Genomic DNA, 115,343 nt, shown 5'->3' on the forward strand with positions numbered 1-115,343 from the left:
ACTCCTATTAAAGAAACCCGCAGCTTACGCTGCGGGTTTTTTGCTTTATACATTTTAAAGTGAAATGCAGTAGCACCAATGGTAATAGCGTGTGGGTGTTTATCTCGTTATGTGAGACCGCTCTTGAGCATCCATGTACGTCATTGCCAGACTCCTATTAAAGAAGCCCGATTCGAAAGAGTCGGATTTTTGCTTTCTAGCGTTTAAAGCCTTCAACTTTATATTTCATAATGTCTTAATTTCTGTTTATTTTCATTTTTCAACAAACTATAAATAGTGAAAACCTGTTTAAGTATCACCAGCAGTTTCGGTCATTACTTATTTTATTGTTAAAACTATTTACCTATAGATACAGTGAGCTGTTCAAAGGGCTTAATTCTATCTATTACGTTAACCACCATTTCGTGTGTTGCGTCGTAATGTGGAATAACAACGGCACTGTTAGTTTGATTTTCTGACAAGAAGCTTTCAATACGTGCCGAGAGTCTTTCAATATCCACTAACTTGCCATTAAACTTTAGTTGACCGGTTTCTGCAATCTGCACAACTACCGTTGGCGTATTAACTTGTGAGGGATTGTTCTTCGCTTTTGGTCGATTCACTAATAAGCCTTCTTCTTTGATAAACGATGTTGTGACAATAAAGAATATTAGTAAGATAAAAACAATATCCAGCATTGGCGTCATATCCACATCGGCTTCGCGCTCTTGATGCATGTCTTTTTTACGGGCCATGTAATTTCCTTTTTATTATTTTGTTTAGCAAATGTGCATATTTACTATGTGCGAAGTTTTACGTAGTTGCAAATTTAATTTACGACACGCTTCGTATTAAGTGCTTTGCTTGAAGAGAAATATCACGATTTTAATAGTGAGGGGAGCTGTACTGAGTAGAAACGCTGACAAAAAATCCAGCCGAAGCTGGATTTTTATTTAGTGGAATTGTTTACTATTCAACAATATCCATCTCTTCAATAAGGTTGGTAGCTCCATCAACATGCTCCATTACCCAAAGCATATATTTAATATCAACATGAATAGAACGATTGAGCTTTTTGTCGTAGTCCCAGTCGCCAATAATACTTTCATATACTCCGTCGAAAACTAAGCCAACAAATTCTGCTTTATCGTTTAATGTTGGTGAGCCAGAGTTACCGCCAGTTATATCTAATGTGCCTAAAAAGTTAACAGGCACGCTGCTTAATTCTTTTTTAGCGTATTCGCCATATTGTTTATTCTTAATTAACTTTAATTGCTTTTTGGGGGCATCAAACGGTGTAACGCCGGTATCTTTTCTTACTATTCCTTCAAGGGTTGTATACGGTGTCGCCACTAAGCCATCTTGTGGCGAGTATCCCTTAACATTGCCGTATGTTACGCGTAAGGTGCTATTTGCATCTGCATACACAGGTAAGTCTTTAGAATTAAAGTAGGCAATTAATGCTTCCATGTATTTAGGACGGTATGATTGAATATTACCTGACAGCTCTTCACTAGATTCTTCAAGCTGCTTGCGCTCTGCTGATGTTGCGACAGCTAGTTGAATGAACGGATCGTTGCTGTTTTCAAAATCTTTAGTTGATTTCTTCATCCATGCAAGGCGTGTTGATTCTTCATTTAGCTTAGTCTCAGCGTACATCTTATTAAGCTTGCTTTTGAATTGTTGTTCATTAAAGCTCTTATCTAAGCCAAAAAACTTATCTAATGACTTAAGTCGTTGAGCTTGTGGTAATTTTGCATAATGCTGGAACATAGCTAGAACGATTTTTTGATCTATTTCAGCATCATAACGACGGTTAACTGCTTTCATTCCTTGCTCGAAACGCGCAAGATCACGCTCTTGATAACCACGCTTTCGCTCAATATTTGGTTTAGTATTTTCTTGTGATAAACGATATAAACGATTAGCGGTACTCAACATTTTACCGTAGTTTAAATAACCTAGAATTAAATCCCTAGCTTGTGTTTGCTGATCTTTTTTAATTAAATCGTTTAAACCTTTTAGTGCTGTGCCATATTCGTTTTTGCGTGCGCTGGTTGCGTTGATCCATGCGTCAAGCTCAGTTTCTAAAGATTTCTTACGCGCAAGTGTTGTACCTTTATTATAGCTTTCTATCATGCTGCCATAATTTTTTGCATAGTTGGCAAGGCTTGCGAGCGTACTTTCATACTTAATACGTGCATCGCTTTCTGGTGTTGAGTTTTCATGAATTAAATTAATAATTTCTTCACGATAAGCTTTTGCTTGCGGGTAGACCCAAGTAAATTGGTTTTCTACTTCTAATGCTGTGCGGTAACGATTAGTGCGGCCAGGGTAGCCTAAAACCATAATGTAATCGTTTTCGTCGACACTACTTTTGTTGACTTTTAGGTGATGCTTTGGCTCGTATGGAACATTATCTTCACTGTAATCCGCTGGTTGGCCATCTTTACCAACATACGCTCTGTAAAAGCCATAATCTCCGGTATGACGTGGCCACATCCAGTTATCAATATCGCCACCGTATTTTCCAACACTGCTTGCTGGAGCATGAACTAAACGGACATCGCGAATTGTCAGCTGTTTGAATAAATAATACTCTAGTCCACCATGGAAATTAACTACACTACAGCGGTATTTGCTGTCGTTTTCACATTCCGCAACCAATGACTTTGAGCTTTTATCGATGCTTTTAAAGCGATCAGCGCCAGACATGCTTTCATTTAAGCCAGCGTTGATAACATCAGTTACTGGGGTTATTTCTTCTGTTACATAAATACGGCTGCCTGGTGTTGCAGGTAATTCTTCTTTGAAAGATTTTGCTAAAAAGCCATTTTTAAGTAAGTTGTTTTCTTCTGTTGAGTTGTATTGAATCGAACCATATACACAGTGGTGGTTTGTTGCTACTAGGCCCTTGTCTGAGACAAATGAGGCCGTACAGCCACCTAAACTCACAATTGCTCCCATAGGGAAGCTTGTTAAATTTGTTAGGCTATTTGGGTCAAGTTTCAAGCCAGCATCGACTAGTTGGTTAGCAATGCTTGGCAATTGATGTGGTTGCCACATGCCCTCATCAGCAAGTGTGGCCGTTGAGGCCAACGCAAAGCATAGCGAAGCGAATTTTTTCATTTTTTATTCTCAAAGGGTAAAGTTTAAATCATTTGGAATTTTGCTTTATCACTTGAGCTTAGTCAAAAAATCTCCCAATTTATTTGTTCTATAACAAAGCGCTATTGTAGACTGTGCGAAAATCTTCGTAGTAGCTTAATATGCGGTCGAAGGGGGTGATATTTCGAACATTATTGAACTAAAGCCTAATTTTAATTGAAAAATTAATCCATAATACTTGTTGAATAGCTGTAGTTTAGATATTCTAAATTGATTAGGTAACAAAATGTTTACATTTCCTTTTGTTATTATCTAAATATTTGTGGCCAATAATAAAAATAAAGCGATTCTTGAGGAGGTTATGTGCTTATTAAAGATAATTTTGATGAGGCATTAAAGATCAGTGAATCAACCAATGAATTTTTAACTCATTATCAAATACCACCTAGCCCAGTAAATTATTCGGTTGTCTACTTACACGTTAGTAAGCGTAATGAAAAGTTAAGCGCCGAATTAGATCGGCATGTGCAAACATATCAAGAAGTCGATCTAACTTTTATGGAAGGTTTATTCGAAAAGTATATTTCAAATTCTCATGCTATAGATAAACAAATACTGGACCCGATAGAAAAATCGTTAACATCAACATTAGCGAAAATTAATTCTCAAGTCGATAGTGATAAAGTTGTTGCATCAAACCTTAAAAAGGCTGAAAGAGCACTTTCCAAGCACGAATATCATAAATCGATGCAAAATATTGTTACCTTTTTAATGAGTAGCATTACCGCGTCTCAGCAACAGCATAGTGACTTATCATTAGAGTTAACGCATGCTTGCGGTGAAGTGAGCTTTTTAAAAGCTAAGTTGGAAGCCGCAAGGCATGAGGCCATTGTGGATTCTTTAACAGGGTTGTTTAATCGCCGTGGTTGCGATGTTAAATTACAAGAATTAGATATTGAACAGGTGCATTCATCTTTAGCGATAGATATTGATCACTTCAAAAATATTAATGATCAATTTGGCCATTTCATTGGTGATAAAGTTATTCAGCGAATTGCAAAAGTAATAAAAACAAGTATTTCTGATCAAGATATTGCGGTTAGATTTGGTGGCGAGGAGTTTGTGGTGGTTATGGTGAATAAAACTATGACGCAAGCTCATGAAATTGCCGAAAAAATACGTTTAGCCATAGCTGAATTGAAATTAATGCAACGAGACTCTAAAGCGTATTTACCAAAAATATCGGTTTCAATTGGTGTTGCTCAACGACAAGATGAACTTAATTGGATGGCATTATTTGAACAAGCCGATACTGCACTGTATCAGGCAAAAAACAGTGGTAGAAATAAAAGCGTTTGTCTATAAAACGCTTTTAGTTGATGCTATAGCTAAGCAGAAGTAGGCTTTAATTCTTATTAATAAAGGATTGTGGAAATGATTGATCTGCCTGTAATTGGTTAATCAGCTCGTTTTCTTCACTGTTACTAGCCTCTTGTCCCCATGAATTAAAACTGACGAGTTCGTCGATAGCTCTACGTGGTAACCAATTTGCCGTTTCAAGCTCCGGCCTTTCGTGAAAATGACTAACATACCCTAAGCACAAATAAGCAATAGGAACGACGTGCTCAGGTAATGAAAGGATGTTCTTTAACGCATCATGATGCAAAATTGACACCCAACCAACACCGATACCTTCTGTGCGTGCAGCCAACCAAAAATTTTGTACCGCACATACTGAGCTATATAGGTCCATTTCTTTCATATGTGTTCGGCCAATAACGGCTTTACCTGTGCGTTTACGATCGCAAGTTATACAAATGTTTATTGGAGATTCAATAATTCCTTCAAGCTTTAAGTTTTTGTATTTATCTTGCTTGTCAGCGGCAAACATTGTTTGTGCCTCTTGATGGGCAAGGGTGAAGTCTTGATGGATTTTCTTTTTAACGTCCGGTGATTGAATAACGATAAAATTCCAAGGTTGCATAAATCCTACTGATGGTGCGTGATGTGCAGCATAAAGTAGACGGCTTAACACTTGCTTAGGGATCGCTTTAGGTAGAAATTGTCCGCGAACATCACGGCGATTGAAAATGGCTTTATATAAACCGTGCTGTTCTTGTTCACTTAAACCGTGCTGATGTTGAGACTGAAATGGTTGCTCTTGAGCTGTACTCGTGTTTTTGAAATCCAAAGTATTCCCCTTAATGGATTTAGAAGCGATCGGCCTTTCGCTTTATTTGTATTTCTAGGCAGGTCTTCTGACTAAGACAAGGTTTATATTCAGCTATTGTGATATAAACAATATTCGAAACCTTCCCAGCAAGACTACCAGTGGTTATATTCGAACTCATATGTCATTACAGCGTTGGGCACGTATTGGAGTTACACCAATTTCCCTATTCTCTTGGTCTCTACAAAATAAAAAGTAAAGCGGCAAGCACCTAAAAATAATTTCGTCGGCACTATAGCATTGAGTATTGAAATTGAAAAACGCTATATTAAATCAACTTAATTAAAATCAATTATTGTCTCTGGAAGATGTGAAAAGGGGGGAAGGGGTTATAAATAAAAAAAGGGAAAGCACAATGAAGTACCTTCCCTAAATAAACACTAGTTGGGTTTTAGTTTAACCTACGGGTTATATGTTACGTCTAAACTAACACCGCTTGCTGCTGAGTATCCATAGATACCTATGTGCCATGTATCAGCTGTTGGGTTAGTGAATGAACATGATTCGGTATTACCACTTTCATATGGACGACAGTCATAAGTAGATGATGTTGGTTGTGCACCACGACGAATGTACATGTCTGCATCACCTGTACCACCACTCATATTGAAATCAAGAGTCGCCATGCCTGCTGGTACATCAATGGTGTAGTATGTCCAAGCACGACGTGCAACACTGATATCAGTTACTGAAGCACTGCCACCTGTAGCACCGCCACCGCCAGTAGAACCTTCAGTGAAACTACCTGTTAGGCTAACACCCGTAAAGGCAGAGTAACCAATAACTTTCACATGGTAAGTGCCAGCTTGTGCCGTTGCAATTGGACATGACTCTGAGTTACCACCAGCATATGGACGACAGTCATAACTAGACGTTGTTGGTGCTGAACCAAATTTCACGTAAAGATCTGCATCACCTGTGCCGCCAGACATATCAAAACTTAAGCCAGTAGCACCTGCAGGTACTTCCATAGTAAAGCTTAATTCTTCTGATTTAGCGCCGGCTAAATTTGTTTTAGCTACGCCATTTTCTAGTACGTCGCCACCAGTAGGAGGTGTTGTTGTCGTACAACTTGCTGCTAACGCGTCTGACGCTGCTTTTGCTTGTACTAAACCGTAACCTGTTTTGTCATCACGACCCGCAACATCTAAATCAATCGCTGTTGCTTTTAATGCATCACGTACTTGTGTTGCTGTACAGTCAGGGTTGTTGCTCCAAACTAACGCCGCAACGCCAGTAACGTGAGGAGTCGCCATCGAAGTACCATTGTAATAAGCGTAATCTTGGTCGCCGACAACATTTAAGTTAGCATTCGTACCTAGTTGTCCCATCAATTGCAAACCTAACTCACGGTTTACAGAAACTGTTGGCACTGTTACGTCAGAGTTAGCATCAACTAGAAATGGATTTTGTAGGCCTGGACGAGCGCTATTACTATAAACGATAACACCCGAAGCTCCTGCGTCAGCACAAGCTTTCGCTGGGTTTATTTCAGGATAATTACTACCTATTTGGTTATCGTTACGTTCAGCTAAACAAATGTTACCTGATACGTTTGAACAGCTGTAGCTGCTACCTGAAAGAGTACAAGCGGCTAATACGCCATTTGCTGAACTATTTACGTTACTTACGGTAAAGCTGCCACCACTTTGAATGTAATGAGTTTGTGGTACAACTTCATCATTACCATAAGTTGTTGAACCTAAAGTGATGTAACCTAAACGACCATCGCCAGCAACAGTCGATAGAATTGCTTCGCCTGGTGCTGATATTTCAACTTGAGATGTGTATTGAGAGAATTCTGCATGTTGACGACCTTGATCAAGTGCGCCTACTGCCATTACTGAATCGTAAGATGCTGGGTAAGATAATGATGAATCACCATCGTTACCTGATGCAGCAATAAGTAAAACACCTGCATCAGCGGCAGCTTGTAAAGAGTTACGTTCGGCGTTACTTGAACCTGAACCGCCTAGGCTCATATTAATCACTTTAGCACCGTTATTGACACAAGTGTCTACCGCATCAACTAATTCACCCGTGTAACCCCAACCTGCTTCGTTAAATACTTTAACAATGTGCAAGTTAACGTTGGTATTTGGCATAATACCGACAACACCTTCCGAGTTATTTACCGCCGCGATAGTACCTGCAACATGAGTTCCATGTGAACCACCGTTTTGGTACCAGTTACCCGTACCTGAGTTGTTAGTACCTGTAGCGTTGTTAGCATTTAAATCTGGATTGGCACGCTCATAACCTGAATCAATAATACAAACCGTCATGTTGGCAGCATCATTATCTGAAACTAAATCAGATTGAGTATCTGAGATACCCCAAGGTTGATTTTGCGCCATTAAGTAACGCTTATAATCAGGTTCTGCAAATTCAACATCAGCATGACTGTTCAATTCGTTTACCATAGCTTGAACGTCATTAACGTGTTTTTGCTTTCCTAAAGAAATAACATGACGGCCATTCTTAAGTTTCTTCAAGTGTTTTAAGCTATGACCCGCTTTTTTCGCTAAACCGGCTGGCATCGCTTTTTCTGAAGAAAAATTGCTTAAGGTTTGTGCTTCAAAGCCATTTTTGTATTTAACAATAATACGATCGGTAAAGTCATGACTCTGAAATTTTTGACTTTCTCGCCATTGACTAAAATCAGAGTTAACGGCGGTCATAGTGTTGTTTGCATTTACTGGCACAGCTTGTAACTCAGCTGCTTCAAATGTTTGAGCGTTACTGGTAGCTGCCATAATAGACAGCGCAAGTACGCTTAAACCTAATTTCTGATTGTTTCTCATTTGAATTCCTCTGCATTTGCATTTGTTGCGCTGAATGAATCGATAGCGGAGACATCGGACGCATTTTTGTTATTAGTTGATGAATTATTCATCGGCAACCATCATGGCTTCATTTTTAAATTGGTAATAGCAAATCCAAGACTAATAATCATAAAAAAACGACAGAGGTAAAAATATCGAATTCGCTTAAGTGTTTGATATTGAGGTGTTTTTATTGTTATGGTCGTAAAATTACGAAAAGTTGTCGCATTTGTACTAGGGAGGATTTTCAGTGCTGCTAGTATCGAAGGTCAAACAAGCCATTCAGGCTTGAAGTTAGCAAAATGATTAAATAATTATAATAAAACTTAATTTAATGTAGAGACACCTGGAGCATCTATGAAAATTTCTAAATTTACAAGTTCTATAATTGCAATTGCAATTACATCGGCATTTACTGCTAATGCGAGTGATGAGCGCTACATAATAAAGGTTGACGAAAGTAAAAAAGGAATTGTTAAAGCGTTAGCCAAAAAGTTAAACGCTGAAATGAAAATAGATGGTAATGGCTATTTTGCCGCTTCCTTTAAAGGTAAGAGCTTGGAAGATGTTAAAGGTTTAATGAATAACCCACATGTTCAACTTATTGAAGTGGATCAAAAGCGTGAACTCATGTCAGCATTTAGTGATGATTCAGGCAACCCTATGTTAGAGCAATTAACACCTTATTCTGTCTATCAATCTCAAGCTGATCAAGTTTCATTTAATGCCAATGCCGGTATGAAAGTTTGTGTGATTGACTCTGGTTTAGATCGTTCAAACCCAGATTTTATCTGGAATAATATTACCGGTGATAACGACTCTGGAACTGGAAATTGGGATGAGCATGGTGGACCGCATGGGACACATGTTGCCGGTACTATCGGTGCTGCAGATAACAATATAGGTGTTGTAGGCATGGCACCTGGTGTTGATATGCATATTGTGAAAGTTTTCAATGCTGATGGTTGGGGCTATTCTTCTGACTTAGCATATGCGGCAGATAAGTGTGCTGATGCGGGCGCAAATATTATTAGCATGAGTTTAGGTGGTGGTGGTGCTAACAGCACAGAAGAGAACGCTTTTAAAGCATTTACTGAAGCAGGTGGTTTAGTTGTAGCGGCAGCTGGTAACGATGGTAACGATGTACGCTCATACCCAGCAGGTTACTCATCAGTAATGATGGTTGGTGGTAATGACAACAATAATGATCGTTATACTGAATCTCAATATCCAAGCTGTACAGTAACTACAGGCAGAGGTAAGAAGCAAACGACAACCACTGATGAAACTGTCTGTGTAGAAATTACTGCCGGTGGTGTCGATGTTTTATCAACGTATCCCGCGGATATGGCAACAAACTCTACAGTGAGTGCTGACGGCCAAGCTTTTGCTTCTTCTGCAATGGAAAATGCCGGTAATGCTAGCGGTAATACATATTACATGGGAACTGCTGAAGCCACAGATTCTGGCGCTAATGGCAATGTTTGTGTCATTGACCGTGGTAATATTTCATTCCACGACAAAGTACAAAACTGTGAAAACTCAGGCGGTATTGGCGCAATTATCATTAACAATGAAGCGGGCATGTTATACGCAACTTTGGGTGACACTAACGCAACTTCTATCCCAGCTGCAGGTGCAGCATTTGAAGATCGCTCTGCGTTACTAGCAGCAACTACCGCTAATGTATTTATTGGCACGAGTGATTATGGTCTTATGACTGGTACTTCAATGGCAACTCCTGCAGTTTCAGGTATTGCGGCTTTAGTTTGGTCAAATCATAACAACTGTACCGGCACTGAAATTCGTGATGCACTAAAAGCTACCGCATTAGATAGCGGAGCTGTCGGCCATGATGTTCATTTTGGTCACGGTATTGCACAAGCAAAAGCTGCTAACGATTACTTAACTGCTAATGGTTGTGGCGGCGGAGTTACTCCTCCAAGTGGAGATATTAGTCTAGCAACTAACGGTTATCGTGCTAAAGGTAAAAATAAGGTAGACCTTAGTTGGTCAGGCGCTTCAACATCATCAGTAGATATTTTCCGTAATGGTGCATTACGTACAACAACATCCAACGACGGTGCATATACTGATAGTTTCAGAACATCTGGTACCTTTACTTACAAGGTATGCGACCAAGGTACGGATAACTGCTCTACTGAGTCAAGTGTTTCATTTTAGTAAAACTTAGCTAAGTAATTAAAATATCCAGCTTTTATTTAGCTGGATATTTTTGTTTTCTCTTGTATGTAATATAAATGTAAATAGATAGTTAAAAGTCATTGTGTGGTGTGATAGTGTTTGCCTGTAGTTTTAAAAGTCTTGAGCTTTTAAAAAGTGATATTGACATGACTTCGGTTATTGTTGGTAGTTGTAAAACATATGAAGTTACTCACCCTAATGTTTTTAAAAAAATTAGAAAGTGTAATGAACAAAAGGGGATAAAAAATGTTGTTCACTTCGAATAAAAACAAGACCAAGTTTGTATCAGTGGTTGGCGGATTGATTGCCGTCGCATTATTAATGGGCTTTAACTCAGCCACAGCTAATGATGAACAGGCTCAGTCATATATCATTAGTGCAAAAAATTTCACATTATTGAAAAATAACTTGAAAGAGCTGGGGGCAACTCCTACTCATGAATTAAAAATCATAGATTCTTTTGCTGTTGAATTAACTGCTGAACAATTAAAGTCGCTTCAAAATAAACAAGAAATTAAAGTATCCACTAACCATAAAGTTGAATTAAGCGGTTTAGGGATTGGACAGCGCCGTTGGCAACCTAAATCTGTTGTTACTGAACAAGTAGATGCAACCTATGTACATAAAACCGGTAATTATGGTGCAGGGGTAACTATTGGCTTTTTGGATACCGGACTAGATCAATTACCCGGTTTATCTACAGACTTAAATGGTCGAGATAAAGCTTGGGGTACATATGATGCTATTAATAATACCGTCAGTAATTATGGTGATGAAGAGAACGGGCATGGTACCCATGTTGCGAGTATAGCAACAAATAGTGATTTTGATCGTTTCGGACAAATATACGGTGTAGCGCCTAATGCGTCTCATGTCGGTATTAAAGCGTTTGACTCAGAAGGTAAGGCAACTTACGCCGATGTAATTCGCGGTATTGATTGGGCACTGCAAGTTAAAGATCAAATTAATTTACGTGTATTGAATATGTCGTTTGGCGGTCCTGTTCGTTCAAATTATTGGGATGATCCACTAAATAGAGCTGTTATGAAGTTATGGCAGGCGGGAATTGTTGTTGTGGCATCAGCAGGGAATAGTGGCCCAGCCCCTATGACTATTGGCGTGCCAGGTAATGTTCCTTACATTATTACTGTTGGTGCGATGACGGACGATTATACGGCATTTAGTTACAATGATGACAAAGTGGCAAGTTTTAGTGCTGCAGGACCAACACCTGAAGGTTTTGTTAAGCCTGATGTTATTGCCCCAGGTGGTCATATATCGGGCTTAATGTCTTTTGACTCTCAAATTGTTATGGAACATCCTGAATATCATGATGGTGGTCGATATTTTGAAATGTCTGGTACATCTCAGTCGGCAGCCGTGGTTTCTGGCGTTGTCGCGCTGTTATTAACCGAAGAGCCATCATTAACGCCAGATCAAGTTAAGTGTCGAATCATCGATGGGGCGTATCAAGCGCGTAATGACGATGGTAGCTTACGTTATAGTGTTTTTCAGCAGGGGGCTGGCTTAGTGAGTGCGTATTATGCGCTGGCAAGTGAGAAAAACAATTGTGCTAACACGAATTTAGATATTGAAAAAGATCTTAGTGGTGAAGAGCACTACTCAGGACCGGCAAATATTAATGATGATGGGAATTTTTATGTCGAAGGCTTAGGTGATGAATATGTGTGGCAGTTAGATGATCCTCAGCTTGATGGTTCTGCATTGATATGGCGAATGAGTGCTACTGAAAGTGGTTCTGATTGGAATAATAGCGCTTCAACAGATGCGTTAATTTGGCGTTTTAATTTTGAAACAGATGCGTTAATTTGGCGTTTTAATTTTGAAACAGATGCATTAATCTGGCGCTTTAGTCTGTCAGATAACGAGATAGCAACCATTAACATTAATAATTGGGTTGCTCCAGAATAACAAATCTTGATTAAGCCACTGGTTAATAGTGGCTTTTTTCACTACTTAACCTGAACTCGGGATAATGAGAATGAAAAACATAACTATTTTAAAGTCTTACCAACAGTCAATCGACAGTCGTGGTATTTATGTTTAGTTCAAGGCGTTTAAGTGTGCCCAATAATGAGTTATTGGCAACTTGAATAACGCAGAAATAGGCTTTAATAGTGCTGCTGTAGCATTTTGCTTATCCCGAGTTTAGATTACTTACTACCGTCCTATCCATTTCTTATTCTGAGTTAACCACGTGAATTGTCGATTTATCTATTTATTAAGCTTTTTACTTTCTATTAATTGCATTGCGCGAGACGTTAAGCTATTTAAAAATTTTGGTATTGATAATCCCATGTCATACAACTTTGTTCGCACGATTGTAGAAGACAAGCATGGTTTTATGTGGTTTGGCTCTTCAGAAGGGCTTGATAGGTTTGATGGTCATCAATCGTTAAGTTTTCATCATGATGTTACTTTACCTAATTCATTAAGTTCTGATGTAATAAGCCGTATCATTATTGATCATAATAATAGAATGTGGGTTGGCACCTTTGGAGGTGGGGTTAACTTATACAGAGAAAAAAGCCAAGATTTTGTCCGCTTTACGACAAAAACGATAGGCACAGAGCTTAGCAATGATACAGTAAATACGATATTTGAAGATAGCCAAGGGCAAATTTGGATAGGTACTGAAAATGGTTTAAATATTCTATCAAATGAAAATGGAACGTGGGTAGTAAAAAAGCTATACCAAGAGTTAGGTAATCCAAAAAGTTTAACCCACAACACTATACATTCAGTTATTGAAGTCGATAATGGTGATATATGGGTTGGTACAAATGGTGGTGGTATTTCTGTATTTTCTCAAAACGGACAGTTTCTAAAAACTATTCAATTTAACAACAATGGTAGTTCAATCTATGTAAATAAATTCATTAATGACTTATACCTTGATGTCAATAGTAATGTTTGGATTGCCACAAGTGATAGTGGTCTTTTAAAGTATAATTTAACTACTGAAGCATTTTCTCATTATCAATTTAGTGCCAAGAATACCGCATCCCTTACCAGTAACTCAATAATAAAAATTTACCAAGATTCCGAAGAAAGTATCTGGATTGCGACAGATAATGGTTTGTCAATTTATGATAAATCAACGGATGACTTTGATCGCTATACTCATTCCGTAAACAATCCATATAGTTTAAATAGTGATTATATTATTACTTTTTTTGAAGACAGTAATAATATCATGTGGATTGGGACTTTTAGTGGCGTTAATCGTTGGGATCCTAATATGGCAACGTTCAGTCAATATAGTTTGCAAACTAATCCGGAAGTTCAAAATTTTAATATAACTAGCTTCGCACAGTTTGACGATAAATATTTGATTTTTAGTGCATATAGTGGGGGGATTTATCAATTGTCTTTAATTGATAATAGTATTTCTTCCGCTTCTTTTAGTGCTTTTTTTGCTGATTTTCGTGTTATGAACTTACTTGCTGATGGCAATACATTGTGGGTTGGCACAAGGGCGTCAGGGTTATTTCAGGTTGATTTGGCTACAAATGAAATTACTAAATTTCAAAACAACGCAGATGATGAAAAATCCATTTCAGCAAATAGTATCACTGATATTATTAAAGATAGGTCTGGGAATATTTGGGTCTCTACCTTTCATCAAGGAATTAACAAGTTAAATAAAGACGGAAGCTTCTCGCGCTTTTTTAATAATGAGATAACGTCTAATCTCGGGCCAAGCAGTAATCATGTTTTGCAACTTTTAGAAGATGATGAAGGCTTTATTTGGCTAGCAACATTCGGCGGCGGGCTTAATCGTTTTAACCCCAAGACAAATACTTTTCTCCATTTGAAGCATGATGAGAAAGATCCTAATAGTTTATCTACCGATCTCACCTGGATAATGGCATTTGATAAAAATAAAAACTTATGGGTCGGAACGCAAGCGGCTGGTTTAAACGTACTTAGCTTTGAAGACCGAGAAAAAGGGCTGTTTTCCTTCAAACATCTAGATACTAAAGATGGCATGAAAAGCATGACTGTTTACGGCATTACAGAAGATGTCTATGGCGATATCTGGTTAAGCACAAGCAAAGGGATTTCTCGCTTTTCAACCGCAAAAAGCACCTTCAAGCATTTTGATCTTACCCATGGCTTGGTTGATTTAGAATTTACTCATTCTGCCATTTATGCCGGAAATGACAACACTATTTTCTTTGGCTCAGGTAAGGGCTTTAACAGTATCAACCCCGAAAAAATAAATAGAAAATTAACCGCGCCGAAAGTGCGTTTGACAAATATACTCAAATTGAATGAGCCGATGCCATTAGATACCTCGTTAGCTAATTTGAAATCTTTACAGCTAGATTATAATGACCAGTTGATCTCATTCGAGTATGTTGGCTTAAACTACGCGAGCCCTGAGTCAACAAGATATAAATACCGTTTGTTAGGCTTTGATCATGAATGGCTTGATGCCGGTAAGTCTCGCCGTGCGACTTATACGAATCTGCCTTCGGGTAATTATCAATTACAAATTATTGCCGGCAATAGTGATGATGTTTGGAGTGAGCCCGGACTTTCATTAGATATTACGGTTAAACCTGCGCCTTGGAATACATGGTGGGCATATATTTTATATACATTGGCAATAGCGTTGATATTGCTCATATATTCACGGTTTTTAAATAGAAAACTTGCCATAGAACAACAACAAAAACTCTATTTAGAGCAGCAAGTACAAGAAAAAACTGAAAAGTTTAAGCTGAAAAATTTGGAATTAGCGCAAGCTAACAAACAGTTAGAAAAAGCGGCAATAGTCGACAAGGTAACAGGGGTGAAAAGTCGGAGATACTTAGATATTTATATTGAACAAACAAGTCAATTAATGAATCAGATGTATCAAAATTTACTTCCGGTGCAAAGAGAGATGTTACCTCGGCTGTATATTTTAATGTTGAAGATAAATAGTTACTCAGATGTTAGCAATAGCCAACTAGTAAATTTGACGGATCTGCTGCATTACACCAGAAACAATGACGATCTCGTTATTCGTTGGTCAGATGATACCTTTGCAGTAATTGGCTATGAAAAAGATAATAATGCTAGCGAGCTTGCTTCACGACTATCTGGCCGTTTTTCTAGTGTTGTTAGTGACGCATCGTCAATAGATATGGCTTATGCCTACTACCCATTTAGTCGGGAAAACCCATTAAATCTAACCTGGGATAAAATTAGCGTGCTTATTGAACAGGCATTGAAATTTACCAAGGAAGATAAGCAATGTTCGTGGTTAGGATTATGTGGGCCGAAATCTAATAATTTTGATTATATGCATCTTATTCAACAGCAAAGTTTAGCTAGCCTTAAAGAGCAAGTTGTTATTAAAACAGGACTAGTTTGATGGCCGCTGCAGGTTTAAATGCTGTTGTTGGTATTGCTTAGGTGTACAGTCAAAGGCTTCTTTAAAACATCGGCCAAAATATGTTTGTGATGAAAAACCAACATCTAAAGCTATTCTGCCAATTTGCGAGCCTTTTTGTAGTAAGCTTTGTGCCTTTTTAAGTCTGAATTCTTTAATAAAATTATTCGGGGTAGTACCGAGTAAAACCTTTATCTTTCTTTGGAGCTGACGCTCGCTCATTGCCATTTGCGCGGCAAGTTGTATGATATCTAAATCAGTATTCATATAGATTTTCGCGGTAATACTTTCCAGCTTTTCTAAGAATTTGTTATCGAGTGAGGTTTCATCTGTATCGTCTTGGGTAAGCTCTTCAACATTTTGATAACTATTGTTTTTTCTGTTTTGTTGCTGATCTTTATTGAAGCGCTCCAAATAGCCTTTTTGCAATGCCTCTCGCACCGAAATTAAGTTTGTGATCCGAGTTAACAGTTCTTGTTGGTTAAAAGGTTTACTCAAATATTCATCCGCTTGAAGATTTAAGCCATAGAGTCGACTATCTAAATCTGAGCGTGCAGTGAGCAGAATAACCGGAATATGCGAAGTTAATTCATGGCTTTTCAATTGCTTTAAAACCGCAAAACCGTCAATACCAGTCAACATAATGTCACATACAATTAAATCTGGAATATATTCTTGTGCTAATGTTAATCCTTGCTCTCCGCTGCCAGCGAGTAAACACTGATGGTTGTGCTCAATAACTTGCTTGATATGCGACTGCATATCTACATTGTCTTCTATCACCAAAATAACTTTTTGATTTTGAGTGCGAATAACTTCACCTGACTTTTGTTGTTCGACTAATAATGAAGAAACTTCTGTTTGTGAAATACTGGTAGGTGTCGATTGTTCTTCGATAGCCGCAGGTGCGCAAGGTATGGTTAAAGAGAATTTACTTCCTTGATTATATTCACTCACTAGGCTTATTTGCCACTGATGAGCTTTTACCAGTTCGTTAACGAGTGATAAGCCAATACCAACACCAAAAACACCTTGATTTTTTTTATCGTCAGCTCTTTGGAAACGTTCGAAAATTTTTGTTTGCGAAGCTGGATCTATACCGATACCGGTATCAATAATATCAAGGATAAAATTATCATTGTTAACTTGTGCTGTAACCTGAATACTGCCTCCTGCTGGCGTGTACTTAATGGCATTGGCAATTAAATTAAAAATGATTTTTTCGAACGCCTGAGCATCACAATCTAACCAAATACTGTCGGGTATATCACAAGTTAACGATAAGTTGTTTTGCTTGGCTAAACGGGTAAACGAATCGGCGGGCATTGCCATTAGCGTTTTTAGCCGAAATGTCGATATGTTTAACTGAGGATTGTCGGCGAGTCGAGAAAGTTCTAATAGTTGTTCCACCATACGAACAAGTCGCAAGCCATTGCGCTTTGCGGTCTGTAATTCTTTCCCTTCGTCTTTAGTATGCTCTTTCAGTAAATAACGATCTAAAATGCCATTAATTATTGTTAACGGTGTTCTAAATTCGTGTGAAATATTAGCAATAAACTTGTCTTTCAAGTCTAACGCTTGTTGCTCTGCAAGCTTGCGCGCGGTTAGGTTGATAAAGGTAATAACAACTAAGGGTTGGTTGTCACGATCAGCCCATTGTAGCTCCGCCTGAACGGGAAAATTAGTCCGATCTTTTCTCGCTGCCGAACATTCTATCGAAATTCCCGCCTCTTTGCGTTGTAGGGTATAAACATTACTTTTAAAGTCAAAAAAGTAGTGCATTTGATCATCATCAGCGAAGAAACTATTGACATTAGCACCAACTATTTCTTGTTCCAAACATTGAAACATTTGTACCGCAGCAGGGTTAGCAGAAAGAACCTTGCCGTCAATGGCTGTGGTTAAAATTGCATTGCTAGAGACATTAACGATTGCCTTATCTTCACTATTGATTAATGAACTGGTTAATCGTTGATTTAACTTGAGCAGTTCTTTTTGCGCTGACCGTTGAAGGTTAAAGTCTTTTTGACGTTTTTGGCTGACGCCGTTTTTGCGATAAATAATGATGATCAGTAACGAGAAGGCGATAGCCAGCCAAATAACCATGAGCACTGACTGCAAATAAGAATCAATTTTATAATGTAAATTAAATTCTACGCCTGCTAAATGGATTAAAAGCAAACATGAAACTAACAGGATAAGGTAAAGCTCCGGCATAGAGGCAGGTTTAGTCTCAGATGCTAGCTCGGTGTTATCAGAGGAGTTATAGGCCGCGAAAATGAGTGCGCTATAGGGAAGTAAAGTGAGTACTCCATTGAGGTAGATAGGAGTATAAACTAAGGTCCAATTTCCTAGGTAATCGACAAGGTTATTAGTGAGAATAGCGGCTGCAGCAATTGTTAGCACGCTATAAACACGACACCAAAACTTACCGTGGCACTGGTAACTTGTTATCAGTAAACGAATGAATATTAAGGCGGTGATCAATAAATGAAACAATTCAGAAGAAGCAAGCTTTGCCTTTTCAAACTGAGAAAACTCAAAAGGTAATAATACCAAGTAACTGAAACAGATTAAGGTGAAAAATATTGCTGGCACACGGCTACTTATATTTCTGCTTATTCTCGAGTCAGTAATATGAGGATTTGTTTCTATTGCCAGAAGAATAAAGAAGTAACTAAATAAGGTAAAAAATTCTTTTAATAGACCGCTATTGGTAATTAAATTTGCCCCTAAGAGTAAATTTGCTGTTAAGGCCGACAATAATGCTAAACACATAAATTGCCAGAATAGTTTTAGCGACTTAGATTTTATTTGTAGGTAGCTGAATACCACAATGCCAACACTAAATATTTGCAGTATTAGCAAAGGGCCTGATATTAAATTTATAGTACCGATTGAAAAAATTTCATTCATCAAAAAATATGGAAATAAAGTCAAAACAGCACAGAGAGGCAGTAATATATTTCTAATTGTTATTTGCAAAAATACGACCTAAGAATTAATGGCAACACTTTATGTTATTTTGGCGTGATTGGCATTTATTTAGTTGTTAGCAGTATACATCATGTTAATAATTTGTGAATAATTGCCACTCATATAATATCAAGTGATTTTGATCGTGGCGAGAAGGTTGCAGTAGAATTAGATGAAAAAAAAGCCAGCTGCAACTTTTTCAACTGACTTATATTTTGAGTTAACTATATATTATTTTAATAGATGACTAGAAAGTGTAGTTTGCCCCTAACATAAAGGTTCTACCATATTCTTGGTAGTCCATAATGCGTGCCTGATCGCCATTTTCTAATACTTTAAAGGCTTCATTGGTCAAGTTATTAGCTTGAAGCAATAATGTTAAACCGTCAAATTGTGAACCTTCAGCAAATGAATAGCTGACTTGTGCGTCAACAATAGTTTCCGCTTGAATCATTTTTAAATCACGACTACCGCCAAAGCCAGATACTTCACCTAAGAACTCACTGCGGTAACGACCACTGACACGGGCTTCAAAACCTGCTTGAGAGTAATATGCGGTGATATTAACGACATTCTCTGAAAGCCCTGGTAACGGTGTTGAACTATTATTAGGATCAGGCTTTACACTACTTGTGGTGTGCGAAGCGTTAACTAATAAGCCGTAGCCTTCTAATACTGGTGTAAACATTTCACCGGTAAGTGACATACTAAATTCAATACCGCTGATATCACCACCTTCGCCATTTTGAGGAGTAGAGCTGTAGCCTAAGAAGTATTCTGGAGAACAGGTTACTTCATCGCCGGCATCATTTATACAATCATCAGGAGTAGGGTAGCCGGTAAAGTCTTCTACCACTTGTTCATTGTAAATATAGTTTTCTAAGTCTTTATAGAATAGCGCTATTGCCGTGTAGCCTTTGTTGTCAGTAAAGTAGTGCTCGTAAGATAAATCGATAGAGTTTGCGATCCAAGGTTTAAGTTCAGGGTTACCACCGGAAGCACTCCATGGAGAGTTGTCTAATTCAGTGCTGTCCTCATACTTGTTATCAAAACTGTATTGGCCACTGGCACGTAAATCATCCATACGAGCACGTGATAAGGTTCTGGCAATACCTAAACGAAGTATGTCTTCATCGGTTATGTTTAAGCTTAGGTTAAGGCTAGGTAAAAATTCCCAGTATTTATCACCGCCTGTTTTACTAACATCATTATTCTTTTGGTCTGAGCTGATCGCCTCAGAGAATTGATCAGTATAAACCGCTTGCAGGCCAAAATTACCTTTTAGAACGTAGTCACCCACTTCGGTATCAATATCTAGCTTGCTGTAAATAGTGGTGACTTTTTCTTTAACTAACCAAGCTTTCTCTGTAACATCTGGGTGAACAAAATCTTCTATTTGATATAAGCCACTATTCCATAAGTTCCATGCGTCATAGGTAATAACATCACCTAAACCGAATTTGCTATAATCAACTAAGCCAGCATTAGCTGCGCCGTAATAAATACTGTCGCCACTTGCTAAACCTTTAATAACAAATTCATCAGCTGACTTTTCTTTCGTGCGCTCGATGTAATGGACGCCGAAAGATAAATTATTGTATACGTCGCTATCAATGTAACGAGAAAATGCTAAGCGAACTTGGTTAATTTCATCGTCAATATAGCTAAACTTATTAAAGCCAACTTGACCCCAACCAGCAGAATCCGTTATACCAACTTTTGTTGGGTCACTGTAATCAATGTCATGGGTAAACTTTGGACCTTCACTGGTCATTTCATACGACATGGTATCAAATTCGTCATTTGTGCCAGCATAAGTTTCTAAGTTCATGTCAGTGCGGTCAACATTAGAATGGGCAAGATCAAGTTCCATAGTCCAGTCGTCGTTAATGTTGTACTCGGTATTCCAACCAACAGCAAAAAGCTTACTATCACGGCTATTTAAATCACTGCGAATAATGGGTTTAATATTGTCATACGTACCTGCGATAATATTGCCATTTTCATCTGTGGTATAGTCTGGGTGTAAGTTAGCACCGCCCCATGCTAGGCCCATTTCAACCATAGAAATGTTTTGCTTTTCTTCAAATTCTGAATAGAAAATGTCAAGTGTTGAGTGCAGTTTGTCATTTGGCGCATACTCAATAATTGCCATGACTGAATCACGTTCGAGTAAGTTTGAGTTATTGGAAAGTTTAGCGCCACCAAACTCTTTTTCATCTTCTCCGCGATCCGCATAACCCCATGACTCAAAACGTTCTATCTGGTTAGGGGTTGAAGCGTGAGAAAAACCAAGCGCAACGCCAATAGTGTCATCAGCAAACTGGTCGATATAGGTAGCATTTAAACGCTCACCTTTATCATCACCTAAAGGATGAACAGCATCGTCTTGGCTCATTTCATAACGGCCACCAACAGAAAAGGTTTGCTCGCCGTGAGCTAGAGGCTTGATAGTTTGCATATCAACCGTACCAGCAAGGCCTTGGCCGATTAATGTTGCGTCAGGTGTTTTATACACTAGTACGCCATTGAGTAATTCTGATGGAAATTGATCAAATTCAACGCCGCGGTTATCACCGGTTGAAACCACTTCACGACCATTAAATAGTGCGGTCGAAAAATCTGCCGACATACCACGAATACTGATGTTTTGGGCACGACCATTTAAACGTTGTGCGGTTACACCGGGCAGGCGCGCTAGCGATTCAGCAATACTAACATCAGGTAATTTACCAATGTCTTCCGCAGATATGGCTTCAACAATGGAGCTTGAGTCCATTTTAATTGATTGTGACGCTTCTAAGCTGCGGCGAATGCCACGAACTTCAATAATTTCTATTTTAGATTCATCTATTTCAGGCGATCCTTGCACAGCGTTGTCTTGTGCAAAAAGTGAAAATGAACAAAGACCAGTTCCAAGTAACGCAATTGATATCGCACTAGGTTTAAACGAAAGCATAATGATTCCTCGATTATAAAGTGATTAGGTGTCTTTATAATTTTTTGAAAGTTGCGCTGTAATTCAACAGCAGTGTTTCAGCGCGGGCATGTTAGCTTTTCTAAAAGTTCAAAAATATCTCGTGCATACGTATGCATTTGGTGTGATATCAAAGAATTACTTTTTAGTTACTTGCTTTTCGATTTTTATTTATTGTTTGGTGAATTTTTGCTCTACTTGTAATGCCTGATGTTACATTTTTTGGGCGAAAGGGAAGGGAGGTCACAACAATTAGTTACTGAAGCTATGTTCATTCAAGATTATTCTTTACGACAAATACCAGCGAGGATTAGCTTATAGGTATATATTGCCGTTATTTTCAATTTCAGTAAGGTAAATACGGGTCATTAGCTCTAGCTGGTGATAATTTGGTAGCATATGCTGACAAAGTTGATAAAAGGCTTTGTTGTGGTCTTTTTCTTTTAAGTGCGCGAGTTCGTGTACCACAATCATATTTAATAGCGCTTCTGGCGCTTTCTTAAAAACGCTGCCGATGCGTAGCTCATTTTTACTTTTTAATTTATTACCTTGTACGCGAGCAACATAAGTGTGCAAACCGAGCGCGTTATTAACAGTATGAATTTTATCATCGTATTTCACTTGGCTTAGTGGCGCTGACTTTTTTAAAAATTGTTGTTTTAATTCTAAGGTATATTGGCGTAATGCTTTATCCGACGTGATGTTATGGGGGCTGGGAAATTGTGCTAATAAATAGGGCTTTAACTTATCTTCAGATATCAGCTTTAACACTTGTTGTTGTATATCTATAGCGTAATGAGATAAGTACTTTAACGGAGTGGTCATTTGAATTAATTAGCTTTTGTGTTTCTAATGATTGTGAACAAGCGCATAGTTTACGCTAATTTTTTATCAATATTCATTATATTGTATTTCTCTTCTCGCTAATAATAAAAACTTTAATTGTTCATTAATTGCTCTATACTGTCTTTTTAGATTGAGAAGTACTTGATTACTAAAATAAAAATAATAAGAAGGGAATTAATAATGCGAATTTTACCGAAACTAGCTAAATTATTAGTGACAATAGCGGGCATATCATTACTGCTTGCTTGTTCAAAGCAGGAGCCTGTTGCCGAAGTCGCAGCGCCACAAGAGCAAACTTCAACGTTTAAAACCTATAGTGCAGAAGAGTTCTTTAAAACCCGTTCGGTATTTGGTTCTTCGATAAACGCTGATGCCACAGCCGTATTGGTAAGTGACGATGAAAGTGGTATTTATAATGCCTATAAAGTGCCATTAGATGGCTCAAAACCAACACAACTAACCCGTTCAAGTAAAGAGTCAATTTATGTTGTTGGCTGGTTTCCAGAGGATGACAGGTTTTTATTTAGTGCCGATAAAGGTGGTGACGAGCTTGATCACCTTTTTGTGCAAGAGCTAAATGGTGAAGAAAAAGACTTAACACCAGGTGAAGGGTTAAAGGCTTTTTTTGTTAGTTGGCATCAAGACAATAAGCAGTTTTTTGTCGCAACCAATGAGCGAGATCCAAAGTACTTTGATGTATATCTATATCAAGTATCAGACTATTCGCGCACTATGATTTTTCAAAATGACTCGGGTTATTCACCGGAAGCTATTAGCCCTAATGGCCAATATATAGCGCTAAGTAAAAGCAATTCTAACGCGGACTCCAATTTATATATCGTTGATTTAGCCATAGCAGAGCCGTTAGCTGAATTGATAACCGCACATGAAGGTGATGTTGAACATAGTGCGTATACCTTTACCCGTGATAATAGTGCACTTATATATTCTACTAATGAGTTTGGTGAATTTAATCAAGCTTGGTCTTATAATTTAGCTAGTAAAGAAAAGTCAGAAAATTTTGCGGTAAATTGGGATGTAAGCTTTACCTACTTCTCGAAAGATGGTCGCTACCAAGTGCATGGCGTTAATGCTGATGCGCAAACTAAAATAGAAATACAAGACTTAGTGACTAATAAAAAATTAACACTACCTGAAATGCCAAGTGGTGATTTACGCGGAGTGAATTTTTCTGCTGATGGCAAGCAAATGGTGTTTTATATTAATTCTGATACCTCGCCGTCAAATTTATATGTTCACCAATTGGGTAGTGACAGCATTAAACGTTTAACCGATACCGGTAATCCCAACATTTTAGAAGACAACTTAGTGGTTGGTGAAGTCGTACGCTTTAAAAGTTTTGATGGTTTAGAAATTCCGGGCATTTTATATAAACCTAAACAAGCTGCAACGAAGAAAGTTCCTGCCTTAGTATGGATTCATGGTGGTCCAGGTGGACAAAGTCGCAAAGGTTATTCGGCGTTAATTCAACACTTAGTCAATAATGGCTATGCTATTTTTAGAATTAATAATCGAGGTTCTAATGGTTACGGAAAAACCTTTTATCACTTAGATGATAAAAAGCATGGCGATCATGATTTAAAAGACGTTATTTATAATAAGTACTATTTACAATCCTTAGATTGGGTTGATGCAGATAGAATTGGTGTTATAGGCGGTAGCTATGGTGGCTACTTAACCATGGCAGCAATGACATTTACTGAAGAGTTTGAGGTCGGTATCAATATTTTTGGTGTTACCAATTGGGTAAGAACCTTAGAAAGCATTCCGCCATATTGGGAAGCATTTCGTCAGTCATTATATGACGAGTTAGGTGACCCAAGTACTGATAAAGAGCGTTTACATAATATTTCGCCAGTGTTCTTTGGCCAAAATGTTAAAAAGCCAGTGTTAGTGGTGCAAGGTAAAAATGATCCCCGAGTACTGAAAATTGAAAGTGATGAAATGGTTGAGTCTATCCGCTCAGGCGGTACTTATGTTGATTACTTAGTGTTTGATGATGAAGGCCATGGCTTTAGTAAAAAGGTAAATCGCATTAGTGCTTCGAACAAATACTTAAGCTTTTTGCAGGCGCATTTATAAATTGATACTGTAATCATAGTTGAAAGGAAATAAGTAAAAATAGCGAACTAAGTGTTCGCTATTTTTATGTACAGGCCTCTCTCGGACTTCCTGTCTTTTGAGGCATTAGTGCATCCTTGCACGTCGATGTACGGTCAGTTTTTATTTAGTATAGCTTTGATAAAAGTTAATTAAGCCGGTGGTTGAGCTATCATGCTGATCGCTTATTTGCCCAGAAGATAATTCTTCTTGAATATTATTGGCTAAGCCTTTACCGAGCTCTACACCCCATTGGTCGAAAGAACAAATTTGTAAAATAATGCCTTGAACAAATATTTTATGTTCGTATAAAGCGATCAAGCTACCTAATGAACGTGGTGAAATACGTTTCATCAAAATAGTATTGGTTGGGCGATTGCCTTTGTGAACTTTATGTGGTGCTACTTTGTTGATGTAGTCTTGTGTGCGGCCTTTGGCTTTTAAATCAGCTCGTACTTGAGTTTCATCGACGCCTTGCATAAGTGCCTGTGTTTGGGCGAAAAAATTAGCCATTAAGGTTTCATGATGCCCTTGTACTGGCGTTACGCTTTCTACTGAGCCAATAAAATCGGCAGGAACAACGTTATTGCTTTGGTGCAAGTATTGATAAAACGCATGCTGGCCATTAATCCCTAACTCGCCCCAAATTGAAGGAACCGTAGGATAAGGAATAGAGTCGCCATCCCAAGTGACAGATTTACCATTACTTTCCATTTCCGCCTGCTGTAAATAGGCTGACAGCATGTGTAGTGACTGATCATATGGTAAAATTGCCTGAGATTGCGCCCCTAAGAATGTACAATTCCAAACACTTAATAATGCTAAAATAACCGGAGCATTTTCTTCTAATGGCGTATTACAAAAGTGTTGGTCAAGCTCATGGGCACCTTCAAGTAATTCGATAAAACGCTCGAAGCCTAAATCAATAGCAATCGGTAAACCAATGGCAGACCAAAGTGAAAAGCGGCCGCCAACCCAGTCCCACATATCAAAAATATTTTCTTCGGCGATACCAAACTCTGTGGCATTTTTTTTGTTAGATGATACCGCGACAAAATGCTTAGCAATGGCTGATTGATCAAAAGAAGAAGACACTAGCCACTTCATCGCCGTTTTCGCGTTAGTCATGGTTTCGGTAGTGGTAAAGGTTTTACTTGAAACGATAAATAGCACTTTTTCGGGATTTAGTGGCCGAAGTACATTCGCTATTTGTGTGCCATCAACGTTAGAAACATAATGAACATTAACGCTGTTATCACTGTATTGCTTTAGAGCTTCAGTCACCATTTGTGGGCCTAAATTAGAGCCACCAACACCTATGTTTACTACATCAGTAATACGCTTTCCTGAGTAGCCTTTCCATAACCCTTGGCGAACTTTCTCGCTAAAAGCTTTCATCTTGTTCAGCGCTAATTGCACATCAATATTGATATCTTTGCCATCAAGTAATATTGGTTTACCCGAACGGTTTCTTAAGGCGGTATGCAAAACGGCACGTTCTTCGGTGCGGTTAATTTGTTCACCACTAAACATTTTTTCGCGCCAAGCTTCGACATCACACTCTTTTGCTAAATTGATTAGCAAATTCATTGTTGAGCCAGATATTAGGTTTTTTGAATAATCGACGAGAAAGGGCGCAAGCTGAATGGAGAACTGTTCAAAACGTTTAGGGTTTTGCTTAAATAGTTCACTCATATGTTGCTGTTTAATTTCATCAGCATGGCTTGTTAATTTTTTCCAGCTAGGTAATGAGGTTCTATCTTGCATTTTTTCTCCATTCAGGTAGTTGAGCGCTAATAAAGTAGCTGTTACGTATAAACGGCTTGAACGCTATCAGCATACTATTACTATACTCGCTTTAGTTACCAATAATTAATTGATCTATTAAGCTGTTAAATAGTTATTTGGTTGACCATTTGGTCAGGTATTATCTTGAATGAAAAAATATGTATTTGCAAAAATAAAAAAGAGAGCATCATGCTCTCTTTTTATTTTTAGTTCACTAATAAAATAATTACGTTAGCAATACTCTTTATAAATGGTAAATATTATTACTGGCTAAAAGTAACATTATCCAACCATACGGTGTCTTCACCATAGGACACGGAGCCATCCTTTTCGTAACGGAATTTAATTGTGTGTAAGTTTGCGTCTAGTGGTATTTGATATGTTGCCCAAGTGTTGTTTGTAATTGCATGTTGTAATTGTTCATCAACGTATACTTCTAAACTGTCACAACAGCTTTCAGATTCAACTTTAGCATCAAACGAAAATGTTCCGGATGCGAACAAGCCTTGATACTCTATTACACTCTCTTGGTTATCATCGATATCACCTGCTCTTATACTTTGACTCCCGTCGCTTGCAGTATCAGATGTGATATACCAATCTGCTTGGGAAGATTCTGGCATTGTCCAACCTAAAGGCAAAGTACTTGACTCGAACGATTCGGTTAGCGCCGAAATTGCATCAGGAACTGAATTTTCGTCGGCAGGATCTGTGCCAAAAATCAATACTTCATCGCCATCACTAAAGCCGTCTTCATCACTGTCCGTTAATATGGGGCTCGTATTATAAGTATTAATTTCTTCGCCGTCGGATAAACCGTCTTGGTCAGTATCAGTAAGTATTGGGTTCGATAAATGCGTGTTTACTTCGTTGCCATCTGTCAAGCCGTCACTATCACTATCCATTACTGTTGGATTGGAACCATGAGTGAATTCAAGTAAGTTAGAAAGTCCATCATTGTCTTTATCGAGTGATGCATCGTCAGGATCTGCCTTATCCAAACCATGGTTTAGTTCCCACCAATTAGGCATGCCATCATCATCATCATCACCGTCTATATTAAAGGCGGTAAGCTTTTGTTCGCCTGCGATATAGAGAATACCTTCACTGATACTTAATTGACCAAATTCTTCAACACTCCATACGGAATCATGGCTATTAATATCGATAGCGTAAGTATTGGAACTACTACCAATAAAGATTAAATTACGAGTAATAACAATGTTTTGTGTTATATTCTCTGTTGCCTCAAAGCTCCACAACAGTTCGCCAGTATTTTCGTCAAGTACCTCTAACACACCGTTGTTAATGACATATATTCGATTATAGGCTATGGCCGCTTCTTGAATATAATTAGACGATCTTTCCCATGTAATCGTTTGCTCTGTAAGATTAAAACTTCGAAGTTTTCTATTATCCACAACGACAAAGTTATTATTATGTCCTAGTACACCTGCTCTTGGTGTTGAGCCGTAGTTATTACTCTCATCAGTGATGCTAAATTCTTGTTCTCCAGTTTGTCGATTAAATGCTCTTAATGTTGATGCAGTATAACTATAAACAGTATCTGTAGTTACGCTTGGTGTCCAACCGGCAACTTGTTCTAAACTAATAAAGAATTTTTCTTCACCCGTTTGCGTAAATCCATACATACCACCATATGTACCACCACTGATATAGATGTCATCCTCAAATGGTGTCGGAGCCATATAACTACTCCATTGATTACCATAACTTGATTCAAACTCTACTGTGCCAGTGGTTGCGTTTACACCTCGTAAGTATGAGTCTCCATGCCCACCGGTTTGAAAAAATACTTTGCCGTTGGCATAGGCTGGCGCATCGATGCTGTTGATACTGCCATAATCAATACTCCATTGCTCTGTGCCGTTGGCGCTGTTATATGCCTGTAAAACTTTAGCGCCGCTCCGTCCTGATACGAAAACCTTGTTATTAGCTGCACTGACTTGATGTGGTACGTAATCTAAATCTATTTGCCATAACTGGGCAATGTCATTGTGATTAATATTGTAAAGGCTAAAACCATCATGCTTGGCATTGCCTTGGTAGGTAACCCAAGGTGTAGATATTGCAAAATCCTCGGCATCATTAGGGTTTGTTGCCAGAAAAAATTCTTCCATGTTGGTAAAACCGTCATTATCCGTATCTGCTAATGCATCACTGCCATCTAACGGATCGAAGCTATAGTCAATTTCCCAACCGTCACTCATACGGTCACTATCACTATCAAAAGTCAGTGGGTCGGTTAAATGTGTATGTACTTCGTCACCATCAGAAAGTCCATCGGCATCTGTATCTGAATTTGTTGGATCCGTACCAGCTGTTTGTTCATCTATGTTAACTAAATTATCGTTATCGATATCGGTTTGAGCATCATCAATATTGATATCTAAACCGTATTGCACTTCCCAGCCGTCGAGAATACCATCAGCATCAGTATCTTCAGCAAGCGGGTTGCTGCTATATACATTGATTTCGTCATAATCATTAACACCATCACTATCGGAGTCTGCTGTTAGTGGATTAGTGCCATGAGTATCAACTTCATCGCCATCACTTATGCCATCGTTGTCACTATCATTATTTAGTGGATCTGTACCATAAGTATTAACTTCATCGCCATCTTCTATACCATCAGCGTCAGAGTCTGAAACTAGCGGATCTGTCGCTGCTTGAAACTCTTCTAGATTAGAGAGCCCATCGATATCAGCATCTAAGCTCGCGTCATCAGCATTGTTTTTATCAAAACCGTAAAAGTCTTCCCACCAATCAGCCATGCCGTCGGCATCAATATCTCCGGCAATGTTGAAAGCAACAACTTTTTCATTAGCTGCAATGTATAGTGCTCCTTGATTACTAATAGACATTGGTCCTGCAATATCAGTTTGCCACACTGTTTCATGGGTAGCTAAATCAATTGCATAGGTAGTGTTTGCCGTTCCAACAAAGGCTAAATTACGAGTTAGTAAGATATCATGGTAAATAGATTCGTTAGAATCGCTCTCCCAGCTCCAAATGAGCTCGCCAGTAATTTCATCATAAACTTTTAATAAATCATTCTGGGCGGTATATACACGGCCATAAGCAATCGATACTTGTCGATTATTACTACTGTTTAACTCTGTTTGCCAAGAAATAACACCATTTTCAGTGTCAAAACTGAACAACGTATTATTGCTAAAAAACACGACTTGGCCGCTATGACCGATAACCGGCGTATTGTATAAAAAACTTGAAGAATTAAAATCTTCGGGGTAGGCAATATTAGATTGCAGCTCTCCTGAAGCTCGATCAATAATATCTAAGCCGTTATTGGGGGCGTAAATTGAGTCGGTATCAAGTGCTAATGCCCAGTAATAAACGTTGGAATAATAGCTGGCATCCCATTTATCTATGCCATTGTCATCAATCGCTTTAATTTCTCGATCGTATTTTACATAAAGATCATTTTGCCAAGGTGTCGCAGAATATTTGGTACTTCTTAAATAGTTGCTGTCGACACGATAAAATAATGAGCCAGTTTCAGCGTTAAGCGCCCTTAAGTAGTATGAGTTACCGCGAGTCTGCATAAACACTTTGTTATTTGCAAAGGCTAATGTTGAAATTTGGTAAGTGTCGTCAAAGTCACTTTGCCACTGTTGCTGCGCATTTGCGGCATTAATGGCATGCACTGAAACTGTTGCGTCATCATTATATGAGGCAATGTATGCAGTCCCCTCACTAGCTATAACCTGTCTGTTTTGTGAAACGGCGTCAATCTCCCAACGTTGGGTGATATTTTCGCTGTTAACAAGCACTGGGGTAAATCCTGTGTTGCCAGCATTACCTTGATACATTGTCCAGTTTGGAACAGAAGCAAAAGATGAACTATCAGTCGGATCTGTTTTAAGGAAAAACTCTTCCATATTGGAAAAATCATCATTATCACCATCAAGTTCGGCGTCAGTATTACTTAACGGGTTTAAATTATATGTAACTTCAAAGCCGTCATACATTCTATCGTCATCAGAATCTTTATCTAGTGGGTCCGTTAGGTGGCTATGTACTTCTGCACCATCGAATACGCCGTCAAAGTCTGTATCGGCAACCCTAGGGTCTGTATTTTGATTAAATTCGTCCTCGTTAACCAAACCATCTTCATCTAAGTCTGATTGACTATCATTTAAATTTGGGTTGAGACCATTTTCAACTTCATATAAATCGAGTAATCCATCTGCATCAGAGTCGGAAAGGAGCGGGTTACTTTGATAAGTGATAATTTCATCATAATCGGTTAAGCCATCTTCATCTGAATCAGCGACTAAAGGATTTGTATTGTGTTCATTAACTTCGGCACCATCACTTAAACCATCGCCATCTGAATCGTTATTTAATGGATCAGTAAGATGAGTATTTATTTCTGCACCATCAAGTAAACCGTCGTTATCCGAGTCATTATTATTCGGAATAGTAGCATTTTGGTATTCTTCTAGATTTGATAAGCCGTCATCATCTGAGTCAATAGCCGCATCACTAGCGTTATTGTCATCAAGATTATTCAATACTTCCCACCAGCCGGGTATACCATCTTCATCATGATCTGAAATGATGACTTTGGTAAATACTAGTTCAGTATCGATTTGACTTACGATGATAATATCTTCGTCATTCGGTACTAACGCTAGTGCTGAGCTTTGCAGTGTTTGTGAACCCCTAGCTCGGTAACTTTGATCCCAAAATCTAAGATTTTGATGATATAAACCTTCGTTATAGTCATATTCTTGGGTCACAGAAATTAGCGCATCACTGTGCCAATACTGGTCAATGGTTTGAATGTTGTCACTAATAGTTTCAAACTTGGCAATATTGGTCAGCGTCAGGTCATAAACAATGCCATTGCCGGTGACAATACTGTTCATATCGGTTGAGAGCCTAATAGGATTTTGAGCTCTACTAGAACTATCATATTCAGAATAATTTTTATCAATCATTAAACCTGTTACTTGGTTTATTTGATATGAATATACTCGATTGTTATTGCTTAAATAGCTAGTGTTGTTGGTGTCATTCCACTGCATTGAAACATTGCTATATTCATTAAATGAATCGGTTTGAACTCCATCGATATCAAATATGTATTTGTTGTTTTGTGACGAATCACTTGCTAATAAGTAATTTCCAGCACTGCTTAAATAGGTTACTTGTCCTGGAAGTGATGTAAATTGATGTTCTTGTGTTGGGGTTGATATATCGACATAAGTAATATGACCATTGTTGTAACCAATATAAATCCTATTTTGCGTAGATAAATAAGTGATTATCAAAGGTATTGCATCAACATCTTGACTCAATGTTGCTAAATGAATCGGGTTTGTATAATGATTGGTTGCCGCACTCCAACGATATATCGCGCTGTTTTCACTACTTAAAAGATAAATATCTTCTTGTTGATCATAAATAATTTTTGTTGGAGTAAAGCTAGGTAGTGTAGCGGTAAAATCGCAGCTGCCATCAGTGCCATGTTCGGCTAGCCAGCAAGCGGAATCTAATGGAAATTCATCAAGAGTTAGCCCTGTTGTTGAATCAAATTCAGTGTAGCCCGTATTCCATTCATCAGGCGAGCCATCGTTATCAGTGTCAATTGAAGCGGCAACATCCAGTGGAAATTTATCGTCATTATTGTTAACTCCATCACCGTCACTATCTTCACTGGCAATGTATTGCATTACTGAAAGCTGTTGGCCATTATTGAGAATCAAGTAACTGTTATTAAGTTCAGAAAATGTTGCTAGTACATCATTTTCAATTGTAATTTGTTCTATTACTTGCGATTCGGCGTTAAAACGCTGTAAGAAATAAGAATTGTCTTCTTGAGTTAAGATTGCATATTCATCATTATTAACCCAAAAACCAAATTTTTGTGCAGGATTATATGCTGTCCCATTATTTAATGGTAAAAACTCTTCTAAGTCATAAACTTGACCATTACCGAGAAGTAGCTTTTCATCGTTTTCTGATAACGCAATAAAATTCTCAAGGTTATTAAAATACCCTAAATTGTGATTACTCGTAACTGTGCCATCACTTTCATTAATGGCTAAATAGTGTAGGCTATTATATGAGGTGTAGTAAAGCCTTGATAAGGTTGTGTTCCACGTAAATTGATATCGATTACGACCTATATAATCAGTCTCGGTTGGTTCGCCAAGTAAGTTATAAATATATAATTGACCGTTATTGGAAGAGTGCACACCAATATGTTGGCCCATTGAGGTTATTGATGTTATTTGAACATTCGAGTCATTTGTTGTTACGGATATAAAGTCTTCTAGTTGGTTTGCTTCATTGACAAAACGTACTTTTCCATCATTAAAGCCAATATATAGTTTTTGTGCACTCACCGAATATTCAATAGTTGTTGCATTTTCCACATCAATTGGCGTTGCGAAATGGCCAGTGGTGTTATTGTACTCAAGAATTGTCGGCCATTCAGGGTTAAAAAAATAAAAACTAGCGACACCATTTGCTTTAATTAATTGTGGACTGTTTGACGCAATCCAGGTCATATAACAATGTGTTCCGTCACCGTCAGTATCAATATAACAGGCTGCATCGTGAGCATAGGCGTCAGAGTTATCGCCGATACCATCGCCATCACTATCGGCACTTTCAGCGGAATCTAGTGGATATAAATCATCTTCGTCATTGATTCCGTCACCATCGTCATCGTTGTCTTCATTGTTAGGAATACCATCGTTATCGGTATCTCTTATATCTTGTTCAACAATAATTGCATCTAATTGCTCCGCAGCAATAACCGCTAATCGATTTCGAAAAGTAACGGGGATTGCATTGTTTGGCGCGATAAAATCGTGAAAGAGATCTATCAACATTTGCTCAGTATCAAGTTCTGACTCGTTTAAATCCGTAGGTACAAATGAAAACGTAGCGTCAAACATTGTTTGCTTATGTTCGGCAATTAAAGTGTTTAATTCTTCTTTACTCAGTTGTTCATCTGCAAACTGACTAAGCTCAACATCAAGTAATTTGACCAAATTGCTGGTGAATGGTGAAATTGAAGCATACTCATAGCTTTCTGTATCAGCATTAATTGAGGTTAAAGGTAATGCTGATAAAATAATAGGAGTTTGCGTAAAGTTTAATTCGGGGCGCGATACGTCGCTAGCCCCTTCACCAATATAAGCTCTAATAGTTGAAGATGTATAGCTATTATAATGGTCTGGTAATATAACAAAAGAGAAGTGACCCGTTTCATTAGTTATTGTGCTTAGTTCATCTTCGTCGTGTAATAAATTTGCATTTTCATCAATGAAAACAATAGCGCCTTGAATATAACCATCAATAACTTTGCCGCTTACTTGCACTGAATTTTCAACCGTAATTGTAAAAGTGCTTAACGTAACGGCACCATTGCCATCATCGCCAGTAATTTTTATATCAGTGTAATTACCTGCATCATTTAATGATGGGGTACCCGAGATGGTCATAGAAGCGGTGTCAAAAGTTGCCCATGCAGGCAAGTTTTCAACACTGATAGTGACGTTATCACCGTCAGCATCTGAAACCGCTAATACTGATTCGTATAGTTGTGTTTCTGCAATGGAGGCTAATGGTGTCGATGTTAGGACCGGTGGCCTGTTTTCTTGGGGCAGTGGGTTAGTTGGACTACTGCTTTCGCCCCCGCCACCACCACAGGCATATAGCGTTAAACTCAGCGCTGTTGTAATTATTGTTTTTCTTATGTTAACTGAACTGATTTTCATAACCATTTCTCATTGAGTAAATTAACGATGAATAAATGGTTATTTAAGATGGTTAAACTCCCTTTTATTCTCTTAAAGTTTGTGTTCTATACAAACTTTAGCACTTTCCTTAAATGCCGTTACTGCTTGTTTTATGATGTTTTTATTAGCAGTAAATTACATGTTAACAATTTGTTACTTATTGCACAATTGTTTTAAAGACAAAATTTTTACTATTTTGTAAGGCAGATATGCCACATCATGTACCTTCTATTTAGCACGACACTAGGAGCTTGGATTATCAATCAAAGTTAAATTGTGCAATTACCAAGCAACACTTTATAATGGCGTAACAAAGAATCATAAAAATCAATATAATCTCTGAATATGCAACAATATGACTTAGTCGCTTTACGCAGTTTTATTTCAGTAGTCGATACTGGCAGCTTTAATCAGGCTGCTGAATTACTTAATGCCAGTACCGCTGCGGTAAGCCGGCGGGTATCTGGTTTAGAAGCGGCGCTAGATGTCAGGCTGTTAAATCGAACAACTAGGCGGGTTGAATTAACTGAAGCAGGGCAGCAATTTTATCAAGACGTGGTAAATATTTTCCAGTCGTTAGATGAGGCGCAAGAGCGTATTCAATCTCGTAGTCAGAATTTAAAAGGTAATTTACGTATTTCAGCACCACTGAGTTTTGGTATAACGTCATTAACGCCTATTTTAACCGGCTTTATGAAGTTGCACCCAGAGTTGAAAATTCACTTACAGCTTGAGGACCATCGTACTGACTTTGTTGCCGAAGGTATTGATGTTGGTATTCGTGTTGGGCGTTTAGAAGACTCATCATTAGTTGCCCTGCCAATTACCACTATTTCTGCAGTGTTTTGTGCCGCGCCAAGCTATTTGAATCAGTATGGTGAGCCGAACGTGCCTGAAGATTTACTTAACCATAATTGTTTACGATACAGTTTAATTAACCCTAAATTAGGCTGGATAGGGCAAGAAAATGGTGTTGAGCGCAGTGTTGATGTCAGTGGTACCTTAACGTCAAATAATGGTAATGCCTTAAAAGAAGCAGCAATAGAGGGCATTGGTATTTTGCAGTCACCTATGTTCATTATTGGTGACGCAATTGAAAAAGGTCAACTTGTTGAGGTTTTGTCCGCATACAAACCGGCACCGCTCGGGCTTTACGCGATAAAGTTATCACGTAAATTTACCTCAGCGAAAGTAAATGCTTTTATTGATTACCTTAAAGCGTATTATGCGAAGCAAGGTTAGGGGCTATTGAACTTTCGCGGTTAAGTTTTGTTCGAGATAAAAGCGTTTTAATCGCGGCGAGTTGTGTGTGGCCTAGTCATTCTATGCAAATACGACTCAACAAAGAGTAAAGCGCTTTTGGCCGAATCCTTCGGACAACATTTGTTGGCCATTTTTACAGCGTTATCACCTTTTTATGTGGAATAACCACATGACAAAGCCTCTGCCTTGTATAAATAGCCAACAAAATGTTGTAAAAGTAATCTCGAAAAATCAACAGCCCCTAGTACAAAAGCCGTTTTGATACCGTTTTAACTAGGGGATGTTGCCGCTTTAAAAACTGCCATTAAGTTTTCGACAAAGGCAATGTTGTTTTGATCAGACACTGATACTGTAATGCCAAAAGGGGCAAAATGTAGTGTTTCGGCTAGTTGCCCAGTTGATAACTTGATTTTTGCTAAAGTGAATCTTTTCTTGGCAATTTCTTTTTCTATTCTTATTTGAATGCTTTCTTTTACTAAATTTTCTTCATTTTGAATCAGGTCTTTGCAGTACGCTTGTCCGGCGTGTAACAAATCAGCCCTTACTAAGGCACTGGAAATATCATTAAAAAAACCTTCACATCGCTGAATAATCAGCTCTTGCGTGTCTGTCCAAAAATCATTCTCTGAAATACGGTAGTTGTCAATTAAGGTGTTGTATTGCTGAAAGTGTTTCTCTACGACGGCTCTAAAAAGTATTTCTTTAGATTTAAATTGCTTATGAATGGTGACACGAGAAATCCCAGCGTGTCGACTAACCATTGAAATATTGGCTGTACAGTAGCCGTGTTGAAAAAAGCAATCCATGGCGGTATCGAGTATTTTTTCAGTTGTACTTGGCAAAACAGTTTCTCTTAAGAGTATAAACATTTTGATCATAACGTGAATGAAAACAATAAACAACAGGTTTACAGTAGTTGTTAATGTGTAAACCTGTGCTATAATTGCACAACTTATATCTGTTGGTTAGCTAGTGTTATTTGGCTTGTAGCAATTATTCAACTTGGTATTTTTATTAATTAAGGTATTTATTGGGGTTAATGTGAAGAAAGTTTTTATCGTGATTATGGCTGCTTTTATCTTGCAAGCATGCTCTGAGCCTACAGAGGCTGTAAAAGAACGCGAGCCAGTTGTTGTGCAGTTATCGGCGGCGAGCATAACAAACTTAGCCAATGATTATGAATTTCCGGCGACAGTGTCTGCGGTTAAAAGTGTTGATTTAAAGTTTGAAGTGTCAGGACGTTTAATTTTTGAAAGTCTAATCGAAGGTAGCGAAGTTAAAAAAGGGCAGGTTTTAGCGAGAATAGATCCTGCACCATTTCAACGTAAAGTTGAGGAAAGCCGTATTCGTCATGAAGATGCACAACGTGACTTAAAGCGCATTAAAGATATTTTTGAGAAAAATGTTGCATCACAACGTGACTATGATGAAGCGAAATCACAATTTTCTATCACTAAAATAGCGTTAGAAAATGCTGAGCAAGATTTGAGCTACTCAACAATTCGGGCTCCATTTGATGCGGTAATTGGCGCTAGGTATATCGAAAACAATAGCTATATTCGCACCGGCGATACTTTGGCTAATTTGCAGGATAGATCAGAATTATATTTTACCTTTGAAGTACCTGAAAGAATTATGACCGCCAATGCTGGTAACCGTGACGTTAAAGCTACGGCACATATTATTGGCCAGGAAAGTAAAGTGTTCGACATACATTATGTGGAACATAAAACCACGCCAGATCCTATTACCCAAACCTATGGCGTAACATTTGCTCTTGACGGGGAAGTGACGAAATTGTTTTATCCAGGCTCTCGCGCGATTGTTAATATCAAAGATAATAATAGTTACGCGCAAGCGCTTGTTATTCCGTTAAATGCCTTAATGGGCAACAATGATGCTGGCTTTAGTGTTTGGCGTTTTAATCAAGCCGACAGCACACTAACCAAGGTAAAGGTTGAAATTTCTCAGCTACAAGGAGAGTTTGCCTTGGTTTCTGCTGGGCTCAATGCTGGTGATAAAGTTGTCTCAGCGGCAGTAAGTCAAATGCGTGAAGGACTAAAAGTTAGAGAATATAAGGCGGCATTCTAAGATGGATATAGCACGCTATTCATTGACAAAACCCATTAATATTTGGCTGATGTCTATTTGTTTTATCATTGGCGGCATTGTTGCCATGGGCAAAATAGGCCGTTTAGAAGATCCGGCATTTACGATTAAGCAAGCGGTTATTTTTACCTACTATCCAGGCGCTAGTGCAGAGAAAGTTGAAAAGGAAGTCACTGAGCAGGTTGAAATTGCACTGCAACAAATGTGGCAATTAGATATTTTAGAATCTGTGAGTAAGCCTGGATTTTCGCGTGTCACTATGGAAATACAGCCGCACATTGATGGCCCACTATTACCACAAATTTGGGATGAGTTACGTAAACGTTTACGCGATATTCATAACGACTTGCCATTAGGGGCAAGTGCGCCTGTGGTGATTGATGATTTTGGTGATGTTTACGGTGTCTATTATGCGCTGTCTGCACCAGATTTTAGTGCTTATCAGATGCGTGAATTTTCTCGTATTATTCGCCGCGAGATCCTCACCGTTGATGGTGTTGCTAAGGTACAAGTGGGCGGAATACTTGAAGAAGAGATTGTCGCTAGCATTGATAGTTATCAAATTGCTGGCTTGGGCTTGTCTTTTCCTGATATTCAACAAGTTTTAGCCAGTAATTTAAAACCGTTTAGCGGCGGGCGATTATTTGTTGGTGATAAGCAAATACGCATACCTGTTGAAAGCTCAACCAATAAAATTGAGGAAATTGAAAACCTTTCTATTGTTATTCCTGGGAAAAATGCCTCAATAAAAATTAAAGATATTGCTGAATTAAGTATTCAGCCGGTGGAGATTCCCAGCGGTTTAAAACGTTTTAATGGCGAAAGCGCGATTACACTAGCGGTATCGGCACAAAATGATATTAACATTGTCGAAGTCGGCGAGAAAATCGAAGCTAAATTGGCTGAAGTGTTAGCTAAATTACCTGCCGGTATTAACGTAACCTCTATTTATAACCAAGCAAAAATAGTCGACAAATCGGTTGATGGTTTTATTTTAAACCTAGAAATATCAGTGGCCGTGGTAACGCTTGCCTTGTGTTTATTTATGGGCTGGCGCTCAGGTGTGGTTGTTGGTGGTACCTTATTGATCACAGTTTTAGGCACAGTGCTTATTATGTGGCTTTATGATTTGCAGTTACAGCGAATTTCTCTTGGTGCTATGGTTATTGCCATGGGGATGCTGGTGGACAATGCGATTGTTGTCGCCGAAGGTATGATGCTACGGATGGAAAAAGGTAAGTCGGCGATGGAGTCGGCGAGCTTTATTGTTAAACGTACCCAGTGGCCATTACTTGGTGCTACCGTTATTGGTATTGCTGCCTTTTCAGGCATTGGTTTGTCTGATGATGCCACGGGTGAATTCTTATTTTCATTGTTTGCCGTGGTGTTGATTTCATTAATGCTGAGTTGGATTTTGGCCGTTACGCTTACACCACTACTTGGTAAATATTTTTATCAAGTGGGCAATAAATCCAGTGAAAATGACAGTCAGTCATTATTCCATAAAGCCTACTTAGTGGTGTTACGTAGTGCTTTGCATTGGCGAGGTTTAACTTTAGGTATTTTGATTGCAATAACTATTGGTGCCTATGCTAGCTTTGGTTTAATAAAGCAAGGCTTTTTCCCGCCGTCGAATACACCGGTATTTTTTGTTCATTATTGGGGGCCGCAAGATTCTGACATTCGAGCCACCGAAAAATATATGAAACAAGGTGAAAAGTTAATTCTTGAAACTGAAGGTATAGAGTCACTGGCAACATTTATTGGTGAAAGCTCTGAGCGCTTTACTTTAGTATTCGCGCCTGAACTACCGAATGAAAGTTATGGGTTATTTTTAGTGCGAGCGAAAGATGCCGCTGAGATTCCTCGCCTAGCGCAGCAAATATCTAGCAAGTTACGAGCAGCAAACCCGAAAGTTAATTTCTATGCTGAGATCATGCAATTTGGTCCGGGAGCTGGGGCAAAAATTCAAGCACGTTTCTCAGGTGAAGACCCTGCAATATTGCGAAACTTAGCCGAACAAGCTAAAGCGATTTATTTTGAAGATGGAAAAATTCGTGATATTCGTGACGATTGGCGCGACAAAGGTATTGTTTTATCACCTGAATATGATGACATTGCTGCAGGTATTGCCGGTGTTTCACGCTCTGATTTCAGCCAAGCGATAGCGTTTTACACTGATGGCCTGCAAATAGGCCAGCTGCAAGATGGTGATTATCTTTACCCTATTATTGCGCGAAATAGCAACAATAACCCTGAACAACTGGTTGGTTTAGAGAATAGTTTGGTATGGAGTAGCAGCCAACGTACTTATATTCCGTTTAAGCAAGTTAGCGGTAAAATGAGCTACACCAGTGAAGAGTTGTTAATTAACCGCCGTGATCGCGTTCGAACAATTACAGTGAAAGCCGAGGCTGGCTACGATGAAACGACAGGTGAAGCGTTTGGTCGTACTCAAGCTAAAATCGAAGCAATTAATTTACCCGATGGCTATACGTTAGCGTGGGGCGGAGAATATGAGTCATCACGTGATGCACAAGCGGCGTTAGGGCAGGGCTTACCATTAGGCTTTTTAATTATGTTTATTATTAGCGTGCTGTTATTTGGTCGGGCTCGTCAACCGATTATTATTTGGTTAATTGTGCCTATGGCCGTGGTTGGTGTTGTCGCGGGGTTATTACTAGCAGATTTACCGTTTGGCTTTATGTCGTTACTCGGCTTTTTAAGCTTGTTTGGTATGTTGATTAAGAATGCCATTGTTTTGTTAGAAGAAATTGATTTACAAATTTTGGAAGGCAAAGAAAAAGCACTAGCGATAGTTGAGGCAAGTTTAAGCCGTTTACGGCCAGTATCATTGGCGGCAATCACGACTATTTTAGGTGTGATGCCGTTGATCCTAGATCCGTTTTTTGCTGATATGTCGGTGACCATTATGGGTGGTTTAGCATTTGCAACCATCCTAACTATGATTGCAGTACCCGTTCTTTACAGTGTCTTTTACAAGATTAAAGTCGAAAGAGTATAGGCGTCATTAACGTGTAAACCATCACTTCTTTTTGAATACCTTTTTAAAGCGAACAGTTAACTGTTCGCTTTTTTTATGTGCAGGATAAATGGGCTATCACGGACGCATGAAAGCGCAAGACCGCGTATGTTTGCTAGTTTTTTCTTATTGTTACGTTTGGTGCAATTATCATTTGTTTAAATCCATATTTATTACGCTGACTGCTGTGGCTAGAATAGCACTATCGATTTAGAGCTAGTTTCTATGCCAAATAGATTCGCTTAAAAGTAAGGCATTAATTATGTGGAAAAATACAAATGAAAACTATGGCTTAGTCAGTAAGTTACTGCATTGGCTCAGCGCTATCAGTGTTTTTGCTATGTTTGGCGTCGGTTTTTGGATGGTCGATTTAACGTACTACAGCCAGTGGTATCAAAAAGCGCCTCATTGGCATGAAAGTGTCGGTATTTTATTGTTAAGCGCTACACTCATTCGTCTGCTTTGGCGTCGATTCAGCGTTAAACCAAAAGCAATACTTAGTCACTCAAAAATTGAAAAACAGGCATCTAGCCTAGTTCATATCTTTATATACATCCTCCTTTTCTCACTTTTCATTAGTGGTTACTTAATTTCAACGGCAGACGGCAGAGCAATAGATGTTTTTAATTGGTTTAGTGTTGCTGGGCTAGGGGAGTTAATTGAAAACCAAGAAGACTTAGCGGGCTTAGTTCATGAATATATTGCCTATGTCTTAATTGCTTTATCGTTAGTTCATGGTGCTGGCGCAGTTAAACACCATGTTATTGATAAAGACCGAACATTAATGCGAATGATTAAATCTGATAAATAGTTAAGTAAACAAGCAAGTATACAACTTAAATTTAAACTAGCCGTTAAGGCAAGAGGAAGAACAATGAAAAAATATCTATTAACATCATCACTATTAGCAACATCATTATTAGCTGCAAGCGCATTGGTTCCAGCGCAGGCAGCGGATTATATTATTGACCATGAAGGTGCACATGCGTCAATTAATATTAGTGCCAGCCATTTAGGTTTTAGTGTTTTAACTGGACGGTTCAATACGTTTAGTGGCACGTTTAGCTATGATGAGAAAGACATATCTAACGCTAAAGTGTCCGTTACGATAGATACCAGAAGTTTTGATTCAAACCATGCAATGCGTGATAAGCATGTGCGCTCTGATGACTTTCTTGATGTGGCTAAGTTTTCACAAGCAACATTTGTTAGCACTAAAGTAACCGATAAAGGCGATGGCAAGTTAGCTATTGATGGTGATTTTACCCTGCACGGGGTAACAAAACCTATGACGATAGATGCGATAAAAGTTGGAGAAGGGAAAGATCCTTGGGGCGGTTATCGTTTAGGCTTTAATGGTAAAAGCTCGATTAGTATGGGAGATTTTGGTTTTAAGCAAGACTATGGTCAGGTTGACTTGACGTTACATGTTGAAGGGATTCGCCAGTAAGCGCTGATTAAAATGGTTTAAGTGACTTCATATAAATAACAGTGAGAAAAATTATGACTAAGGTTAGCTCTAATTGGAAATCTAGTATCAAAGCGGATGGTAATTATCGCCGAAAAGCGTCTCAATTTCGTCAGTGGCTAACTGCTGATGGCAGTACGGGCTTTAAGGCTGAGTCTGGTCGTTATCATTTATATGTTTCACTTGCCTGCCCTTGGGCGCATCGTACGCTAGTGTTTAGGACGTTGAAAGGGCTGACAGAGCATATTTCTGTCAGTGTTGTGCATCCTGATATGCATGATAAAGGCTGGAGTTTTCAAAATGATGAAAGCTCTGCTGCTGAGTATCAAACAACGGGAGATTCTTTATACGGTAATGAATACATGTTGGCAATTTATTTAAAAAGTGCTTCAAGTTATCAAGGCAATGTTACGGTTCCAGTACTTTGGGATAAGAAAAACCAGCGTATCGTCAGCAATGAATCTGCAGATATTATTCGAATGTTTAATAGTGAGTTTAACCACTTAACGGGCAACACAGTTGACTTTTATCCTGAGCATTTACAACACAGTATTGATGAAGTGAATGAGTGGGTTTACCACGATATTAATAACGGTGTTTATAAAACAGGTTTTGCCACAAGCCAAAGTGCTTATGAGGAAAATGCTGAAAAGCTATTTAAGGCCTTAGAAAAAGCAGATGACATCCTTAGTGAGAAACGCTATCTAACCGGTCACGAAATAACGGAAGCTGACTGGCGTTTGTGGACAACATTGGTACGTTTTGATTCGGTTTATCATACTCACTTCAAATGTAACTTACGTTTGTTGGCAGAGTTTAAGCATCTTTATCACTTCATGCTTGAGCTATACCAAATGCCAGAAATTGCTAGCACGGTGAATCATGCCCATATTAAACGCCATTATTACGCCAGCCATTTAGCCATTAACCCTTATGGTATTGTGCCATTAGGTCATCAGCAAGATTGGGCAGTTCCACATAAGCGCGATAGCTTATAAATAATTGCGTACTAAAATTGAAACAATAAAGCCAAAGTAATCAATCGCTTTGGCTTTTTGTTGTGATATGCAATCTTCCATGACTTTCTTTAGGTAAGAAGCATAAATGTTTTAGGCTTATGAAAGTTTTAGTTTGTTATCTGCTGATAATTTTTCACCACCAATTAACATCACAAAGACTAATAAGCTACCCCATAAAATATGCTCATTGAGTGCGGCAGGGCTGATATCAATCAAGCTCAGCACGGCAACATAATTTACCACAAATAGACCAAGAGCAGACAAGCGGCTAAATAAACCTATGGCTAATAGTATCGGCAATACTAATTCGCCAATCGTGCCCGCCCACGCCGCAACCACAGGTGATAATAATGGCACTTCATACTCATACTCAAAGAGCATTAAGGTTGACTCCCAATCACGCAGTTTAGTCAGACCTGATTTGAAGAATATACTGGCGACGTAAAGCCGGACAAATAACATTGCCGGAATACGTAAGTAGTCGCTGTAATCTAAAATTTGGTTGTGTAATGCTCTAACTTTTTGCAAAGCCATCATAAGTATTCCTCTTTTTTAAGCTATTAGGTATTGTTTATAAATTTTGTGGGTTCAAGTTTGCTAATCACATCTCAGTTATGACGTTAACTTGGTGTGATTAACGAAATTGAAGGTATTAATTGCTGCTGAATTGCTTGTGGTAGCCAAGTAATAATTGAAAACTCTTGATGATTTATTTTGTCTAGTGCTCCGCCAATACTGAGCGATCGATTATTCGTTGAGCTTTCAATACTCTCTGCTAAAAGCGCCGATTGCCATAATGCTAACCATTGATATTCTTGCAGGGTAATTTGTTGATACTGCGCTTGAAAGTTTGGTCGCCAAACAAGCAGATAATATTGCCCTTTCTGATAACGACTAAGCTGCTCGGCAATATCACTTAACGCACGGTGATTATTATCTTCATCAACTTTGCTGTTTTTATGACTATTGGCAATGTCAGTGATGATTAAATCAGCAGGGTAGTCGAGTTTTATCACTTTAAAGCCTGCAGCGAAGTTAAGTTTTAGTTGATAGGCGTCAACCTCATTGAGTAATGATAAAGTCGTTAAATCTTTCGCAACATTTTCAGCACGCTCTGTATGATGACAAGCAAAGTCTAATTCCGCTACTGCCGCTAAAACTTCATTATTTGCTATTGGTTGTTGTTGAATAAAGCGTGCAAAGTTATCGCCTAACTCTCCCCAATCAAATTGTGTTTTTAAGTGTTTTTGCAAATATGCTTTTACCAGTTGGGAGAAGCCCGTTTCACCAATAAATGAATGTACCGTGGCAAAGGTAATAGCTAATGCACGACTGGCGTTGGCTAGTAAACTGCGTTGATAAATACTCAGTCCTGCAGCCGAAACTTCGCTTGAGTTGTGTGTGCCATTTTCTTGCAAATATTCTAACGAGAATATCGCCGATAGCATTTGTGATTGTTGCTGCTTAATATTCACGGTTTTCACCTTCTACAAGAACTTTATCGCTGGTACTTTCATCGTCAGTATTTGAACAATTGTTGGTGAAAACATGCTTTGCTATGGCTCTCGCTTTATCGGCTTCGGCTATTAGCCTTTGCCACGAAGGTAAGTCTTCATCCCATTCGATTAATGTCGCCACAGGGCCAAATTTTTCTAGCGCAAAGTGATACAAAGACCAAACATCTTCTGATACTGGCTGGCTATGGTCGTCTATCATTAATTGCTCTGCGCCAACTTGCGTACAACCGGCTAAATGTATTTCACCAACAAGTGATGACGGGATCTGCTCTAGCCATTTTTTTGCCTGTGCTAAAACACTAATATTTGCTCTTGAGTCAAGCTGTTCAGGCACTAAGGTGACTAAAGGTTGGTTGATGGCGTTAACAATCAGGTTATTTAAATCAACTAATAATTTACAACCAGACTGTTGGCAAAGTTTCACTAAAAACTCGGCTTCACTGTACGTTGAACCCGGTAACTCAATATAGGCAGATAAGTTTTCAACCAATATTTGTCGACCTAACTGCGCTTGTGCACGTTTAACATTGCCAACCATAATGTTTAAGCTTTCATCATTGAAAGGAATTGGCAGTAAATCACCTGCGTGGACATCTAGTCCTTGGCTTTCAGCCCAGCTAAAACAGGCGTGATCTGAGACTAATATCGGCTGATAACGTGCAACTAAATTACTAAGCTGCTCAAGCTGCTGTTGTGGTGCTGGTAACGCTGAGCCTAAACCTAATGAAGTGGCATGTAGGCTTATTTTATAATGTTGACTTATATCGGTAAGTACCGCGTGACTTGCGCCGCCTTTCGCGAAAAAGTTTTCTGCATGTACTTCAATGAAGTCGATGTTAGCTGGAGAGCTTATGGCATCGTCAAAATGACTATGCCTTAAACCAACACCAATTAAAGGTAAGTTAATTGCTGTTTTTTTGTTCAAGGAAAACATAGGTTTTTCTCCAGTAACATCGAAAAGGGTAAGCCGTTATAGCGGCTTTAATTGTGTTAAGATTTTTGCTTTAACTTTTCACGTGCTTCTTTGCGGGTTAAACCACCTTGGCTTTTGCAAAGCCCTTTAGTAACCAAACGCCATTCTCCAGGGTCGTTATCGACTTTCGATTGTCCAGCACAAGAATGAGTACCGGCAATGTTACTACAGTCATTTTGTCCAGCTAATGATACGCCATAGCATTTCTCTTTCTTGGCACGTTTTTCAGCTGCTTCAGCATCAGAAATAACACCTAAAGTTAACGCTGCTGCGAAGGCTGTTGATAGGGCAATATTATGATTCATTTTAATTTCCTCTTATTAATGCTCGTTTAACCAGTCTAGTACATCTTTTTTCGGCGCGGCGCCAACATGTTCTGATGCGACTAACTTATCTTTTAAAAGTAATAGCGATGGAATGCTGCGAATACCGTATTTTTGCGCTAAGGCAGGCATATCATCAATATTGATTTTAACGGCTTTCATTTTACTTAGTTGCTCACCCGCAACTTGTTCAAATATTGGCGCCATCGCTTTACAAGGCCCGCACCACGGTGCCCAAAAATCGATTAACACTTCAGAGTTTGACGCTAGAACGTCAGTAAAGTGTTGCTCACTTCTGATTTCTTCTACATTCATCGCTTATTCCTACTTACTTTTAAGGTTTCAATTTTGAAACTTAACTAAATACTTAATTAAAATAGTTAACTGAGTGCTTTCTTAAAGCTCATCGGCAGCAACATTTTTAATATCGCTCCAGTTATCACTAGAAAGGTTTAAGTAACCAGGTACGTCAGTTAACCATTTCTTTTGTACGTCTTTATTCAGGTTCAAATACAATTTGTTGTCGACAATTTTCCAAGCTAATGGATCGGTATCAAACTTTTTCTCCATCGCAACACCAAAGGCACAAAAGCCACCGTATTGAGGCGCATATTTAGCTGGGTTTGCTTTAAACATGTCGCGGTTTTCTTCGTTGCTAAAACGGTAAATACCACCTTTATATGTTGCTGTGTAACTTGCATTACCCATTTTAGGTGTCGACATGGTGAAGTAACTTACTGGGTCATAACCTTTAATTGCTAGGTCATTGGCATCAGCATTCATGTCGATGTCTGCGGCAAATGAAAGACTGCTAGCAACTAAAATAGAACCGGCTAATATTGTTTTTAAGGTTGTTTTAAACATCTTGTTTCCTAATTTGTGTAGTTGTTAATGACGGGAGAAATAATAGTGTTGATTGCTTAGCGAGTGGGATACAATCGTCCGCACTTTGAACCAAATCGTCCAAGTTGCGTATTTATGGACCATCTTTCACAAATAATTGATCGATTTAGCCTACAAGCCGGAGTGTTCTACACCGGGAAACTCTGTGGTTTGTCTCATTTTAACGAAGGAGCCGCAGCAGAAGGCCATATTCATTTATTGCGTAGTGGCACTTTATCTATTCTAGGGCTAGACAAGTCGACTATTGTCTTAGACAAACCTTCGATTATTTTTCTGCCTAGGCCAGTTAAGCATGGCTTACAAGCGCGCGATACTGACAATGCTGAACTTATTTGTGCAACAGTGACTTATGGTAGTAATAGCTCAAATTTATTGGCAGAAGCCTTACCTGACTTACTCATTCTACCTTTAGCAGAGTCACCATTTTTGCAAACCAATATTGATTGGATCATTGCCGAAGCTGGGCAAGAACAGCAGGGGCGTCAAGCGGTGATGAACCGATTAATGGAAATATTCATTATCAATATGATGCGCTCACTTATTACTAAAGGCGATATTGCCCAAGGCATGCTGGCGGGGTTAATGCATCCTCAGCTGAAGAATGTTTTGCAGCAACTACATAATCACCCTGAAGAGCATTGGTCATTGGAAAAAATGGCAGGGCTGGCGTTAATGTCACGGTCAAAGTTTGCCGAAGTTTTTAAAGGCGTTATTGGCCAAACCCCTAACGACTATTTGGTGAGTTGGCGCGTAGGCGTTGCACAGTCGTTATTAAAACAAGGTAAGAACGTTAGTATTGTCGCCAATAGCGTTGGCTATGAAACCGCTTCGGCACTTGCTCGTGTTTTTAGAAAACAGACTAATATGTCGCCAAAAGAGTGGTTAGAGCAACAATAGAAAGTTTCAATTTGCAATTCTTCTATTGCAGCGCCTGTTGTTGGCATAGTACTTAAGAGCAAATGAGTACTTTAATTTGCATCGACTGCTATCATTTTACAAATCTTGACATTTCTTATATTTTCTAAACATAACAGGGGCTATAGCTTGCATGTTACTTGATTGATATTTATTTACTCTACGCTCATTAAGGAAATGAACATGAATACAATCAATAACAATGCACTGCCGACTATTAACCAAATGATGATGGAGCGTAAAGAGCGCTTTTCTGCATCAGATGCTGATGGTAATGGACAAGTTTCAAAAGAAGAGTTTATCAATAATGCACCTGAAAATGTCAGTGCTGAAAAACTTGAAAAGATGTTTGCCCGCATGGATACCGATGGCAATGGTGAAATCAGTGATGAAGAACACCAATTAATGCTTGATCAAATGGTTGAGAGAATGTCGAATGCTAGCCCTGAAACGCAAACTTCATATGGTAACCTTACGACCTTAGAAAGCCTATTTGATGATATGGAAAATAGTGAGCAAGACGCAGAGTTTCCTTCTTTTGTTGAAACCATGAAGCAACAATTACAAGCAATTGATGGTGATGACAGTATTGATAAAGCAGAATTCTCTCAGTCTATGTTGGAGTTTATTCGCAATTATCCGCGCATAGATACCAGCGTATAACGTGCATGATGTCATTGTCACTTACCTTTACTTAAGAATTTATTTTGGCGTGAGTTAGCTGTTCATCTCGACAGTATTTTTTCTCGTTGTTGTATTACTGTCTTTATGTGCTTACTTCAAGATAAATTCTTTCCTTGTTATGTGTTTATCGCGGCCTTTTCACCGCAGGCACTAGCCGAGTTTTATTACTATGCGATACCCCTGCAAAAAATAGCACAGCTAAAAATCTAGCACTTCATTAATTAAACATTAGGCTCTTAGTTCAAGGTTATTGAGAATTTAGCGCTGTAATTTCCTACCAGACTCGCTATGATAAAGTCATCAAAGATTCCTTTATAATAATAAAAACAGGGTATTAAAGATGAAGTTTCCTCAAATAGGGCCGGCATTTCTGGTCACTGCGGCATTTATCGGCCCTGGTACTGTTATAACCGCATCTCTTGCAGGTGCAAACTATGGCTTAACCTTAGTATGGGCACTTTTGTTTGCCATGATAGCGACTATTGTGTTGCAGGAAATGTCAGCACGACTTGGTATTGTAAGTCAGCAGGGCTTAGGCGAAAACATTCGCGCGGCAATAAAACAGCCCTTTCTAAAAGCAAGTGCAATTGTCTTGGTGGTTAGTGCCATTGTGATTGGCAATGGTGCCTACCAAAGTGGCAATATTTCCGGTGCAAGTTTGGGCTTAGTGAGCTTTGCCAAACAGCTAAATGTTGATGTGGCTTATGCAACTATCATTTTTCCTATCATCATTGGAGTCGTCGCTTTTCTTTTGTTGTTAACTGGCAGTTATAAAGTAATTGAGCGCGCGTTAGTGGTTTTAGTTGGCATGATGAGTATTGCATTTATATTAACTTTTTTAATCACTGAGCCTAAGTGGAGCGAGCTATTTAGCAGTTTTGTTGCATTTGAAGTACCAACGGGGGCAACGCTTACGGTAATAGCCTTAATAGGCACCACAGTAGTTCCTTATAATTTATTTTTACATGCCTCGACTGCAAGTGAAAAATGGCGCTCAAGCGACGATATCCCAAAAGCTAGAAAAGACTTATTAATTTCTATTCCTATTGGCGCTTTGATATCTATAGCTATATTGTCTACGGCAGCGTCGGCATTTTTTGGCCAGCAACTTTCTATTCAAAGTGCTGCCGATTTGGCACCTGCGTTACAGCCATTATTCGGTGATTGGGCAAGTATTTTACTTGGCATAGGCTTATTTTGCGCAGGAATTTCTTCTGCCATTACGGCCCCGTTGGCGGCAGCTTATGCCTTAAGTGGTATTTTAAATTTGGATAAAAGCCTGAATGCTTTTGGTTTTAGATTAACCTGGATGGTGATTCTTACCTTAGGCGTAACCATTAGTTGTGTCGGTATTAAACCGGTATCGATTATTTGGTTTGCACAAGTGGCTAATGGTTTGTTGTTACCTATCATTAGTTTGTTCTTACTTTGGATCATGAATACTAAAAAGCTTGGGCAATATCGTAACAATCGCTGGCAAAATATTGCCGCCGTCAGTGTTATATTGATCACGTTAATGTTAAGTGGCCGCAGTTTACTGTCAGCATTTGGTATGTTGTAAATTGGCTGTTTTACAGTAAGTGTTAATTGGTCAATAAAATGGCGTTAGTTTATCGTGCTGATCCACTAACGCCTGATATATTGCTTTATCGGAGCTAGAATAGTTACTTTTTGTCGTCAAACACCGCTTTTAAGTTATTAGCGAAAGTAATAAACTTTTCTTTAATTGTTCTTTTAATAGAGACATTAAGCGAGCCTAATACCACTTTTCCCTCGACTGTTATACTCGGGGCTTGTCGACCCGCTAACGATGGGGCTTTATTTTCAATACTGCTGACAATACCATATGTTTTACACACTACGTTGACGTTTTCAGGTACATAAATAGTAGAGCTACCTAAAAGACAATTGAGCTTAATTATCACATTTTGATGTTGAAATACCGCATCGGTAAAGTCCAACATTGCTTCGCCTAAAATACTATTAACGGTAATTACTTTCGGCACGTACCACTGGCCGCTGCGTTCAACATTTCCTAAAATGCTTTTTAGACTTAGTGCGTCGTCGTTATTTGAGGTTGAATAACTTGGAGTGAATTGATGTTCTTTTCTATCGTTATAGCTGTTATCGGCTTTTAGCGTTAGATCGGCTACTAAATCAACAATTTCCTGATGTGATTCACTATTCATTGCTTGATCTAATCGGCGCTCAAAAGCTGCTGAAGAAATCACACCATGACTATAGTTAAATATTAACTGGTCGATAGTTTCTTCTCGGACTTGTTCAATTGGACGATCTTCAAGAATTACGGTCATTTGTCACTCCATTGCAATTACTATTGATTATTTGGTTAGAATAGCTAATGGCATCAATAGTAGCAAAGTTAACGCCATAAATTAAAATGCTTAAATAACATTTGGTTATGGAGTTTTATGTTTTTTCTTAGTGTAAAATTCACCATCAATTAGTTAAAAGGCACAAATATTAAATATATTTGTGCCTTTTTAATGTCTTTAGCTAATGCTTTAATTCAGTAGCGCTAGCGGCTATTGAAGTAAATGAACTTGTTCGAAACGCTTAGCGGCACCATAAATCGAGATAACAGCCCAAATAATTTCTAGGGTGAAAACCGGCCAATTTTGGTCGAGCCACAATTGTGGTAGCAAAGTTAGGGCGGCGAAAGCATTCCAACATAAATAATATCTTGGCAGCATTTTTTCAGCACTAAAAAGTAAATAACATGCAGAAAATACAAAGGCAGATGTCCAACCCAGTAAGGTTAAGTTTGCCTGATTATAAAATATAAGTTGGGCAATAAAAGCAGCTAGCATAATGATAACGACGAGATTAAACAGTCGCTTGCTGAATTTTATTTTTGCTAAATCAACGTTAAGTAACAATGAAAGACTAATTATTGCCCAAAAGGCATTAATGACCACAGCTTGCCATGAATGATTAACCACAGAAGAAATAATCAAACAAATGGCAGCCGCGGCATTGGCGGTGTAATAAATAACCTTCCGCCAATTTTTATTGAGTGAAATGTATGCGTGATTGAGCAGGTATAAAATGGTTCCACACCAGCCGATAAGTGCTATGGTCATTATTGTAACTCGATATGCATATTGCGAACGTATAGCTCTTTGCCAACATGTGGGCCATTTAATAACACCACTTTACTTAAATCCATCATATTCTTATAAATACGATCGGTTTTTGACGGCGTTAGTATTTTATGGCTCCATTCAACAATCAACACTTTACTTCCTTGCGGCAGGGTATAGTAATCAATATTATTCCCGTCTTTAGACGACTGCCCGGTGATTAAAGGGTAACCTTCCGTCGTGATCAATTTTGCCACATCAATATCGGCCGGCTTATCATTATTGGTACCTTGTAAGTTGCTCATGCCTTGTTCATTCAGTGTTGTTAATGCATGGTCAATTTTTGCAATTATCGCCGCACCTTGGCTATTTTTTGCGGCAATAACATGCAAGCTTGAGGTATCTTGAAAATTGTTTAATGATAAAATGAGCTGTTTTCGTAGTGGAAAATTATGTTGTAAGTGATATTCCATTACGCTTTCTGTCATCGGTAAAATATCAATTTCATGATTAAAAAGTGCGGTTAACGCTTGGACTTCCGTGGTAAATACTTTGGCATTTTTGACGTCTTGGTCAATTGTTTCACCGTAACTATAACCGGCTACTCGTCCTAGTTTACTTTTATTCTCGTATGCCGCATTGGCTGACTCAGTTTGGTTAAATTCTCGATTGTAATAAATCTTAGTCGTTACTGAAAAAACGGCTTTTGAGAACAATACTTCTTTAGCGCGTCGAGCGGTTTTAAAGTAAGGAAAAGACGCTACACGTCGCTGTTGCTTTACTTGATAATAGGAAAGCTGGTAAGGACTGTAATGCCATTGTGTTTCTATATTTTCAAAATCGAATAATATTTCCATAAGTTGGGCTGCTGAACCTTTGCTCTGCCCAGGGGCATTAATATAAGGCGGCCAGGTATCGCTAAGCAAAGTGATTGTTTGTTGCGCTTGTGCTATTGGGGCAATAAGTATTAATGAGAATGCCGCTATAAAACGAGCACTATTTAAACGGTAAATACTGTTCATTTTTGTATATATTTTATCGAAGATTTTTATCAAAATAATTACCTAGATTTAATAAATTTATAAAGAAACACTAATAGTAAGGTTAAAAAGAAACCTGAGCCGAACATGACATCGGCATCTATTTCTGCAATAAACTGCAGCATAAATGAGCGACTGTCATCGTTAAAATCAAGTGTTGGGCGTGACATCATTTCACGGCTTAACTCGGTTAAATAAAGTGATAATTCGAAAACAGTGAAAAAGCTCAATGCCACAAGTAGCAAGTCGGTAAGTAGTGAGCTTCGTTCTCGTTTGGCGTTTTCTGTTTCTTCAATTTTGCTGGTGCATATGTCAATCATACGTTGACCGTTAGTGGCTAATTGCTCGAAATTCCAACAAGATAATATTTGTTCTAATATTTGCCGTTTATTGCGTGTTAAATATTTTAAATGTTCGTGGTAGTCAACCTGATGCATACGCGTATTAACTCGGCTCTTCGCGAGTTTTTGCTGGGCGTTGTCTGTTTTCCTGCCATTGTAAGCACTGTCGATTGCTTGCTTAAGCAATTTATTGCAGTGTTCTTGTGCGGCATAATAGTATTGCGCCAAAATCATACTGTCTAGACGCTCATCATTAAGAGCATTTGCATCGATAAGAACGTAATTTAACCAAGACATTGAATAATTTAATTGGCCGGAAATAATATCCGCAGCATCTTTTGGTCGATAAGTATGCGCTAACCAATGCGTTACCAATGCTTGTGTTTCTATTCGAGCTAAGCTTGATGAATCTAATAACAGCGCACGTGAGATCCAAAACGTTTTTGCTTCGACTGAAAAAGCTTCTGTTAAGGTAAAGTAGGTTTCACTTTTTGTTGTGCACATTGCGGTGATTTTTTCTGCGAAATCTTTATAAACGAGATTAAGCAACTCTTTTGATTTTGATTGCGCGATGGCTTCCAGTGCTTGGCTATCGTTGTTATTGTCAAACTCATGATTAATAACAACAATACCGATATTATTTGGAAATACATGAATAGCTAAATTTTCGACCAGCGCTGTATTTTGCCAAATAAAAAGCCGATGTTCCCAACTGTCTTTATCTATGGCTTCATATTCAAGGTTTGTTGTTGATTGCTGAGATACGTTTTGGCTTGCCAACGCTTTGGTAAATTTTGTTAAGAACTGCTGATAATTATCACTTGAGCGATCTGTTCCCGTTTTCAGTTCTATCGGGATATAAATAGGGGAGATGGTTTGAATTTTGACTTTTTGAGTGTCCATCTAGAATAATCCTTAATTTCTACAGGCGTACAAAATGTAACTGATAATAATGTTAATAGTGTAAAAGGATAATCTCTTTAAAGCCACTGATATTAATGCATTTTAATTGATTTTTAAGACTTTTAAGTGAAATGTGCTAGGTGATTGAATTGCACTTGCTTGTTTGAAAACAAAGAAATGTATTATCAGTTAATTGGTAATTTCTGCCTAACCCTATTAACAAGGCGATGAATTGAAGAAAGCTTTTATAACTCAATTTAACAAATTGACACAGTTCTGATCAGGATAAATAACGTAAAATGGTGATTGTTCAACTGATTTATAAAAATATATTTGCTATGTTTATCAATTCTTTGAAAAATTATGGTCAGTGATAAATGGTTGTGTATATTATTTATGTATTAAGTTGCTCGAATCCATATAAAGTTGATTTTTGTGTCTAAACTTAGACATAGTAAACGGTATCGAAATGAGTAAAGGATATTTGAATTGAAAGGATTTTACTGGCTTAGCTTTGTTTTTTTACTACCATTGTTTGTCAAGGCAAATGAACCTCTTAAAGTTGGTTTAATAGAAGGGGGCAGAGCGCCGTATTTTTTCGCAAAAAATGACACTAATACTGGTTTATACAAAGATATTTTATTGTCGATTTCCGAGTTAACTGACATTGAATTTTCCTTTGTCTATTTCCCTCAGGCACGTTTGCGCCGAATGATGATTTCTGGCCGATTGGATATTGAAATGGGCACTGATCCGCACTGGCGTCAGGAAGCTAATGAGATTGATATTGCAATATACTCGGAGCCGTTTATGGTTTCGCAAGAGTCTTGGGTGGTCTCTGCGCAAAATAAAGAAAGAATTGAAGAGTTTATCTCTAAGCCGGATACCGCGAAACCTTGCATTGTTTTAGGCTTTAATATCGAACGGAATATGAAAAATGCAAATATCGACGTCAAAGGCAATAGTGATCTGCATTTAATTGAAATGCTCACCAAGAAACGTTGCGATATAGCTATTATTCCCAATGCGGTGTTGGACCATTTTGATATTTTTCAAAATGATCTATTTGCGACCTTTGCAGCTCCAGAGCAGCATCAGCTTAGTATTCGTTTAGGGAAGGGACATCAGCATTTAATGCCAAAAATTAATAATGCCTTGAGACAATTAAAGAATAATGGCGAGATAGTACGTTTGATGAAAAAATATGGCATTAAAAACAGCCATTAAGTATTTTCTTTTTTGCAGCAATCTTTACCTGAAAGGGATAACCTGAAATTTATGTTCAAGCTTCGTTTAGTTAAATGGTTTATTACTGCACTGCTTTGTATTTCACCTTTCATTTCAGCGAGTTTCGCCGAGGAAAACCGTTCAATGGCTGAGTTGGCGTCGTTACTCGCTAATGTCAGTAAAGTGCATGTTTATAAACTTGATAATAGAGCATTAAAAGATAGCCTTGAACACCTCATTATCAATGATGAAAGAATTAAAGCTGTTCGCATTAAAGAGCTCGAACTTGGTGAGGTAGTTTTTAGTTATTATATTGATAACGATAAAAAAATCTTTAATCGCAGTATTCCAGAGCCAATATTAAACTATCAAAAATATTCTCAAAGTATCGTTTATGATCAACAAAACATTGCGATTATCGAATTGTATGTCAGCGAAGCACCGATTGCAGCAGGCGGGGTTTATTTTAATAGCGCGGAACGCGAGCTACTCAATAATGGTCAAGTTATTCGTATCGGAGTTGAGAACACTGATCCTCTTTCATTTAAAAGCAATGATACGTTAACGGGAATTAACATTGATTATGTTCAGCAATTAATTGCCGATACGCCGTTACAAGTTGAATTTGTCATGGGAACTTTTGTTGACTTACTTCAACAGCTAGAGCGAGGTGAATTGGATGTTGTTGCCGGCGTCTATTATCACCGTAGCAGAGAAAAACTCGGCTACTTCAGTCAGCCGATAATGAAAATTCGAGACTTTCTTTATGTAAATGACAACAATAAGCAAGTGCGCGGTTTAGAAGATTTACGTGGTAAAAAGGTTGCTATTGTTAATGGTTACTTGTCGATAAGTATTGTCCAAGAACAGTTTCCAGATGTCGAAGTGATAACCACAAATAACTTGATGGAATCAGTTACTTTGTTGATTAATAATGATGTTTCTGCGCTGATTGATGCGCAATTATTTGTTTCTCGTTTACAAGAAAAGAATGGCTTAACCGGCTTAAAAAGTATTCCTGTACATGAAATGCCGGCGAAAAACATTTACTTTTTAACCCATAAAAACTTGCCGCAATTAAGTTCAATTATCACTAAATTACAATCAAGTAAGCAAAGTATTAACTTGAAGAATATTATTACTAAATATGTTTTATCAACAAAAAGTGTCGAAACGGAATTAGATACTGATAACTTTATTCAGCAGTTTTCATCGACAATCATTTTATTAGTTGTACTGTTGTTAATGTTGATTCTGGTCGCTTATTTAGTAAACAAAACGGTTTCTTCAGACCGAGCGATATTAATTTTTGGCACTAAAGGCTTTGAAAAATTTATGCTAGTGGCAATAGCCTTGTTTGCCACCTTTATCATTCTCGCTAGCTGGATGATATTGGAACAACATAAAGATGAAGTTAAAAACAAAGTAAAACATGATTTGCAAAGAAGTCTAATACTAGCGGAGGATAAAGTCTCTGATGCTTTAGACCTATACATTGGCACCCTAGATTATGAGTTAAATGAAACCTTAGTTATTGATGATATTGGTGCTTTTATAAATGCCAAAGATGAAATTAGCCGACAAAGCGCCGCCGAGAGTATTGTGCAATCTTGGGAAAAATATTCTCGATTTACCCGCGCGTCCCATCGAAGTTTACTCGATTTAAATGGTCAAGCTTTATTCGGTGAAAAAACTGAAACCGTAAGTAAACTCGTTGCTAAACACCCTTTAGATTTTGCCAAAGCAAATGAGGGCAATCGTGTGCTTTTTTCTAGCAATATATGTGCAGATAGCTTGGTTGAGATGCCGACCTACAGCTGTATCGTTTTGCTAGAGCCGATTATTGATAAAGATCATAATATCATTGCGCTTTTACTTGATGAAATAAGTGCAAATGAGCTCTTTCTTGAGCAAGTCTATGCGATTTCTTCTGGTACTGCCGGACGTTTATTTGCAACCAATTGGCAGGGTGACTATCTGGTTAATCAAACCATTCTAGATGCGCTATTTAAAGCTGGTAGGCAAGAGTTTGCGACTAAATTAACTAAAGGTTTGTATATAGATCGCCCATATATTGATGTTGAAGAGAATATTGGCAGTGGCAACGTTCAGTTTTCTCGCCAAGTGGTGGAATATCGTGATTTTAATGGGAATGATATTCTGGCGTTTTATTTTTGGAATGCCAACTACAATTATGGCCTAGTGATTGAAACGACAGCAGATGAAGCATACAGCTCATTTCAGTTATTGAGACGCAGTGTCGTCTTATTAATTCTAATTGTCATGTCATTCGCCGTTCCTTCAATTTTATTAACATTAAAATTGGGGCGTAAAGCAAATGAAAATTTATGTGAGGCAAAAGATAGTTTAGAAGTATCAAAAATAAAGTTAGAGAAGTTGGTTACCGAACGCACTAAAAAACTGGTGAATTTGGAAGAACAAGGTCGCTCAATTCTTTCATCAGTTGGACAAGGCTTACTCGGCGTTGATGTGAATGGCCAGCTGCTATTTGTTAATGACAGCGCACTGGCGATATTAGGTTTTAGCGAAAAGGATTTAACGGGCATTAATGTGCTGGCGTTGGTGGTTACTGGCAATGCTGAGCAAGTTATTGCACCAGAACATCTTTTTTATAAAACCATTACTGAAGGTGGCGTGTTTAATTCCGATCAAGAAACCTTTTATCATCAAAAAGGCACAAGTATTCCGGTGGAATATACCAGTAGGGCGATTGTAAATAATGACACGATAAAAGGTTGTGTGGTTGTTTTTAGTGATATCAGCAGTCGCTTAAAAATGCAAAACGAATTAAAGCAAGCCAAAATTGATGCAGAGCAAGCGTCTCGGGCTAAAAGTGAGTTTTTAGCCAATATGAGCCATGAAATTAGAACGCCGATGAATGCCATTATTGGTATGTCTCATTTGGCATTGCAAACCGCTTTAGATAATAAACAACGAAATTATATTCAAAAAGTCAGTAGTTCAGCACAATCCTTATTGGGCATTATTAACGATATTCTTGATTTTTCTAAAATTGAAGCTGGTAAGCTGAAAATGGAAGAGCGGAAATTCAAGCTCGACGATATGTTGTCAGAACTTGCCAATGTTATTGGCGTAAAAGCTGATGAAAAGGACTTGGAAATTATATTTTCTTTGGCGGCAGATTTACCTTTGACCGTTGTTGGTGACTCACTAAGATTGAGTCAAATATTACTAAATTTATGTAATAACGCGATTAAATTTACCCATAGTGGTGAGGTTTTAATAGCGGTTAAGCTGCTTAGTGAGTCTGAGTCAAGTGTGCAACTACAATTTGATGTAACCGATACCGGTATTGGCATGACAGAAGAGCATTTAGGGAAATTGTTCCAATCTTTTAATCAAGCGGATTCTTCAACAACACGTCAATACGGTGGCACAGGCTTGGGGCTGGTTATTTGTAAGAACCTGGTGACATTAATGGATGGTGAAATTTCCGTAAAAAGTGTTTTTGGTCAAGGAACGACATTTTCATTTCAAGTATCATTGAAAAAAGGTGAAGCAAAGGAACATGATTTAGCAGTTTTTTCTGCTAAAAATGTCAAAAATGTTTTAGTGGTTGACGACAACAAAACGGCATTAGAAATATTGTCAACCATGTTACTTTCATTAAGGCTTAATGTGGTCTCGGCGCAAAGTGCAGAGCAAGCATTAAAAATTATTTCGGATAATAAGCAAGCATTTGATGTGATAATTAGTGATTGGTGTATGCCTATCGTGGATGGTGTAGATTTTATTCAGCAAGCGAAAGATTATTATCTGCAATATTTGCCCTCACAGGCATTGCCTAAGTTTATGCTGGTTACCGCTTTTAGCTGGGAAGATGCCCAAGAAAAGTCTGAAGGCTATGAAGCTAATTTAATTCAAGCGTTTTTAAGTAAGCCGATAACCTATTCAGCATTAATAAAAGGCATTGAATATGCGGTAGGTTTTCGCAGTGATTTAAATTTAACCCCAGAAACTATTGATGAAGCGATTGCTGAAACAACCGAGCCTCTTAAAGGGGCGCGTATTTTATTGGTTGAAGATAATGAGATTAATTTGGAGCTGGCAGAGGAAATTTTAGTCAGTCGAGCCATTGATGTTACGACAGCACTTAACGGCCAAGAAGCCGTTGATATAGCGAATGAAGAAAAATTTGATGGTATTTTAATGGATTGCCAAATGCCAATAATGGACGGCTACCAAGCCACTCGGAGTATTCGACTCAGTGGAGAGAATATGACCACACCCATTTTGGCTATGACCGCAAATGCCCTTGTGGGCGATAAAGAAAAGGCATTGGCTAGTGGTATGAATGATCACATTGCCAAGCCTATCGATATCAAAGATATGTTTTCTAAAATGGCTAAGTGGATCCAAGTGACTGGCAATAGGCATTTGGAGAAAGTAAATGTTGGCATTAATAGCAATGGTGAATTGGCAGAAAAATCAGTTGTAAACATTAATATTCCAGCATTAAATGTTGTTAAAGGCTTGGCAACATGTCAGGGAAATGAAGCGCTTTATTTGAAATTACTAGGCAAGTTTGTCGCAAGTGAAACTAATTTTCATGCTAGCTTTATGACCACTTTTGCGCAAGGTAACATTGATGAATGCAAGTTGATGGCTCATACGCTCAAAGGTGTGGCGGGAAATATTGGCGCTGAAACGATTTATAATCAAGCACTAGAGTTAGAAACATTATTTGCTCAGCCTAAGTTTAGAGATGAGGACGTAGCAGACATTTGTCAGGATATTTTAAATGATATCAATGAAATACAACATGCCTTGCAGAATTTAGTAAACGGTGAAGATGATCACAGCAATGCTATCCACATGAGTAATGATGAGTTACTGGCACTGTTGCAAGAAGCCGAGCTATATATATTAGAAGATGATACCAGCGCGATTGAAGTCGTTGAAAAAATCAAAATTGGCAATTTCAGTAATGAGATCAATACATTGGTAACACAATTAGTAAATAATGCTAATGCTTATGAATTTGATGATGCTCATCAAATCATCAAACGTATACGAGCACAGCTATAGTGTGCCTTTGGAGATAACTGTTATGGATAAACTTACTATATTAGTCGTCGATGATACCCCAACTAATATTGATGTATTAAAAGGTGTGTTGCAGGATAAATATCGAATTAAAGTGGCATTAAATGGTCCTAAAGCTATTGATATAGCAAGAAAAAATAGTGATATATCTATGATTTTGCTTGATGTGATGATGCCAGATATGGATGGCTATCAAGTATGCAAAATACTGAAGTCGGATGCATTGACGCATAATATTCCTATTATTTTTATCACTGCAAAGTCGTCAGCATCCGATGAAAAACAAGGTTTAGCGTTAGGCGCGGTAGATTATATTAGTAAGCCGATACAGCCTGATATTGTTAAAGCGCGGGTAAAAACGCAGATGTTGTTACTAAATCAACAGAAACATTTAGAGCATTTGGTTGAAGAGCGCACGAAAAAATTGCAAGAAACTCAGTTAGAAATTCTTCAGTGTTTAGGGCGTGCTGCTGAATATAAAGATAATGAAACGGGTAAGCACGTGATGAGAATGAGCGAGTACTCTCGCATTATTGCTGATCATATCTCTGAAAATAAGCATTGGGTGAAACTGATTTATTTAGCGGCTCCCATGCATGACGTTGGAAAAATTGGTATACCGGATGAAGTACTGCTTAAGCCAGGGAAATTTGAGCCAGACGAGTGGGAGTTAATGAAACAACACCCATTAATTGGCGCACAAATTTTAGGCGCAGACAAATCTGAAGTGCTATCTATGGCGCGCGAAGTGGCACTTTCACACCATGAAAAATGGGATGGTAGTGGTTACCCCGATGGCCTACAGGGTGAAGATATTCCCTTGTCAGGACGAATTGTTGCCGTCGCAGATGTGTTTGATGCCTTAACGTGTAAACGCGCATATAAGAAAGCATGGACATTTGAAGAAGCCAGTGAATATATTCTCTCTAATGCAGGCAGTCATTTTGATCCTGATATATGCGAAGCCTTTAGCAAAGTGCAAGGTAAGTTTCGTGAGATTTACGAGGCGATAGTAGATTAGGTGCAAAAACATTATGTTGAATAATCTACTTAAAATAGATTACCAGAACGAGAGTCATTCTTACCGTTGGTTGTGGGCGTCAATATCATTAGTTCAGTTTAGTATTGGTTACTATGTTTTTATTTATGATCAATTTGATATGCCGATTTACCAAATTAACTTATCAGTATACATCTTGAGTTCAGTCTATTTTGCGGTACGTTTGGGCTATAGAAAAACCACAATTAGCAGCAATTATTTACATGGTGCTATTACCTTGTCAGGAGTTAATTGGGTATTGATGGCCGTTGCCACCAATCAAATTTGGTCGGCCAATATGGCGTCGGAGAAAATATTATTAATTGGTTTTTTTTCGACACTGATTTGTTTTAGCGCTAATGCCTTATTATTAGTGATCAGTACCTTGCCAATCATTATTGCGGATATAGTTTTTAAAGCTTATGTGCGAGAGTTAGATGGCATTAACTTATATGTTTCGATTGCCAAATTCCCATTATTTATTTTAGCAACGATTTTTACGACGTTACATTTTAATCGTGAGTTACGCCAAAGCAATGATCAAAACATTTTATTAAATACAGAGTTGGTTAAGTTAAAAAACACTGATCCATTAACTGGATTAAATAATCGTCGTGTTTTTGAAGACAAATTGGCTTATGCGATTAATGTTCATAAACGTTTGGGCCAACCTGTGTCACTAATGATTTTAGATATTGATTTTTTTAAAAATTATAATGACACACTTGGGCATCCTGCCGGCGATGAATGCTTAATTAACATTTCAAAATTACTGAAAGAGCGTTTGCAACGTCGGTCCGATGTTTTAGCTAGAATTGGTGGCGAAGAATTTGCTGTTGTTTTACCGGGCACTAACCTTGAGCAATGCCTTACCTTAGCGCAGTCGCTTATTTTAACTGTTCAGCAAGGAGCCATTCCACATCCAGACTCTAGTATCGCGAAAACTGTGACGGTCAGCATTGGTGCCGCATGTTCAGAGCAACTAAGCGAATGCAGCTCATTTAACTTGTATAAGGGTGCAGATGAAGCTTTATATCGAGCGAAAGAGCTGGGGCGAAATAGAGCAGAGAGTTAGTGCTTTATATTACTATTAGGAATACATATACATTGATAGCATAACAAATATGTTTGTTTGAATAAGCTAGGGGAAAATCGATAAAAATCAGATGCTATTCGGTGAAATATTGTTAATATTGTCTGAGTATGGTTTTTAGTCAATTGATTTTTTTGTTATTATGCGTCTTTGATAAATACATCTGAAAAGGTGTAATAATAATAAATTAAAGGACTAAATATGAATCGTAATATCATCACGACGGCACTTCTTTTAACACTCTCTGCGTGTGGTGGTTCAGGAGGTTCGTCTAGTTCAGACAACCAATCTTCTAACAATACCACTCCACCACAACAATCAGCAATAACCATTCAAGCAGTTTATATTGATGCTTGCGGCAACGAAACCAATGCTACAGATGCTGCATTATTAATCCATAACAGTGATTATTCTAACAAACAAATTGTCAATGCTAATGTTAGTGGTGAAATGAGTTACTTGTCTGATAATGCTACAGAAACAATTTCAATAGTTATGCGTGGCAGTGAGTTAGTCGATGGCGTAAAACCTATTGAGCTTACAACCTATGTAGATCATCCTGTTATTGATATGGGTGTTATTTATATTAATACAAATGATAAAAGCCAATGTAGTTGTGAAGTGGTAGATTTAAGAGTGAATGTTCCCGCACGTCCAAATGACTTAGGCAGTCCATACATTGATGGCGAAGAGCAATTTCAAGAAGTTTATGGTGCGCAAGGTTATGCACAATATACAGGGATAGAAAGATGTTCTAGCCCTGGAACGAATAAATCACCATTAAGTGTTCATGTAGATTATTTCGGGCCAGAAGAATCATTTGCAAACTATATTACCGAAACTCCCTTACCTTCTGAGATAGATACCGTTGTTTTAGGTACGCCAGCTAGTGTTCTGTCACCAAATGCTAATCGCCAAATCTCTGCCTTTATCGATGGAGAGTACCATTTTAGAAGTTATGCTTATGATGATATAACAAATATTTATTCATACCCTTTTGAAGGTATTGAGTTTTATTCTGTCGATGCTTATAGCTTTGAAGATCTATATGGTATCCCTGATGTAGATTCTGCCTATTTATTTTCATTAAAGAGTGAGAATACCCGCAATATTAATCAGACGTTTGATTTGCCAATGGTTAGTGTAGATTATGCTGAACTATTGGCAATTCTAGTGAGTGACTCAGGAGAGTATGACTTTAGCAGTAGCAACGCTTTTGATTACATGACGGTTAGCGTTACAGCTTCAGGTTATGCAGGCGATATTCTAGATTGGTATATGTATGCGCCAACATCAGGTATGGTGCCCAAAATTGAGAATATTGATCTAAGCCAGTTTATGAGTGACTCAGAGTTTGAAGCGCGTGCAGAGAGTTTAAATATGAGTGTAGGGGCAAGAGGATATCAAGGAATTACCAGCTATAGTGATTTTTTACAAAGTAAAGTAAACAGAAAGCAAGAAGATTTCATTCAAGATAAATGGGCAAAAAGTGATAGAGTTAATTTTAGAATATTCATGAGTGGGGTTCAGTTGTCTAATTTAGCTAATGTTTTGTCAGCTAAAAGCCAAACTACAAATGCAGCCCCTAATGTACTTACTAGAGCAAAAAATGATGATAAAAGTAATTTGCCGACAAGGCTAATGCAACAAGAAATAGAGTCTGAACATTAGAGATTTAAAGTGAAAAATTAAAAGCCCTTAAACAAGTAGGTTTAAGGGCTTTTTTATGTTATTAATTTAATTGGTTAATATTTAAAAACCACACTGTTTACCTTGGTTTTTCTCTTTTAACCAAGTATGCAGTGGTGCAAAGTAATCAAGAATTGCGGTTGCATCCATTTGCTCGCTACCGGTTAAAACTTTGTAAGCTTCTTGCCATGGCTTGCTTGAGCCCATTTCAAGTACGGTATTTAATGCTGTGCCAGCATCTTTGTTGTTATAAATTGAACAACGGTGAATAGGATCGGTATTACCTGAAATCTCACAAAGCGCACGATGGAATTCAAATTGCTGAATATGTGCTAAGAAATAACGAGAATATGGCACGCCGCCTGGTACATGGTATTTAGCGCCTGGGTCAAAGGCATTAGCATCACGATCGATAGGTGCGGTTACACCTTGATATTTTTCACGTAATTCCCACCATGCACTGTTGTAGTTTTCAGGAGTAACTTCACCTGAATAAACTTTCCAACGCCATTGATCAACCATTAAACCAAATGGAATAAAGGCCACTTTCTCTAATGCCATCTTCATCAGTAAACCAATATCTTTTGACTCATCAGGGATAGTGTCAATTAAACCAATTTCTTTTAAATATTTTGGTGTTACTGAAAGGGCAATGGTGTCACCAATCGCTTCATGGAAACCATCGTTCGCACTGTTTTGATAGTAAACTGGTTGGTTTTGGTAAGCACGTTGATAGAAGTTATGTCCTAGCTCGTGGTGAATAACAGAAAATTCTTCGCCAGTTTTTTGAATACACATTTTAATGCGGATATCGTCTTTAGCGTCTAAATCCCATGCTGAAGCATGACATACCACGTCGCGGTCAGCAGGTTTTGTAAATAATGAACGTTGCCAAAATGTTTCTGGCAGTGCTTCAAAACCTAAAGAAGTAAAGAAAGTCTCTGCGCCTTTAACCATTTTGATTTCATCATAGTTATTAGCGGCAAGCTGTTCAGTAACGTCATAACCTGGATCGGCATTTTCAGGAGCAACTAAATCATAAATATTACCCCAAGATTGTGCCCACATATTACCAAGCAAGTGAGCAGGAATTGGTTTATCTTGTGGTACTTTATCTTCACCATAAGTTTCACCTAATTCAGAGCGCACATAACAATGTAGGTCATCGTAAAGTGGCTTCACTTGTCCCCATAAACGGTCAAGCTCTTTAGCAAATTCGTCCGCAGGCATATCGTAGTTTGAACGCCACATTGCCCCTAAGTCAGAATAACCTAAACCTTGTGCACCTTCATTTCCAAGCTCAGCTTGACGAATGTATAAAGGTTTCATGTCAGGACTGATAGTTCGCCAACCTTGCCACATTTCTAATAATTCGTTGTAGTCGCGAGAGCTTGCCATTTTAGCGGTCATTTGCCCTAAACTTAAGGTTTCACCGGCTTTAGTCGTGTATTTACCTTTACCGTACATGCTACCAAGTTCAGCACCAATTTTTGCTAATTCTGCTGACTTTGCTGAATCTTGCGGAGCCGGCATCACTAAACTTTGCTTTAAGATGTTAAGCTTACGACGTTGATCTTCACTTACTTTAACGTCATCAAATTTTGCCGCTGCCATGGCAAAACGTACACCAGCTTCTGTTGATCTTTGATCTGCTTCTGCAGCTAATGCCGAAGTGTCTTCAGTAATAAAGTTGGCATTGATCCACGCGGCTCGACTGCCTTCAATATTTAGTTGTACAATTTCTTTTGCAGTATCTTTTAAAAACGTCTCAGCATCTTTTTGCGTCAGTGTTTGACTGACATTTTTAGTTGTTGCTGCCGGTTCATTTTTTACTTGATTATCACCATTACAAGCAGTCAAGCTTGCAGCAACGAAAATAGCTGCTGTGGTTAATTTAAATGTAGGTTTCATAATTATCCGTTCTTGTTTTAGTTGGCGCTAAGCACGCGCTTTAATAAACGTAAAAATAAGCTCTTAGCTATAGTAAATTGAGATTGTGCACTTCGCAACAATATTGCGCTATATGACAAAGAATAACGGATGAAACTAAATTTTAGGCAAAAAAAAGCTCAGCGAAAGGGGTGCTGAGCCATTATATAAATATACTAGGGAAAGTATGAAATTTGCTTTTCAAAGTCTCCAAATAAAAAGCACAATAATAATATCGCTAATAGCTGTTTTTAACTGTGATGATTCTGTTACATTTTGTAATCGAAAAATAAAAATTTATTTCAGGCAAAAAAAAAGCTCAACCAAGAAGTTGAGCTAAAAAATATACTAGGGAGAGTATAACAAAATCACTATTTAAACATCGGCTGTTTAAAAGTTGCGATAATAATAGCGAGTCGATGTGTTTTTTACTGTGTTAATTAAGTAATAGTTTGTAATGTAAACGTCTGTTTATTGTTTGCTGTTGCTGTGATGAATTTCAGGCAAAAAAAAGCTCAACCAAGAAGTTGAGCTAAAAATATACTAGGGAGAGTATAACAAAATCACTATTTAAACATTGGGTGTTTAAAAGTTGCGATAATAATAGCGAGTCGGTGTGTTTTTTACTGTGCTAATTAGGTAAAAGTTTGTAATAAACAAATCTAATAAAGGATGGTTGCGTTATTTAAAACGCTTGTTTAAACTGAGCGTATTAATTTCACAAAAACTATCTATACGGCGTTATACATCTATGAGCACAAAGAATAAAATATTAGACGCAGCAGAGAACTTATTTGCAGATAAAGGTTTTAATGGTACGTCTTTACGTGAAATTACTAGCCAGGCGGAAGTTAACTTAGCGGCGGTAAATTATCATTTTGGTTCAAAAAAAGAATTGATCAAAGCCGTTATGTCTCGCTATATGAATGAATTATCGCCTCGTTTAGAAAGTGCACTTGTTGATGTTTGTCATGGTGAAAAGCCGACCTTAGTTGAGGTTTTTTCTGCTTTTATTGAGCCTTTGTTATCGCTTAATGAGTTTAAAGATAACGGTACCAGTAATTTTTTACAGTTGTTAGGGCGAGGCTATACCGATAGCCAAGGTTTTTTACGTTGGTTTTTAACCACGCAATATCCGGGTGTTATTGATAACTTTGTGTTAGCGGTGCAAAAAGCTTACCCAGAATTAACTGCAGAAGAAATGTTCTGGCGCTTACATTTTACTATGGGCACGGTAGTTTTTACTATGTCATCAAGCGATGCGTTGATTGATATAGCCCAAAGTGATTTTGAGCGTAACCTGCAAATATCTGACGTGATACGAAATGTCATCCCATATGTTGCTGCGGGAGTTGGTGCTCCTATGCCAACAGCTATGCACGGATAAAATTTCATAGTAAAACGTTATAAGCTACTTTGTTTGTTGGCTTTAATTCGGTAGAGTAGCAGCATCTCAAACTATTGAAGTGCTGTTATGGGCCCTGTCATGATGGATGTGCAAGGCACATCACTTTCACAAGAAGATAAAGAAATTCTCCAACACCCGCTGGTTGGCGGACTCATCTTTTTTACTCGAAATTACCAATCACCAGATCAAATTAGCGAATTAAGTGCACAAATTCGCACTGCGGCGCAAAAGCCAATATTGCTAGCTGTTGATCATGAAGGTGGACGCGTGCAAAGGTTTCGCGACGGTTTCTCGCTGATCCCAGCTATGGGCAGCCTTTGGCAAATGGCCGAGCAAAATTTAGCTCGAGCAAAATTATTAGCGAAACAAAGCGGTATTTTAATGGCCTTGGAAGTGCAAGCCGTTGGCATCGATATTAGTTTTGCCCCAGTACTCGATATTAATAATATTAGCGACGTTATTGGTGATCGAAGTTTTCATCATGAAGTTGATTATGTGACTGAATTAGCCGAAGCCTTTATTAGTGGTTTGCACTTGGTTGGCATGAAGGCCACAGGGAAACACTTTCCTGGCCATGGTAGCGTAAAAGCCGACTCTCATATTGATTTACCGATTGATATACGCTCACAAGCTGATATTTTCCAGCAAGATTTACTACCATTTAAACAGCTTATCGCTAAGGGAAAAGTGGACGCATTAATGCCTGCTCATGTTATTTTCCCAGAAGTTGATAACCAAGCTGTTGGCTTTTCTCGCTATTGGTTACAAACCATATTGCGTGAACAGTTAGGTTTTACTGGTGTCATTTTTAGTGATGATCTGTCTATGGCAGGAGCTGCTAGCGCAGGTGGCTATATTGAACGCGCCGAAGCGGCACAAAGTGCTGGTTGTGACATGTTGCTCCTTTGTAATAATCGTCGGGGTTGTATAGAGGTTTTGGATGGCGCGAACATTGTCAGTGATGAAAAAAGTAATATGCGACTTACAAAGCTATTAAAAGATCCTCGCCATATTAATCCATGGTCAACCCTGACCGCACTTCCTGCATGGCAAGAAGCGAGTCAGCTACTCAACGGCTATCGGTAACTTATTGCCAGCACATACCGTTCAAATTAAAAATAAAAACTATAAGAAATTACCTGGTCGAATTTATGAAATTATCTAAACAGTTGTTTATCCCGTTAGCCCCCATTTTAGCCGTAGTATTTTACTTTTTTTTGCAAGCAATAGGTTTAGAAGGTAAGCCGGCTATTGCCGCATCTATTACCTTACTTACGGTTATTTGGTGGGTGACGGAGGCAATTCCTATTCCGGCGACTTCACTCGTGCCGTTTGCATTATTACCCTTGTTCGGCATTGTCGACCATAAATCGGTTGCCTCGGCACTAGGAAGTCACGTTATTTTATTGTTGATGGGTGCTTTCATGCTCTCTAAAGCCATTGAAAAAAGTGGGGCGCATGAACGCTTAGCGGTTTATATGGTAAAACTGGTTGGAGTTAGTAGTGGCCGGCGTATGGTATTTGGCTTTATGTTAGCTAGTGCCTTTTTGAGTATGTGGATCTCCAATACCGCCACGACGTTGATCATGCTACCTATTGCATTAGCGATTTTAAAGCATATTGATAATCAAAACTTAAAAGTAGCGCTTATCTTAGGTATTGCCTATGCCGCAAGTGTTGGAGGAGTGGGTACTCCCATTGGTACACCGCCGAATGTCATTTTTATGGGCATTTATGAAGAGCAAACGGGGGTAGAATTTGGTTTTCTACAATGGATGAAAATCGGTGTGCCGATTGTATTATTAGCCATCCCATTGATTGCGTTTTGGTTAACCAGAAACGTAAAGCTAGAGCATGAAATACATTTACCAACATTAGGTCCTTGGCGTAAAGAAGAGAAACGAACATTATGGGTATTTGGCTTAACGGCTTTAGCTTGGATCACCCGCAAAGAACCGTTTGGTGGTTGGAGTGGCGTATTAGATGTAAATATCGCGGGTGATAGCACTGTGGCTTTGTTTGCTGTTGTTTTGATGTTTCTAGTGCCTAATGGTAAAGGCTCTCGCTTATTAGACTGGGAAAGTGCGAAAACCATTCCGTGGGGCATGTTATTACTATTCGCTGGTGGTATTGCCTTAGCGAAAGGTTTTGTTGCCTCAGGTTTAAGCGGGCTATTAGGCGATTGGTTAGCGTCATTTTCGAATTTACCGGTTATTTTGATGATAGTGACAATTTGTTTGGTGGTGACATACTTAACTGAAATCACCAGTAATACGGCAACGGCAACCTTGTTAATGCCGATACTTGCCGCAGCAGCAATCGCATCTGGCTATGATCCAAAAGTGCTAATGGTACCGGCAGCAATATGTGCGAGTTGTGCATTTATGCTACCAGTAGCAACCGCGCCAAACGCTATCGCTTATGGTACAGGTGAAATTGAAATTAAAGATATGGTGAAAGAAGGGGCGATACTGAGCTTTATCGTTGCTTGTTTAGTGGGAATAATGTGCTACTTGCTGCTGATTTAGCTTATATTACCCTGTACTATTAAACAATAAAAAAGCAGCACATTGTGCTGCTTTTTTGTCGTCTACTTTATTGTTTGATAGCCAAACTTTTTCAAGTGCAACAGAGTTATAAACTGAAAGTTCAACAGCCCCTAGACACTAGAACATCTTTTCTTTTAACAAGCGTGCTAATAATACAATGGTGAAAGCTAAACTGTAACCTGCAAAAATGGCGACCATAACTTGCGGCATAGTAAAGCCCATAAACTGCCATTTTATATCACCACAGTCACCAGTTGCTTCAAATAAAGCAGGTAACCATTCATGTAATGGTGCCCAAGAAGGAAAGTTTGGAATAAATTCACAGCTAAATAAAAACGACATAGTTGTAGACTGCATTTCAACATGCTCTAAAGCGATCAGCAGTCCCCAAATGGCGCCTGTTGCCCATAACCCGTATGCTGCAATGCGTGCTAATACAAATTGACACCCTAAAGCACCAATAACACCGGCCAAGAAAATGCCCCAAATAGCGGTACGTTGATAAATACACATAATGCAGGGCTCAAGTCCCATAACATATTGAAAGTAAAGCGCGCAGAGTTCAAAGCCCAGCGCACTAACAGCGAGAAGTTGCCAGGCTCGCTGGTTAAGAGATAATTGACTTAAGAAGTTCACGAAATATCACCTTTAACAAGATTTTTATTATTCATATTGCAAAGCATGCTAGCAATAATCAAAAAGCGCCACAAGGGCGCTTTTGTTAGATTTTATATCAACTTGCGAAAATCGACTAGTTAATGACCGCCAGGTGCTTGAGTGGCTGGTTTAGTGCTGTGGTGCTTAATTAATTTGGAGTCGTAATAAGACTGAGTCGAGTCTGCTAAATGCCCCGTTGATATTGCTAATAAACCGACAATGGTTAATACAAGAGTATATGGGAATGCCATAATAACCATGCGGCCGTATGATAAACGAATTAACGGTGCTAAAGCTGACGTCAATAAGAACAAGAATGCTGCTTGACCATTTGGCGTTGCCACACTTGGTAGGTTAGTACCGGTATTAATGGCTACGGCTAGTAAGTCAAATTGATCACGAGTAATTTGTCCTGCTGTTAACGCTTTTTGAATTTCTGTAATGTAAACCGTACCAACGAATACGTTATCACTCACCATAGATAACAAACCATTTGCTAGGTAGAACATAACTAATTGCATGTTGCCTTCGTAAGTTAATACCCAAGTAATCACAGGCGTGAATAGCTGTTGGTCAACAATTACGGCAACAACGGCAAAAAATACTGCAAGTAGGGCAGTGAACGGCAATGCTTCTTCAAACGCATGGCCAATTTGGTGCTCTTCAGTAATACCGGTAAAAGCAGTGGCTAGAATGATGACAGATAAACCTATCATACCAACCGGCGCTAAATGCATTGCTAAGCCTATAATCAACCAAATAGCGATAAAACCTTGCATAACTAGTTTTACATTATCACGTTTATTACGTTTTTTGCTTTCTTCGATATCAAAGTCATTGAGAACTTTGTAAACATTCTCAGGTAGTGCAACGCCGTAACCAAACCACTTAACTTTTTCTAAAAGGAAACAGGTTAACATGCCAGCAAAGAACACTGGGACTGTTACGGGTGACATGCGAATAGCAAACTCTAGGAAGTCCCAGCCAGCTTGTTGACCGATAACTAAGTTTTGCGGTTCACCAACAATGGTACAAACGCCACCTAATGCAGTACCTACACCAGCATGCATTAATAAGTTACGTAAGTAGCCACGAAACTGGTCTAAATCATCACGTGAATATTCAGGTAATTCATGGTCACTGGTGTGATCGTGATTATGGTTAGAATCTTTTCCTGAGGCGACTTTGTGATAGACAGAGTAAAAACCAATAGCAACACTGATGATTACAGCGATAACGGTTAATGCATCTAGGAATGCTGATAAAAAAGCACCGGAAAAACAAAATAGGATAGAAACCAACACTTTGGAACGAATTTTAGTCACTATTTTTGTAAATAAAAATAGTAATAAATCTTTCATAAAATAAATGCCGGCAACCATGAATATTAATAACAATATAACTTCAAAGTTGATAACCATTTCGTGCATTACTTGCCCTGGGCTCGTCATACCCATGGCGACGGCTTCAATGGCCAATAAACCACCAGGTTGCAATGGATAACATTTCAATGCCATTGCTAAGGTAAAGATAAATTCAACAACCAGTGCCCAACCAGCAATATAGGGATCTACCGCAAAAAATAGAATAGGGTTAATGACTAAAAATGAAATTATTGCGAGTTTGTACCATTCTGGCGAGTTGCCAAGAAAGTTTTTATAAAACGCACTCATAAATGATTGCTGCATAATGAACCTTTTAAAAAATTAAGAGCTGGAAGTAGTGTTTGCTTTAATGTGTTTAATTACTTTTTATATAACTTTATGACAGCGCGCATTTTAAGCGCTATTTGCTATATTGTAAATATGTCAGATTAAGCTCATGGCCATTGTTTTTTGCTGTAATGCTGATAAAGGTAATTTCAATAACCTAGATCAATTTTCCCAATAAATTTGAAAAATAATCCCCCTTTATTTAGGTCAGTAATAGCGGGTGTTGAAGGTTATAGTGCGAGATGAGTTTAAGTGGCTTTTGGGCATAGCTTGTTTTGTCATTTTATACTGATAAAAGAATGATGCATTGCATGCTAACGTTTTGAAAATATTATAAAAAGTAGTTATTGAGTTTAATGTGTTCAGTAAGCTTTCTAAGCAATTACAGTTATTGAATGCTAAAATTTATAATAGTAATGTTTAAAGGATTGAATTCCATATGATTTCTGTTAGCTTATTGGGAATCGAAGTGGTCGCTATTAATGAGACGTCTAGATACTGAGCTGTCATGTTAATACCTTATCCGAAGGGCTTTGGTGGCTTTATGCTAGAGAATGAAATTGAGAAGTTGGCTATAGGTAATCAAGGTATAGAGATACCAAAGCCAGAAGCAAAAGCGCCATTCACTATAAAGTCAATGGGCGTAAGGCGTGGAGAACGTGCACTTATATATAAGATTCCCTCACACTCACCTAAACAAAACCATTATTGTAAAGGTGTTACGTTGTCGGAATTTGAATTTGCTTATCAAAGGTTATTGAAAACGGATGAGCTGACAAGAAAGTGGTTTAATGAAAATATGGCAAAATGTGCTGGTGAAGGAGGTTGTAACTTTACAACTGTAGGTGGTATTTTTGAGCTATTGGGTAAAGCCAAGTATCATTCTAAAGGAAGGTACATTGCGGTGAGTAAGGCACAATAAGCATTCAAAGTGAGACCGCACACCATTTGCTCATCAGTATAGTATATTAATATCAGCCCTTTGAATGGGCATTATGTGGTTCGCTCGTCAACAATGAAGGAGTAAAGTAATGAATTATGTCGATGGATTTGTTTTGGCTGTACCGAAAGATAATAAAGAACGCTATATTAAACACGCTGTTGATGCGGCAGTCGTTTTTAAGGAATACGGTGCACTTAGTCTAGTGGAGTGTTGGGAAGACGATGTTCCAGAAGGAGAGCTTACATCTTTTCCTTTAGCGGTAAAACGTCAAGAAAATGAAGTTGTATGTTTTTCGTGGGTGACTTGGCCTTCAAAAGAAGTACGAAATGAAGGCATTGAAAAAGCAATGGAAGATCCAAGACTATCGCCTGAAATTAATCCCATGCCGTTTGACGGAAAACGTATGATCTTTGGTGGTTTTAATGTCATAGTCAATGAATAAGATTCCATAACCAGTAATTAAAATGTGGTGAAATCGAGGGAGTTTTCGTTCCTGGTAAATTTTAGCCAATAATTTTCCGCTGCTTAGGGCGGCATTAAGCTGAAGACAACGTAGATTTATGCCTGAACCTAATAGCTCCAGAATCAAAACATTTGCAACAGCGAAAGAACTTGGCCTTTGGCTTGAGGGAAATCATGATACTGAAAATGAGCTGTGGGTGAAGGTATATAAGAAGCATACCTGGATTCAGAGCGTAACATGGAATGATATTGTGATTGAGGCTCTGTGCTGGGGTTGGATCGATGGTATTAAAAAGTCAATTGATGATCAGGCCTACCTTCAACGCATTACCCCCAGAAAAGCGCGAAGCGTATGGTCTAAAAGGAATACTGAGCACGTAGAACGTTTGATAAATGAGAGTCGAATGATGGAACCAGGGCTGGCGCATGTTCGTGCGGAGAAAGAGGATGGTCGCTGGCAAAGGGCTTATGTGGTCAGTGAAATGGAAGTCCCCGCAGATTTTTTGGCGGCAGTGGAAAGCCAACCAAGCGTGAAAACCTTCTTTGAAACACTCAGTAAATCGAGTCGTTACAGTATCGCTTACGGGTTGGCTAGCGCAAAGAAGCCCGAAACCAGAGAAAGACGATTTGCAAAATTCATGAATATGCTTGTTGTTGGAGAAAAACCTAAATAAGTCGCGTTCGGAATAATAGGCCAACTAAGCAGGCCGAAAAAATGTTTGCCTCACTTCTCAACTTAACTGCCAGTCGCGACATAAATGATTGCTATTTATAGCGCTTGTGTGAAACGTTTGTTCTGGTACAATCAGTTTCAATTACAGTCAACTCTAAATGATGTGGAGCCCCATGGTTATAAAAGCGCATAGTCCAGCAGGATTTGCCGAGCAATATATTGTTGAGTCAATTTGGAATGGAGGTTTTCCTCCCGGCACGATATTACCCGCTGAGCGTGAATTGTCAGAGCTTATTGGCGTTACTCGTACAACCTTACGAGAAGTATTACAGCGTTTAGCTCGTGATGGCTGGTTGACGATAAAACACGGCAAACCGACGAAAGTTAATAATTTTTGGGAAACATCGAGCTTAAATATTCTTGAAACCTTAGCACAGCTTGATCAAGAAGGTATTCCTGATTTAGTTGATAACTTGATGTCTGCACGTACCAATATCAGTGCGATATATGTTCGTGGTGCGATAAAGAATAATCCAGAAAAAGCCATTGAACTATTGTCTGCGTTTGAAAGTGTCGAAGATAATGGTGAAGCTTTTGCCGAGTTTGATTACAAATTAAATAAAGAGTTAGTGGTAGCGTCTGGTAATTCCATTTACTTGCTTATTTTGAATGGTTTTAGAGGCTTATATTCACGCTTAGGTAGCCTATATTTTTCTCATCCTAGTGGCCGTGAAATTTCACGCGCTTACTATAAAAAATTAATTGAGCTGGCAAAAGCGGGGCTATTTGATGAGTCAGTTTTTGCGGTAAGAAAATACGGCGTTGAATCAGGTAAACTGTGGCTTGAGCTAAAAGATGAAGTATTAAAAGAACTTGCTGAATAATTTATCATTCAGCAGTTTCTATTTATTGTTAACAAGCGACGAATAGTTAAGTTAAAACACTAAGGCAACAGAGTTATCATTAATTTATGATCACGCGGTTGCCTTTTTTTCTGACTCGGTTTTTGCCTTCGGGCATTGAGCGATGATTTCATCGCTACCTTGGTTATTTTCCTGTAAAAGTTTCACGTCAAATTGCCATAAGTAATATAGGTGCTTTAGCACTTCATCTTTCGAATCCGCTAAATTAACACCCTGATGAGGAATATAACGTAAGGTTAATGAACGATCGCCACTAACGTCGGCATTTATGATTTGAATATTTGCCTCTAGATTACTCAAATTATATTGGTCCGAAAGCATAGTGCGAATTTTTTGATAACCACTTTTGTTATGTATTGCGCCAACTTCAATGTAATTTTTATCACTGTCATCATGCAAATGAAATAATTTGAAATCACGCATTAATTTAGGTGATAAGAACTGGCTAATAAAGCTTTCGTCTTTAAAGTTTTCCATAGCAAAGTGCACGGTATCAAGCCAATTACTGCCGGCAATTTCAGGAAACCATTCTTTATCCTCATCTGTTGGCTGTTCGCAGATCCTTCGAATATCAATAAACATATTAAACCCTAGCGCGTAAGGGTTTATGCCAGAATAGTAAGGGCTATTGTATTCAGGTTGGGCAACAACATTGGTATGGTTGTGCAGAAATTCAAGCATGAATTTGTCGGTGACTAAGCCTTCATCGTAAAGATGATTTAAAATTGTGTAATGCCAGAAACAGGCCCAACCCTCATTCATAACCTGAGTTTGTTTTTGTGGATAAAAATATTGCGATACTTTACGAACGATACGCACGAGTTCCCGTTGCCAAGGTTTAAGCAATGGGGCATTTTTTTCGATAAAATAGAGAATATTTTCTTGTGGCTCTGCTGGGAAGCGTACTTTTGTTTTATCTTGTTCTTTGTCGTTGTCGGGCACTGTGCGCCAAAGCATGTTGACTTGCGATTGTAGGTAAGACTCCCGCTCTTTTTGACGCTTTATTTCTTCTTCCATAGATATTTTTTGTGGGCGTTTATAGCGATCGACACCATGGTTCATTAGAGCGTGGCAGGCATCAAGACAGGCCTCAACCTCGTCAATGCCATATTTATGTTCACAGTCGGCAATATAATTTTTAGCAAATAATAAATAGTCAATAATTGAGCCAGCATCAGTCCAAGATTTAAATAAATAATTACCTTTGAAAAACGAGTTATGTCCGTAGCATGCATGCGCCATCACTAGCGCTTGCATGGTCATGGAGTTTTCTTCCATCAGGTAGGAAATACAAGGCTCAGAATTAATGACAATTTCATAGGCTAAGCCCATTTGTCCGCGCTTATAGGTTTGCTCGGTTTGAATAAACTTCTTGCCGAATGTCCAGTGATTGTAACCGATAGGCATGCCAACGCTGGCATAAGCATCCATCATTTGCTCAGCCGTTATCACTTCTATTTGGTTGGTATAAGTGTCTAGGCGGTAATGCTCTGCTACTCGCGCAATTTCGCTTTGATATTGCTCAAGTTTAGTAAATGTCCAATCACTATTATCGTCAAGTGGTTTACGTTTAGTCATAAAACCCCCTTAAGCTATATTAAGCTGCTTGCTGGTTTTTTTTCTTAAATAAGGAACGAAATACTGGGTAGATATCTGCTACCGTTTTAATATGCTCAATTGAAAAGGATGAGTCAGTATCAGCGAGCTGGGCGTACTGTTGCCATAAACTTTGATGGGCACGTTGAGTGATTTCGATATAGCTGAAATATCGTGTTTTTGGCAATATTTTATTGCGCATAAGCGCTTGGCAATGGGGGGAGTCGTCGGCCCAATTATCGCCATCTGATGCTTGTGCGCCGTAGATGTTCCATTCGTTCTCGTTATAGCGGTCAGCAATAATTTTTATCATTAGCTCTAGTGCGCTTGACGCTATGGTGCCGCCGGTTTCTTGCGAGTAAAAAAATTCGTGTTCGTCCACTTCTTTTGCTTGGGTGTGGTGGCGAATATAAACCACATCAATGGTTTTATAAGTTCGGGTTAAAAACAGGTACAACAATATATAAAAGCGTTTGGCGATATCTTTTGTTGCTTGGTCCATTGAGCCAGAAACATCCATTAAACAAAACATCACGGCTTTTGATGTTGGCACCGGCTGTTTAGCGTAGTTGCGATAGCGTAGATCAAATGAGTCAATAAAGGGTACTTTATCAATTTTGCTTTGCAGGTCTTTAATTTTTTTATTGAGCTTTTTCTTCGCCTGAACATTATCATGAGGATCATGAGCAAGCTCGGCCAGCTCTGCCTTAAGCTCTTTTAGTTGTCGACGTTTATCCGCCGTCATTGCAATTCTACGAGCAATTGAGCCCTGCAACGATTTAACAATATCTATATTTGAAGGTACACCTTCTGCGCAATAACCTGCCCGTACGGTTTTATAATCAATCAGTTTATCTAATTGATTTTTTTCCAAGTTAGGCAGCTCTAAATTTTCAAATAATAAGTTTAGGTATTCATCTTTAGATATTGAAAAAACAAAGTCGTCATTACCTTCACCTGAATCACTAGCATCACCCTGACCTGAGCCTTGCCCTTGTTGCTGAGGTGGCCGAGAAATTCTGTCACCAGTACTAAATTGATCATTGCCTGGGTGCACGCGATCTTTAATACCACCTTTACCTTGATGAAAAACCGGTTCGCTGAGATCTTTTTTGGTAATGGTAATATTTTCGCCACTGGTGATGTCGGTTACGCCACGTTTATTAACCGCGTCAGCAACCGATTTCTTAATTTGGCTTTTGTAGCGCCTAATAAAGCGCTGTCGATTGACAGTGCTTTTATTTTTGCTGTTTAACCGTCTATCTATGAAGTTTGCCATAAATGCTCCTAACTTAGTTTATAAAAACTAAGTACAACCTAAGAGGACTTTCTAACACGTAAATACCACTCAGAAAGTAATCTGACTTGCTTCTTGGTGTAACCTTTAGTCATCATTCTTTCGACAAAGTCATCATGCTTTTGTTGGTCATCATTAGATGTTTTGGTATTGAACGAAATTACCGGTAGCAAGTCTTCAGTATTTGAGAACATTTTTTTCTCGATAACGGTGCGTAATTTTTCGTAACTGGTCCATAACGGGTTTTTACCATTATTGTTGGCCTTAGCACGCAGTACGAAGTTAACGATTTCATTTCTAAAATCCTTTGGATTGCTGATACCCGCAGGTTTTTCGATTTTTTCTAATTCATTGTTTAAGGCTTCGCGGTCAAATAACTGCCCAGTTTCTGCGTCACGGTATTCTTGGTCTTGGATCCAAAAGTCAGCATAAGTAACATAACGGTCAAAAATATTCTGCCCGTATTCGGAATAAGACTCTAAGTACGCGGTTTGAATTTCCTTACCGATAAACTCAATATACTGGGGCGATAAGTAACCTTTAATAAACTCTAAATAACGCTCGGCGGTTTCTTGTGGCAATTGTTCTCGCTCTATTTGCTGTTCAAGTACGTAGAATAAATGCACCGGATTTGCCGCAACTTCCATATGGTCAAAGTTAAATACCCGAGAAAGTATTTTAAAAGCAAAGCGGGTTGAAAGACCTGACATGCCTTCGTCCATGCCAGCATAGTCTCGGTACTCTTGGTATGACTTTGCTTTTGGATCTGTGTCTTTTAAACTTTCACCATCGTACACGCGCATTTTTGAATAAATGCTGGAGTTTTCCGGATCTTTTAAGCGCGAAAGTACTGAAAATTGCGCTAAGGTTTCTAGCGTGTCTGGTGCACATTGCGCGTTATTTAATTCGCTATTTTCTAATAATTTTTGATAAATTTTTACTTCTTCAGAAATCCGCATACAGTAGGGCACTTTGACAATATAAACACGGTCTAAAAATGCTTCGTTATTTTTATTGTTTCTAAAGGTTTGCCATTCAGACTCATTTGAATGGGCTAGTAAAATACCATTAAATGGCAAGGCAGAAAGGCCTTCGGTTGGATTATAATTGCCTTCTTGTGTTGCCGTTAGCAGTGGGTGTAAAACTTTTATAGGCGCCTTAAACATTTCGACAAATTCCATGACACCTTGGTTGGCTCGACATAAAGCGCCAGAATAGCTGTAGGCATCAGGATCGTTTTGGGCAAAATGTTCTAATTGACGAATATCAACTTTACCCACTAAGGCAGAAATGTCTTGATTGTTGTCATCGCCAGGTTCTGTTTTCGCAATGGCAATTTGATCAAGAATTGAGGGATAAATCTTAATCACTTTAAATTTAGCAATATCACCTTTAAATTCATGTAGTCGTTTAGCGGCCCAAGGTGACATGATAGTGCTGAGATAGCGTTCAGGAATATTGTATTCTTGTTGTAAAATTTTACCGTCAGATTTAGCATCAAATAAACAGAAAGGGTGGTCATTTACTGGGCTGCGCTCGCCGTTAGCACTTAATACATATATAGGTTCTTGCTGCATTAGCGCTTTAAGCTTTTCTGCTAATGATGATTTACCACCACCGACAGGACCAAGCAGGTAGAGTATTTGTTTTTGTTCTTCTAAGCCTTGTGAGGCATGGGTTAGGTAAGCGACAATTTGCTCTATGGCTTCTTCCATACCATAGAATTCTTTAAAAGCTGGGTAGCGAGCAATAACGCGATTAGAAAAAATACGGCTTAACTCAGGAACGGTAGAGGTATCTATCATTTCTGGTTCGCCAATAGCATTGAGCAGACGTTGTGCTGCACTTGCATAAGCCATTTGGTCGCTTTGGCATAAACTCAGAAAGTCTTGAATGGAATAGCACTCTTCTTGTGCTTCATCGTAACGTGATTGGTAATGTTGAAATATACTCATAACCGCCTCCAGAAGATAAATCGTTCAGACCGAGCTGATAATTCGACCGTATGCGTTGCTTATCAAACTCTACATAATTAATTAGACCGCATTTTTTACAATTTCTATCTATAAGCGTAGTTGTAAATTTATAAAGTCGTTAAAAAATAACGAAATAAATTGTAACTATAGAAAAAAGAAAGGGAGGCTATGTTGTTGAATAAACGATTAACTTTGGAGGATTGTTAAAATTTTAGTGGTAAAAAAAGCCAGAATAAATTCTGGCTTTTTATTTTTTCAAATGAGCTAATTGCTAAGGTTATGCGAAGTTTGCTGTTGCAAAATCCCAGTTTGCTAATGCCCAGAAACCTTCCATGTAGTTTGGACGAAGGTTACGGTAATCAATGTAGTAAGCATGTTCCCATAAATCGACTGTTAAAAGTGGTGTGACACCTTCATCAGTTAATGGTGTAGCGGCATTCGACGTGTTTACAATTGCTAAGCTGCCGTCAGCATTTTTAACTAACCAAGTCCAGCTTGAACCAAAGTTGTTGATAGCACTATCAGTAAATTTCGCTTTAAATTCAGCAAAAGAACCGAAATTTGCATTGATCGCGTCAGCTAAAGCACCTGTTGGTTCGCCGCCACCATTTGGGCTTAAGCTGTTCCAGTAAAAGGTGTGGTTCCATATTTGTGCCGCGTTGTTGAAAACACCAGCAGAAGATGACTTAACGATATCTTCTAAAGACTTACCTTCAAAATCAGTGCCTTCAATCAGGCCGTTTAATTTTACAACGTAGGTGTTGTGGTGCTTACCATAGTGAAACTCTAGTGTTTCTTGTGAAATGTGTGGTGCTAGGGCATCCATTGCATATGGTAGTGCAGGTAATTCGATAGCCATTATATTCTCCAGGATATGATTATAAAAATTTATTCTTATGCAAACGTAAAGAAGTAGTTTGTTTTTTTCTAAAACCTAGTAAACTACTCGGGTATTATTAAAGCTTACATAGTTTACCCAAATATATAGGTATTACCATAGGTTTTATCAAGGCTATTATGTTTTAATATATAAATTTTTTGCTTTAGTATTTACTGTTCTGTGTATTTACATTAAGTATTGAGCGCAATAGATATTAATTTTTGAGGTTATTATGGATACTATCGAACGTATTAAAGAACAAATCAGTGAAAACACAATCCTTTTATATATGAAAGGCTCTCCGAAATTGCCAAGTTGTGGTTTCTCTTCACAAGCGTCGCAAGCTATCATGTCTTGTGGTGAAAAGTTCGCTTATGTAGATATTTTACAAAATCCTGATATCCGCGCTGAATTACCAAAATATGCCGACTGGCCAACCTTTCCACAATTGTGGGTTGATGGCGAACTTGTTGGCGGTTGTGACATTATTATGGAAATGTATCAGCAAGGTGAATTGCAAACCTTAATCAAAGAAACTGCAGCTAAGCACAGTTCACAAGAAAGTGCAGAATAGCCATTGAATTATAAGTTAACGTCACCATACTAGGTGATGTTAACGTAAAACAAAAAATAAATATTGGAGAATATAATGAGTGTATTAGTCGGTCGTCCAGCACCAGATTTTACTGCAGCGGCAGTTTTAGGTTCAGGTGAGATTGTAGATAGCTTTAATCTAGCTGAAGCGATTAAAGGTAAAAAAGCAGTAGTATTTTTCTACCCACTTGATTTTACTTTTGTTTGTCCTTCTGAGCTTTTAGCTTTTGATCACCGCATGGAAGAATTCAAAAGCCGTGGTGTTGAAGTTATTGGTGTTTCTATTGATTCACAGTTCTCTCACAACGCATGGCGTAACACAGCAGTAAACGACGGTGGTATTGGCCCAGTTCAATACACTTTAGTTGCTGATGTTAAACATGAAATTTGTCAAGCATATGACGTTGAGCATCCAGAAGCTGGCGTTGCATTCCGTGGTTCTTTCTTAATTGATGAAGAAGGTAACGTTCGTCATCAAGTAGTTAATGACTTACCTTTAGGTCGTAACGTTGATGAAATGATCCGTATGGTAGATGCATTACAATTCCACCAAGAGCACGGTGAAGTATGTCCAGCAGGTTGGAACAAAGGTGATAAAGGTATGACAGCTTCTCCAGAAGGTGTTGCTTCTTACCTTACTGATAATGCTGACACACTTTAATGAATAACTAATTAAAGTTTTCAGTGAAAAAGCCGCTTTATTGCGGCTTTTTTTATGACTAGAATTTGCTGCATTAAGCACTAATAAATAGTGAAGGTTTATAAAGTCATTGGTTTAAGTTTTATGACAAAAACTAAATTATTGTGCTAAAACAAATAGTAGGGCTGCTGTTAACTTGATTAGAACTAAAAGGAGGTTTAGTGTTTTTTCCAAAAGTTATTTACGAAAACTTACCTTATTTATATTTTTTAGTTTGTGCTTATCTACTCGCTTTTTATCACTCTTGGGTAGTATTTGTTTCGGCAGGGTTATTTTATTGTGCTGGCTGCATTACCTTGGTGACGCGTTCAGGCTATCGTCGAGTCGATCGCTTCAAAGAGAATAAAAATAATAAACAGACCTTACCTTTAATTATCTATGAGTATTTACCATACGGTTATTTTGCCATTGCGATGATATTAGTGCTAAAAACTGATAAACCCGCATTACAGTTTTTAGCATTTTGTTTGATGATTTTTGCTTTAAGAAATTTGCTGTTCAGAATTAATAACCGCCGAAAAGCTAAGTCGTTATTCTAATCCTAATGCTTCGGCTATATGATTTCCATGGCTTAGAATTCGCGAAAATTGTTTAGTTAATTCGTCGCTGGTTCTTGCTCGGCGTTAGCCGTAACATCTGCTAGCGGCCAACCACCCAATTGCTGCCATTTATTGACGATATAACAAAACAGTTCAGCGGTTTTTTCAGTGTCGTAAAGAGCGGAATGTGCTTCGTTATTATTAAAGTCGAGCCCCGCAGTCGCACAAGCTTTTGCCAGTACGGTTTGACCAAGCGCTAAACCGGAAAGGGTGGTGGTGTCAAAACTGACAAAGGGATGAAAAGGCGAACGTTTTATTGCACATCGTTCCGTGGCGGAATTAACAAAGCCTAAATCAAACGCGGCATTGTGTGCCACCATAATAGCGCGCTGGCAACCGGCCGCTTTCATTTTTTTTCGTACTAACTTAAATATTTCGGTTAATGCTTTTTTCTCTTCAACCGCACCGCGCAATGGGTTGGTTGGATCTATGCCTGTAAATTCTAATGCCGCTGGCTCTAAGTTTGCCCCTTCAAACGGGTCAACATTAAAGTGAATCGTTTCATCTAAACTAAATCGACCCGTGTTTTCATCTAACGATAATGTCGTCGCGGCAATTTCTAACAATGCATCGGTTTGGGCATTAAAGCCCGCGGTTTCAACATCAATAACTACCGGGAAATAACCGCGAAAGCGTTGTGCAAATAATGATTTGTCGGAAGTTGATTTTGTAGCAGTTGAGTTGTCAGACATAAATTTGATGATATTAGCTTAAATAATAAATTATGTTGATTATCTCAGAAACTGACGAGTAAGACATCATAGAAAACAGTATGCAGACAATTTAATTTTGGCAAATACCATTTTACTGTTAAAGTTATTGTTAATAGTGTCGATAGAATGAATGTCGCTATTTAAATTAGATTCATGGGCATGAAGATTATTGTTATGAAAAGAATTCTTACCTTAGTTACCTTATCGCTAATTGTTGCCCAAGCAAATGCAGGCATCCGGCAGTATCGTGCCGATATAGAAAACTCAAATTGGCAGTTAACCAATAATTCTCGTCTGCAATGCACCTTATCACACCAAATTCCGCGTTATGGCGAAGCTAAATTTTATAGTTCAGCCAATCGAAAAATGAATATGGAATTTGAACTCGACATGATGCGGTTACCAGACAGCTATTCGCTGGCTGAAGTACGCTCTGAAGCACCCAACTGGCGCCCTGGTATCTCAGGACGTACGATAGCGGATATGAAGTTACATAAGCAATTCTCGCCAAGTTTGTCGAAGAAAATTGCTTGGAACATGCTTAATGAACTTGATCAAGGCATGAGCCCAACGTTTTATTACAATGATTGGTACAGTGATAACGAAAAAATTAGTGTCGGTCTTTCAACTGCACGTTTTCAACAAGCTTACCAAGACTTTGTTAGTTGTGTTGGTAATTTACTCGACTTTAGTTTCGAAGATATTTCCTATACCGTGCTTAACTATCAATTTGGCTCAGACAAATTGACCAAAGCATCGCAAAAGCGCATGAATATGATTGTTGAATACTTAGCTCTAGATCCGGAATTAGAGTTAGTATTAATTGACGGTTATTCGGATAGCTATGGTGGTAGAAATACCAACCTGAAAATGTCGCAGCGAAGAGCCAATAAAGTAAAAGATTTAATTGTCAGTAGTGGTATTGACGCCAGTCGTATCGAAGCGGACGGCTACGGAGAAAAACGCCATGTTGCCTCTAATGCCACCATTATAGGCCGAAGCAAAAACCGTCGTGTGGTTATTCGCATGGAGCAACCATAGATATTTAGGCAACCAACGCCATTTAAGCCATAATTAGTACTTGAAGAGGCCTGTAGATTCGCTGTAATCTACAGGCCTCTTTCGTTTTGGATACAATTTATGAAAATTTTTATTCGTTTTGTTGCCACTATTTGCTGTATTGCTCAGCTTGCTTGGGCGCAATTAGCTATGGCACAAGTCAATGACGCTTTAACTTATGCAAATTATGATCAAGTTAAGGTTAGCCATTTATATTTAGATTTAGCGGTGGATTTTGAAGAAAAGTCTCTCAAAGGTTTTGCTGAATTAAGCTTAAATTGGCTTAGTAATGATGTTGCTAATGTTTATTTAGATACTCGTGATCTAGAAGTGCACCGAGTGATGGCAAAAGCGGCTAATGGCCAATGGCGTAATGTTGCATTTACTTTAGGTAAACGTGATGACGTAATGGGGTCAAAACTGACGGTAAAAACTTCATTTCAAACACCAATGCTAAGAGTTTATTATAACTCATTGCCACAAGCTTCAGGGCTACAATGGTTATCTCCTGAACAAACAGCAGGCAAAGACAAACCTTTTATGTTTAGTCAAAGCCAAGCGATTCATGCCCGTTCATGGATACCTATTCAAGATACCCCTAGCGTACGCATGACTTATAATGCCCGCATTACCACATCAGATGATTTATTAGCGGTAATGAGCGCGAATAATGTGCCTGATACAAAACGTGATGGCGATTACTCGTTTTCAATGCCACAAGCTATTCCAGCTTACTTAATTGCTATTGGTGTTGGTGATTTACAATTTAAAGCCATGAGTGAACAAACCGGTATCTATGCAGAGCAATATATTTTAGACCGTGCTGTGGCTGAGTTTGATGATACCCAAGTGATGATCGATGAAACCGAAAAACTTTTTGGCGCTTATCGCTGGGGTCGTTATGACTTACTTATTTTACCGCCAAGTTTCCCGTTTGGTGGTATGGAAAATCCACGCTTATCATTTATCACACCAACCGTTGTTGCTGGTGATAAAAGCTTAGTTAACTTAATCGCTCATGAATTAGCCCATTCTTGGTCAGGTAACTTAGTTACCAACGAAAGCTGGCATGACTTATGGTTAAATGAAGGTTTCACCAGTTACGTTGAAAACCGTATTATGGAAGCGGTATTTGGTGCCGATCGTGCTGTCATGGAACGTGCCTTAGATGCACAAAATTTAAGTTATGAAATTGCTGAATTACCACCAGGTGATACGCAGTTATTTATTGATTTAAATGGTCGCGACCCTGACGATGCTTTTTCTGGTGTTCCATATACTAAAGGACAGTTGTTTTTAGTTTATTTGGAAGAAAAATTCGGTCGTGAAAAGTTCGATACCTTTATCATGCAATACTTTGATGATCATGCCTTTGAAAGTTTAGGCACTAAAAACTTTGTTAAATACTTACACGCTAACCTTACCCATAAATATGCCGGTATTGTGAGTGATGAAGAAGTGAATGAGTGGATTTACGAACAAGGTTTACCAAGTTACACACCTAAACCTACTTCAGATGCATTTGTTATTGTTGATGACTACATAACTCAATGGACTAGCGGTCAGCTTGAATTGGCACAAATGCCGACAAAAACTTGGACGCTACACGAGTGGTTGCACTTTATTAATAACTTACCGCTAGATATTTCAACAGACCGTATGGCAAGTTTAGATCAAGCTTATAACTTAACCAATAGTACTAATGCTGAAGTTGCTCATGCTTGGTATTTATTAGCGCTACGCTCAGGTTATGATGTGGTATATCCCGCAATGGCGGACTACTTAGAGTCAATTGGTCGCCGTAAACTGATTGTGCCTCTGTATAAAGAATTAGCTAAATCAGCTGAAGGTAAGCAATGGGCACAAGGCGTATATGAGAAAGCGCGTCCTGGTTACCATCCTTTAGCACAAGGTACGGTTGACGCTATATTATTAAATTAATTTGTTTTGCCGGTGAATGTAATTTGGTGACGTTTTGTCGATAATTACTCAGCAAGGTGATAAACAAAAGAGTAAAAAAAACACCGCATTAAGCGGTGTTTTTTTGTGATTGAATGTTCAAATTAGCGATACAAATTAGGTAAAATATTTTGCCATTTTTATTCCATTTTTATATTTCACTGTTTTTATCAACGATGACATCAACCTGACGCATATTGTTTTGTTGTGAAATAACCACTCGAATTTGTTGTTGTGCTTTTATGTAGTTTACGGTTAAGCGTCCACGTTTTCGCTCTTGTGCAACCGGCTCACCGTAGCTTTCTTGGTAAAAGTCGAGCACAGATTGTTCAGTTTTAGTGGTGAAGTAATTGATAACGGCAGGTGCCTTATCGTCAAATTGAGCAAAAATACGTGCGCCTTCAAGCACCGGGATCTCAATCTTTTTTGCCTTTGCTGTTTCCGCGTCAATCGCTTCTGCATTAGCTAGCGTACTATGGGTAAACAGAAAAAATATGCTGCTTAAAAATGGTCTTCTTAAATTTAAACGCAGTGGTTGCATCACCAGATCCTTATTAATTTTCAATGTAATAGCTACGATGAACAGTGTGCACGTTGAATTTTTTTCTGTCAAATTTTAGCTGAAAAGCTTTATTTAACCTGAATTCGGGATAATGAGAATGAAAAACATAACTATGTCAAAGCATTATCAACACTCAATCGACAGTAGCGGTATTTATGTCGAGTTCAAGGCGTTTAAGTGTGCCCAATAACGAGTTATTGGCAGCTTGAACAACGCAGAAATAGGCTTTAATAGCATTGCTGCAGCATTTTGCTTATCACGAACTTAGGTTATTTAGCTAATGGAGGTAATTTAAACGTATGCTCGAACAAGCATCAAAAATTGTTTGCTGCTTGTTCGTTTTGCTTAAAACTTATTAACATATTGATTACTATTTAATTTTTATGAACGGTCAACGAAATCTTCTCGGTAATGGTCGACCCATAGTGCGGTTGCGCCACAAATAGCGACTGGCATAACGACTAAGTTAATAAATGGGACCATTGAGAATATTGCCGTGGTAATACCGAAACTGTAACTTAATCCTTGTCGCTGCTTTAATGCATGACACATTTCTCTAAAGCTAATTTTGTGGTTATCGAATGGATAATCTTTATATTGCACCGCCATCATCCAAGCGAGAAATAAAAACCAAAGCACTTGTCCAATCACAGGTAATATCCAATACAGCAAAAAAAAGCCAATCGCGCGCGGTAAATAATAGCCAAGTTTGCTGACTTCACGCCCTAATGTACGAGGTATGTCCTTAACCACATCTAAGGCACCACCGTCATTTAATGATTGCCCGGTTAACAGTGCTTCAACTTTTTCTGACAACAGTCCGTTAAAGGGTGCGGCAATCCAGTTAGCCACTGAGCTGAAGATAAATGAGAAAATAATCAAAGCGAATAGTATCGCTAACGGCCAAATAAAATTACTTAACCAAGCAAATGAGTCACCAAGCCAGTCTTCAATGGTCAGCATGTAACTTTCTAGCTGCAAAAACATATAATAGAAGGCACTGGCAAAAAGTATCAGGTTGACAGTCAATGGAATAAAAACAAAACGGCGAATACCGGGCGTACGAATTAGCTCAAAACCTTTGATAAAGTAACCAGCTCCACCATTTGCTAAAGGGGGATTGTAATTGTTGTTCATTGCTGTTTTATTAACCTAACTAGTTGATATTCATAGCTCGATTATAGGATCCTTGCCCGCATATGAACAGCATTGTGATGTTACAAAGTACATCAATCTCTGCTACAGTGGCGGCAGTTATACTGATTTTCACTTATTTCTTTTTAATTGGTTAAATTTTGTCATTTTTTGATGAAATTTTAATAATAAATAGCAACAACTAGGTTATTCGATTTAATGCGACTTAAGCATATAAAATTGGCAGGTTTTAAATCATTTGTCGATCCAACAAAGGTACCATTTGAACAGCAAATGACCGCAATTGTTGGACCTAACGGTTGTGGGAAATCAAATATTATTGATGCCGTTCGCTGGGTATTAGGCGAAAGTTCTGCTAAGAATTTGCGTGGCGATGCCATGACCGATGTTATTTTCAACGGTGCTGCAAGTCGTAAACCTATTGGTCAAGCGAGTGTTGAGTTAGTTTTTGACAATACCCAAGGTCGGATTCAGGGAAATATGGCTGATCGCAGCCAAGTTTCTGTGCGCCGTGTGGTCAATCGCGAAGGGACTAATACTTATTTTCTAAATGGTTCTAAATGTCGTCGACGGGATATTACCGATATTTTTCTTGGCACAGGCTTAGGGCCTAGAAGTTATGCCATTATTGAACAGGGCACTATTTCTCGTTTAATTGAATCGAAGCCGCAAGAGTTAAGGGTTTTTATTGAAGAAGCCGCCGGCATTTCTAAGTATAAAGAGCGCCGAAAAGAGACCGAAACTCGCATTCGTCACACCCGAGAAAACCTAGCACGCTTAAGTGATATCCGTGTCGAACTTGATATACAAATTGATAAATTACACCAGCAAGCTGAAGCCGCGAAACGTTTTCGTACGCTGAAACAACAAGAACGTAAATATAAAGCTGAACTTGCCGTATTGCGTTGGCAAAAATTTGATTTACAAAGAGAACAACATCAAAAACGTATCGTTGAAATTGAAAGTAAAGTCGCCGGGCAAAATGCTCAGATAAGTCAGCATGAACTGACGATTATTACCTTAAAAGATGCGGTGGTTAGCTGCAATGATAACAATCAAACTTTACAGCAACAAAAGCTTAATCTGACGCAAGACATTACCCGCGCAGAGCAAAATATAAAGCATTTAAAAGAGCAAGCGGAAAAGTCGCAATCAGACAATGTGCTTACTCAGCAGCAATTGTTAAATGCTCAGCAATTAATTTTAACTGAGCAAGAGCAATTGCAACAATGCGTTAAACAATTAGCTGAGCAGCAACCGAAATTACATGCCACCGAAGCAGAATTAGATGGCAATGAAAAGGCATTAGCGCAGCAACAAAAAAAACAAAAGCAATTGCATGCTGTCTGGCAACAGCAAGAACAAGCTCGTGATGACTATCAACAGAAAAAATTGAGCATTCACGCAGACATTACTCAGCAACAAACAATTTTAGCACAAACGAAAACTCGAGTTAGCGCACTTAAAGTAAAGCTTGCAGAGCTGCCAGAAAAAAATACTCAAGAGCTCACCTCACAGCAAAAAGAAAATAAACAGCTAACAGTGGCTATTGAGCGTTTACAAACACAGGTAAGTGACATTAGTGTTACTGAAGAACGGTTGACGGCCCAAGCCCAAGAGTTTAATCAGCAATTATCAAAGCTCGCTGCTCAGCAAGCGGTTAAAAAGCAAATTATTGGCGCTATCGACGCTAAATTAGCTGATAAGTCGTTATGGAGCCAAAATCAAGAACAATGGTTTGTTCAGCAGAAAATTTCTGCTTTTGAAAGTATGCAAAGTCAGCTTAAGGTCACCCCTGGCTGGGAATTTGCTGTTGAAACCGTTTTATCACACGCAATGGCAGGTCACGTTATTGATCTACTACCCGCTGCAGATGATGGAAAAAACTTATCGGCACAAACACTGTGTTTTATTTTTAAGTCTAATGCTATTGAGCAAACAGCTAAACAAACCGCATCAATTAAAATAAACAACAAAAGTTTAGCCAATAAAGTCTCCGGCGTTAATCAACTTATCCCTTGGTTTAATAATATCTTACTTGCAAGTGACTATAGTGATGCAAGATTGCAATTACCGAATATAGCAAGCCATCAAAGTATTATTTGTCCTGATGGCACTTGGCTGAGTCAACAAATGCTCAGCAAAGGTAAGTTTGAGCAAGGCTATGATTATATCAGTCTGCAGCGTGAATTAGCGTCTGAGCAAGCGCAACTACAAGCATTGCTTGAGCAGCAACATAGCCTAGAAAAACAGCAAAACAAAACGGCTGAGCAACTGAATCAAGGTCAGCAAGACAAAGTTGCTGCACAAACTGAAATAGAGCAACAACAACATCAGCGACACCAAATTGAAAATATGTTGTCGTTACATCAACAAGAGCAACAGCATCATCAGCGTGAACGAGAAAGCTTGTTAGGACAAATTGACAGTGAAATTCGAAATGAAAATGCCGCACAACAGCAGTTAGTCGCATCACAGCAGCAGTTATCACTATTGTCTCGTGATGACAGTGCAACGAAGGATTATTCTCAGCAACAATCCGAATTACAAATTGTTATAGAACAAATTCAACAGCGCAGCCAAGAGCTGTATCGTCAGCGTCATCAATTTGGTCTAACAATAGAACAGCTAAAAAGCCAGCAGGCGCAACGAGAGCAAACAATTCGTGCTAATCAAGAAAATATTAATATTTTGACGCAAAGAGTTGCCACTAACCGCCAAGTGGTAAATGAAAGCAATACGCCGTTACAGGAATTTGAGCAAAACTTACCGCAATGGCTTGATAATTTATCGGCAATTAATGAAAAGTTACAATTTAATCAAAAAGTGCTGAATGATAGTCAAACACAACTGTCAGCAATAGAGCTTGCGGTGAAAACCAGTCAAAACAAGGTCAGTACCCTTAATGAGCAGCTGGCCCGTTTGCAGCTTGATAGTGAAGGCTTTAAATTACGCGCAGAAAGTGCCATGGAGGTCTTGACCGAATTGCAGCAAAACATCGATAGTGTTATTGCTGACATGCCTGAGCACGCAAAAGAGTCATTATGGCAAGCGCAATTGACTAAATTTGCAAAAGACATTCAGTTATTAGGGGCAATTAACTTAGCCGCAATTGAAGAATATGAAACGCAATTTGAACGTAAAAACTATTTAGATCAACAAGATCAAGATCTTAATAGCGCGATTGCGACGCTTGAATCGGCAATTGCAAAAATAGATAGAGAGAGTCGACATAAATTTAAACTGACGTTTGATCAGGTAAATAATGACTTGCAAAAACTGTTTCCAAAGGTATTTGGTGGTGGGCAAGCTTATTTAGCATTAACCGGCGAAGACCTGTTAGATACAGGGGTTACTATAATGGCAAGGCCACCAGGTAAAAAAAATAGCACAATACATCTATTATCTGGTGGAGAAAAAGCGCTGACCGCATTATCATTAGTCTTTGCTATTTTTCGGCTTAACCCTGCGCCGTTTTGTTTATTGGATGAAGTTGATGCACCACTTGATGATGCCAATGTCAGCCGATTTTGTAATCTAGTGCAAGAAATGTCGCAAACGGTACAATTTATATATATCAGTCATAATAAAATAGCGATGGAGATGGCTTCACATTTAACCGGTGTAACTATGTTTGAACCTGGCGTTTCACGTATGGTTGCGGTTGATATTGATGAAGCTGTCGCTATGTCAGAAGCATAAAAAGAAAGTATAAGAATAGGCTAGGTAATGGAAGATAATTTCAGAAACACATTAATTATTATCAGTGCTATTGTGATAGCAGCTATATTCATTCATGGTTATTGGACCATTAGAAAACAGAAGAATCCTTATAAGTTAAAAACTAAGGATGAGCCTGTAGCACCTGAGTCACGAGGTTTTGATGGCTCAGGTTTTGACCAAGACGGGGTCAGTAAACCTAAAGTGGTTGGTAATAATCCGTTGCATGATGAAACTGTAAAATCACATTTTGTTGAAGATAGCGCAGAATTTCATAGCGACAAACCTATGCCCGACACTGTGCCTTCGGCAACATTTGAAGAAAAAGAACAAGGGCTTAACTTTGGTGCTTTGCTCAACGAGACAGAAGAAGTGCCCGAACACTTAAAGCAGCAAGCTTTATCTGATGCGCCTAACTATGAAGAAGACTTTTTCCCCGAGTCAACACCTGCAGCAGAAGTAAAGGCTGAAGAAAAACTAGCGCCTCAAGAAAGTGCGAAACCAGAGCCTGAGCCAGTTTATCAGCAGCCAGTGACTCATGCTAAACCGCAAGTTGAGGTAGCAAAGCCTACCGCACGAAAGAAGAATGTTCGTAAATCAGCAATTAAGCGTAACCAAATGGAAATTAATTTTGGTGATGAAGCGATTGATGATATGCCGACAATGTCGGCAACTGAGCCTAAAGTAGCGGAACAAAAGATCGAAATAGAACCACAAGTGATTGTACTTTCTGTTGTTATGCCCGAAGGACAAGCTATGTCTGGAGCCGCATTATTGCCAACATTGTTAACTTTAGGCTTAAAGTACGGAGAGATGAACATTTTCCATCGTCATCAGGATAACGCTGGCAATGGTCAGGTGACATTTAGTCTGGCGAATATGATGAATCCTGGGACATTTGACCTTGACGATATTGAAAACTTTAGCACCCAAGGCATCACGCTGTTTATGACCTTACCGAATACTGGCGACGCCTTTGAAGTGTTTGAGCAAATGTTAAATGCCGCAAAGCAATTGGCTGTTGAGTTTAAAGCGCAATTACTTGATGACAAACGTAGCGTTATGACCAAACAAACCGAACAACATTATAAAGGCATAATTCGTGAATTTGAGCGCAAAAGTCGCATCGGTTCATTCTAGCATTCTTTTAAATTATCATATCAGCAGGGCATAGCTATTGTATTCTTGCCCTGTTGAATCAAATCACTTTTATTACCTTAAGGTAAATTATCTAAGTTAACTAACTATGTCTGAGCAAATATATGTCTGAGAAAGTAACCGCTAATCGCATTGCTGAAATTTGTCAGCTAATTCATCAATATAATCATCAGTATTATGTCCTCGATGAACCTAGTGTTCCTGATGCGGAATACGATCGGTTAATGCGTGAATTGTTAACTTTAGAGACTGAATATCCACAGCTTAAAACGCTCGACTCGCCCAGCCAAAAAGTGGGTGGTGCAGCGCTGAAATCATTTAGCCAAGTAACTCATCAGTTACCAATGTTATCGTTAGATAATGTTTTCTCTGCTGAAGAATGGCAAGCATTTGTTAAGCGTATTAAAGACCGGTTGAAGTCTGAACATGACTTTGCCATTTGTGCCGAGCCTAAATTAGATGGTTTAGCCGTGAGTATACGTTACGAAAACGGTGTATTTGTGCAGGCAGCCACCCGAGGTGATGGTAGTGTTGGTGAAAATATTACTGAAAACGTCCGGACGATAAAATCAATTCCGCTGCGTTTACATGGTAATAGTTATCCAGATATTTTAGAAATTCGTGGTGAAGTTTTTATGCCAAAAGCCAGTTTTGACAGCTTAAATCAACAGGCTATTAAAAAAGGTGAAAAAGGCTTTGCTAACCCACGTAATGCCGCGGCGGGCAGTTTACGTCAACTTGACTCAAAAATTACCGCTAAACGCAATTTGGCCTTCTACGCCTATGGTATTGGCTACGTTGGCGCAAATGAAAATATTGATGAACAAGGTGAAAAGGGCAAAGGTATTGATGAAACTTGGTTAGCTAATTCTCATTACCAACGTTTGTGTCAAATAAAAGAACTCGGCTTACCGATGTGTCCTGAGGTTAAGTTACTCGAAAACGCCGAACATGTTGAAGCGTTTTATCAAGATATTCTTCAACAACGTGACGCCTTAAGTTATGAAATCGATGGCACAGTATTTAAAGTTGATGATATTGAACTGCAGCAAGAATTAGGTTTTGTTGCCCGTGCCCCTCGTTGGGCAACAGCCTATAAATTTCCGGCGCAAGAAGAGCTAACCTTACTTGAAGCGGTTGACTTCCAAGTAGGACGTACCGGAGCGATTACACCAGTAGCAAGGCTTAAACCGATATTTGTTGGCGGTGTTACAGTTAGCAATGCCACCTTGCATAACCAAGATGAAATTAATCGCTTAGGCATAAAAATAAATGACACTGTGATTATTCGCCGCGCAGGTGATGTTATTCCACAGATTGTTAGTGTCGTGCTTGAGCGTCGCCCAGAAAATGCGCAAGTTATTAGTTTTCCAAAAGCATGTCCTGTGTGTCAATCTGCGGTGATGAAAGCCGAAGGCGAAGCGGTTCTGCGTTGTACTGGTGGCTTATATTGTCAGGCACAGCGGAAAGAGGCCATTAAGCATTTCGCTTCACGTAAGGCACTTGATGTTGATGGTTTGGGTGACAAGTTAGTAGAGCAATTGGTTGATGAAGGCTTAATAAAAACACCCGCAGACTTATTTAAACTGACTGAGCTTGAAGTAAGTACCATGGAGCGTATGGGCAAAAAGTCTGCTGAAAACCTCATTAATGGTTTAGTGCTAGCGAAAAATACCACCTTAGCAAAGTTTGTTTACGCCTTAGGTATTCGAGAAGTTGGTGAAACAACAGCAGCAAATTTAGCACAGCATTTTCTTACCTTTGACGCCATTAAATCGGCAACGGAAGAGCAATTGCAACAAGTGCCTGATGTTGGCGTGATTGTGGCAAAAAATATTATTAACTTCTTCGCTCAAAGTCACAATGTCGAAGTGGTAGAAGAGCTTGAAGCTATTATGTCTTGGCCTACCATCGAAATAAAAACTGATGATGAATTACCGCTTAAAGATCAGACTTTTGTGCTAACCGGTACCTTAAGCCAAATGGGCCGTAGTGAAGCAAAAGCTACGTTACAAGCGTTAGGCGCTAAGGTTTCTGGTAGTGTTTCTGCTAAAACGCATTATTTAGTTGCGGGTGAAAAAGCGGGGTCGAAACTAACTAAGGCGCAAGACTTAGGTGTTTCGGTATTAACCGAAGATGAAATGCTCGCCCTGATTAACAAGTATGATGTCGAGCATTAATGGTAAATAATTATATAAGGTACTGTATTAAAAGCGCGTTAATGTAGTAATCTGTTACAACTAAAAATAATAACAAATTGAATAGAGTCTATTTTGTCAAAAGTCGTGCTGCCCGCAGATATCTATTTACTTGGCCCATATACGGTCAATTGCCACGAATTAAGTGTAAGTAACGAAAATGGTACAATTACATTACCGGTAAAGGTATTTGAGTTATTAAAGTTATTTATTCAGTCTGAAAACCACTCGGTACAACGCAGTGTCGCGATCGATATTATTTGGGACGGCAATACTGGCGTTGGTGAGCGGGGATTTACTAACGCGATGTGGCATTTGCGTAAAACATTTTCCGATTTGGGGGCTGAATCAGAAGGCATTTTCAAAACCCTGAGAAAAGTGGGTTATATACTGATACTTACCCCTCAACCTGTCTTACCTGAGTTAGTAGCGCCATCCATAGCAGATGATAAAGTGCCTCGGTTTTATGTTACTAATCGCTTTATGCTTTTGTTTGCGGTAATTTCTGCGATTATTTTATTCAGTGTTTATTCTTTTTATAATACGCCAGAGCAAGGTTTGACCACCACGCAACAAGCGCCGAAATCTCTTCGTGAAACTAATTACCAAGGTATTGAAGAGCATCCTGCTATTTCTAATGACGGCAACTATCTTGCCTTTCGCTGGGTTCGTGAATCATCGAAAGGGCAGCTCTATATAAAAGATTTAGTAAATGAAGATGCACCGCTAAGAATGCTTACTCAGAGTAACGATGAGGAAAGTTCGCCAGCTTGGTCTCAAGATGATAGCTCGATAGCTTACGTGCGTAAGGTGGATGAACAATGTCAAGTGAGAGTGAGAAATTTAGTCAGTAATCTAGATGTACTTGTTGATACGGGCTGCGTATATAACCCAATGCGGCATAGTTTAAACTGGTCTCCTGATGGTAGGTATCTGTTATACCCTAAAGCCAACGGCACTGAAATGGCGATATTTCGTTATGACATTAAGCGGGAAACCATATCGCAAGTCAGCTTCCCTCAAGGTAATGAACGTGATGTTATGGCGGTTTTTGGTGGTGACTCAAAAGCAATTATTTTAATTCGCGAACAATACGTGAAAGCCAAATTAGTGCTTATTTCCGAGCACGGTAAAGAACGTAATTTATTAGACTATGATATCTCGATAGTTGGTTTGGCATGGGATCATAGCAACAATGAAATTTATACCAACTTATTGGATGATGCCCATTATGCGATTCATAAGTTTAATCTTAATTCAAACGCTTGGCAGGTGATGAGGAAAATATCAACGCCATCGAATTTAAGTTATAGCGCAAGCCGAGCGCAATTATTTTACTCACGTTATTCAGCCAGAGAACATATAACGCAAGTAGGAATTAATCACGATAAAGAGGTGAGTAAGGTATCTTCTTCCTCAAGAGATATTTACGGTAGCTATAGCAAGGAAAATGAGGGAATAGTGTTTCTTTCTAACCGTGATGATAACTGGGATATCTGGTTGAAATCGAAAAAAAACACAACAAACTTAACTAAAGGCAAAGGTGTTGCCTTGATACCTAGTGTTTCCCCTAATGGTAAAAAATATGTGGTCAATATTAAATTACCCAGTCATGAAAACTTCTCTTTATTTTTAGGTGAACTTGCCTCAGGAAAATTAACCGAGTTAGCGTTGGGCGATATCGAACCGCAAAATCCTGCTTGGTCCCAAGATGGTAACTTTATCCTCTTTACTGCTGATAATGATGGCGTATTTGCATCTTACCAGTATCAAGTAGAGACAGGTAACTTATCGATAATTAGCCGACAAAATGAGAAAAAAATTGTTCATGGCAAAGACGGTATGTACTATATGAGCAGGGAGTTAGTGGCGGGAGTATGGCGCTTCAATCCACAAGAAAATAAGTATAAAAGAATTATTTCAGAGCTCAATGAAAATGATTATGGTGCCTTTTTTTGGCAAGGTGATAGTCTTTATTATTTAACTCGAACTGATAGTGAGGATTTAATAAAAAAATACAGCGGAACTGGCCCTGATGTGGTGGTAAAACGTTTCCCCGCTAACAGTATAAAAAAATATTATGGCATTAGTGCTGCTGACGATAATAGCTTCTTGATTTCAATGGTTAGTTTAAATGATGCTGACATTCATACACTTACTTTTGCAGACTGAGGCTATATAAGGCTCTTATTCCCTCCCAGATTTTCAATTTATCAGCGTATCCTTGCCGACCTTAATGGCAAGGTTATCGAGATTGCTATTTTAGCAACAGAAACCTCTTATTTAATCAAGACAGAAAGTACAAAATACATTGTTTTGTAACACTTCTGTAAATATTTAATCCTTTGATATTTATCATAATTGATGTTTGCTTGATGTTTAATTGAGGTTGATTTGAGCTCAATTCCATTGTTTAACTTTTCGTTTTTCACTACTAATAACTTATGGTCAATTATTCACCAAATTATAAATATTAAAAAAGTGAGTAATTGAATTTTTAGGACGAAAATGAAAAACAAGAGGTTATACATGGTTTTTAAATCATCAACCGTTGCGTTGGTTGTTTCATCCGCTTTAGCGTTTTCTATAAATGCGAGTGAAGTGAAACTTACTAACGAAACTTCCACTAATCAAGCTGTAGCAAATGAACAGACAAATAGTACATCAGATACTCGCTCTGCTTTTAAATCGATAACTGCAGAGTCGGGTGTTTATTTGCTTAGTTTGTCTGAGAAAAGTGCATTGGATGCAAGTTACTCAAATATGGGAGAAAATCGCAGTACCGTTGTTGCCCTAATTGATAAACAGCAAGATGAGGTACTTAAGAAAATTCGTAGCATTGATAGTGCTAGCATCTTAGTACGCAAAGTCAGATTAACGGCTAATGCTATATATGTACAGATGACACATGAAGCGGCGGAGCAGCTTAAAGTAGACGATAATATTGTTAATGCAGAAATGCTAAGTGAGACAGCCAGCTATACCGAAGATGATGAGTTTACAGCCTTTCCATTTTTAAAAATTAAAGAGCCTGGAGATAGTGTTACCGTAGCTATAGTAGGAAACGGCGTCGACTATACTCACACAGCGTTAGGTGGTGAAGGTACTGCAGAGGCTTATGCAAAGGCCTGGGCGAACCGCAGTAATGCCTGGGATGGTTTTCCTACTGATACTGTTATTGGCGGTTTAGATTTTTCTGCAATTGAAGAGGGAAACCACAGTATTGATTATAATCCGATTGAAAATGCCAGTGATGCTAATGTTGATGCAGGCCTGATCCCTTCAGGTACCGCCGTTGCTGCACGTATATTATCACAAGCACCAGATGCCAAAATTTTATCTTATAAAACCTATGATTGGTCTAGCCCTTACTTCATCTCGGTATTAGATGTCATTGTTGATCCTAACCAAGATGGCGATATAAGCGATCGACCAGATGTTATCGTTTTAAATTCATATGGTAATGGCGGCTTTTACGTTGAAGATGATACGCAAGGATCTTCACCGACACGAGAAGTTGGCTTAATAAGACGGTTAAGTGCGTCTGGCTCGCTAGTGGTAATTGGCGCTGGCCAAACTGACTTTAACTATTACTTCAATTTAGCTTGGCGTGCTCTCGCGCCAGAAGCTTTGACGGTTGGTTCGGTTAATATCGACGGTGAAACGGTGACCTTATCAGACTTTACACCGGCAGGTCCTAGTCGTGGCACACATCAATTAAAGCCGGAAGTGGTAGCTCCAGCTGAAAACATTACTGGCCCAGTTGTTGGCTCAGGTGATGGTGAAAAAAGTTATATCGGACATTCAACTTATGCTGCTGCGCATGCTGCAGGTACGGTTGCAACCATTTTAGCGAATTACCCGCAATTAAGCCCGATTGAGGCGAAAGCACTGGTTGCTAATACTGCTATCGCGGACGGTATTAAAGGTTCGACGACCTACAATGATGAAGTGGAACGCAGTATCACAACCATTGCAGAAGTACCTTTTATGGGCACTGGCTTAGTTAATGGTGATATTGCAACAACAGCAGATGCAGTTGTTTGGGATTCGAGTAACTATCAGCCGGGGTTGGCGTTCGGTTTTGTTGAAACACCTAGCTCGACAGCGGTAACTCGTGATTTAACTATTCGGAATTTGACTGAAGAAGTACAGACTTACTCGGTAAGTACAATGACCAATGGTGACAAGGAGAACAATGCCGCGGTTAGTTTTATTGTTCCTGAAACCATTAATGTTCCTGCAAATCATTCATTAACTTTTAATATTACTATGGTGGTGGATGCGACGAAATTGTCAAAGCAAATGTTATTATCATCTGAAGATTTTACCATTGAAAACTTCACGAAAGAAAATGTGAATGGTTATCTAATTTTTGATAATGCTAATGAAGACTCAGCACAATTAAAAATGCCATGGCAGGTGTTTCCAAAAAACTCTACGCCACTGGTGAGAAGTGATTACATTGAATTTTTTACCACTCCTTTTGAGGCTGATGATTGGAATGAAGAAGTCATTGCTGCCGGCAGTGCTGCAATATCACGTACAACGAAATTAACGAATGATAGTACTATTTCGAAAACTATTATGACCATGCCACGTATGCGAAGTATTGACTTTATTCAGCCTAGTAAAGTAGGTGGTCAAGGTCATATGATCAAGAACCTTGGCGCAAGAATTAACCCTGAAGCCTCGTGTGAATCTGGCCAAAAGCTGTCAGTTGCTGTGCAAATGTTCGACAAATGGGATACTCCCATGGCTGAGCACTTTGATCGATTCGGCCACTTATTAACATTCTTCAGTATTTATACGGAAGAATATACTGAACGAATGAACAACAATGCCAAAGCAATAGCAGAAGATGAGTTTCGTGATGATAATGATATCTTAGCCTACATTGAAGTTTTGATGGACAATGACGGTAAGCCTATAATTGAGTTTATTGACTTTGATATTGAATATGAGTGGTGGAATCCACGTGACCGATTTACAACCTCTAGCTTAGAGGTTGATGTTAGTATTGGTGACGATACTGTTATTGCAAATGTGTGTATTGATGAGTTATACCATGATGATCATCAGTCAATTGACAGTTGGAATGAAGACTTAGGTTGGCAATTTGCTACGGATCGCGATGCTAAAGCAGATGTTGATGAAGAGATTATTCGTTATAACCCTGTAATTATGGGACGATCTTTAATGGAGGTTATTGATCATACAGGAAGTCCTGATTACCCACCAAGTCAATATGTTCCTTGTGATCCTAATGGTACCGACTGGTTTGGTAACCCGCGCCCAGACGATTACTGTATTGAAGTCAAAAATACTTTTGCAGCGTATAACGCCGCCATAGGTAAACTATCGACCGATGGTGAAGTGTCAACTTGGTCAAATAATGTTGAGTTGGCGCCAGGTGAGAGCGCTCGAGTAGCGGTTAGTGTTGCGCACCACTGTGACAACCTTGTCGGTGGTATTGGAAGTTTTGAGCCTAGTGAGTACTGTCCACCTGGCGTGATGATATTTGAACTCGGTAGCGATAATACTCTTTATGCAGATACTGATTATGATGGATATTTTGGCGTGAAATCAGGGCAGGCATTTGGCATTTATGAAAACGCGGAAAACGGCACTGTTATTGGTAAGCTTGAACTTCAGTCAGCGATGCTTTTCGAACCTGATGAAGCTCAAGGCGATGTTTATCTTGTTAATGCGATACCTGGAACACCGTTTGCTGTTGATCCTGATGGTACGATTACCGTAGCTAATAGTTCAGCATTAGATTATGAAGAAACTCAGTCTTATACCTTAAAAGTTAATGTTGATTATGTAAACCATGACTCCCAAGTAGTTGATGTCGATGTTTATGTTAATAACCGAAATGACATTGCTCCAGCCGTTACTGAAAATTTAACAACTATTGCTAGCATAGCAGGGCAGGCATTTGAAACCTCAATCGCCAGTGCATTTACTGATGTTGAAGGTGACGGCATAACCTTTAGTTCAGACAGCCTACCAGCTGGCGTTACCATCTCACGTTCAGGAGAAATTACCGGAGTGATAAATACCTCAGGTGACTATCAAGCCAATGTGCTTGCGAGTGATGGTGTTAATACAACCACAGCAAGCCTAAATTTTTCTGTCACCGCATCAACTGCCACTTCAACAGTTTCATCAGAGCCAGCCGAGTCATCAGAAAGTAGTGGTGGTAGCACAGGTTTGCTGTTTATGTTGTTAACAAGTCTTGCATGGTTTGCTCGTCGCGCAGTTAAGTAATTTAAATTGAGAGGCAAAGTCTCTCAGAGAAGGAAATATATTGTGAATTTTAAATTAAACAAAATAGCTTTAGCTCTGCCGATGAGTTTATTAACGCTTGGCGCAGGGGCAGTAGTATCGATAGACGATATTCCAACAATTGAATTCAATCAATTACAAAAGAATAGTAAGGCAAAAGCCGCAAAACAATTTTTTGAAAAACGCTACTTTATTCTACTTGAAGATGAGCCTGTGGCTTTATATCAAGGTGGTATTAAGGGCTTGAAAGCAACCAATATTGCTGCATCTCAAGGTGTTAACAGCACTAGTAATGGCAAACTTAATGTGAATAGTTCGGCATCAATTACTTATAGTAATTATCTTGCCAAGCGTCAAAATGACGCCATTGCTGCTATTAACGTATTGCTAAACCGAGAAGTGAAAATTGAAAAGCGTTTTAAAGTTGCAATTAACAGTTTTGTGGCTGATTTAGAGCCCAACGAAGTGTTAGCGTTACGTAAAATGCCGGGTGTTTTAGCGGTTGAAAAAGAAGAAATGCAACAATTAATGACCGACGTAGGGCCTCAACACGTTGGTGCGACAGCTGTTTGGGATAATGCTGATATTTCAGGCTCTCAAGGTGAAGGGCTTATTGTTGGTGTACTTGATACCGGAATTTCATCATATACACAAACTGCGTGGGATGCATCTAGCTTTGATTATATGACATTTCACCCTTCTTTCGCTGATGTTGGTGTAGACGGTTATGATCATACCAACCCAAACGGTGAAGGTGTTTATTTTGGTGACTGTGTTGATTCTCCGCAATGGTGTAATGATAAGCTTATCGGGGTGATGTCGTTTGAGGGGTTAACTACACAAGTTTCTTGGGATATGCGAGTTGGCACAGGCCAAGATGATCATGGTCATGGTACCCATGTTGCTTCTACCATAGTGGGAAATCGAATAGATGATGTGCATTATCCAACCGTTTATACCGATGAGGAAAGTGAATGGAATCACAAATATTATGATTCTGAACTTTCAGTTTCAATCAGTGGTGTTGCACCGCACGCGAATATTGTTTCATATAAAACCTGCTCAGTTGAAGGTTGTTCTTCGAGCGCCGCAATAGAAGCAATAGAGCATGCGATTGCTAATAATATTGATGTCATTAACTATTCCGTTGGCGGTACGGCAAGTTCGCCATGGTTTAGTTCTGATGCGTTGGCATTTTTGTCTGCTCGTGAAGCGGGGATCCATACCGCTGTTGCCGCGGGTAACTCCGGCATCTTAGGAGAAAAAACCGTTGGTTCTCCGGGTAATTCACCTTGGGTGACAACGGTTGCTGCATTAAGCCACTCGCGGGATTTTACTGAAGAAAAAATTGCGACATTTTCTGGTGGCAGTAGTGAATTAGGTAACTTAATTGGTAAAGGAGCGACTTCAGGAATTACAACATTAACCGATATTGTTTATGCCGGTGATGTTGAAGATGCCAGTCAAGCTGAAACTGCTGGTGGAGTTGGTTATTGTGGTGATTGGTCTTTACCTGGTTCATGGTCAGAAGATTCAGTTGCCGGTAAAGTGGTGATTTGTCGTCGTGGTGGCATTGACTCTGATGGTGAGTCACTAACTCGGTTATCTAAAGGTAATACAGCGCTACAAGCTCAGGCGGCAGGGATGATTTTTATCAACTCTGATGACAGCATAGATAATGTTGAAAATGACCTACATGTATTACCAACGGTGCACTTGAATAAAGCCGATGGTGATAGCTTATTAGCTTGGTTGGCAGAAGGGGAAGGCCATCAAGTGAGCTTTACAGATTCAGAGCTTATGCTTAATAGTGAAAAAGCTGATATAACCGCAAGCTTTACCTCACGTGGTCCAGATTACTTTACCGATGACTATATGATTCCTGATGTTGGTGCGCCCGGTGTCAGTATTCTTGCCGGTGGTTTAGGCGATTACATGCAAAGTGATGCCGCGCAAGCGTGGGAAAAGGTCAATGGTGAGTTTCGCTATATGAGTGGTACCTCTATGGCATCACCACATATTGCCGGTATGTATGTGCTAATGAAAGCTGCGCAACCGAACTGGACACCTGCAGAAGCGCAATCGGCATTAATGATGACGGCTTTTACTGATGTTCATGAAGATGATGATGCTGATGGCGAGTTAAATCGTGCCGATATGCACCGTACCGGCTCAGGCAGTGCCCGGGTGAATTTAGCAATAAATGCTGGCTTAGTGATGAACGAAACACGTGCTGGTTATGAAGCAGCGAATCCACATGCGGAAGAACAAGGCATTAGTGATGACATTGCTAATTGGCATGGACAGCCACATCAAATGAACTTGCCAAGCTTATCAAAAGGCGAATGTTTAATTTCATGTGATTGGACACGAACTTTTAAAGCAACTAAAGCGGGCTCGTGGACCGTAAGCTTCGAATACTACAATGAAGGTTTCACATTAACGAGTGATAATAGTAACTTTACTGTCAGTGACTGGGAAGAAGTCGAGTTAACCTTTACTGCGGAAGCGGCACAAGGTTTAGGTGTTGAGTGGGCCAATGGTCGGGTCATACTTACGCCATCTGATAGTTCTATGCCAGTGCAAACTTTACCTGTTACGGTTAACTTTATTGCCGGTGTAGCACCTGAAAAAACCGAGATCACGGCGAAACGCACCAGTGATTCGTCTCCGGTAGAGGGGATAATGACTATTGGCACTGATGATTTACAAGTGATTAAGTCAGGCTTGGTAAAAGCCGATGTATACGATTTTGAATTAATGCGCGATGCCACTAACGATACTATTTTCCATTATGACAATCCGGAAGATCAGACTATTAAAGTGATGCCATTAAATATTCAAGCGGACTCAAAACGATTAGTCATCGAAGTGCTAGAAACGACATCGCCAGATATTGATATTTTTGTCGGTATTGATTCAGATCTTGATGGTAAGCCTTCACATGAAGAAATGGATTTATTGGTCTATCAAAGTGCGACTGAAGTGACTTTAGAGCTAATTGATGAAGTGAGTCCTCGTAATGATACATACTGGGTATTAGTTCATAACTGGGCTGAAGGTCCTGCTCCATTAACTGAGAATCAAATGCTTTGTGACGAAGGGCAAGAGCCTGATGAAGGCATGGAGTGTGCCGAAGCCCCCATTATGGATAGTGTTAAGCTTTCTATCACGAATATCGAAGTTGATGCTGACAATATGATGATAGAAACACCATCATCGGTTTCACCATTAGAAGATGTTGAGACACGTATTGTTTGGGATGAAACCATGAATGAGAACGATATTTATCATGGTGTATTCTGGCTCGGGACATCTGCGGAGCTGAATAAAAACATTGGCGCGGTGAGAGTTAATTTACGTCGTGGTGAGGATGACGTCAGAATTGATGAGCCGACAATTGCGGGTGACAAAATGACGGTTGCTATTAATGTCACTGAAAATAGCACAGGTGAAGACCGAAGTTACAACTTTAGTATGGAATTAGCCGAAGGTGTAATTGTTGACACCTTAATTCGTGAAGCAAATACCAGTGTTTCATCGATGCGAATGAGCGCCGAAGATGTTGAATATAGTCTTGATGGTAACGTACTGTCGTGGAGTCATGTGCAACAAAATGGTGACTCGACACAAACTTTTAGTTTAGTGATCGATACCGCTAATGTTGCAGGTACACAAGATGCCACACCAACAATCGAGAGCTCAGTTAATACCAGTACGGAAAGTGAAACATTTGCACCACAACAGCCAGTGTTTATTGAAGGACGTCCTATTTTCTCTGCTTCTGCTTCAAGCAGTTCAGTTAAAGAAGGAAAACCGGTAACTTTATCGGCAAGCGTTGTTGATGCGGTTATTGAAAATCCAGAAATAAGCTACCAGTGGACACAAACATCCGGTCCTACGGTTAGCATTTCAGGTAGTGGCGCTTCAATTACTTTTGATGCTCCTACGGTTTCGTCTGATGAAACCATGACCTTCGAGCTTGTTGGTTCAAATGGCTCGAAATCAAGTTTACCTGCACAAGTATCAGTAAATGTTGATAATGCCAGTAGCGGTGGCGCCGTTGGCTGGTTATTAACTTTATTACTCGGAGGGCGCATACTTCGCCGTAATAGAAAATAATCTTATAGGGTAATAAACTCGTACTCTTAGTTTTATTATAATCGAAGCCAATCGTTTGACGATTGGCTTTTTTTCTTTAAAATTGCGGGGAAATCCATAGAAAGACAATTTTTAAATTAAGGCTATGGTAGTATTGGCATAATCCGAAATAGAGTGAAAAAGAAAAGTAATGTTAGAGTTGTTAACGGATGTTGGTCAGTGGTTTCGCGGGTATCAGTATCAAGCCGCAATGGCCATAGTTGCGACACTTTTAGTGATATTAGGCAATGATATAAATGGCGCTATTCGAAAGCTAGTTGCTGGTCAGAATTTTTTTATTCGAAGCTTAACGTTTGTCGGCGTCTGTGCCTTTGGTTATGGCTTACTGACAGTTTGGCTAACTAAAAAATTATCGCAACAATTGGCACAGGTACCTAATGTCTATGTCTTACCACTTATTTTGGGCATATTTTTTATTATTGGAGCATATGCGCAGAAAAACCGACATATATAGCTTTAGTGAAAATTTTAGTTTTATAAGCGCATAAACGCGTAGATAAACAGTAGTATAGGTAGCGGTAGCAATATGGTAAACAGTATGGCTTCACACCATTCGATAACACGATAAAATTGTTGCCAAGTTAAGTTGTTTTCTCGGGTTGAAGGTAGTGCTTGAAAGAAGAAAATAAAAGCGCTGATCACTAAGCTCTCAATGGCAGTAAATAAAATAAATATGGCAAGCCATACTAAAAAACTAGGTGTATTTAGCTGGATTTGAGTTTGTAATAAAGCAAATAAGCTAAAAAAGAATGCGCTCCAGGCTAATAATGGCCATTTAAAGCGTGATAAAGATATCGCGATATAATTAAAGAGTTCGGGACTAATGGCTGGCTTCATTCGATGAATAATGGTCTTATAAACTTAACTGAGTTATATCATGAGTATATAGTTAAAGCTTGTAGTTTGTCAGAGTCAACGATGAATTATCGCGTTTGAATTTACCTGATATTCACTTGAGCAAGGTAAGTATTAACATAATTAATATTGAGAAAAGTATGAAGAAAAAGTCTGCAACTATTTTTGTTTCTCCCTTTGCATTGTGCCTGCTATGTGCTGTCGCTAATGTCAATTTTGCGACCGCAACAACATTGGCGGATTACTTGGTGGGGAAAAATGAAAAGTTAGCTGTGATGGAAGGACATGCCCAGGCTACTTCTCAACATTCATCAAGTGCAGTGGCTGATGCAAAACAAGATAGTAAAAAGGCCAGTCCACTCGCGCGGGCGATGGCGCAATCTTCTGCGCAAGCAGAGCAGGAAAAACACCACTTTGAAAAAAACTTAACGCTTGAAATTAGTGAGTTAAAAGATAGTAGTGGTTTAGTTTATTTAGGCGGTAAGGTGTCTGAAGTTGAACTGAGTCGCTACTTATCACAATTAAAAGCGGAATTGGGCAAAGAGCAATATGCGATTTATCGCCAACATCAAGCAGCCCGAGATCATCAATCATTCCATGTTACTTTGGTCAACCCATACGAATACCAAACGATTAATAAAGAAAAATTAAATAGTTCACAAAAATTTAGCGTCACTTTACAAGGCTTAGGTAAGGTTGCCAAGGGCGATAAAACTAGCTACTTTGTCGTGGCATCTTCCAGCGATGGGCAATTTATTCGACAGAATTTATTGTTAAAAAATAAAGACTTCCATGTGACACTAGGTTTTTATCCGGAAGATGTTTATGGCGTCAGTAAAGGCCGAGACACGCTAATTAAGAAATAAATTTCATTACTTTTAATTTAAACTATTGTGATAAATTTGTGATAACTCCGTGAAAGTTTAGCAATGTTTGCTTTGCATACTGAATGCGAAATCATTTAGTCATCAAGGGAAACTTATGAAACTTTTTAAAGCCGCATCGGCTATTGCATTAGCTTGTTCAAGCTCAGCGTTAATGGCACAAACCATTGATATTCAAATTACTAACTTAACTCATGCGCAACACTTTACGCCACGTTTAGTGATTGCACACGACAGCACTGTAGATGCCTTTGAGCCCGGTGTTGACGCGTCATCTGCACTAGCATGGCTTGCTGAAGCCGGCGTTATTGATGATGCTCAAGAGCCAGCGTCTTCAGGTCAAAACTTTGAAGCGCTTTTAGGACCAACAGATACTGACAATGGGTCAAACACTTGGCACCGTTTTGGTGGCTTGGTTGCTCCATCAATGTCGTTAAGTTATCCATTTGATACCATGGATAAGCCTTACCTTTCTATTTTATCTATGCTAATTCCAACCAATGATGCTTTTGTTGGCTTAGACAGTATTAAAATTCCAACCACGCCAGGTACTTATACATACATGCTACACGCTTATGATGCCGGTACTGAGTTGAATGATGAATTAAACAGTACACGTACTGATATTGTTGAACAAGGCGGTACACCACTAGGTGGCTATGGTGCGCCAGGTGTTGCCGGAGTTGGTGCTTCGCCAGTGCCATTAGGTGTTGGCGGTACGGGTGTCGCAGTAAAAGTAGGTTTTGCACAAGATGGCACGGCAATTGGTGCTAATGAAGTGGTTGATGGTACTGATGGCCCGGTTCATATTCACCGAAATGTTCTAGGTGATACTAGCCTTACTGATGGCGCAAGTGATCTACAGTCAACAGAACACCGTTGGTTGAACCCAGTTGCACGAGTAACTATTACTATCCCAGCACCTTAATTTAGGGAGAATAGATCATGAAAATTAACAAAATAAGTTTAGCACTACTGCCGCTTATTGCGGTACTAGCTACCGGTTGTGGTGGTGATGATGGTAGTGATGGCGTTGACGGTGCTGCCGGTACTCCAGGCGTTGATGGCACCAATGGTACAGACGGAACAAATGGTACCGATGGCACAAATGGCATCAATGGTAATCTTGCGGTTTATACGGTGCAGTTAACCAATTTAACCTATAGCCAACCGTTTTCTCCTGCTGCTATTATTTTACATGAACCAGGTTATAACGCCTTTATTGATGGTGAAGCAGCAAGTTTAGGTTTAGAGCAATTGGCCGAGGGCGGCAATCCAGCTGAATTAATGGCTGAAGCATTAGCGGCGACACAATATCTTGATGCTGTGGCTACTGACGGTGCAACCGCGCCGAGATCTGTTGGCTCAATGTCGACATTATTGGTGCCCTTACTCGATGTTGACGATTTAAGGATCAGTTTTACCACTATGTTGGTGGACACTAATGATGCCTTTACCGGTCTTAATGCGGCTGATATCAGTAACATGACGGTTGGGCAATCGGTCAGCTTTATGGCGCCAACATGGGATTCTGGTACTGAAGCTAATACCGAAACAGCAAGTACAATGCCGGGCCCAGCAGCGGGTGCAGCCGGTGGCGGTGGTGCAAGCGCTGGTTTTGATGCCGCTCGTGATGACCTTTTTGACCGAGTACACTTTCATAGTGGTGTGGTAACCAATGCTAATGCGACAGATGCAAGTAAAGAAGGTTTAGCCACTTCGGTATTAACTGAAGCGGATCGTTGGGATAATCCTACCGCTCGAATCGTCGTAACACGCACCCGTTAGAATGAATTGGTGCCTTACACAACAAGCTTATCAATTTTTGGCTTGGTAGGTGTAGGCACCAATACTTTTAAGGTTGTAGCAACCGTAAATCGATGCAATTCAAATGCTGAGCTAAATTCAATAAGGTTTCGAAAGTATTTCTGTGCAAACAAGTTCTTATGATGCAGGCACAGAGAAAAATAACGAAACAATGCTGAATAAGTTAGGTTAGCGACAATTGTAAAGATTTTTGTATTGAGCGCAGCAACTCGCGTTTATTGCTGAAAGCTCAGGCAGTGTCATGATTGATGTTAGTTAAGGCCGTAAGGTGTTGCTTATCTTTCATGATAAGAAAGCAGTTTAGTATTATTCGTTATTTTGTTGAGAATTTAAACGACCTATTCGTTTCGTTACGTCATGAATAGGCAATCTTTATTATATCTTTGTGCCGACGTTCTTATAAATAAAAGATAATAACGACGGAGCAAAACATGGATACCATACTGGTTGTTGAAGACGATCAAGATATTGCCGATTTAGTCACATTGAGCCTACAAGAAATAGGTGTAACCGTTGAGCATAGTTTATCGGGTGAAGATGCCTTTGATAAACTAGCAACGCAAGATTACGACTTAGTCATGCTTGATGTTATGTTGCCGGGCATGTCTGGCTTAGATGTTTGTCGGCAGCTTCGAGAACAAAAACCCGAACAGGTGATCTTAATGGTAACATCAAGAAACAGTGAAATTGATCGAGTGCTAGGTTTAGAGCTAGGCGCCGACGATTACATGACTAAACCTTTTAGTGTTCGAGAGTTGCAAGCACGTGTTCGTAGCCAATTGCGCCGTGTACACTTACTATCAAAAATAAGTCAGCAAAATTTGCAAAAGCAGTCTCCTGAGCAATATCTCACGGTCGGCGCGTTGCAAATTGATAGTATCTCTCATCGTGCAACCCTGAACGGTAAAAATGTTGAATTGACCTCAACCGAATTTGATTTACTGTTTTATTTGGCGTCGCACCCTGATCAAGTTTTTTCTCGTGAGCAACTATTAAGCTCAGTTTGGGGCTATCATCATAGTGGTTATGAACATACGGTAAATTCACATATTAATCGCTTAAGAAATAAAGTTGAGCGCAACGCCACAAAACCTGAAATTGTGCAAACCGTTTGGGGTGTTGGTTATAAGCTTTCTCGACAGGGTGTTGTGGCGTGAAATTATCTTTATACCACAGACTTTCATTGTCGTTATTACTGGTATTTATTGTCATTATTAGTGTGTTCTTTGTTTGGACCGAGCATTTAGAAAAAACCACGCGTTACGAGTCAGAGCAGCATTTACATCTTTCACTGGCGGCGAGTTTAGCCCGTGATAATCCCTTGCTACAAGAAGGCGCTTATGATCACCAAGCGTTAAAGAATTTATTTCATACTTTAATGGTGTTAGGGCCGGCGTTTGAATTTTATTTTCTTGACCCAAATGGTGCCATCTTAACTCACTCTATTACTCCGTCGTTGATCAAGCGCGACCGAATTGATTTAAAACCCTTAATTCAATTGACCCAAAATCAAGCCAGTTTACCTATTTACGGTGATGACCCTCAACACCAAAGCCGGCAAAAAATATTTTCAGCAGCGCCAGTTTTTAAGGGTAGTGAATTAATAGGTTATCTGTATGTAATTGTTGCGGGAGAACGTTATGAATCAGCGTATAGTCGAGTGGATTCTGATCGGCAAGCTGAGCTGTCGATGGTGATGCTGGTCGGCGCTTTACTTTTTCTTTTTATCGTTATGTTGGGAATTTTTTATTATTTTACTCGACCATTGCGTCGGTTAAATCGAGATATTCAGCAACTAAAAGAGTTTGGCTTTGATAAATCTAAAGTCAAGTTAACAACATGGATGGCAAACAGTAGCAATGAAGTGCATCAGTTGGGTGTGGCATTTGAAGAAATGGTTAACCAAATTAATGCTCAGCTAAATTTATTACAGCAAAGTGACGTGCAACGACGTGAGTTACTGGCCGATATTTCTCATGACTTGCGTACGCCATTATCGTCTCTGCAGGGCTACATTGAAATGATTGCCCATAAAGGCGATGAGTTAAGTAGCGAAGAGCGAGAAAAGCACATAAATACAGTGCTAAAAAACACCTTGCAATTGAAGCTGCTTATTGACCAAATTTTTGAACTGGCCCATTTGGAAGGCGGGCAAGTGTCATTGAATTTTGAAAGCTTTAACTTGGCTGAACTCCTTTATGATGTTATTGCAAAATTTAACTTAGCTGCAAGTGCTAAAAATATAACTATTTCGATTGAACCCAGCAGCTCTTATACCCAAGTTCACAGTGATATTGCCAAGCTTGAGCGGGTAATCAGCAACTTATTAGAGAACGCTATTCGCCATACCAGTAAAAATGGCAAAATTGTTTTTATTATTGAAGAGTTGAGTGACAACCAATGTCGACTTGCAATTTCTGATAACGGTACCGGCATAAAACCGGAAGAATTATCTTATATTTTTGACACTCGCTATCGTGCCAGTAATGCCATACAGGACAAAAATAAACATACCGGCTTAGGTTTAGCCATTACCAAGAAATTATTAGAGTTGCTTAAATCAGACATCAAAGTGCAAAGTACGCTGGGTGAGGGCACATCATTCTCATTTAACTTAAGACGGGTAAATCATTAAGCTTCTTATGTAGATAGCGTTAAAATTAATAGAATAACCATAGATATTTACATTTTCATTACTTAAAATAACTCAACAGGGAACATATTTTAGGAGTATAGATGAAAATTAAATTGGCGATTTGCCTTGCTGCAATTACCTTAGCTGGCTGCACAAAATCTTCAACTGGTCGTTCACAATTAATGATGATGTCTGACAGTGAGCTCAATAAAATGGGCAGTGCGTCATTTGAAGAAATGAAAACTAAAGAAAAAATCAGTCAATCACCAGCAATTAATCGTTATGTGCAATGTGTGGCAAATGCTATTACCGTAAATGTTCCTAAATCAGCGCATGATGGGGCTTGGGAGGTTGTCGTATTTGATTCGCCGCAAGTCAATGCCTTTGCGTTACCAGGTGGTAAAATTGGTGTTTATACTGGCATTTTAAAAGTCGCGGAAGATCAAAACCAATTAGGGGCTATTATTGGTCATGAAGTTGGTCACGTTATCGAACGTCATTCAAACGAACGTTTATCATCAAATCAAGCCAGCCAAATGGGCTTGTCTTTAGTGAATGTTTTGCTGGAAAGCCAAAACATTGAAAGTCGTAATACGGTTATGGCGGGTTTAGGTTTAGGCGTACAGTATGGTGTTTTAATGCCATATGGTCGCAGTCATGAAAGTGAAGCAGATATTGTTGGCCAAGACTTAATGGCAAAGTCGGGCTTCGATCCTGCGGCAAGTATTACGCTTTGGCAAAACATGGCTAAGCAGTCGACAGGGGCGCCACCTGAATTTATGTCGACTCATCCGTCGAACGCAACACGTATTAAACAGCTTACGGCTCACTTACCTAAATCGACACCATTTTTTAAGCAAGCGACTGCGCCTAAGTGCGTTAAGCCAGCGATATAATTTTCATTCGTGCAATGGGTGTTAATTTATAATGAAAAGCCTGCATAATGCAGGCTTTTTTGTAAAGCAAGTATGGCGATTTTTATGTTCCAAATAAAAGCTAAGTACCTAGAACTATGTCGGCAGTGTCACGAACATCAGGATGCGAGATAATAGTAACGATATCCTGGCAATAACTTGATGTTAAAACGCTAGGCTAAAGGTCACACCGGCTTGATGGTTTTTTTCAATTTTGTCTCCTTCCCGCAATTTTTCCGGTACCTGGCTGTTATTTTGTAGCTGAATACTGCCTTGATGGGCGAGCATTATTTGTCGGCTAAGAGCTAAACCAACGCCTGAACCTTCTGTTTTGGTGGTATAAAATGGTACGAAAACTTCTTTAGCGATTTCTACCGGAATAATAGGGCCGTTGTTACTGACCTCGATAACCACTTTGCCACGTAAATTTAAATAGGCGTGGATCATTACTTTAGCTTGCTTGTTATTAATTTGTTCTGTAAGCGCTTGTTGTGCATTTTGTAGCAGGTTTATCAGCACTTGTTCAATCATATTGATATCAACTGAAATATCTAGTGATGGCGGCTCGATCGTGACAGCTAAACTGATGCCCATCTCGTGCCAATTTTGACAAGCTAATGCTTGTACTTGCTGGATCAGTGCGGCAATGCTAATTAACTTTTTATGTAATTTAGGTAAGCGGGTCAGGCGTCGATAACCTGTGACGAATTTCATTAAGCCATCACTTCGTCTGGCGACAGTGGCAACCGCTTGTGCGACATCCTCAAGGTCATCATTGATCGCTTGTGGTAGCTGTGAGTTGCTTCGTAGCTCTTCAACGATATCCGTGGCGGTTTTTGCTAAAGAGGCAACAGGCGTAATACTGTTCATTATTTCATGAGTTAGCACTCGCACTAAGTCTTGCCATGCTTGTAGCTGTGCCAGATCTAATTCACTTTGAATATCTTGTAAACTCAACAATGTTTCTGTGTTATTGCTGCTGACCACTTGAGTGGCAGAAATGCTTAGACGATGCTCTTGGCCGTCAATGATGATGTTAATCAAGTCACGTTTGCCAATTGGCAGGGCTTTTAATTGCTCAGGAAAGTGCTGGCCAAAGGTGATAAGGTCTTCAACTTTGGTAATGTGATGGCTGCCAAATAGTCTGCGCGCACTGTTATTCCATAAAGTGATTTGCTGATTTTGATGAATACTTATTAGTGGCACCGGGACATGCTCTATTAAGGCTTTTAAATGTTTAACCTCTTGCTCTTGATGACGGCGGCTTGCTTGAATACCGGCAAGAATATCATTAAATGCTTCGCCCATTTCATCAAATCCAGAGCCGATATGCTGGAGTTCAAATCGTTGTGAAAAATCAGCATGGCGAACAGCAGCAAAAAAGCGCACTAATTCGGCGTTAGTTTTACTGACAAAATGAACAAGTTCAACTAGCTGTATTATCAATAAAATCGATAGCATAAAACAGGTAATATGGTAACCGTCTTCTAGCAATACTTGTGTTAATACTATAACGGTGATGATGGTTAATAAGGTTCGAAAAACAATTAACCCAGAAAATTTTTTAAAGCCCATGTTTTTCCATCCTACGGTAGAGTGCGGCGCGTGTTAAGCCCAACTCTTTTGCGCTATGACTAATGTTATATTTGTGCTTTTTTAACGCTAAGCTAATGGCTTGTTTCTCTAATGCTTCCAAATTCAGTTCTGCGGGTAGTGACGAATTCGATTGCTTATTTTCATGCTTTTGGACGCCTGTTGATTGATCGTCATTTTCGTTTGAAATTTTATTTTTATTACCTAGTGCTTGTTGGTCACCAGCAACATTAAGCTGAAAGTCCTCTGCGGTTAAGGTACTTGTGGTCGACAAAATTGTTGCTCGCTCAATAACATGGCGTAATTCTCTAATGTTTCCAGGCCATTGATAATGGTTAAGTGCTTCAATGGCAGATGCCGATAGCTCTTTGGCAGATTTGTGATATTTTTTACCATAATGCTGCACGTAGTGCATGGCAAGCGGCATAATATCTTCGTGTCTTATTCGCAATGGCGGTAAGGTTAACTCGACGGTATTTAGGCGAAACAGCAAATCTTGACGAAATTTATTCTCGTCTTGTAAAGTATCTTTAGGGACATTAGTTGCGGCGATAATGCGCACGTTAAAGGCAGTCGCTTCGTTAGCCCCTAATGGCGTGACTTTACGTTGTTCAAGCACAGTTAATAGTTTTGCTTGTAAATGTAACGGTAGGTTGCCTATTTCATCAAGAAATAGCGTGCCGCCATCAGCGGCTAATAAACGGCCAATACGATCTTGATTAGCGCCAGTAAATGCACCTTTTTGATGGCCAA

The 115,343-nt window shown here is 38.9% G+C and carries 77 protein-coding genes and 1 riboswitch (1 of these 78 running past the window's edge); of the genes, 44 read left to right on the forward strand and 33 right to left on the reverse strand.

The window, feature by feature from the left end; all coding sequences use genetic code 11:
- Positions 1-335 precede the first annotated feature (335 nt).
- Both AC27JP_RS11610 and AC27JP_RS11615 read right to left on the reverse strand, forming a co-directional pair.
- Entirely contained in the window at positions 336-734 is a 399-nt protein-coding gene (locus AC27JP_RS11610) for an ExbD/TolR family protein (RefSeq protein ID WP_487115217.1), read from the reverse strand.
- A 214-nt stretch (positions 735-948) separates the two neighbouring features.
- A complete protein-coding gene (locus tag AC27JP_RS11615; RefSeq protein ID WP_487115219.1) occupies positions 949-3,108 on the reverse strand; it encodes a S46 family peptidase in 2,160 nt (719 codons plus the stop codon).
- Positions 3,109-3,450: 342 nt separating this feature from the next.
- Here AC27JP_RS11615 and AC27JP_RS11620 point away from each other — a divergent pair, with 342 nt between their 5' ends.
- Positions 3,451-4,452 (forward strand): GGDEF domain-containing protein, encoded by a 1,002-nt coding sequence (locus AC27JP_RS11620; RefSeq protein WP_487115221.1) that lies wholly within the window; start codon positions 3,451-3,453, stop codon positions 4,450-4,452.
- A 40-nt stretch (positions 4,453-4,492) separates the two neighbouring features.
- Here AC27JP_RS11620 and bluB read toward each other — a convergent pair whose 3' ends face one another.
- Positions 4,493-5,278 carry a 5,6-dimethylbenzimidazole synthase gene (gene bluB / locus AC27JP_RS11625; protein ID WP_487115223.1) on the reverse strand — a complete coding sequence of 262 codons (786 nt, stop codon included), beginning with the start codon at positions 5,276-5,278 and terminating at the stop codon, positions 4,493-4,495.
- 40 nt (positions 5,279-5,318) lie between these two features.
- Positions 5,319-5,547: riboswitch (cobalamin riboswitch) on the reverse strand.
- Between the two features lie 171 nt (positions 5,548-5,718).
- Positions 5,719-8,121 carry a S8 family serine peptidase gene (locus AC27JP_RS11630; protein ID WP_487115224.1) on the reverse strand — a complete coding sequence of 801 codons (2,403 nt, stop codon included), beginning with the start codon at positions 8,119-8,121 and terminating at the stop codon, positions 5,719-5,721.
- 378 nt (positions 8,122-8,499) lie between these two features.
- Here AC27JP_RS11630 and AC27JP_RS11635 point away from each other — a divergent pair, with 378 nt between their 5' ends.
- The 3 genes from AC27JP_RS11635 (at position 8,500) to AC27JP_RS11645 (ending at position 15,736) form a co-directional block, all read left to right on the forward strand.
- A complete protein-coding gene (locus AC27JP_RS11635) occupies positions 8,500-10,326 on the forward strand; it encodes a S8 family serine peptidase (protein ID WP_487115226.1) in 1,827 nt (608 codons plus the stop codon).
- Between the two features lie 267 nt (positions 10,327-10,593).
- Positions 10,594-12,279 carry a S8 family peptidase gene (locus tag AC27JP_RS11640; RefSeq protein WP_487115228.1) on the forward strand — a complete coding sequence of 562 codons (1,686 nt, stop codon included), beginning with the start codon at positions 10,594-10,596 and terminating at the stop codon, positions 12,277-12,279.
- 385 nt (positions 12,280-12,664) lie between these two features.
- Positions 12,665-15,736, forward strand: a complete 3,072-nt coding sequence (locus tag AC27JP_RS11645) for a ligand-binding sensor domain-containing diguanylate cyclase (RefSeq protein ID WP_487115230.1) — start codon at positions 12,665-12,667, stop codon at positions 15,734-15,736.
- On the opposite strand, the gene AC27JP_RS11650 is transcribed toward AC27JP_RS11645, so the two are convergent.
- From AC27JP_RS11650 to AC27JP_RS11660, 3 genes are all read right to left on the reverse strand, one after another.
- A complete protein-coding gene (locus AC27JP_RS11650) occupies positions 15,728-18,532 on the reverse strand; it encodes an ATP-binding protein (RefSeq protein ID WP_487115232.1) in 2,805 nt (934 codons plus the stop codon). The two genes, AC27JP_RS11645 and AC27JP_RS11650, sit on opposite strands and share 9 nt — an antisense overlap.
- Positions 18,533-18,977: 445 nt before the next feature.
- On the reverse strand, positions 18,978-21,689 hold the full coding sequence (locus AC27JP_RS11655) for a TonB-dependent receptor (RefSeq protein ID WP_487115234.1): 2,712 nt from the start codon (positions 21,687-21,689) through the stop codon (positions 18,978-18,980).
- Positions 21,690-22,022: 333 nt separating this feature from the next.
- Entirely contained in the window at positions 22,023-22,532 is a 510-nt protein-coding gene (locus AC27JP_RS11660) for a YgjP-like metallopeptidase domain-containing protein (RefSeq protein WP_487115236.1), read from the reverse strand.
- Between the two features lie 201 nt (positions 22,533-22,733).
- Between AC27JP_RS11660 and AC27JP_RS11665 the strand changes: the two genes are divergently transcribed.
- The gene (locus tag AC27JP_RS11665; RefSeq protein ID WP_487115238.1) at positions 22,734-24,656 is read left to right on the forward strand and encodes a S9 family peptidase; all 1,923 of its coding nucleotides are present in this window, start codon (positions 22,734-22,736) and stop codon (positions 24,654-24,656) included.
- A gap of 141 nt (positions 24,657-24,797) precedes the next feature.
- Here AC27JP_RS11665 and pgi read toward each other — a convergent pair whose 3' ends face one another.
- On the reverse strand, positions 24,798-26,441 hold the full coding sequence (gene pgi / locus AC27JP_RS11670; protein WP_487115240.1) for a glucose-6-phosphate isomerase: 1,644 nt from the start codon (positions 26,439-26,441) through the stop codon (positions 24,798-24,800).
- 284 nt (positions 26,442-26,725) lie between these two features.
- Positions 26,726-34,246 (reverse strand): outer membrane protein assembly factor BamB family protein, encoded by a 7,521-nt coding sequence (locus AC27JP_RS11675; protein WP_487115242.1) that lies wholly within the window; start codon positions 34,244-34,246, stop codon positions 26,726-26,728.
- 366 nt (positions 34,247-34,612) lie between these two features.
- On the opposite strand from AC27JP_RS11675, the gene AC27JP_RS11680 reads away from it, so the two are divergent.
- On the forward strand, positions 34,613-35,509 hold the full coding sequence (locus AC27JP_RS11680) for a LysR family transcriptional regulator (RefSeq protein ID WP_487115244.1): 897 nt from the start codon (positions 34,613-34,615) through the stop codon (positions 35,507-35,509).
- Positions 35,510-35,799: 290 nt separating this feature from the next.
- On the opposite strand, the gene AC27JP_RS11685 is transcribed toward AC27JP_RS11680, so the two are convergent.
- On the reverse strand, positions 35,800-36,372 hold the full coding sequence (locus tag AC27JP_RS11685; protein WP_487115246.1) for a TetR/AcrR family transcriptional regulator: 573 nt from the start codon (positions 36,370-36,372) through the stop codon (positions 35,800-35,802).
- A 199-nt stretch (positions 36,373-36,571) separates the two neighbouring features.
- On the opposite strand from AC27JP_RS11685, the gene AC27JP_RS11690 reads away from it, so the two are divergent.
- The 5 genes from AC27JP_RS11690 to AC27JP_RS11710 all read left to right on the forward strand — a co-directional run bounded on the left by AC27JP_RS11690 (position 36,572) and on the right by AC27JP_RS11710 (position 43,148).
- Positions 36,572-37,621, forward strand: a complete 1,050-nt coding sequence (locus tag AC27JP_RS11690) for an efflux RND transporter periplasmic adaptor subunit (RefSeq protein WP_487115248.1) — start codon at positions 36,572-36,574, stop codon at positions 37,619-37,621.
- Position 37,622: 1 nt separating this feature from the next.
- Positions 37,623-40,664, forward strand: coding sequence for an efflux RND transporter permease subunit (locus AC27JP_RS11695; RefSeq protein ID WP_487115250.1), 3,042 nt, complete (start codon positions 37,623-37,625; stop codon positions 40,662-40,664).
- A gap of 280 nt (positions 40,665-40,944) precedes the next feature.
- The gene (locus AC27JP_RS11700) at positions 40,945-41,493 is read left to right on the forward strand and encodes a cytochrome b (protein ID WP_487115252.1); all 549 of its coding nucleotides are present in this window, start codon (positions 40,945-40,947) and stop codon (positions 41,491-41,493) included.
- Between the two features lie 63 nt (positions 41,494-41,556).
- Complete coding sequence (locus AC27JP_RS11705; protein ID WP_487115254.1) at positions 41,557-42,132, forward strand: YceI family protein; 576 nt, start codon at positions 41,557-41,559, stop codon at positions 42,130-42,132.
- A 53-nt stretch (positions 42,133-42,185) separates the two neighbouring features.
- A complete protein-coding gene (locus tag AC27JP_RS11710; RefSeq protein ID WP_487115256.1) occupies positions 42,186-43,148 on the forward strand; it encodes a glutathione S-transferase family protein in 963 nt (320 codons plus the stop codon).
- 117 nt (positions 43,149-43,265) lie between these two features.
- Here AC27JP_RS11710 and AC27JP_RS11715 read toward each other — a convergent pair whose 3' ends face one another.
- The 6 genes from AC27JP_RS11715 to AC27JP_RS11740 all read right to left on the reverse strand — a co-directional run bounded on the left by AC27JP_RS11715 (position 43,266) and on the right by AC27JP_RS11740 (position 46,846).
- The gene (locus tag AC27JP_RS11715; protein WP_487115258.1) at positions 43,266-43,706 is read right to left on the reverse strand and encodes a DoxX family protein; all 441 of its coding nucleotides are present in this window, start codon (positions 43,704-43,706) and stop codon (positions 43,266-43,268) included.
- Between the two features lie 83 nt (positions 43,707-43,789).
- A complete protein-coding gene (locus AC27JP_RS11720) occupies positions 43,790-44,644 on the reverse strand; it encodes an HvfC/BufC family peptide modification chaperone (protein WP_487115260.1) in 855 nt (284 codons plus the stop codon).
- The gene (locus tag AC27JP_RS11725) at positions 44,634-45,620 is read right to left on the reverse strand and encodes an MbnB/TglH/ChrH family RiPP precursor modification enzyme (protein WP_487115262.1); all 987 of its coding nucleotides are present in this window, start codon (positions 45,618-45,620) and stop codon (positions 44,634-44,636) included. The genes AC27JP_RS11720 and AC27JP_RS11725 overlap by 11 nt, the downstream gene beginning before the upstream one ends.
- Before the next feature lie 56 nt (positions 45,621-45,676).
- A complete protein-coding gene (locus AC27JP_RS11730) occupies positions 45,677-45,964 on the reverse strand; it encodes a BufA1 family periplasmic bufferin-type metallophore (protein ID WP_487115264.1) in 288 nt (95 codons plus the stop codon).
- A 15-nt stretch (positions 45,965-45,979) separates the two neighbouring features.
- Positions 45,980-46,297: a thioredoxin gene (trxA, locus tag AC27JP_RS11735; RefSeq protein ID WP_487115266.1), complete on the reverse strand. Its 318-nt coding sequence runs from the start codon at positions 46,295-46,297 to the stop codon at positions 45,980-45,982.
- A gap of 81 nt (positions 46,298-46,378) precedes the next feature.
- The gene (locus tag AC27JP_RS11740; RefSeq protein ID WP_487115268.1) at positions 46,379-46,846 is read right to left on the reverse strand and encodes a YHS domain-containing (seleno)protein; all 468 of its coding nucleotides are present in this window, start codon (positions 46,844-46,846) and stop codon (positions 46,379-46,381) included.
- 114 nt (positions 46,847-46,960) lie between these two features.
- On the opposite strand from AC27JP_RS11740, the gene AC27JP_RS11745 reads away from it, so the two are divergent.
- From AC27JP_RS11745 to AC27JP_RS11755, 3 genes are all read left to right on the forward strand, one after another.
- Complete coding sequence (locus tag AC27JP_RS11745; RefSeq protein ID WP_487115270.1) at positions 46,961-47,782, forward strand: AraC family transcriptional regulator; 822 nt, start codon at positions 46,961-46,963, stop codon at positions 47,780-47,782.
- 201 nt (positions 47,783-47,983) lie between these two features.
- Positions 47,984-48,463: an EF-hand domain-containing protein gene (locus tag AC27JP_RS11750; protein ID WP_487115272.1), complete on the forward strand. Its 480-nt coding sequence runs from the start codon at positions 47,984-47,986 to the stop codon at positions 48,461-48,463.
- Positions 48,464-48,824: 361 nt separating this feature from the next.
- On the forward strand, positions 48,825-50,045 hold the full coding sequence (locus tag AC27JP_RS11755; RefSeq protein WP_487115274.1) for an Nramp family divalent metal transporter: 1,221 nt from the start codon (positions 48,825-48,827) through the stop codon (positions 50,043-50,045).
- A 103-nt stretch (positions 50,046-50,148) separates the two neighbouring features.
- On the opposite strand, the gene AC27JP_RS11760 is transcribed toward AC27JP_RS11755, so the two are convergent.
- From AC27JP_RS11760 to AC27JP_RS11775, 4 genes are all read right to left on the reverse strand, one after another.
- Complete coding sequence (locus AC27JP_RS11760) at positions 50,149-50,799, reverse strand: LiaF domain-containing protein (RefSeq protein WP_487115276.1); 651 nt, start codon at positions 50,797-50,799, stop codon at positions 50,149-50,151.
- Positions 50,800-51,030: 231 nt separating this feature from the next.
- A complete protein-coding gene (locus AC27JP_RS11765) occupies positions 51,031-51,588 on the reverse strand; it encodes a CBU_0592 family membrane protein (RefSeq protein WP_487115278.1) in 558 nt (185 codons plus the stop codon).
- A complete protein-coding gene (locus tag AC27JP_RS11770) occupies positions 51,588-52,643 on the reverse strand; it encodes a substrate-binding periplasmic protein (protein ID WP_487115280.1) in 1,056 nt (351 codons plus the stop codon). The genes AC27JP_RS11765 and AC27JP_RS11770 overlap by 1 nt, the downstream gene beginning before the upstream one ends.
- A gap of 5 nt (positions 52,644-52,648) precedes the next feature.
- Positions 52,649-53,872: a hypothetical protein gene (locus AC27JP_RS11775; RefSeq protein WP_487115282.1), complete on the reverse strand. Its 1,224-nt coding sequence runs from the start codon at positions 53,870-53,872 to the stop codon at positions 52,649-52,651.
- Between the two features lie 489 nt (positions 53,873-54,361).
- Here AC27JP_RS11775 and AC27JP_RS11780 point away from each other — a divergent pair, with 489 nt between their 5' ends.
- The 5 genes from AC27JP_RS11780 (at position 54,362) to AC27JP_RS11800 (ending at position 63,990) form a co-directional block, all read left to right on the forward strand.
- On the forward strand, positions 54,362-55,099 hold the full coding sequence (locus tag AC27JP_RS11780) for a substrate-binding periplasmic protein (RefSeq protein WP_487115284.1): 738 nt from the start codon (positions 54,362-54,364) through the stop codon (positions 55,097-55,099).
- 51 nt (positions 55,100-55,150) lie between these two features.
- Complete coding sequence (locus tag AC27JP_RS11785) at positions 55,151-60,169, forward strand: response regulator (protein ID WP_487115285.1); 5,019 nt, start codon at positions 55,151-55,153, stop codon at positions 60,167-60,169.
- 22 nt (positions 60,170-60,191) lie between these two features.
- Positions 60,192-61,208, forward strand: coding sequence for an HD-GYP domain-containing protein (locus AC27JP_RS11790; RefSeq protein WP_487115287.1), 1,017 nt, complete (start codon positions 60,192-60,194; stop codon positions 61,206-61,208).
- Between the two features lie 13 nt (positions 61,209-61,221).
- Positions 61,222-62,301, forward strand: a complete 1,080-nt coding sequence (locus AC27JP_RS11795; RefSeq protein WP_487115289.1) for a GGDEF domain-containing protein — start codon at positions 61,222-61,224, stop codon at positions 62,299-62,301.
- 219 nt (positions 62,302-62,520) lie between these two features.
- Positions 62,521-63,990, forward strand: coding sequence for a hypothetical protein (locus AC27JP_RS11800; protein ID WP_487115291.1), 1,470 nt, complete (start codon positions 62,521-62,523; stop codon positions 63,988-63,990).
- An 81-nt stretch (positions 63,991-64,071) separates the two neighbouring features.
- Here the strand turns inward: AC27JP_RS11800 and AC27JP_RS11805 are convergent, their stop codons facing one another.
- The gene (locus tag AC27JP_RS11805; RefSeq protein WP_487115293.1) at positions 64,072-65,919 is read right to left on the reverse strand and encodes a M2 family metallopeptidase; all 1,848 of its coding nucleotides are present in this window, start codon (positions 65,917-65,919) and stop codon (positions 64,072-64,074) included.
- Between the two features lie 769 nt (positions 65,920-66,688).
- On the opposite strand from AC27JP_RS11805, the gene psrA reads away from it, so the two are divergent.
- The 3 genes from psrA (at position 66,689) to AC27JP_RS11820 (ending at position 69,873) form a co-directional block, all read left to right on the forward strand.
- Complete coding sequence (gene psrA / locus AC27JP_RS11810; protein ID WP_487115295.1) at positions 66,689-67,324, forward strand: TetR family transcriptional repressor PsrA; 636 nt, start codon at positions 66,689-66,691, stop codon at positions 67,322-67,324.
- Positions 67,325-67,411: 87 nt separating this feature from the next.
- Positions 67,412-68,431 carry a beta-N-acetylhexosaminidase gene (gene nagZ, locus AC27JP_RS11815; RefSeq protein ID WP_487115297.1) on the forward strand — a complete coding sequence of 340 codons (1,020 nt, stop codon included), beginning with the start codon at positions 67,412-67,414 and terminating at the stop codon, positions 68,429-68,431.
- A gap of 65 nt (positions 68,432-68,496) precedes the next feature.
- Complete coding sequence (locus tag AC27JP_RS11820) at positions 68,497-69,873, forward strand: SLC13 family permease (RefSeq protein ID WP_487115299.1); 1,377 nt, start codon at positions 68,497-68,499, stop codon at positions 69,871-69,873.
- A gap of 138 nt (positions 69,874-70,011) precedes the next feature.
- On the opposite strand, the gene dsbB is transcribed toward AC27JP_RS11820, so the two are convergent.
- Both dsbB and nhaB read right to left on the reverse strand, forming a co-directional pair.
- Positions 70,012-70,530 (reverse strand): disulfide bond formation protein DsbB, encoded by a 519-nt coding sequence (dsbB, locus tag AC27JP_RS11825; RefSeq protein WP_487115301.1) that lies wholly within the window; start codon positions 70,528-70,530, stop codon positions 70,012-70,014.
- Between the two features lie 119 nt (positions 70,531-70,649).
- Positions 70,650-72,239, reverse strand: coding sequence for a sodium/proton antiporter NhaB (nhaB, locus tag AC27JP_RS11830; protein ID WP_487115303.1), 1,590 nt, complete (start codon positions 72,237-72,239; stop codon positions 70,650-70,652).
- A gap of 532 nt (positions 72,240-72,771) precedes the next feature.
- Here nhaB and AC27JP_RS11835 point away from each other — a divergent pair.
- The 4 genes from AC27JP_RS11835 to fadR all read left to right on the forward strand — a co-directional run bounded on the left by AC27JP_RS11835 (position 72,772) and on the right by fadR (position 75,225).
- Positions 72,772-73,185 (forward strand): hypothetical protein, encoded by a 414-nt coding sequence (locus AC27JP_RS11835; RefSeq protein WP_487115305.1) that lies wholly within the window; start codon positions 72,772-72,774, stop codon positions 73,183-73,185.
- Between the two features lie 109 nt (positions 73,186-73,294).
- Entirely contained in the window at positions 73,295-73,648 is a 354-nt protein-coding gene (locus tag AC27JP_RS11840) for a DUF1428 domain-containing protein (RefSeq protein ID WP_487115307.1), read from the forward strand.
- A gap of 118 nt (positions 73,649-73,766) precedes the next feature.
- Complete coding sequence (locus AC27JP_RS11845; RefSeq protein ID WP_487115309.1) at positions 73,767-74,342, forward strand: YdeI/OmpD-associated family protein; 576 nt, start codon at positions 73,767-73,769, stop codon at positions 74,340-74,342.
- Between the two features lie 172 nt (positions 74,343-74,514).
- Positions 74,515-75,225, forward strand: coding sequence for a fatty acid metabolism transcriptional regulator FadR (gene fadR / locus AC27JP_RS11850; protein WP_487115311.1), 711 nt, complete (start codon positions 74,515-74,517; stop codon positions 75,223-75,225).
- 90 nt (positions 75,226-75,315) lie between these two features.
- Here the strand turns inward: fadR and AC27JP_RS11855 are convergent, their stop codons facing one another.
- From AC27JP_RS11855 to sodB, 4 genes are all read right to left on the reverse strand, one after another.
- Positions 75,316-76,842, reverse strand: coding sequence for a SpoVR family protein (locus tag AC27JP_RS11855; RefSeq protein WP_487115313.1), 1,527 nt, complete (start codon positions 76,840-76,842; stop codon positions 75,316-75,318).
- 19 nt (positions 76,843-76,861) lie between these two features.
- Positions 76,862-78,139, reverse strand: coding sequence for a YeaH/YhbH family protein (locus AC27JP_RS11860; protein ID WP_487115315.1), 1,278 nt, complete (start codon positions 78,137-78,139; stop codon positions 76,862-76,864).
- 38 nt (positions 78,140-78,177) lie between these two features.
- Positions 78,178-80,112 (reverse strand): PrkA family serine protein kinase, encoded by a 1,935-nt coding sequence (locus AC27JP_RS11865; protein ID WP_487115317.1) that lies wholly within the window; start codon positions 80,110-80,112, stop codon positions 78,178-78,180.
- 298 nt (positions 80,113-80,410) lie between these two features.
- Positions 80,411-80,992, reverse strand: a complete 582-nt coding sequence (gene sodB, locus AC27JP_RS11870; RefSeq protein WP_487115319.1) for a superoxide dismutase [Fe] — start codon at positions 80,990-80,992, stop codon at positions 80,411-80,413.
- Positions 80,993-81,245: 253 nt separating this feature from the next.
- On the opposite strand from sodB, the gene AC27JP_RS11875 reads away from it, so the two are divergent.
- From AC27JP_RS11875 to AC27JP_RS11885, 3 genes are all read left to right on the forward strand, one after another.
- On the forward strand, positions 81,246-81,587 hold the full coding sequence (locus tag AC27JP_RS11875) for a Grx4 family monothiol glutaredoxin (RefSeq protein WP_487115321.1): 342 nt from the start codon (positions 81,246-81,248) through the stop codon (positions 81,585-81,587).
- A 75-nt stretch (positions 81,588-81,662) separates the two neighbouring features.
- The gene (locus AC27JP_RS11880; protein ID WP_487115323.1) at positions 81,663-82,268 is read left to right on the forward strand and encodes a peroxiredoxin; all 606 of its coding nucleotides are present in this window, start codon (positions 81,663-81,665) and stop codon (positions 82,266-82,268) included.
- A gap of 200 nt (positions 82,269-82,468) precedes the next feature.
- Positions 82,469-82,846, forward strand: coding sequence for a hypothetical protein (locus tag AC27JP_RS11885; RefSeq protein WP_487115325.1), 378 nt, complete (start codon positions 82,469-82,471; stop codon positions 82,844-82,846).
- 56 nt (positions 82,847-82,902) lie between these two features.
- On the opposite strand, the gene rnt is transcribed toward AC27JP_RS11885, so the two are convergent.
- Complete coding sequence (gene rnt / locus AC27JP_RS11890) at positions 82,903-83,598, reverse strand: ribonuclease T (protein ID WP_487115327.1); 696 nt, start codon at positions 83,596-83,598, stop codon at positions 82,903-82,905.
- Positions 83,599-83,793: 195 nt separating this feature from the next.
- Between rnt and AC27JP_RS11895 the strand changes: the two genes are divergently transcribed.
- Both AC27JP_RS11895 and AC27JP_RS11900 read left to right on the forward strand, forming a co-directional pair.
- Positions 83,794-84,660: an OmpA family protein gene (locus tag AC27JP_RS11895; protein WP_487115329.1), complete on the forward strand. Its 867-nt coding sequence runs from the start codon at positions 83,794-83,796 to the stop codon at positions 84,658-84,660.
- Between the two features lie 99 nt (positions 84,661-84,759).
- Complete coding sequence (locus AC27JP_RS11900; protein ID WP_487115331.1) at positions 84,760-86,619, forward strand: M1 family metallopeptidase; 1,860 nt, start codon at positions 84,760-84,762, stop codon at positions 86,617-86,619.
- 169 nt (positions 86,620-86,788) lie between these two features.
- On the opposite strand, the gene AC27JP_RS11905 is transcribed toward AC27JP_RS11900, so the two are convergent.
- Entirely contained in the window at positions 86,789-87,178 is a 390-nt protein-coding gene (locus tag AC27JP_RS11905) for a hypothetical protein (RefSeq protein WP_487115333.1), read from the reverse strand.
- A gap of 402 nt (positions 87,179-87,580) precedes the next feature.
- The gene (cysZ, locus tag AC27JP_RS11910; RefSeq protein WP_487115335.1) at positions 87,581-88,336 is read right to left on the reverse strand and encodes a sulfate transporter CysZ; all 756 of its coding nucleotides are present in this window, start codon (positions 88,334-88,336) and stop codon (positions 87,581-87,583) included.
- 216 nt (positions 88,337-88,552) lie between these two features.
- On the opposite strand from cysZ, the gene smc reads away from it, so the two are divergent.
- From smc to AC27JP_RS11945, 7 genes are all read left to right on the forward strand, one after another.
- A complete protein-coding gene (smc, locus tag AC27JP_RS11915; protein WP_487115337.1) occupies positions 88,553-92,056 on the forward strand; it encodes a chromosome segregation protein SMC in 3,504 nt (1,167 codons plus the stop codon).
- Between the two features lie 27 nt (positions 92,057-92,083).
- Positions 92,084-93,214, forward strand: coding sequence for a cell division protein ZipA (gene zipA, locus AC27JP_RS11920; RefSeq protein ID WP_487115339.1), 1,131 nt, complete (start codon positions 92,084-92,086; stop codon positions 93,212-93,214).
- Positions 93,215-93,336: 122 nt separating this feature from the next.
- Positions 93,337-95,412, forward strand: coding sequence for an NAD-dependent DNA ligase LigA (ligA, locus tag AC27JP_RS11925; RefSeq protein WP_487115341.1), 2,076 nt, complete (start codon positions 93,337-93,339; stop codon positions 95,410-95,412).
- Positions 95,413-95,505: 93 nt separating this feature from the next.
- A complete protein-coding gene (locus AC27JP_RS11930; protein WP_487115343.1) occupies positions 95,506-97,602 on the forward strand; it encodes a winged helix-turn-helix domain-containing protein in 2,097 nt (698 codons plus the stop codon).
- 357 nt (positions 97,603-97,959) lie between these two features.
- Complete coding sequence (locus AC27JP_RS11935; RefSeq protein ID WP_487115344.1) at positions 97,960-101,703, forward strand: S8 family serine peptidase; 3,744 nt, start codon at positions 97,960-97,962, stop codon at positions 101,701-101,703.
- A 42-nt stretch (positions 101,704-101,745) separates the two neighbouring features.
- Positions 101,746-105,843, forward strand: coding sequence for a S8 family serine peptidase (locus tag AC27JP_RS11940; RefSeq protein WP_487115346.1), 4,098 nt, complete (start codon positions 101,746-101,748; stop codon positions 105,841-105,843).
- Between the two features lie 169 nt (positions 105,844-106,012).
- Positions 106,013-106,336, forward strand: a complete 324-nt coding sequence (locus tag AC27JP_RS11945) for a DUF3392 domain-containing protein (RefSeq protein ID WP_487115348.1) — start codon at positions 106,013-106,015, stop codon at positions 106,334-106,336.
- 20 nt (positions 106,337-106,356) lie between these two features.
- Here the strand turns inward: AC27JP_RS11945 and AC27JP_RS11950 are convergent, their stop codons facing one another.
- Complete coding sequence (locus AC27JP_RS11950) at positions 106,357-106,719, reverse strand: hypothetical protein (protein WP_487115350.1); 363 nt, start codon at positions 106,717-106,719, stop codon at positions 106,357-106,359.
- 158 nt (positions 106,720-106,877) lie between these two features.
- On the opposite strand from AC27JP_RS11950, the gene AC27JP_RS11955 reads away from it, so the two are divergent.
- From AC27JP_RS11955 to AC27JP_RS11980, 6 genes are all read left to right on the forward strand, one after another.
- Positions 106,878-107,603 (forward strand): hypothetical protein, encoded by a 726-nt coding sequence (locus AC27JP_RS11955; protein ID WP_487115352.1) that lies wholly within the window; start codon positions 106,878-106,880, stop codon positions 107,601-107,603.
- A 115-nt stretch (positions 107,604-107,718) separates the two neighbouring features.
- Positions 107,719-108,549 (forward strand): spondin domain-containing protein, encoded by an 831-nt coding sequence (locus AC27JP_RS11960; protein ID WP_487115354.1) that lies wholly within the window; start codon positions 107,719-107,721, stop codon positions 108,547-108,549.
- Positions 108,550-108,566: 17 nt separating this feature from the next.
- Positions 108,567-109,409 carry a spondin domain-containing protein gene (locus AC27JP_RS11965; protein ID WP_487115356.1) on the forward strand — a complete coding sequence of 281 codons (843 nt, stop codon included), beginning with the start codon at positions 108,567-108,569 and terminating at the stop codon, positions 109,407-109,409.
- 470 nt (positions 109,410-109,879) lie between these two features.
- Complete coding sequence (locus tag AC27JP_RS11970) at positions 109,880-110,605, forward strand: winged helix-turn-helix domain-containing protein (RefSeq protein WP_487115358.1); 726 nt, start codon at positions 109,880-109,882, stop codon at positions 110,603-110,605.
- Complete coding sequence (locus AC27JP_RS11975; RefSeq protein ID WP_487115360.1) at positions 110,602-112,083, forward strand: sensor histidine kinase; 1,482 nt, start codon at positions 110,602-110,604, stop codon at positions 112,081-112,083. Before AC27JP_RS11970 ends, AC27JP_RS11975 begins: the two co-directional genes overlap by 4 nt.
- Before the next feature lie 101 nt (positions 112,084-112,184).
- Positions 112,185-112,979, forward strand: coding sequence for a M48 family metallopeptidase (locus AC27JP_RS11980; RefSeq protein WP_487115362.1), 795 nt, complete (start codon positions 112,185-112,187; stop codon positions 112,977-112,979).
- 183 nt (positions 112,980-113,162) lie between these two features.
- Here the strand turns inward: AC27JP_RS11980 and AC27JP_RS11985 are convergent, their stop codons facing one another.
- Complete coding sequence (locus AC27JP_RS11985; RefSeq protein ID WP_487115364.1) at positions 113,163-114,572, reverse strand: sensor histidine kinase; 1,410 nt, start codon at positions 114,570-114,572, stop codon at positions 113,163-113,165.
- Positions 114,562-115,343, reverse strand: partial view of a sigma-54-dependent transcriptional regulator gene (locus AC27JP_RS11990; protein ID WP_487115366.1) — the 3' portion only. It continues 700 nt past the right edge of the window; 782 of the gene's 1,482 nt are visible here — the last part of the coding sequence; its start codon lies beyond the right edge, outside the window; the stop codon is at positions 114,562-114,564. Before AC27JP_RS11990 ends, AC27JP_RS11985 begins: the two co-directional genes overlap by 11 nt.

It is taken from the genome of Colwellia sp. SU-HH01172, assembly GCF_057553355.1.

Bases quoted from the DNA above. Each gene is read 5' to 3' on its own strand.
- AC27JP_RS11610 (WP_487115217.1), bottom strand. From the start codon at position 734: ATGGCCCGTAAAAAAGACATGCATCAAGAGCGCGAAGCCGATGTGGAT.
- AC27JP_RS11615 (WP_487115219.1), bottom strand. From the start codon at position 3,108: ATGAAAAAATTCGCTTCGCTATGCTTTGCGTTGGCCTCAACGGCCACA.
- AC27JP_RS11630 (WP_487115224.1), bottom strand. From the start codon at position 8,121: ATGAGAAACAATCAGAAATTAGGTTTAAGCGTACTTGCGCTGTCTATT.
- AC27JP_RS11635 (WP_487115226.1), top strand. From the start codon at position 8,500: ATGAAAATTTCTAAATTTACAAGTTCTATAATTGCAATTGCAATTACA.
- AC27JP_RS11640 (WP_487115228.1), top strand. From the start codon at position 10,594: ATGTTGTTCACTTCGAATAAAAACAAGACCAAGTTTGTATCAGTGGTT.
- AC27JP_RS11645 (WP_487115230.1), top strand. From the start codon at position 12,665: ATGTCATACAACTTTGTTCGCACGATTGTAGAAGACAAGCATGGTTTT.
- AC27JP_RS11650 (WP_487115232.1), bottom strand. From the start codon at position 18,532: ATGTGTTTAGCATTATTGTCGGCCTTAACAGCAAATTTACTCTTAGGG.
- AC27JP_RS11655 (WP_487115234.1), bottom strand. From the start codon at position 21,689: ATGCTTTCGTTTAAACCTAGTGCGATATCAATTGCGTTACTTGGAACT.
- AC27JP_RS11660 (WP_487115236.1), bottom strand. From the start codon at position 22,532: ATGACCACTCCGTTAAAGTACTTATCTCATTACGCTATAGATATACAA.
- AC27JP_RS11665 (WP_487115238.1), top strand. From the start codon at position 22,734: ATGCGAATTTTACCGAAACTAGCTAAATTATTAGTGACAATAGCGGGC.
- pgi (WP_487115240.1), bottom strand. From the start codon at position 26,441: ATGCAAGATAGAACCTCATTACCTAGCTGGAAAAAATTAACAAGCCAT.
- AC27JP_RS11675 (WP_487115242.1), bottom strand. From the start codon at position 34,246: ATGAAAATCAGTTCAGTTAACATAAGAAAAACAATAATTACAACAGCG.
- AC27JP_RS11680 (WP_487115244.1), top strand. From the start codon at position 34,613: ATGCAACAATATGACTTAGTCGCTTTACGCAGTTTTATTTCAGTAGTC.
- AC27JP_RS11695 (WP_487115250.1), top strand. From the start codon at position 37,623: ATGGATATAGCACGCTATTCATTGACAAAACCCATTAATATTTGGCTG.
- AC27JP_RS11700 (WP_487115252.1), top strand. From the start codon at position 40,945: ATGTGGAAAAATACAAATGAAAACTATGGCTTAGTCAGTAAGTTACTG.
- AC27JP_RS11705 (WP_487115254.1), top strand. From the start codon at position 41,557: ATGAAAAAATATCTATTAACATCATCACTATTAGCAACATCATTATTA.
- AC27JP_RS11710 (WP_487115256.1), top strand. From the start codon at position 42,186: ATGACTAAGGTTAGCTCTAATTGGAAATCTAGTATCAAAGCGGATGGT.
- AC27JP_RS11715 (WP_487115258.1), bottom strand. From the start codon at position 43,706: ATGATGGCTTTGCAAAAAGTTAGAGCATTACACAACCAAATTTTAGAT.
- AC27JP_RS11725 (WP_487115262.1), bottom strand. From the start codon at position 45,620: ATGTTTTCCTTGAACAAAAAAACAGCAATTAACTTACCTTTAATTGGT.
- AC27JP_RS11730 (WP_487115264.1), bottom strand. From the start codon at position 45,964: ATGAATCATAATATTGCCCTATCAACAGCCTTCGCAGCAGCGTTAACT.
- trxA (WP_487115266.1), bottom strand. From the start codon at position 46,297: ATGAATGTAGAAGAAATCAGAAGTGAGCAACACTTTACTGACGTTCTA.
- AC27JP_RS11740 (WP_487115268.1), bottom strand. From the start codon at position 46,846: ATGTTTAAAACAACCTTAAAAACAATATTAGCCGGTTCTATTTTAGTT.
- AC27JP_RS11745 (WP_487115270.1), top strand. From the start codon at position 46,961: ATGGACCATCTTTCACAAATAATTGATCGATTTAGCCTACAAGCCGGA.
- AC27JP_RS11750 (WP_487115272.1), top strand. From the start codon at position 47,984: ATGAATACAATCAATAACAATGCACTGCCGACTATTAACCAAATGATG.
- AC27JP_RS11755 (WP_487115274.1), top strand. From the start codon at position 48,825: ATGAAGTTTCCTCAAATAGGGCCGGCATTTCTGGTCACTGCGGCATTT.
- AC27JP_RS11760 (WP_487115276.1), bottom strand. From the start codon at position 50,799: ATGACCGTAATTCTTGAAGATCGTCCAATTGAACAAGTCCGAGAAGAA.
- AC27JP_RS11765 (WP_487115278.1), bottom strand. From the start codon at position 51,588: ATGACCATAGCACTTATCGGCTGGTGTGGAACCATTTTATACCTGCTC.
- AC27JP_RS11775 (WP_487115282.1), bottom strand. From the start codon at position 53,872: ATGGACACTCAAAAAGTCAAAATTCAAACCATCTCCCCTATTTATATC.
- AC27JP_RS11785 (WP_487115285.1), top strand. From the start codon at position 55,151: ATGTTCAAGCTTCGTTTAGTTAAATGGTTTATTACTGCACTGCTTTGT.
- AC27JP_RS11790 (WP_487115287.1), top strand. From the start codon at position 60,192: ATGGATAAACTTACTATATTAGTCGTCGATGATACCCCAACTAATATT.
- AC27JP_RS11795 (WP_487115289.1), top strand. From the start codon at position 61,222: ATGTTGAATAATCTACTTAAAATAGATTACCAGAACGAGAGTCATTCT.
- AC27JP_RS11800 (WP_487115291.1), top strand. From the start codon at position 62,521: ATGAATCGTAATATCATCACGACGGCACTTCTTTTAACACTCTCTGCG.
- AC27JP_RS11805 (WP_487115293.1), bottom strand. From the start codon at position 65,919: ATGAAACCTACATTTAAATTAACCACAGCAGCTATTTTCGTTGCTGCA.
- psrA (WP_487115295.1), top strand. From the start codon at position 66,689: ATGAGCACAAAGAATAAAATATTAGACGCAGCAGAGAACTTATTTGCA.
- nagZ (WP_487115297.1), top strand. From the start codon at position 67,412: ATGGGCCCTGTCATGATGGATGTGCAAGGCACATCACTTTCACAAGAA.
- AC27JP_RS11820 (WP_487115299.1), top strand. From the start codon at position 68,497: ATGAAATTATCTAAACAGTTGTTTATCCCGTTAGCCCCCATTTTAGCC.
- nhaB (WP_487115303.1), bottom strand. From the start codon at position 72,239: ATGCAGCAATCATTTATGAGTGCGTTTTATAAAAACTTTCTTGGCAAC.
- AC27JP_RS11835 (WP_487115305.1), top strand. From the start codon at position 72,772: ATGTTAATACCTTATCCGAAGGGCTTTGGTGGCTTTATGCTAGAGAAT.
- AC27JP_RS11840 (WP_487115307.1), top strand. From the start codon at position 73,295: ATGAATTATGTCGATGGATTTGTTTTGGCTGTACCGAAAGATAATAAA.
- AC27JP_RS11845 (WP_487115309.1), top strand. From the start codon at position 73,767: ATGCCTGAACCTAATAGCTCCAGAATCAAAACATTTGCAACAGCGAAA.
- fadR (WP_487115311.1), top strand. From the start codon at position 74,515: ATGGTTATAAAAGCGCATAGTCCAGCAGGATTTGCCGAGCAATATATT.
- AC27JP_RS11855 (WP_487115313.1), bottom strand. From the start codon at position 76,842: ATGACTAAACGTAAACCACTTGACGATAATAGTGATTGGACATTTACT.
- AC27JP_RS11860 (WP_487115315.1), bottom strand. From the start codon at position 78,139: ATGGCAAACTTCATAGATAGACGGTTAAACAGCAAAAATAAAAGCACT.
- AC27JP_RS11865 (WP_487115317.1), bottom strand. From the start codon at position 80,112: ATGAGTATATTTCAACATTACCAATCACGTTACGATGAAGCACAAGAA.
- sodB (WP_487115319.1), bottom strand. From the start codon at position 80,992: ATGGCTATCGAATTACCTGCACTACCATATGCAATGGATGCCCTAGCA.
- AC27JP_RS11875 (WP_487115321.1), top strand. From the start codon at position 81,246: ATGGATACTATCGAACGTATTAAAGAACAAATCAGTGAAAACACAATC.
- AC27JP_RS11880 (WP_487115323.1), top strand. From the start codon at position 81,663: ATGAGTGTATTAGTCGGTCGTCCAGCACCAGATTTTACTGCAGCGGCA.
- rnt (WP_487115327.1), bottom strand. From the start codon at position 83,598: ATGTCTGACAACTCAACTGCTACAAAATCAACTTCCGACAAATCATTA.
- AC27JP_RS11895 (WP_487115329.1), top strand. From the start codon at position 83,794: ATGAAAAGAATTCTTACCTTAGTTACCTTATCGCTAATTGTTGCCCAA.
- AC27JP_RS11900 (WP_487115331.1), top strand. From the start codon at position 84,760: ATGAAAATTTTTATTCGTTTTGTTGCCACTATTTGCTGTATTGCTCAG.
- AC27JP_RS11905 (WP_487115333.1), bottom strand. From the start codon at position 87,178: ATGCAACCACTGCGTTTAAATTTAAGAAGACCATTTTTAAGCAGCATA.
- cysZ (WP_487115335.1), bottom strand. From the start codon at position 88,336: ATGAACAACAATTACAATCCCCCTTTAGCAAATGGTGGAGCTGGTTAC.
- smc (WP_487115337.1), top strand. From the start codon at position 88,553: ATGCGACTTAAGCATATAAAATTGGCAGGTTTTAAATCATTTGTCGAT.
- zipA (WP_487115339.1), top strand. From the start codon at position 92,084: ATGGAAGATAATTTCAGAAACACATTAATTATTATCAGTGCTATTGTG.
- ligA (WP_487115341.1), top strand. From the start codon at position 93,337: ATGTCTGAGAAAGTAACCGCTAATCGCATTGCTGAAATTTGTCAGCTA.
- AC27JP_RS11935 (WP_487115344.1), top strand. From the start codon at position 97,960: ATGGTTTTTAAATCATCAACCGTTGCGTTGGTTGTTTCATCCGCTTTA.
- AC27JP_RS11945 (WP_487115348.1), top strand. From the start codon at position 106,013: ATGTTAGAGTTGTTAACGGATGTTGGTCAGTGGTTTCGCGGGTATCAG.
- AC27JP_RS11950 (WP_487115350.1), bottom strand. From the start codon at position 106,719: ATGAAGCCAGCCATTAGTCCCGAACTCTTTAATTATATCGCGATATCT.
- AC27JP_RS11955 (WP_487115352.1), top strand. From the start codon at position 106,878: ATGAAGAAAAAGTCTGCAACTATTTTTGTTTCTCCCTTTGCATTGTGC.
- AC27JP_RS11960 (WP_487115354.1), top strand. From the start codon at position 107,719: ATGAAACTTTTTAAAGCCGCATCGGCTATTGCATTAGCTTGTTCAAGC.
- AC27JP_RS11965 (WP_487115356.1), top strand. From the start codon at position 108,567: ATGAAAATTAACAAAATAAGTTTAGCACTACTGCCGCTTATTGCGGTA.
- AC27JP_RS11970 (WP_487115358.1), top strand. From the start codon at position 109,880: ATGGATACCATACTGGTTGTTGAAGACGATCAAGATATTGCCGATTTA.
- AC27JP_RS11980 (WP_487115362.1), top strand. From the start codon at position 112,185: ATGAAAATTAAATTGGCGATTTGCCTTGCTGCAATTACCTTAGCTGGC.
- AC27JP_RS11985 (WP_487115364.1), bottom strand. From the start codon at position 114,572: ATGGGCTTTAAAAAATTTTCTGGGTTAATTGTTTTTCGAACCTTATTA.